A 115343-nucleotide genomic window follows, 5' to 3' on the forward strand; every position below is an offset into this window, starting at 1 on the left:
GGGACGATCTGTTGTCGGCGCTGTGCACCGCGGAGGTCGACGGGGTCCGGATGAGCGACGAGGACGTCAAGGCGTTCTGCAGTCTGCTGCTGGCGGCCGGCGGGGAGACCACCGACAAGGCCATCGCCGGTATCTTCGCCAATCTGCTGGCCCACCCCGAGCAGTTGGCGGCGGTCCGCGCCGACCGGAGCCTGATCGCCCGCGCCTTCGCCGAGACCCTGCGCTACACACCGCCGGTGCACATGATCATGCGCCAGTCGGCGACGGAGGTGGAGCTGAGCGGCGGCACCATACCGGCGGGCGCCACGGTGACCTGCCTGATAGGCGCCGCCAACCGTGACGAGGACCGCTACGGAAACCCTGACGCCTTCGACATCTTCCGCGAGGACCTGACCGCCACGAACGCCTTCTCGGCGGCGGCCGATCATCTCGCCTTCGCGCTCGGCCGGCACTTCTGCGTCGGTGCTCTGCTGGCCAAGGCCGAAGTGGAGGTCGGTGTGGGCCAGTTGCTGGACGCCATGCCGGATCTGCGGCCGGCCGACGGCTTCGAACCGGTCGAGCACGGTGTCTTCACCCGAGGGCCGCAGAGGCTGCCGGTCCGCTTCACGCCGGTGTCCGGCTGACCCGAACGCCGCCGACTCTCCGAGTGGCCGGGGCTTCGGCCCGCCCCGGCCACTCGCCCCGGCCAACCGCCCCGGCCGCTCGCCCCGGTGCCGCGCTACTGCGCCATCGGGCTGAACCGGACCGGCAGCGCGGCCAGTCCGCGCATCCAGACCGACGGACGCCAGGTGAGCTCCGTCGGCTCGACCGCCAGCATCAGGTCCGGCAGCTGTTCCAGCAGGGTCTCCACCGCCGTACGGGCCATCACGTCGGCCAGCAGCGGTGCGGGGTAGGGGCAGCGGTGTTCGCCGGCGCTGAAGGACAGATGGGCGGAGTTCTCGGCGCCGACGTACGACTCCGGCCAGATCTCCGGGTCGGTGTTGGCCGCCGCGAGCCCCAGGACCAGGCAGTCGCCCGACCGGATGTTCCGGCCGCCGAGCTGGGTGTCCCGTACGGCCCACCGGCCGATGAAGTTCTGCGTCGGGGTGTCCAGCCACAGCACCTCGTTGAGCGCCTCGCCGACGCTGAGCCGGCCGCCGGAGACGTTCACCGCGAAGCGTTCGTCGGTCAGCAGCAGCCGCAGCGTGTTGCAGATCCAGTTCGCGGTCGGCTGCTGGGCGGCGGCGATCACCGAGATCAGGTCCTGGACGATCTCCTCGTCCGTGAGGCCGGCCCCGTGCGTCACCATGCGGGAGGTGACATCGGGTCCGGGGGACGCCCGCTTGTCCTTGACCAGTTGGCGCAGCCGGTCGCCGACGCGTCCGTACGCCGCCACCGGATCGTCCCCCTCACCCGCGTCGAGCGAGATCCGCAGATCGTCCACCAACTGCTGGGTGTCGGCCCCCGACACCGGCATGCCGCACATCTGGACCACGGCCCGCATCGGCAGGGCGTGGACGTAGCCGCTCATCAGCTCCGTGCGGCCGCTTCCGGCGAACTCCGCGATGAGCTGGTCGGCGATGCGCCGGCAGTCGCGGGCCAGCTCGAACTGGTCGACGCCTTCCAGTGCTTCGGTGATGACCCCGGCCCGTCGCCGGTGCTCGTCGCCTTCCGTGAAGAGCACCGACGGCTGATAGCCCACGAACGGCAGCAGCGGCCAGTCCGGCGGAATGGTGTCCCACTGGTTCCAGCGGCGCGAGTCCCGTGCGAACAGTTCGTCGTGTGTGGCGACGTAGGACAGTTCGGCGTAACCGAGCACCAGCCAGGCCGGAACGTCACCGTCGAGCAGGATCGGCGCGACCGCGCCGTGCTCCCGCCGCAGCGAGCGGTAGAGGTCGGTCGGCGTCTGCTGGTAGGAGGTTCCGGAGAGGCGCACCGCACCGTGGCCGACCGGGCAGCCGGCGTCGGTAGTGAAGGAGGGGCTGGAGGAGGGGTTGGAGGTGCTCATGGTGTCGTCTCCCGGGCGATGGCCATCGTGCGCAGATGGTCGACGAGCGTGATCAGTACGTTCTTGCTGGACCGCCGGACCCGGGCGTCGCAGTCGACCATCGGGATGTGATCGGGCAGCGCCAGGGCTTTACGGATCTCGTCGAGGGAGTGGGCGAGGTCGTCGTCGAAGCGGTTGACCGCCACCACGAACGGTGTGCCGTGGTGTTCCAGCCGGTCGATCGCGTACCAGGAGTCGTCCATCCGGCGCGTGTCCACGAGGACCACCGCGCCGAGCGTGCCGGAGAACAGCCGGTCCCACAGGAACCAGAAGCGTTCCTGGCCCGGGGCGCCGAACAGGTAGAGCACGATGCGCTCGTTGAGGCTGATGCGTCCGAAGTCGAAGGCGACCGTGGTGGTCGTCTTGGCGTCCACGCCGTCCGTCTCGTCGACGCCGACGCCCGCCTGCGTCATGACCTCTTCGGTGTTCAGCGGCCGGATCTCGCTCACCGAGCGGACGAGCGTGGTCTTGCCTACGCCGAACCCTCCGACGACGACTATCTTGAGGCCGGTCTCCGCGGCGTCGGACAGCGGCGTGCGCTCGCCCGGCAGCTCAGAGCTTACGGAGTCCATGGAGCACCTCCTTCAGCAGTTCGGAGTCGGGGAGCGCGGTGGGCGAGGCGGCCGTACGGGGGTGGCGGGCGGTGATCCGGCCCATGGCGTGGAGGTCGTCGAGCAGGATGCGCACCACGGTGACGGGCAGCGAGAGTTCGGCGGCGATCTCGACGACGGCGGTCGGATGGCGGCACAGGTCGAGGATCCGCGCGTGCTCCGACTGCATCCCGGCGGTGGGCCGGCACTCGCTGACCACGAGGGTCACCAGATCGAAGGAGTCCGCGGAGCGGCTGCGGCCGCCGGTGACCGTGTAGAGCCGGTCGGGGGCTCCGGTGTCGACGGGACGGAGGGTCATGACCCGCTCCCTCGCCCCTCGCCGCGTGGTGCGGCGTGCAGGTGTTCGCCGATCTGCTCGACCATCCGCGTCATCTGGTGGCCCACCACGGTGGGGTCGGCGTCCTCGGCGGCGACGACGGCGAGATGCGCGCCCTCACCGGCCTCGACGATGAAGAGCAGACCGCCGTGGAACTCCGTCATCGAGTGCCGTACGCCGCCGGAGCCGTCACCGAACTCGATGGACGCGCCCTGCGCGAGCGCCTGCATGCCCGAGCAGATGGCCGCGAGCTGATCGGCCTGGTCGAGGGTGAGGTGCTCGGTCCAGCAGAGCTTGAGCCCGTCGCGGGACAGGGCCAGGGCGTGCCGGGTACCGGGGGTCTGCTCGAGCAGCCTCTGCAGGAGCCAGGTGAGGCTGTTGTCTGTGGTCTGCATGATGAGTGACGGGACCGTGGCGCCGGGGGACCGGCCGACGTCCCGTACCTCCAATCTCGGATGTTCGAGCGAGCGTGCGAGCGAGTTAAGGAGCGGTGGTCGGCGGTGCGGTCGGGTCGTCGGCCGGTCCCCCGGGCCTGCCCTGGGACCGCCGGCCGCGGTGGAAGGCGCCGAACGCCTGTCCCGCGCTGCGGGGCGGCGAGGTCCGTGGTGTGTCGCCCCGCGGTTCCGCCGGAGCGGCGGGCGCGGGCGAGCCCCGGTGGCGGCCGCGCTCCGCCTCCGCCATGGTGCGGCCGGGGGTGCGTACGGGCAGGCCGCCGGGGGTCGAACCGGCCGCCGGCGCGGTGGCCCCGCGCTCGGGCTCCGGCTCGCGCCGTGGCCGGACCACGAGGGGCTCGTCCGCCGTGGCGGGGAGCGGTGCCGCCGGGGGTTCGGCGGCAGGCACGGCGGGTGCGGCGGGCTCCTGCACGGAGGGCGTTACGGGGGCGGGCGTGGCGGGCACGGACGGCTCCGCTGCGGCCGCCGCAGGCGTCGCGGGCGTGGCAGGCGTCGCGGGCACTGCGGGCGTGGCAGGGGCGACGGGAGTGGCGGTAGTGGCGGGATTGGTGGTGGCACCCCGGTGACCCAGCGCCTGATGGTTGTCGCGAGGCTCCTGCGCGATCAGATGCCTCGGCAGCAGGACCACCACGCCGGTGCCGCCGCGCGAGGACGGCCGGTAGTTGACGCTGATCCGGTGCTTGAGCGCGAGCCGTCCCACGACCGCGAGGCCCAGGCGCGTGCCCTGGAGGGTCGCGAGGTCGGTCATCCGCCCGGCGACGGAGTCCGCCGCGCGTCGCATCGCCGCGTCGGCCATCTTCAGACCGCTGTCCTCGATGGTGACGACGATGCCGGTGCCGCGCTCCTCGACGTAGACGTGCACCTCGTCGATGGGCGGCGAGAAGTTCGCGGCGTTGTCCATCAGTTCGGCGAGCAGATGCATGACGCCCTCGGCGGCGAAGCCGGAGATGGAGACGCTGGACGAGCAGTGCAGCCGTACGCGCTGGTAGGCGGCGATGCGGCCGACCGCGCCCCGCAGGATGCTCTCCATGACGATGGGCCGGTTCCAGGCGCGGCTGGGCCGCCCGCCCATCAGCAGGGCCAGCCGGTCCGTCATCAGGCCGAGCTGCGACGTGCTGTGGTCCAGCTTCAGCAGATCACCGAACACCTCTTCGCCGTGACGTTCCTGCATGCCGCGCAGGTCGGCGAGCATGCTGACGGATTTCGCCTGGACCCGGCTGAGCGCCTTGGCCGACGCGGTCGTCGCCGCGAGCGCACGGCGCTCGCTGAGCGCGAGCTCGCGGAGCACCTCTTCGAACGGGGCGCGCAGGACCGGCTGTTCGGGCAGCTCCACCTCGGCCCGCACGGTGGCGCCGGACTCGCCCTCGCGGAGCCGGGCGGTGACGGTCGGCAGCGTTGCGCGGCCGAAGCGCTCCAGCTCGGAGGTCAGGGTGTGCAGTTCCTCGCGGAGGCGCGCGGTGAGCGCTTCGGACTCCTCGCGGAACCGCGCGCTCTCGGTCCGCAGCGCGGCGGTCTGCCGCTCCTGCTCCTCGACCGTGGTCGCGAGGACGTGCAGCAGTTTGCGCTGGCGCGGGCTGCGCGGCAAGGGAATCTGGCCGAGGGCGTCGGCGGCCTTCCAGCCGCCGCGTACCAGTCTGATCAGCGCGGGCAGCGCGACGTCGGCGGTGTGCGCCGTGTCCGTTTCGAGAGCGGACAGCGAGGCCTTGAGCCGGTCGGCCTCCGCCGTCTGCGCCGAGGCCGTGCGCAGCGTCCGCCGCGTGACCTGATGGGCGGCGGCGAGCGTGACGGCCAGGACCACCCAGGCGGTGACCACCACCGCCACCGCCCAGCCGCGCGCCGCCGAAGGCGCCAGAGCCACGGCCACGGCTCCGGCGACGGCGCTCACCGACACCACCGCGACAAGCGGTGCTATCGCCGCCTTCGGTGCGTTCGTCTGGCGCCGCTGACTGGCCGGTACGGGTTTTGCCATGGATGCGGTCCCTCAGTTCTACCGAGCAGAAGGTGTGCGGCCGCTCCGAGAAGGTGCAGATCACCTTGGTGAATCGGGGGAAAGCGGAAGCAACCGTTTCCCGGCAAGGAGCGACCTCATCGTAGACATCCTGATGCACCGGATGATCCGGTGAGCGGCATAGTCCGTAGGCAGAGTGATTTTGTCGAGAAGCGGCCGGTGGGCAAAGGCCGTTGTGGTACTCGCGAGGTGAAGCCGTGACCTGACCGGTGGAGTGAGCGGCGACGTGTACGGCTTCGCTTGTCGGCCGCCGACGATACGAGCGGTGAAGCGGAAATAACGCGTGTGGAGGAATCCTTTTCAGTCAATCCGAAAAGCTTCCTCACGCTTCCTCACGCCTCGTCGGGTCATTCGCACGCTCGCAAGCGGTCCGGTTTATCGCCGCCGAATTGGCCCGGGATCACGAGCCGTTCGGTGCCTACGGTGATGCCTGTTCCGCCGGGCGCCCGCCCGGCGCGAGAGCGGGCCCCCTTCGGTGGTGGCCCCTGTGCCGAGGAGTTCCGCATGCTGCGACGCCGTATCGGAGGACCCGCCGGTCCTCTGGCCAGTGCCCTGTCCCTGGGCACGCTGCCCTTCGGCACGACGGTCGACGAGGAGACGTCCTTCGCCATCCTGGACCGGTTCGTGGAGGCGGGCGGCACCCTCCTCGACACCGCCAACAACTACGCGTTCTGGGCGCCCGGCGGGACCGGGGACGAGAGCGAGGCCACCATCGGCCGGTGGCTGGCCGCCCGGGGCCCGGCCCTCCGCGACGAGGTGCTGATCTCCACCAAGACGGGCGCGCGCCCCACCGTCCCCGGTACGGGTCTGGAGACGGCCGAGGGACTGTCGGGGCCCGTCGTCCGCAAGGCGGCGGAGGACAGCCTGCGACGCCTCGGCACGGACCGGATCGATGTGTACTGGTCCCATATCGAGGACCGGACCGTCCCGTTGGAGGAGACCGTCGAGGCGTTCGACGCGCTGGTCAGGGAGGGGAAGACGGCGGTGCTCGGCTGCTCGAACCACGCCACCTGGCTGACCGAGCGGGCCCGGGCGACGGCCCGCGCGGGCGGGATGACCCCCTACACCTGCGTCCAGCAGCGCTACTCCTACCTCCAGCCGCGCTTCGACCTGGGCCTCCCGGAGACCGGCCACGTGCACGTCACGCGGGAGCTGCTCGACTATGTGCGGGGTGAGGCCGACATGACGCTGATGGTGTACTCGTCGCTGATCTCGGGCGCCTACACGCGGCCGGACAAGTCGCTGCCGGAGGCGTACGACCACCCGGGCAGCGTGCGGCGCCTCGCGGTGCTCGGTGAGGTGGCCGACGTACTGGGGGCGAGCGTCAACCAGGTGGTGCTGGCCTGGCTGATGGCCGGTGACCCGCCGGTGATCCCGATCGTGGGGGCGAGTTCGGTGGAGCAGTTGGACGAGATCCTGGGGGCGGTGGATCTTGAGCTGCCGGGGGAGCTGAAGGACCGCCTGGACACGGCCGCCCTCGCCCCGGCCGCCGGCTGACGGACGGCCGCGCTCAGCGGCCGTGCCCTCCGGCCCGTACGCGTTCGACGGCGTGGGCGAGGCGCTGGGCCGCGCCCGGTACCGCCTGGTCGGTGAGGTTCCCGTAGCCGACGACGAGGGTGGAAGCCGTCGGCGTACTCGCCGCGCCCGGGGCCGCGCGGTAGTCGTCCAGGCTCGCCAGGCGCACGTCCGCCCGCGCCGCCTCCTCCACCACCGCGCCCGCCGGGCAGTCCTTCAGGGGGAGCAGCAGGTGGAATCCGGCGGCGGCCCCGCCGACGGGCTGTCCCGGCAGCCGGGCTTCGAGTTCGCGGAGCAGGTGGTCGCGGCGGCGTTTGTAGCGCAGGCGCGAGGCCCGGAGGTGACGGTCGTACGAGCCGGAGGCGACGAAGCGGGTGAAGGCGTCCTGGTCGATGACCGGTGGCGGGCTGCCTCCGGTGTCCTTCGCCGTCAGGGCATCGGTCCACTGTTCGGGAGCGGCGATCCAGCCCAGGCGTACGGCCGGGGAGAGCGTCTTGCTGAGCGAACCGAGCAGGGCGACATGCTCCGGCGCGACCCCCTGCAACGCGCCCACGGGGTGGCGGTCGTAGCGGAACTCGGCGTCGTAGTCGTCCTCCATGACCAGGCCGTCCACCTCCCGGGCCCAGTCGGCGAGTTCGGCGCGGCGGGCGGGGGCGAGGACGACGCCGGTGGGGAACTGGTGGGCGGGGGCCACGATCACGGCCCGGACGGCGGTGGCCCGGCGCAGGAGGCTCACGCGCAGCCCGTGCTCGTCGACCGGTATCGCCACGGGGGTCAGCCCGGACGCGGCCACGGTGAGGCGGAGTTGCGTCCAGCCCGGGTCCTCGACCGCCACGTGGGTGTGCCCGGCGGCCCGCAGGCCCCGGCACAGCCGCATGACCGCGTCCAACGTGCCCGCGCAGACGATGAGTTGTCCGGGCTCCACCCGCGCGCCGCGCCCGCGCGCGAGATAGGAGGCGAGCTGCCGGCGCAGCCGTGGCAGCCCCGCCGCATCGGGATAGCCCAGCTCGTCCCAGGTCAGCTCGGTGGCCGCCGCGCGCACCATGTCGGCCCAGCGCTTACGCGGGAACGCCCGCAGGTCGGGGACGCCCGGCAGCAGATCGAACCGTGGTGTCCAGCGGTCCCCGCCCTCCCGCGCCGCACCGCGTACGGAGCCGCCGGTCGAGGTCCGCACCCGCGTGGCCGAGCCGCTGCGGGCCTCGAAGTAGCCCTCGGCGACGAGTTGGGCGTACGCCTCGGTCACCACCCACCGCGAGCACCGCAGATCCGCCGCGAGGACCCGGCTCGCCGGGAGGGTGCTGCCCGGGGCGAGACGCCCGCTGGTGACGGCGGTGCGCAGCGCCCGGGTCAGGCGGGTGTGGAGCGGCCCCTCACCGGGGGACTCCAGCTCCAGGAAGGTCCCCCACGCGGGCCCGGTCCGCTCACGGTCGGTCGTCATGTCGGTTCTCGAACGTCGCGTGGGGGCGGGTGTGCGGAGCTATGCGGCGGTTACGGAGTCGATGAAGGCGGCCCAGGCGGTGGCGGGGAGGATCAGGGCCGGGCCGGTGGGGTTCTTGCTGTCACGGACGGGGACGACTCCGGGGAATCCGTCGGCCACCTGCACGCAGTTGCCGCCCTCCTCGTTGCTGTAGCTGCTGCTGCGCCAAGCGGCGGCGGTCAGATCGGGACGGGATGCTCCCTGCACGGTAATCAACCTCCAGCACGGATCGGATCAGGTCGAGCGACATCAGTGGTGGCAGTGCCATCGCCCTGAGTTGATCGTAAGTCAGAGCGAACTGTTCGACCTCGTCCGGTTCCTCGGTCAACTGTCCGTGGTGTGCACCTTCCGTGTAGGCGATCCTGGTGCCGTCCGGCATCACCAACACGGTGAGGGAGCCGGCCAGCGCGCCGTGCGCGCCCTGGTCGAACGGCAGTACTTGAACGGTGATGTTGGGCTCCTCCGCCATCCTGAGCAGCTTCTCCAACTGGCCGCGCATCACGGCCGATCCGCCGACCGGACGCCGGAGCACGGCCTCGTCGAGGACGATCCACAGCTCCGGCCGGTCCGGGCCGGTCAGCCGCACCTGGCGATCGAGCCGGGCCGCGACGCGCTCCTCCAGGTGTTCGGCGTCGCGCAGCGAGTGGCCCATGCTCAGCAGGGCCCGCGCGTACTCCGGGGTCTGCAGCAGACCGGGCACGGCATGTGAGGAGTACTCGCGGATCGCCGACGCGCGGGCGGAATAGGCGATGAACGCCCGCGACCAGTCCGGATACGCCTCCCGGTACACGTACGGCCACAGGTCGATCAGCAGGTCGTCCGCGACCAGCTCCCTGTCGAGGGCACGGGTCAGCTCCAGGGTCGGTTTCGCGCCGGTCGCGCGCTCGATCTGGGCGATGCGGCTGCCGACCACATGCGTCAGCGTGCCCACTTCGGTCTGGGTGAGTCCGGCCGCCGTACGTAACTTGCGTACGCGCGATCCGAAGAGCGCAGCCATGGAGGACTGCGGGTCAATGGGTTTGGCCACGGCGCTACTTCCGTTCCTTACGGCCTGCAAGGTAAGGCGCTGTCACCTTCCGAGGCTAGGCCGCACTGCCGACTCTTGAGTACGGAACGTCACGGAACCCGCACGTGTGGGTGACGTGAGGAGAGTCGAGCGAACGGATGGTCGGCATGACCGGCAAGAGGACGATCGAAGCGGCGAAGGCCGGCCAGCAGGAGGCCGGTCAGCAGGAAGAGCCCCCGCCCCGCCCGCGCGGCTTCGGGCTGACCGCCAACGGATACGGCTCCCTGTCCCGGCAGTTCGAGCCCACGCCCCGAGGGGCCCGGCTCGCCCGCCGCACCGTGGCGCGGCAGTTGGGGGAGTGGGGGTTCGGGCCGATGAGCGACGCGTCGTGCTCGGTCGCTCTGGTGGTGGCGGAGCTGGCCGCCAACGCGGTGTGCCACGGGCGGCTGCGGGGGCGGAACTTCCATGTGCGGGTGGACTACGAAGGGCCCGCGAGCCGTTTCCGTATCGAGGTCTCCGACGCCCTGCTCGGCCGGACGCCCGGGGCCCCGGCCCTGCCGCCGGACGACCAGGAGTCGGGGCGTGGCCTGTTCCTGGTGGAGTGCCTGGCGTCACGGTGGGGATGGGAGCCCCGGAACCCGATCGGGAAGACGGTGTGGGCGGAGGTGGCGGCCGACCGGCCCCAGGGGCGCTTTCGGTCTGAGGCCAGTGCGCCGGGCGCACTTCAATAGACGTACGTGCTACGTGAGTTAGTCGTTCGGCTGTGGAATATTGGCGGGCACTGTTCTGAGTAGGGGGCTCGATGAAGAGCGCGCGTCCATGGTCGGCCCGGGTCTGGCTGGTGTGGCTCCTGGTGCCCGTGATCCTGGCGGTGGCCGGGTGCGGGGCGTCCGGACGCAGGGGTGGCGCCCCGGACTCGGACTCGGGCCCGGGTTCCGGCCGGCCGTCGAGTTCCTCGGACGCGAGGGACGGCGACGATGCGGACGACTCGGGGGGCGGCCCTGGTCTCGAAGTCGGTGTGGAGGTCAGCGTCGGCGGTGGGAGCGGGGGTGGGGGCGGCGGCGACGGGAGTTCCGGCTCGGGCGGTGACGACGGGGGCAGTGGGTCCGGCGGGGTGGAGCCGCCGCCCGAGAGTGACCCTGCGGCGGAGGCGTTCCGGCGCGTGCGGGTGGGAAGCTGCCTGCCCGTCCACCGCACCGGGCGCGGGAACGCCTGGAACGTCGACGTACCGCCCGGCGCGGTCTCCTGCGGCTCCCGGCGCGCCGGTCTCTTCAAGGTGACGCGGACCGGTGGTGGCGGCGTCAGCTGTGAGTCCGGGAGGGGGAGCACGTCCTGGCGTCACTACTCGCGCGCGACAGGGACCACGACGCTCTGCCTGGAACGGGTCTGGGTGGACCGGTACTGCATCCTCGCCAACGAGACCAGTGACGGCATGTCTCTGGGCACCACCACCGCCGTCGACTGCGGGGCCGAGCGCGTACCCCGACCGTACGACCATGTCCTGGCCGTCTCCGGCGTCTACCGAGCCCCGCCGAACGCCGGCTCCGCGCACTGCAGGAAAGGTTCGTCCGACCGGCGCACGTACTGGTCCCTGGTGGTCGCCAACCGCACGATCCTGGTCTGCTTCACCTACCCGAACTCCTGAGGGCGGCCACCGCCTCCCTGGGCTGCGGCGTCAGGAGGTGTGCATGATCTGGATCAGGTTGCCGCAGGTGTCGTCCAGGACGGCGGTGGCGACGCTGCCCAGGTCCAGCGGGTCCTGGGTGAAGCGGACGCCGAGCTTGCCGAGCCGCTCGAACTCCGCGTAGACGTCGTCCACGATGAAGGAGGCGGCCGGGATGCCGTCCTCGACCAGGGCCGTCGTGTACGGCTTCACGGCGGGGTGCTTGTCGGGTTCGAGGAGGAGCTCGGTGCCGTCGGGGTCCTCCGGGGAGACCACGGTCAGCCAGCGGTTCTCGCCGCCGAGCGGCACGTCGTGCTTCTTCTCGAAGCCCAGCACGTCCGTGTAGAAGCGCAGGGCCTTGTCCTGGTCGTGGACGAAGACGCTGGTCACGTGGATCCTCATGGGGTGCTCTCCGGTGCTTTCGGCCCGAGCCATCGGCTGACGATGTGCTCAAGGGGTTCGGTGTCGAGGTCGTGGAACTTGTAGCGGCCCTCGCGGCGTGTGACGACCAGGCCCGCCGACTCCAGGACGGCCAGATGCTGGCTGACCGCCTGCCGGGACAGCCCGAGGCCGTGCTTGGTCACCAGCCGTCCGCATATCTCGAACAGTGTCTGGCCGTTCCGGTCGGTCAGCTCGTCGAGGATGCGCCGCCGGGTGGGGTCGGCCAGGGCCTTGAAGACATCTTCCGCCATGACCCCCACGATAGGCAAGTAGTGACTTGCCTATCAAGGCGGGGTGGGACCGGCCGTGGTGAGGAAGTCCAGGACGAGCGGGCTCGCGACCGCCCGGAACTCCTCGAAGTAGGCGTGCCGCGCTCCGGGGATCAGGTGCAGCCGGGCGCCGGGGATGCGGTCCGCGAGCAAGGGCGCGTTGGTGGTGGGGTTGAGCAGGTCGTCGGTGCCGTGCACGACCAGGGTGGGTGCGCCGATCCCGGGCAGCAGCTCCCACGCGTCGTGCTGGTTGCCGGCCACCAGGTGGCGCCGTTGGGCGTACGCGGGCATCCCCGGGTCGCCGAGCGTCCGGTACGGGCCGGGGTTCGCCGCCTGCCAGGCCGGGGTGTACATCAGGTCCAGCAGGGCCTGCCGCGCCGCACCCGGCCGCGTCTGGATCAGCGACCTGCGCACCTCGGCGGTACGTTCGACGGCGTGCGGCCCGCCGGGCGACGTGCACCCGAGGACGAGGGCGCGCACCCGGTCCGGGTGGCGGGCCGCGAGCTGCTGGGCGACGCGGCCGCCCATGGACGTTCCGTAGACATCGGCGCGGTCGACGCCGAGGTCGTCGAGTACCGCGATCACGTCCCGGGCGAAGAGCTCGGTGCTGTACGGCTCGTCGGGCTTGCCGCTCCGCCCCGTACCCCGGTGGTCGAGCGTGATGGTGCTGCGGGCGGCATGGAAGTCGTCGCGTACGCCGTCCCACCAGTGGTGGTTGTTCGCCTGGCCGGCCAGCAGGACCAGCGGCGGCGCAGCCCCTTCGCCCCGGACCTGGTAGGCGATGTCGACCCCGTCGGGTGTCGTCGTGTGCGGCATGTGGATCGTCCCTCCCTTGCGCCCGTTCCTGTGCCCGGTCCTACGCCCAGTTCTCGAGTTCGGCGTCGATGCGGGGGTCCGTGCGGACCCACACCTCACCGTCCGCCGCTCCCGGCGGGGTGTCGACGCGCTCCAGGCCCAGGGTCCGGACCAACTCCAGCAGCTCGTCGCGGAGTTCGGTGTCCTCGTCGAGGGCGTAGCCGTCGAAGAGGACGTAGTGCACGTCCCAGCGGTCGTTGTAGCCGGTGTCGGCCCAGATCGCGCAGAAGCGGTCCACCGCCTTCCGGTCGTCCGGCGCGGTCGCGGACTGCTCCCCTTCCGGCGCCGCGGTCTCGGCGGACGCGGCGAAACCCCTCGCGATGTCCTCGGCACTCCACCACCCCGCCGCCTCCGCGACCGTGGCCGGGGTGAAGTCCGCCGGCGTGAGGAAGCCGTCCAGCAGCCTGCCGACCCCGGTGTCCTCGATGCCGAGGCCGGCTTCCCGCAGGCGGGTCACCAGGCCGTCCGCCATGGCGCAGGGGCCCGAGAAGTGGAAGACGCCGGTGGCCGCTGCCAGGGTGCCGCCGTCGGGGTGCGGGGCCGTGGGCGTGGTGTCCGTGCCGGGCACGTCGCGTACCAGGGCGAGGAGGTCCGGCGGTACGCCGTCGTACAGCGCGGCGTGCGAGCGGGCGTCATCGGGTGTGCCGAGCGCGCTGGTGCGGTCGAACGTCACCACCAGCGCGCGGCCGTCGGCGGCCAGCCAGGCGTTGACGGTGTCGCCGTCGCCGTTGGCGAAGCCGAGGTGCGTGACCCCGTCGGCGGTGGCCGGCTCGCGGCCGTCCACACGGGTCAGGATCTCCAGCCGGTGGCGCAGGACGCGCGGGTGGGTCCGCCGCAGCACGGACACGTCGAACTCCTCCCGGAGCGTCATCGTCCTCGTCTTCGTGGTCGCGTTCGTGTTCGTCATCGTCTCGTCGTCCTTCGGGGTGCGTCGGGCTTCCGCGGCGGTCGGGCCCCCAGCTTTCACGATGGCGTGTTCTGCCGGTCGGCCGCCCCGGTGGACTCGGGGGCGGCCGGGGCTTCGGTGATGACCGGGAAGCGGCGCGGGGCGAGGGTGATCAGGGCGAGCAGGGCCAGGGCCGCGGCTCCGGCGGCCCCGATGTAGACGTAATCGACCGCCGCGTCGACCGCCCGGCGCAGATAGTCCGTCGCCGCCGCGGAGAGCGAGCCCGGGTCGCCCAGGGCGCGGGACACCGCGTCCAGGTCGTCGGGGAGGCCGGTCACCGGGGCGTCCAGGAGGCGGGCGGCCAGGACGCCGTTGGCGACGGCCCCGAAGACCGCCGCGCCGATGCTCTGGCCGACCTGGCGGCAGAAGAGGACCGACGCCGTCGTCGTACCGCGCTCCGCCCAGCCGACCGTCGACTGGACGCCCACGATCAGCGGGAGCTGGAAGAGGCCGAGGGCCGCGCCGAGCAGGAGCATCAGGAGGGCCGGGTGCCAGGGCTCGCCGGGGTAGGGGAGGAGGGGGAAGGCCAGCAGGACCAGCAGGGCGGCGCTCATGCCGATGATCGCGGTGAGCCGGAAGCCGATGCGGTTGTAGACCCGGTCGGACAGGGCCGCCGAGACGGGCCAGCTCAGCGTCATCACGGAGAGCACGAACCCGGCGGCTATCGGGCCGAGCCCCAGCACCGACTGGGCGTACGTGGGCAGGAAGACGGTCGGCGCGACCATCAGCAGGCCCATCGCGCCGAGCGCCAGGTTGACCGAGGCGATGGTGCGCCGCCGCCACACCCAGCCCGGGATGATCGGCTCCGCCGCCCGCCGTTCGATCACGACGGTCAGCCCCGCCAGCACCGCGCTGATCCCGAACAGGCCGAGCGAGGGCGCCGAGAGCCAGGGCCAGGCGACGCCGCCCTGCACGAGCGCCGTGAGCAGCAGGGTGCCGGTCGCGAAGACGGCGAGCGCGCCCGCCCAGTCGACGCGGGGCCGGGTGGCGGGGCGGGGGCGGGAGGGTTCGTGGAGGTGGCGGACGACCAGCCAGAGGGCGACGGCCCCGACCGGGAGGTTGATCAGGAAGATCCACCGCCAGTCGGCGTACCCGGCGAGCAGCCCGCCGGCCACCGGTCCGGCGACCGCGGAGGTGGCCCACACCGTCGACAACTTGGCCTGGATACGCGGGCGTTCCTTCAGCGGGTAGAGGTCGGCCGCGATGGTCTGGACCGTGCCCTGGAGCGCCCCGCCGCCCAGGCCCTGGACGACGCGGAAGGCGATGAGCGCGGCCATGTTCCAGGCGGCCGCGCAGAGGACGGACCCGATCAGGAACAGGATGATCCCGGCGATCAGGACCGGCTTGCGGCCGAAGGTGTCGGAGAGCTTCCCGTACAGGGGGAGCGTGACGGTGACGGCCAGCAGATAGCCGGAGAAGAGCCAGGAGAAGACGGTGAACCCGCCGAGGTCGCCGACGATCTGGGGGACGGCGGTGGACACGATGGTGCCGTCGATGGCGGCCAGCGCCATGCAGAGCATGAGGGCCGCCACGACGGGGCGGCGGCCGCGGGGGGTGGTGAGGGCGGCGGGCGGTGCGACGCCCGTACCGTCCGGGGCGGGGTCCGTGCCCGCGCCGGTGCCGCCCGAGCCGGTATCGCCCGCGCCGGAGCCCGTATCGCCGGTATCGCCTGTGCCGGAGCCCGTATCGCCTGTGCCGCTCTTGCCGTCCGTCCCGTCCACCGGGTTTCCTTCCCTATGCACGTATCTCCCGGGGCACTGTCTCATCCGAGGGCGCCGGACGGGGAGGGACCACAGGAACCGAACGGTGTCCCTGACCTCACCTCCGCCTGGGGGGCGATTCCCCTAGGGGGCGCCCCCTCATCGTGGCCAGGGCCTGTTCCTCCCGGCGGAGGACGTGGCGGCAGGAGGCATTTCCTTAACCTGTTCCTACGTCGCCGCTACGGCGTACCGCAGGGGGGGCCGGTGGGGAAAACCCCACCCCAAGACTGCGCTGGGCACCATCGCGCCGGACACCGTCCTGAACCCAGAATCGGACCGTACCCAATGGCGTCCAGCCATCGACCGACATAGGAGAAATACCGTGACAACGGCTGTAACCATTCCCAGGCACGGGGGCACTGGAGGGCGTACGGCCGTCGCGGCGCGAGCGCGGCAGGTCGTGAAGGCGTACGGCACCGGGGAGACCCGGGTCGTCGCGCTCGACCATGTCGACGTGGACATCGCCCGCGGGCAGTTCACGGCGATCATGGGCCCGTCCGGCTCCGGCAAGTCGACGCTGATGCACTGCCTGGCCGGGCTCGACACGGTGACGTCGGGCGAGATCTTCCTCGACGAGACCGAGATCACCAAGCTGAAGGACAAGAAGCTCACCCAACTCCGGCGCGACCGGATCGGGTTCATCTTCCAGGCGTTCAACCTGCTCCCGACGCTCAACGCGATCGAGAACATCACGCTGCCGATGGACATCGCGGGCCGCAAGCCCGACGCCGCCTGGCTGCGGCAGGTCGTGGAGACCGTCGGGCTCGCCGAGCGTCTCAAGCACCGCCCGACCCAGCTCTCCGGCGGTCAGCAGCAGCGCGTCGCCGTCGCCCGGGCGCTCGCCGCCCAGCCGGAGATCATCTTCGGTGACGAGCCCACCGGGAACCTGGACTCCCGCGCCGGGGCCGAAGTCCTGTCCTTCCTCCGCAAGTCGGTCGACGAGCTGGGGCAGACCATCGTCATGGTCACCCACGACCCCGTCGCCGCCTCCTACGCGGACCGGGTGCTGTATCTCGCCGACGGTTCCATCGTCGACGAGATGTACAACCCGACCGCGGACCAGGTCCTCGACCGCATGAAGCACTTCGACGCACGTGGGCGGACGTCATGACTGTCTGGAAGACCTCGATGCGCAACTTCTTCGCGCACAAGGGCCGGATGGCCCTCTCCGCGGTGGCGGTGCTGCTGTCCGTCGCGTTCGTCTGCGGCACGCTCGTCTTCACCGACACGATGAACACCACCTTCGACAAGCTCTTCGCCGTGACCTCGCCCGACGTCACCGTCAGCCCGAAGAACGCCACCGAGAACGACGAGCAGCCCGACAACGGCAAGCCCGTCTCCCTGCCCGCCTCCGTCATCCAGCAGGTCGAGAAGGCCGACGGGGTGAAGAGCGCCGAGGGCGCCGTCTACTCCATGGCGGTCACGGTCGTCGACAGCGAGAACAAGAACATGGGCTCCGAGACCGGAGCCCCGACCATCGCGGGCAACTGGACCGAGAACGACCTGCGGTCCATGGAGATCACCTCCGGACACGCGCCCCGCGGCCCCACCGAAGTGATGGTCGACGCCGACACCGCGAAGAAGCACAAGCTGAAGATCGGTGACGAGCTGCGCACCATCGCCGCCACCGGCGACACCAGGGCGAAGATCAGCGGCATCGCCTCCTTCACCGTCACCAACCCGGGCGCGGCCGTCATCTACCTCGACACCGCCACCGCCCAGAAGCAGCTCCTCGGCGCCCCCGACGTCTTCAACCAGATCTCGGTCACCGCCAAGGACGGCGTCAGCGACACCCAGCTGAAGAAGAACGTGGCCGCGGCCCTCGACGACTCGGCCGCGTACAAGCTCCAGACCCAGCAGGAGGCCGTCGACGCCAACAAGGACTCCATGGGCGCCTTCCTGGACGTCATGAAGTACGCGATGCTCGGCTTCGCCGGAATCGCCCTCCTCGTCGGCATCTTCCTCATCGTCAACACCTTCTCGATGCTGGTCGCCCAGCGGACCCGCGAGATCGGTCTGATGCGGGCCATCGGCTCCAGCCGCAAGCAGGTCAACCGGTCCGTGCTGCTGGAGGCGGTCCTCCTCGGCATCGTCGGCTCCCTCCTCGGCGTCGCCGCCGGCGTCGGCCTCGCCGTCGGGCTGATGAAGCTGATGGGCGCCGCGGGCATGGAGCTGTCCACCAGGGACCTCACCGTCGCCTGGACGACCCCGGTGGTCGGCCTCGTGCTCGGTGTCGTCGTCACCGTCCTCGCCGCGTACATCCCGGCCCGCCGGGCCGGCAAGGTCTCCCCGATGGCTGCCCTGCGCGACGCCGGAACCCCCGCCGACGGCCGGTCCGGCTGGGTCAGGGCCGGGATCGGCCTGGTCCTCACGGCAGCCGGTGGCGCGGCCCTGTGGGCGACCACCCAGGCCGACAAGGCCACCGAGGGCTCGATGTTCCTCGCCCTCGGCGTGCTGCTGACCCTCATCGGCTTCATCGTGATCGGCCCGCTGCTGGCCGGTGTGGTGGTGCGCGGGCTGAGCGTCGTCGTCCTGCGGCTCTTCGGTCCGGTCGGCCGGCTGGCCGAGCGCAACGCCCTGCGCAACCCTCGGCGTACGGGAGCGACCGGCGCCGCCCTGATGATCGGGCTCGCCCTGGTGGCCTGCCTGTCCGTCGTCGGGTCCTCCATGGTGGCCTCGGCCACCGAGGAGCTCGACAAGTCGGTCGGCGCGGACTTCATCGTCCAGGACAGCGGAGCCGGGCGGCCCATCGTGCCCCAGGCCGCCGAGGCCCTGAGCGCCGTGCCGGGCCTGGAGCACATGACGAACTACACCTTCGTCAAGGCGAAGATCACCTCTCCGAACGGCAAGACGGAGGACGAGGGGATCACCGCCGCCGACCCGACGTACCAGCAGGACGTCCGCCGCACCGCGCTCTCGGGCGACCTCGCGAAGGCCTACGGCAAGAACGCCATGTCCGTCGGCGAGGACTACGCGGAGAAGCACGGCGTCAAGGTCGGCGACACCCTCACCGTCGCGTTCAAGGCCGGGGGGACGGCGAAGCTGAAGGTCGCCGCCATCACCTCGGACGACACCAACATCGACCGCGGCGCGATGTACACCAACCTCACGACCGCCGCCTCCTACGTCTCCGCCGACAAGATGCCGCAGAACGTGGCCATGTTCGGCAAGGCGGAGGAGGGCAAGGAGAAGGAGGCGTACGCGGCCCTCAAGAGCGCGATCGCCGAATACCCGGTCTACAAGGTGCAGAACCAGGCCGACTTCAAGGAAGACCTGAAGAACCAGATCGGCCAGCTGCTGAACATCGTCTACGGTCTGCTCGCCCTGGCGATCATCGTCGCGGTGCTCGGTGTGGTGAACACCCTCGCCCTGTCCGTGGTCGAGCGGACCCGGGAGATCGGCCTGATGCGCGCCATCGGGCTCTCCCGCCGCCAGCTGCGCCGCATGATCCGGCTGGAGTCCGTGGTCATCGCCCTCTTCGGAGCGCTGCTCGGACTCGGGCTCGGGATGGGCTGGGGAACGGCGGCCCAGAAGCTGCTGGCGCTGGAGGGCCTGGAGGTCCTGGAGATCCCGTGGCCGACGATCCTCACGGTCTTCGCCTGCTCGGCTCTCGTCGGACTGTTCGCCGCTCTCGTCCCGGCCTTCCGGGCGGGCCGGATGAACGTCCTGAACGCCATCGCGACGGACGGGTGAGCACAGTCCCGCCCGACGACGGTGACCCTTCGGGCGTCACCGTAGGATGACCGGCAGGCCCCGGGACGTTCCTCCAAACGTCCCGGGGCCGACCCGTTCCCCGGCCCCGAAGGGCCTTTCGCCGGTCCCGAAGGACTTTGCCCCTGGTCCCGACGGACCTTTCCCCGCCCCCCGTTCCCCGCTCCGGCCGGTCGGTCACGGCGGACCGTGTCAACTTGCTGCACACGGCGGCGGACCCCCGTGCAGCAAGCTGACACCGCGGCCTCTCTCGTGGCGCGTTCCACGCTGGCATCGTCATGCGTGCCGGGCCGAACCCCCGGCTCCGACGCCACCGTCGAAGGGGAACACGTGTCCAGGTCTTCGCTTGCGCAGAAGAAGCGCCGCCCGGCCAGAACCGCCGCCCTCGTGACCGGAATCGCCCTCGCCGCCCTCACCCTCTCCACCGGCGCCGCATCGGCCACCACCCCCGCCGGCCCCCCGCCCGCCGCCGATCACGTCGCGCGGCTGATCTGTACGGAGCTGGCGGGCGTCATCGGCCAACTGCCCCCGGAATCCGCACCCTTCCGGGTGTGCAAGCTGGTCAACGGCTGGGACTAGAGGTGCCGAGCCCAGCAGGACCGGGCAGGCCGGCGGAACCGGGAGGACCGGACGCCCCGGACGCCCCGGACGCCCCGGACGCCCTGGACGCTCGTTCCCCGGGGCCGTCGACCGCGATGCGGTTCCAGCTCCTGGGGCCGCTGGCCCTCGCGGACGGACCCGACACCGTCGTCCTCCAGCCCTCCAAGCCCGCGAACCTGCTCGCCGCGCTCCTCCTGCACGCCAACTCCACCGTCTCCGCCGAGTACTTGCAGCGCGCGGTGTGGGGCGAGGAACAGCCCGTCACCGCCCGGGCCGCCCTCCAGACCTGCGTCCTGCGGCTCCGCCGACTGTTCGCCAAGCACGGGGTCACCGGCACCTCCATCGAGGCGGTGCCCGGCGGCTACCGGATCACCGCCGCCCCGCCCACCCTGGATCTCCTCGGCTTCCGCGCACAGGCGCGCCGGGCCGCCGGCCTGGACCGGGACCCCGAGGCGGAGCTCTGCGCGCTCAGGGACGCCCTCTCGCTCTGGCAGGGCTCGCTGCTCGCCAACGTACGGTCCGACGTCCTGCACCGCGACGAGGTGCCCCGGCTCGCGGAGGAACGGCTGCGCGCGGTCGAGCGGGTCTGCGACCTGCTGCTGGGACTCGGGCGCTGCGGTGAGGCGCTCGTCGACCTGTGGACCGCTACGCGCGTATATCCGGGGCACGAACGCTTCCATGAGCAGCTCATCGAGGCCCTCTACCGCACCGGGCGCCAGTCCCAGGCGCTCGCCGAGTACCGCAGGGTCAAGGGCTTCTTGCTGGAGGAGCTGGGCGTGGACCCCTCGCCCTCCCTGCGCCGGCTCGAACTGTCCATCCTGCGCGGCGAGGACCTGGGCTCCGCCGGCCCCGCGGGCACACGCGTCATCCAGGGCGAGACCGTCCCCCTCCCGGCCGCCGCCCCGGTCGCTGCCCCGTCCGCCGCCCCGGTCACCGCTCCGGCCGTCGTCTCGTCGGCCGTCCCGTCGGCCGCCCCGGTCGCCGCCGCGGTCTTCGCCCCGGCCGCCGTACCGGGCACCGGGCCCGTCCCCGCCGTACCGCACTTCACCGGGCGCGCCGCCGAGACCGCCGCCATGGCCGCTCGCCTCACCGCACCCCCGGCCCCCGGCCCCGAGGACCACCGGCCCCTCACCGTCCTGGTCTCCGGCGCGCCCGGCATCGGCAAGTCGGCGCTCGCCCAGCACGTCGCCCGGCTCGTCCGGGACGCCTTCCCCGCCGGGCAGTTACTCGTCCGGATGACCCGTACGGACGGCGAGCCCCGCACGGTCGACGAGGTCGCCGCCGAAGTGACCGCCGCGCTCGGTGAGTTGGGCGCGGGGCGGGCCCTGCTGATCCTGGACGACGTCGTCGACGCCGACCAGGCGCGGCCTCTGCTCACACCGGCCTCCGACGACGGGCCGGAGCTCGCCGTCGTCGTCACCAGCCGGATGGGGCTCGGCGGGCTCATCGCCACCCACGGCGGCTGGGTGCAGCGCCTGACCGCCTTCACCGAGGCCGAGTCGTACGCCCTGCTGCTGGCCGCCCTGGGCGCCGAACGGGTGGAGGCCGAACCCCGCGCCGCGCACCGACTCGCCGCCGCGTGCGGCCACTTCCCCGCCGCGCTGCGCATCCTCACCGCCCGGCTGCTGACCCGGCCGGGGCTGCGGCTCGCCGACGCCGTCGACTGGCTGGGCGAGGACCCGCTCGCCCGGCTCACCCTGACCGACTCCCCGGACCACTCGGTCACCGGCCTCTTCGACCGGGCGCTCGGCCGCCTCGACCCCCGCCTCTCGGAGGCCTTCGCCCGCCTCGCCCAGGGCCCGCCCGAGCTGCTCGCCGACCGGGGCCCCGAGGACGAGGGACCCGTACCCGAAGCCGTACGGGAGCGACTGGCCGACGCCGGACTGCTGGAGGACGGCCCGCCGGGCCCGTACCGCATCCACGACCTGCTCCGCGCCCACGTACGAAGAACCGCCCGGATCCGCGACCGCCGCACAGAGAAGGTGTGATCCCCATGGCCGAGAGCGCCGCACCCACCGCGCCGCACGTACCCGCCTCGCCCGCGTCGCCCCCCGCGACGACCGCGTTCGACGCGATCGCCGGAACCCGGCCGCGTATCCGCCGCGACGTGCTGTTCACCGAGACCCCCGGCGGGGTGCTGTTCCACAACGCCGACGGCGGCTTCCACCTCACCGGCCGCACCGCCTACCGCTTCGCCTCCCTCGTCGTCCCGCACCTCACCGGACAGCACCAACTGGCCGAACTGTGCGCCGGATTCGGGCCCGCCCAGCGGGCGATGGCCGCCGAACTGGTCAGAACGCTGTACGCACGCGGCTTCGCCCGCGACATCCCCGAGGCCGATCCGGCGGCGGGGGACGCCCTCGACGAGGAGAGCGCCGAGCGGTTCGCCGCGCAGATCGCCTACGTCGACCACTACACCGACGACGCCCCCGCCCGCTTCGCCCGCTACCGCGCCACCCGCGTCGCCGTCCTCGGCGACGACGAGACGGCCCGCTGGTGCGCGCTGAGCCTGGTGCGCAACGGCTGCGCGAGCATCGGAGCGGTGGCGGCCCCCGACGACGTCACGGCCGAGGCCGCCGCCCACGGGGCCCGTATCGAGGCGCTCACCGCCGGGACGGACGCGGACTGGGCCGCCCTGGAGGGCTACGACGTCGTCGTGGTCACCGGCGCGGACGCCGGGGCGCGTACGCACCGGCTGCTGGCCGCCGGGGTGCCCGAGGGCGTGACCCTCATCCCCGCCTGGCTGTTCGGCCGCCGCCTGATCGTCGGCCCGCTCGCCACCGCCGGCTCCACCGGCTGCTGGTCCTGCGCCCTGCTGCGCCTGGGCGGCAACGTCGACCCCGGCACGGCGGCCGGGCTGTGGAGCGAGGCGGCCGGGGCCGTACCGGCCGGCGGGGACGCCCTGTCCGGGCCGGTCGCCGCGATGGTCGGCAACCTTGTCGGCTACGAGATCTTCCGCCTGACCACCGGCGCACTGCCCGCCGAGACCGCCGGCCAGGTCCTCGTCCAGGACCTGGAATCGCTGGACGTGATGGCCGAACCGGTCCAGCCCCACCCCCGGTGCGTCCGCTGCGCCGCGCTCCCCGCCGACGGCCCCGCCGCCCTGCCCGGCCCGCTCGCGCTGCCCGTCACCGCGACCGTGGAGACCGCCCGCGACGCGGAAGGCCTGGTCGAGGAGCTCAACCGGATCAGCACCGCACTGGTCCGCCCGTACACCGGGATCTTCCGCCGTTACGACGACGAGGAGCTGACCCAGACCCCGTTGAAGCTCAGCCGCGTCGAGGTCGCCCTCGGGGGCGGGGAGCGCCGCCGGATCGCCGCGTTCGACGTGCACCACCTGGCCGGGGCGCGGACCCGGGCGCTGTACGCGGCGGCCGAGGCGTACGTGGAGCATGTCGTTCCCCTGACCTCCCCGACGGCCGCCGAGGGTGGGGCGCTGCGGACGTTCGGGCCCGACGCCCTGACGACCGGCGGCGGCACCGGGGCCGTGCCCGCCGCCTGGGCGGTCGCGACCTCGCTGATCGGCAAGGACCCCGTACGCGTACCGGCCGGGGCCCTGCGCCCGTTCGGGCCGCACAACCGGGACCGGGCGCACCTGGCGACCACCGCCGGCTCCGGGGCGGGCGGCAGCGCGGCGGAGGCGGCGGGCCGGGGGCTGCTGTCCGCGCTCGCCCACGACGCCCTGCTCCGCGCCGTACGGGGCACCACCCGGGTCAGCCCGTTGGCGGTCGGCGGCGACGACCCGGAGCTGGTGTTCCTGATGAAGTCCGCCGGCAATCTGGACATCGCCGTGGACCTCCTGGACCTGGGCGAGGCGGACCGGACCTCGGCGCACGTGGTGCTGGCCCGCGAGGCGAACGGCCCTGCTGCCGGGGCCCGTTGGGCGGTCGGGGCCGGGCTGTCCCGGCGTACGGCGGCCGCGTCCGCCCTGCGGGACCTGCTCGGCCAGGTGCAGCTCGCCGCCGAGGACCCGGGGGCGGCGGTCGACCCCGGCGACCCGCTGATGGGCGACCTGGCCCCCGGGGCGATCGGGGTGGGCGGGGAGTCCGTCGCGGCGGACGCGGACGCGACCACGTTCGACGCGGTGCTGGAGGCCCTGCGCTCCGCCGGGCGCGACGCCCTGTACGTGCCGACGACCCCGGCGGACCTGCTCGCCGGCCCGATCGCCACGGCCCGGGTGCTGCTCACGGTGGACGGCGAGGGCGGCACCGATGCCCGCTGAGACCCTGCCGGTCGCGCCGGTGCTGGAGGAGTCCACCCGGCTGCTCGCGGAGCTCCTGGGGGAGGGGCTGTCCCGGCACGGCGGTCCGGCGGACGCCGCCCCGCCGGACGTCCGGCCCCTCGGCGTGCGCGACGCGTTCGCGGGCGACGGGCCGGCGGCCCGCGCCGATGCCGTCCCCGTGCGCTACTACGGGCGGCACGCCGTCGTCGGTCCGTTCCCCGCGCCGCCCGGAGCCGGTCAAGGCCCCTGCGCCCGCTGCCTGGAGCGCCGCTGGCAGGGCGTGCGGTCCGTCGCCCTGCGCGAGGCGCTGGAGCTCGGTTCCGGGACCCGGGCGGCGGGCCCGTCCCCCTACCTCACCCCGTTCGCGGCCGAAGCGCTCGCCGGGGTCATCGCCGCCCGGCGGGCCGGCGGCGGACCGGCCACCGGGGCCTTCCCCGCCGTCCACCTCGTCGACCTCCAGACCCTGGCCGTACGCCACTACCCGCTCGTCCCCGACCCGGAGTGCCCCGCCTGCGGGCGGCCCGAGCCCGACAGCGACACGGCGGCGGCCCTCACCCTGCGGCCCGCGCCCAAACTGCGGCCCGGCGGCTTCCGGGTGCGGGACATCGGGGACTACGAGCTGCCCGTCGCGCCGTACGCCAACCCCGTCTGCGGCTCGCTCGGCCCCTCCGTCGTCCAGGACGTCTCCTCCACGTCCACCTCCGCCACCATCGGCTGCTTCTCCATGCGCTCGGGACCGTATCTGCGCGAGACGTTCTGGGGCGGGCACGCCGACACCTTCGCCGAGAGCCTGCGCATCGGCGTCCTGGAGGGCCTGGAGCGGTACGCGGGCATGCGCTCCCGCGCCAAACGCGCCCAGGTGCACGCCAGCCTGGACGCCCTGCGCGCCGAGGGCCGGGCCGCCCTGGACCCGCGCGTCAGCGGCCTCTACTCCGAGGACTTCCACCGGGCCAACCCCCGCGTCCTGCCCTTCACCCCGGACCGGGAGATCCCCTGGGTGCGCGGCTGGTCGCTGCGCGACGGACACACCGTCCTGGTCCCCGAAGTGCTCACGTACTACCACGCGCCGGGCCTGGAGAACCGGTTCGTGCAGGAGAGCTCCAACGGCTGCGCGTCCGGCGGCGCGCTGGAGGAAGCCGTCTTCTTCGGGCTGATGGAGGTCGTCGAGCGGGACGCGTTCCTGCTCTCCTGGTACGGGCGGGCCGCGCTGCCCGAGATCGACCCGCGCACCAGCCGCCGCCCCGCCACCCGGCAGATGGTGGACCGGCTGGAGATGTACGGCTACGAGGCGCGGTTCTTCGACACCCGGATCACCTTCCCGATCCCCGTCGTCACCGGCGTCGCCGTCCGCCCCGACGGCGGGCCCGGCCGGATGTGCTTCGGCGCGGGCGCCGGACTCGACCCGGAGGCGGCGCTCGCCGGGGCGCTCTGCGAGATCGCCACCGACGCCGTCAACCTCCAGGGCCGCACGGAGCGGGACGAGGAGCGGCTGCGCGCGATGACGGACGACTTCGCGAAGGTCGAGGCGCTGCACGACCACCCGCTGGCGTACGGGATCCCGGAGATGGGCGTCCACGCGGACTTCCTGCTCGGCGCGCCGGGAGCGGTGCGCCGACCGGCGCGTTCCTTCGACGAGTTGTACGGGGAGGGGGATGGGTCCGGGTCCGGAGACGGGTCCGGGTCCGGCGCGCGGCCGGTTCTCCCGGTCTCCGACGATCTGCGCGAGGACCTGCGGCGGTGCGTGGACACCGTGGCCGCCGCCGGGTTCGACGTGGTCGTCGTCGACCAGACCATGCCGGAACAGCGCGCCCTGGGCCTGAGAACGGTGAGCGTGATCGTGCCGGGCCTGCTGCCGATCGACTTCGGCTGGACCCGCCAGCGCGCGTTGCACATGCCCCGGCTGCGCACCGCCCTGCGCGAGGCGGGCCTGCGGACGGCGGACCTCACCGACGCCGATCTCAACCCGGCCCCGCACCCGTTCCCATGACCGCGCCCGCCGCCCACCCCCTCTCTTCCGCTCCCTCCTCTGCTGTGACCAAGGAGCTCGCCATGGGATACGCCCATGAGTACGCCGCCGCGATCATGCACCGCGGCCGGGTCCCGATGGACCCCGTGGACTATGTGCCGAACTGGCAGGACGGCCCCCGCAAGGCCAAGTTCCACCCGGGCGCGGACGGCTTCCCGCTGCCGGACGCCCCCTACCCGGCCGGGGCGACGCTCGACCGGGGCCTGTTCCCCGAAGCGGCCGAGGCGGCCGAAGAGGCCGAAGGGGCCGCAGGGCAGGGTGCGTTCGACCTCGTCTCGCTCTCCGGCATGCTCCGCGACTCGTACGGGCTGACCGGCCGCCGCCTCGGCGTCCAGGCGAACACGGACCTGAACGCGCTGCCGTTCTACCCGCTGGCCAACTGGTCGCGCGGCTCCGCGTCCGGCGGTGGGCTGTACCCGGTCAGCATCCACTGGGTCTCCGGGCCGAGCGGCCCCGTACCGCCCGGCGTGCACTACTACTCCACCCGGCACCACGCCATGCAGCGGCTGCTCACCGGCGATGTCTCCGGCCGGGTGCGCGACGCCCTGGGGGAGGGCGCGCCGGGGCCGGAGACCGATCAGTACCTGGTGCTCGGCATCAAGTACTGGCAGAACTCCTTCAAGTACAACAGCTTCTCCTTCCACGCCGTCTCCATGGACCTCGGCGCCTGCGTCCAGACCTGGCGGATGTGGGCCGCCGCCCGGGGGCTGGCCGTCGAGCCGGCGCTCTGGTTCGACGAGGAGCGCCTCGCGGAGCTGCTCGGGGTCGACCCGCGGGAGGAGGGCATCTTCGCGGTCGTTCCGCTCAAGTGGGCTGATGGGGAGGTGAGTTCGGAGCGCAAGAGTGCGGAGGCCCCCGTCTCCGTCCGGCGCAAGGGTGCGGAGACAACCGTCTCTGTCCGGCGCAAGGACGTCGAGCGCTCCCGTACCGTCCTCGCCTTCGACGCGCTGCTCCGCATGCAGGCGGCCACCTCGGCCGACGCCACCGCCCGGCCCGCCCCCGGCGCGCTGGCCCCGGCCGCCGCGCACCCCGCCGACCCGGCGCTCACGGAGGTCGCGCTGCCGCCCGCCCGGCCGCTGGCCGCCGACGTCCGCAGCGCCCTGCGCGCCCGGCGCTCCAGCTTCGGCCGGTTCGACGCCCGGAAGCCGGTCACCGCCGACCAGTTGGCCGTCTGCCTGGCGGCCGCCGCTGCCGGGTCGCGGATCGGCGGGGACACCGGCGACGCCCGGTTGGCGAAGCTGTACGCCTTCGTCGGCCATGTGGAGGGCATCGAGCCCGGCTCGTACGCCTACGACCCCGAGGCGCGGAGCCTGCGGCGGGTGAAGGAGGGGCGGCCGGGCGAGTTCCTGCAGAAGAACTACTTCCTCGCCAACTACAACCTGGAGCAGGCCGGGGCGGTCCTGGTGCCGACCGTCCGCACCACCGCCGTCCTCGACGCGGTCGGGGACCGGGGATACCGGCTGGTCAACGCCACCATCGGGGCCGTCGCCCAGTCCGTCTACACCGCCGCCGCGGCCGTGGACCTCGGCTGCGGAGTGGCCCTCGGCTTCGACAACATCTCCTACATCGAGGAGCTGGGACTCGAAGGGACGGGCGAGGCGCCCCTGTTGATCATGATGATCGGCAACGAACGCCCCGCCCCCGCCGACTTCCGCTACGAGATCGCCTGAGCGGGGGGAGAGACGATGACCGACTCCGCGAACTCCGTGAACTCCGCGAACTCCCCTTCCGGTTCTGGCCGGCCCGCGTTCATGCTGCGCGTCGCCGGACTTCCGGTCGACGACGTCCGGGCCCTGCGCTGCCCCGACAGCCGCCGCTGGGCCGACGACGTCCTCGACACCACCGAGCAACTGGCGCTGCTGGCCGGGAAGGCCGCGGACCAGCTGCACGGCCTGATCGGCGGCAGCGAGGACGAACCGCTGCGCCGCGCCCTGCTGAAACTGCGCCGCGACGTCTTCAACAACCGGCTGCCGGACCCGGTGGCCGCCGAGGACGCCCTCGCCCGGGTCCGCGCGCTGGACCCGGCCGCCGCCCGGGCCCTCGCCGACTGGCTGACCGGCCGGCGCGCCCTGGACGACAAGCGGGGCGCGGGGGCCGGCCTGCTGGCGGACGAGACCGGCCGCAGCCGCACCGAGCTGGCCCGGATCGCCGGTCACGAGCGTCTGCGCAAGGGGCTGCTGCTCGCCTCGCCGACCCTGGACGCCCAGCTCGACGGCTACCGGCAGAAGGCGGCCCGGGCCGGGGCGAAGCCGGACCGCAAGCAGCGCAAGATCGAACGCTCGCTGCTCTCCTACGTCTACCGCACCGCCTGCAAGACGAGTCCCTTCTCCACCTTCACCGGCGTCGCCCCCGGCGTGTTCGGCGGCTCCGACGGACTGCGCGTGCGGGTCGGGGAGGAGTGGCGGACGCAGGTCCGGCTCAACGTCGTGGCGCTGGGCCGGCTCGCCGACGCGGTGATCGCCGACCCGGTCCGCCGCGCCGATCTGCCGCTCGCCCTCGCCTCCGGCTGGGGACGCGACGACGACCGGGTCCGCTACGTCCGCCGCTGGGTCACCGCGGGCGACGACGACACCGCCGTCACCTTCGACGCGGTGAAGGACCGGCTGTTCTTCCTGCGCCGCAGCGGCACCCTGGAACGGCTCCTCGGCCTCTTCGAGGAACGCGGCACCCTCCGCTACGGCGAGCTGGCGGCCTGGCTGGAGGAGGACCGGGGCGCGGCGCGCGAGGAGTGCGAGCAGTACCTCGGGGCGCTCCTGGACGTCGGCATGGTCCAGGTGCCGTGCCTGCGGACCGAGGTCCACGACACCGACCCGCTCCGCGCCTTCCAGGACGCGCTGCGCGGCCTGGACCGCCCCTGGGCCGACCGGCTCGCGGACCGGCTGGAGGAGCCCGCCGCCCGGGCCGCGCGCTTCGCCGATGCGGCCCCGGACGAGCGGCGGGCCCTGCTGGAATCCGTCCGGGCCGGGCTGCGGGCGGTCCAGGAGGAGGAGCTCGGGGCGGAGCGTGCGAAGGTCCCGCAGACGCTGCTGTACGAGGACGCGGCGGCTGGCTCCCCGCAGGTCGGCTCCCCGCAGCACGACTCACCGCAGGACGGCTCCGTCCGGGCGGCGGACCCGGGCGTGATGCTGGACCCCGACGCCTGGCGGGGACTGGCCGCCGGTCCGCTGGCGGCGGTGGAGCGGGTGCTGCCCGCCTTCGACCTCACCCTCCCGCAGCGGATCACCTTCCAGGGCTTCTTCCTCGCCCGGTACGGGCACGGCGGGCGGTGCGACGACCTGCTGAAGCTGGTCCACGACTTCCACGAGGACTTCTTCGACCAATACATGACGTTCACCGCCTCCCGCACCCCGTACGACGCCGACGGGACCTATGTCCCCGAGGTCAACTGGCTCGGCCTGGAGAAGCTGCGCGCCCTCGACACCGCCCGCCGCACCTTCACCGCCCGGATGACGGCACTGTGGGAGGCGGCGGAGGCGGCGGAACCGGGGGCGGCCGAAGTGCGGCTGGACGAGGGCTTCCTGGACGCGGTGGCCGGTGAACTGGACGGAATCGCACCGGACTTCGCGCCGATGAGCCACCACGTCCAGATCGCCGACCGGCCCGGTGACCCGCTCGTCGTCCTCAACCGGTCCTACGGCGGGGTGGCGTTCTCGTTCACCCGGTTCACCCAGCTCTTCGACGGCCTCGGCGAACGGCTCCTCGCGGACACCGACACCCTCGTGCCCGAGGGTGCCGTCCTCGCCGAGGTCACCGGCGGCCCGGTCACCAGCAACCTCAACCTGCACGGCCGGCTCACCCCGTACGAGATCGTCTGCCCCGGCGAACGCGGCACGCTGGCACCGGAGTTCAGGATCGCGCTGGACGACCTGTACCTCATGCACGTCCCCGAGGCCGACCGGCTCGTCCTGCGCTCGGTCCGCCTGGACCGCGAGGTGATCCCCGTCTACCTCGGCTACCTCGTCCCCCTCGCCCTGCCCGAGCTGCCGCGCACCCTGCTCCTCCTCTCCCCGACCTCGATGGCCCCGCTCAACGTGTGGGCGGGCGTCCCCGAGGCCGAGCCGCGCGGCGGGGTCACCGGGCGGCCCCGGGTGCGGCACGGCTCGCTCGTCCTGAGCCGCCGCAGCTGGAGCGCCCCGGCCGCCCTCCTGCCCCTGCACCGGCCCGGCGCCCCGGAGGACGGCTGGTTCCTGGACTGGCACGCGTTCCGGCGTACCCACGGACTGCCCGACCGGGTCTTCGCGACCGTGTCGGACACCGGGGCCCGGGGCGCGACCGGGGCCAAGCCGCAGTACCTCGACTTCGACAGCGCCCTGTCCCTGTCCGCCTTCGAGGCGCTCGTCAAGTCCCCCGACGCCCGAGTGGTGTTCCGGGAGATGCTGCCGGACGAGGACGCCCTGCCCACCGTGTCCGGCCACGGCCGCCATGTCGCCGAACTGGCCGTGGAGACGGCCGTACCCGTCCGCAGGAGGACCACCTCATGACGCCCCCCACCACCGCATCGGCCGCCACCGCCGCCACCACCATCGGAACCGGCGCGTGGCAGGCCACCCATGTCTTCTACGCCGCCAACCCCCGCCCCTTCCTCCTGAACTGCGTCCGCCCGCTGGTCGCGGAGCTGGAGGCGGACGGGCTGCTCGCCGGGTACTTCTTCATCAACTACTGGCTGGAGGGCCCGCACATACGGCTGCGCCTGAAGCCGTCCACACCCGCCGCCGAACCCGAGGTGGCCCGCCGCACCGAACAGGCCGTGGACGCGTTTCTGGCGGAGCGGCCCGCGCTGTACGAGGTCGACTCCGGGTTCCTCAACGACTTCTACAACACCCTCTTCGAGATCGAGTTCCCCGGCGGCGAGCGCGGCCACTACACCGACGACCGGGGCCGGATGAACCTGCGCCCCAACAACTCCCGCCACCGAGAGCCGTACGAGCCGGAGTTCGGGAAGTACGGCGGGCCCGCCGGGATCGAGCTGGCCGAGTGGCACTTCCGGCACTCCAGCGACCTGGTGATCGACGCACTGGCCACCAAGAACCTGCACCTGCGCACGGTCCTGCTCGGCACCGCCGCCCAGCTGATGATGGTGATGTCCTCGACCTTCCTGCCCGGGCGGGCCGAGCTGACCGAATACCTCGACAACTACTACGAGTTCTGGCACCGGGCCTTCCCCGGCACCGGCTTCATCGGCACCGACGAGTACGACCGCAACTACGCCCGCACGGCGGACGGGCTGCGGGACCGGTTCGCCCGGGTCCGGGCCGCCACCGCCCCGCCCGGCAGCGCCCGCTCGCTGCCCGGGTCGCTGGCCGGCTGGGCCGAGCACTGCGCCGAACTGCGCGACCGGGCGCGGAAGCTGGCCGAGGACGGGGACCTGGTCTTCCGGTCCTGGGACGGCGAGCGGGACGAGCAGGTCACCGACCCGGCCGTCGCGCTGCCGCTGCTGCTGTCCCCGTACATGCATATGACCAACAACCGGCTGCACGTCACCATCCGCGACGAGGCGTATCTCAGCCATGTTCTGGGCCGGGTTCTCAAGGAGTCCACCGAGGGGCCCGCCGAGGGGCCCGCCGAGGGGTCCGCCGAGGGGGCGGAGTGAGCGCGTCCGGGGTCTCCGGGGTGTCCGGGGCATCCGGGGCGCTCGCCTCCTACCGCCCCGAGCTGCGGCCCCGCGTCCTGCTCAGCGACCCGCTGCTGGACGGCGCCGCCACCGTCCACCTGATCAAGGACGCCGAGACCGGCAACTCCTTCAAGGTCGGGCCCAAGGAGCACTTCCTCATCACGCGTATGGACGGGGAGCGGAGCCTCGCGGAGATCGGCGAGGCGTACGCGGGGGAGTACGGGCGACGGCTGGGCGACGCCCACTGGCAGCGGCTCCTGGCCCTGCTCGGGACGAAGGGGCTGCTGGCAGGAGTCGCAGCACAGCAGACTCCTGCCGTAGCGCCGGAGAGCACACCGGCCCCCGCGCCCGTGCCGGAGAAGCGCACCTTCCTGCGCGGCACCCTCCCCCTGGTGGCCGACGCCGACGCCACCACGGCCCGACTGCACCGGGCCCTCGGCTTCCTGCTCGCGCCCTGGGCGATGGTGCCGCTGCTGGCGCTGATCCTCGCGATGGAGGCGGTGGTCGTCGCCCGGTCCGGCGAACTGCTCATCGCTGTACGGGAGTTGTTCACCAACCCCGTCCTGCTGACCGGCACGGCCGCCCTGCTCTGGCTGAGCACCGCCCTCCACGAGCTGGCGCACGGTGTGGTGGCCCGGCACTACGGAGGGCGGGTGGCCGAGATCGGGCTGCGATGGCGGCTGCCCGTCGTCATCATGTACTGCACGGTCGACAACTACCTCTACCTCGGCACCCGTTGGCACCGCATCGCCACGGCCGCCGCCGGTGCGGTGATGAACCTGGTCTTCCTGCTCCCGTTCGCTGCGCTGTGGCTGTTCGCCCCGCTCGACGACGCCACGCACGAGGCGTTCGCCGCCCTGCTGCTCCTCGGCAGCGTCCAGGCCTTCGCGATGCTCGTGCCGCTGCCGCCGCTCGACGGCTACCGCATCGCGGGCCAGCTCGCCGGGGCCACCGGCCTCGCCGCCTCGGCCGGCGCCTATCTGCGGCTCGCCCTGCGCCGCTCCCCGGATGCGGCCGGCTACCCGCGCCGGGCCCGTATCGCCTATCCCGCCTATGCGTCGGTGACGTTGCTTGTTCTCGCCATGGTCGTCGCGGCGGTCGTCGCGAGCGCCCATCATCTGCTGACGGCCTGAAGTTCCCGGCCGACGGTCTGAAGTTCCCAGCCGACGGTCTGAAGTTCCCGGTCCAGGCCCGGTGTTCAGCCGGTCCCGGTGTTCCATCCCAAGGAGAGACCCATGACGTCCACCGCCCCCCGCACCCCCCACGACCCTCCGGCGGGACCGTCCGCCGGGCCCGCCGTCGCCCTGGCCGACGTCCACAAGACGTACGGCTCCACCCGGGCCGTCGACGGGGTCTCGCTGACCGTCGGGCGCGGGGAGTTCTTCGGGCTGCTCGGGCCCAACGGGGCGGGCAAGACGACACTCGTCGAGATCATGGAGGGCCAGCGGCGGGCCGACTCCGGGACGGTGGCGGTCCTGGGGGAGAGCCCCTGGCCGCGCAACACCGCCCTGCTGCCCCGGCTCGGCGTGCAGACCCAGGCCTCCGCGTTCTTCGTCCGGCTGACCGCCCGCGAACACCTGGTCACCATGGCCGCCCTCTACCGGTGCGACGCGGCCGCCGCCGAACGCGCCCTCGCCTCCGTCGGCCTCACCGAGCAGGGGAACACCCGGGTCGACGACCTCTCCGGCGGCCAGCGGCAGCGGCTCGCCATCGCCTCCGCCCTGGTCCACGGGCCCGAACTGATCTTCCTGGACGAGCCGACCGCCGCCCTCGACCCGCAGGCCCGCCGCTCGCTGTGGCAGGTCCTCCGCGACCTCAAGGGCCAGGGCCGCACCATCGTCTACACCACGCACCACCTGGACGAGGCCGAGGCGCTCTGCGACCGGGTCGCCATCATGGTCGCGGGCCGGGTCGCCGCGCTGGACAGCCCCGGCCGGCTGATCGCCGCCTCCAGCCCGACCACCCGCCTGCTGGTCCCGGCCGACCGCCTCACGCCCGAACAGGCCCGCGCCATCCCGGACGTGGACCGGGTGACCGAGGAGGGCGGCTCGGTCGTGCTGGAGACCCTCGCCGCGGGCAAGGTCCTGGCCGCCGTCGACGCGATCGCGGGGCTCCAGGGCGTACAGACCAGGACGGCGAGCCTGGAGGACGTGTACCTGGACCTGACGGGCACGGGCACGGGAGCCGGAGCCGGTACGAGCACCGGAGCCGGTACGAGCACCGGAGCCCCGCAGCCGTAACGCAGGCAGACCCGCCCCCCCCTCCACTCCCCTCCACCCCACGTGCGTGACCCAGCGATACGGAGACACCCGATGAGCGCCTACACCGCGCTGAGCCAGGCCGGATACCGGGCCTACACCCGCGACCGCACCACCCTCTTCTTCACCTTCGCCTTCCCGCTGATCTTCCTGGTGGTCTTCGGGCTGATCTTCCACGGCCAGACGGTCGAGGAGAGCGGCAAGCCCTACATCAACTACATCGCCCCCGGCGTGCTGTCCTGGGGCGTCGGCAACGCCGCCGTCTTCGGGGTCGGGTTCGTCCTCATGCAGTGGCGGCGCGACGACATCCTCCGGCTGATCCGGATGACGCCCACGCCCGTCTCCGCCGTCCTCGCCTCCCGTTACGTCCTGGCCCTCGGCGTCGGAGCCGTCCAGGCGGTCCTCTTCGTCGCCGTGGCCCTGCTTCCCTCCTTCGGGCTCCAGCTGGACGGCCGCTGGCCGCTCGCCCTGCCCGTGCTGGTCCTCGGCATCACCGCGTTCCTCGCGCTCGGCGTCATCGTCGGCAGCTACGCGAAGACCCCCGAAGCGGTGGCCGCCGTCGCCAACTGCCTGATGATTCCCATGGCGTTCCTGTCCGGCTCGTTCTTCCCGCTGGACGCCATGCCCGGCTGGATGCAGAGCCTCTCCCGCGTCCTGCCCCTGCGCTACCTCAACGACGGGGTCTCCGGCGCGCTGACCGGCGGCGGCACCCTGACGGACATCGGCGTCGCCTGCGCCGTCCTCGCCGGATTCGCCCTCGTCCTCGGCGCGGTGGCGCTGAAGACCTTCCGCTGGAGCGACAAGTCATGACGACGACGGCCCCCGCCCCGACCCCTCTGGAGGCGGCCCGCACCCGCCTCCAGGCCGGACTGACCGCCCGCCACGCCCGTTCCGCTTCCTCCGGCGGTCTGCCCGCGCCCTACGCCGTGCCGCTCGGGGCCGCCGACGTCCTCGGCTTCGGCCACCCGGACCCGTACGCCGCCACCCGGCCCGCCGCCAACGTGCAGCTGACCTCCCGGGCCGTCCTCGTCGGCCCCTGGGGCGGCGGGCCCGACGCCACCGCCTGCGGCCAGTGCCTCGCGATGCGCTGGCAGCGGCTGCGCAGCAGGTCGGAGCGCGAGGCGCTGGAGCTGGGGCACGAGCCGCACGGGGCCGTGCACTGGCCGGTGCTCACCGACTACGCGGTGGACGCGGTCTGGGCCACGTACGAGGCCGTCGTCCGGGGCGGAACCACCAACCCCGACGCCACCCCCGCCGACCGGGCGCTGCCCCAGGTCACCCGCGTCGACCTGGTCACCCTCGCCACGGCCACCTTCCCGCTGCTGCCCGAACCGCTGTGCCCCGCCTGCGTGCACGAGGTCCCGGACACGGCGGAGGCCGCCCGCATGAAGCTGGGCCCCGCCCCCAAACCGGACCCCGACGGCTACCGCATCCGCTCCCTGGACTCCTACTCGCTGCCGACCGCCGCCCTCGCCAACCCGGTCTGCGGCACGCTCGGCTCCGACATCTGGATCAACCCCGCCTCCACCACCACCGCCCCGGTCGCCGGAAGCCACTTCGTACGGGGCTACGCCGGCCTCAACGACGTCACCTGGAGCGGCCAGGCCAACCGGTACGCCACCAGCCGCACCCTCGCCCACCTGGAAGGCCTGGAGCGGTACGCGGGCACCCACCGCCGACGCGGCACGACCCCGGTCCTCGACAGCTACCGCAACCTCTCCGGCCAGGCGCTGAACCCCGCCGACTGCGGCTTCTACACCCCGCAGACGTACGCCTCCGACCCCCTGGTCAGCCCCTTCGACCCGGACCGGGCGATCCCCTGGGTCTGGGGCCACTCGCTGCGCGACGACGCCCCGATCCTGGTCCCGGCCCGGCTCGCCCACTACAGCGCGGGCGTCGAGGCCGACAACTTCGTCTTCGAGTGCTCCAACGGCTGCGCCACCGGCGGCAGTCCGGAAGAAGCGATCCTCTTCGGGCTGCTCGAACTCGTCGAGCGGGACGCCTTCCTCCTCGCCTGGTACGGCCGAGCCCGTCTCACCGCGATCGACCTCACCACCGCGACCACCCCCGCCGTCCGCTCGATGCTCGACCGGGCCGCCCTGCACGGCTACGACGTGCACGCCTTCGATACGCGGATGGATCTGGCGGTCCCCGTCGTCACCGCCCTCGCGGTGCGCCGGGACGGCGGCCACGGCACGCTGTCCTTCAGCGCGGCGGCCGGCTTCGACCCGGCGGACACGGTCGAGGCGGCCCTGTCCGAAGTCCTCACCTACATCCCGCACCTGCCCTACCAGGTCATCGAGCGGCGGGCCGAACTGGAGGCGATGGAACAGGACTTCGGCAAGGTCCTGCACCTCAAGGACCACGCCCAGCTCTACGGGCTGCCGTCCATGGCCCGGCATGCCGCCGAGTACCTGGAACCGGCCGCCGTCCTCCCGCTGGAGGAGACGTTCGCCGACTGGCAGCCGCTGCGCCCCCGCACCGGCGACCTGCTGGACGATCTGCGGCTGCTGCGCGACCGGCTGACGGGGGCCGGGTACGACGTCATCGCCGTCGACCAGACGACGCCGGAGCAGCACCGGATGGGCCTGCACACCGTCTCCACCATCGTCCCCGGGCTGCTGCCGCTGGACTTCGGCTGGAGCAGACAGCGGGCGCTGACCACACCCCGGCTGCGGACCGCGCTGCGAGCGGCGGGGCGGCGGGCCGACGACCTCCCGGAGGCGGAGATCAAGGCCGCCCCGCACCCGTTCCCGTGACCGGGCCGCCCGCGCCCCACGTGCGACAGCCCCCTCCGACCGACGGAGGGGGCCGACGTACGAGCAGGCCTGGAGAACCGGTGTCAGGCGCTGCAGGAGGTGGTGCTGGTGGTGCTGGAGCAGGTCGACGTCGAGGAACACGACGTGGAACCGGCGAGGACGACCTCCGACGCGTCGGAGTAGTCCGAGATCTCGAAGGTCTCCGACTCCAGCTCCAGGATCTCGTCGGCGAGGGTGGCGAGTTCGGTCTTGGGGGCCATGGTGATCTCCCTGGTCTCGTGGGGGTCCGGCCGGCTGCTCCGATCCGGTGCCCGGGTGCTGGACCCATTGGAGGGGTGACCGCTGTCAGATCGGCCGCGATATCGCTGTCACATCGCTGGCACCCGGTGGCAGGGCGACGGCCCGGCACCTGACAGCCGTACGGAGCAGGCTCGTTGAGCAGAGATGAGGTGCGCGGTGGTCACAGCGGCGAGAACGACGAGGAACGCGGACGACGAGGACGGCGGAGCGTCGGGGGCCCGAGGAGACGCGCGGGCCCGGGGCGGTGAGGCGGCGGCAGGGGAGGGGCCCCTGCCGCGCCCCCTGCTCCGTTCCGCCGTCGAGCTCTACCTCGACCTGCACGCCCACCCCGAACTCTCCGGCCACGAGCACCGCACCGCCGGCCGCCTCGCCGCCCGGCTCACGGAGCTGGGCTGTACGGTCACCCGCTCCGTGGGCGGCGGCCACGGACTCGTCGGGGTGCTGCGCAACGGCGCGGGCCCCACCGTGCTGCTGCGCACCGAGCTGGACGCGCTGCCCGTCACCGAGGCGACCGGCCTGCCGTACGCCAGCACCACCCCCGGGGTCATGCACGCCTGCGGCCACGACCTGCACATCGCGGCGGTCACCGGGGCGGTGGCGCTCCTCGCCGCCTCCCGGGACACGTGGCGGGGCACGGTCCTCGTCGCCGGCCAGCCGGAGGAGGAGACGCTGAGCGGGGCCAGGGCCATGCTGGCGGAGGGCCGGCTCTACGAGCGGTTCGGCGTCCCCGACGCGGTCCTGGCCCAGCACGCCGCCCCGCTCCCCGCCGGGACCCTCGCCCACGCGCCGGCCGGCGGGCCGCCCCTGATGGCCGGGAGCGTCGCCGTCGAGGCGGTCCTGCACGGCCGGGGCGGCCACGCGGCCACCCCGCACCTCAACGTCGACCCGGTCCTGATGGCCGCCGCCACCGTGCTGCGCCTCCGTACCGTGGTGGCCGAGGCGACCGCGCCCGCCGAGCAGGCCGTGCTCACCGTGGGCTCGGTGCGGGCGGGCGAGCGCGGCAACATCACCCCGGACCACGCCGAACTCTCCCTCACGATCCGGGCGTTCACCGAAGAGGCGCTCGACCGGCTGGCGGCCGCCACCGAACGCGTCGTCCGGGCCGAGGCCGAAGCATCCGGCGCCCCGCGCCCACCCGGCATCACCGTCACCGCCCGCTCGCCCGCCCTGCGCCCCGACCCGGCGCTGACGGCCCGGGTGCGCCGGGCCCACGAGGCGCTGCTCGGGCCCGGCCGGGTGCTGGACTTCGGCGGCTCGGCGGCCACCGAGGACTTCCCGCACTTCGCGGCGGGCGGCTCGGGAGGGCCGGACCTCGCGTCGGGAGGGCCGGCCGGTCGGGGCGGCTCGGACCTGGTCCCGGCCGCGTACTGGATGCTCGGGACCACCGGGGCCGGACCGTGGCGGGCCGCCCGCGCCGGAGGCGTACCCGTACCGCCCAACCACGCCCCCGGCTTCGCCCCCGACGTCCGGGCCGCCCTGCCCGTCGGCATCACGGCCCTGGCGGCGGCGGCCCGGCAGGTGCTGGACCCGGGGCCCGCCGGGCACCGGGAGGCGGCGTCATGACGGCCGGCCCGCCGGGCGTCGCCGATGTCGTCGTCGTACGCCGCGACCGGGCGGCCCCGACCGGGTGGACCACCGTCGTACGGCTGCTGGGACTGCTCCCCGGGCACTGGGCCTGCCACTCGGAGGTGGGCCGGGACCGGGTGGTCCTGCGGGTCGAGCTGGCTGGGGCGACGGACGCGTCGGCGGTGCGGCGGGCGGTGTCCTGCGTCCTGGCGGACACGGCCCTGCGCGGCTGGGCGGAGGAGCCGCAAGACCCGTAGGGCCTTCCGGGGCCTCCGGCGTTCAGATCCAGCCGCGTTCGCGGGCGAGCAGCGCCGCCTGCGCCCGGCTGGCCGCGCCCAGCGTCTGCATCAGGTCGGCGACGTGCCGCCGGTAGGTCCGCACCGACACCCCCAGCTCCCGCGCGCCCGCCTCGTCCTTGCCCACCGTGCACATCGACACGAGCACCCGCCGCTCGATGCCGGAGGGCCGGGGAGCGCCGGCGTCCTCGTCGCTCCCCGGGCCGCCGCCCGCCCGCGACAGTTCGTCGGCCTGGTCCCAGATCCGTTCGAACAGGGAGATGATGTTGGAGACCAGTCCGCTGCGGTGGGCGAGGAGCGCACCGCGCGAGGTGTCGCGCGGGTCCAGCGGGACGAGCGCCGCCCGGCGGTCGTAGACGAGGAGCCGCTCCGTGGTGTCGGCCGTCACCCGGATCGCCGCCCCGTGCTCGGCCAGCTCGTGCAGATAGGCGGCGGTCGGCGGGTCCTGGAGCGCGACGCTGGAGACGACGTTGCGGATCCGCACCCCGCGCCGCAGACAGCGCAGGTCCAGCGGGCGGGAGCGGGCGATGTTCTCCGCCGACAGCCGGGTGTACGGCTCCACGGACAGGATCTCGTCCCGGGCGAAGAACGCGAGGTCGTCGATCCGGTTACGGATCTGGGTCAGCCCCTCCAGCTGCTCGATGCCCTGCGGAGGGGGCGTACGGGCCCCCTGCTCCGCGCGTAGACCATCAATGACGTGCCGCGACCGGGTGACGCGCTGCAGCTCCTGGTGGAGTGCGGCCAGCCGCACATCGACCAGCCGGGCGAGCGCCACCTCGGGATCCGCCGGGAAGATCCGCAGCTCCGCGTCCTCCGCGTGCAGCAGCCCCAGCTCCTGGAGCCGGTCGATCCGCGCGCGGGCCTCCCGGGGCCGGGAGTGCAGCAGGAGGTGCAGGTCGTCGGCGCGGGTGCCGGGGTTGCGCAGGAAGTGCCGGTAGATCTCTTCCTCGGCCTCCGGGACCCCGAAGACAGACATCTCGTTCTCGCCCACGTAAGCCCCCGATGCGTGATCCCGTGGGGCCGTGCACCGAGGGGGATCGCCCCGCGCCGCCCGACCCGGCCGCTGCTCGCTCCGCCCGTGCTCGGTACTGACTGCCTGTGTGACGCTCTCGGATACACCTTCGGATACACCTGTTGTGCAAGGGTCGGGCAAAGACTAGACGCTGGGATCACTCCTGTGAGGATCCCCGGCACAACTGTGTGCGATACGGAGATGAACGGTGCGCGACCGTCGACGAGCGGCGGGCACGGCACGACGGGCGGTGAAACGGCACGGAGCCCGCCGGGTGGCCGGTTGCGGGCGCGGCTGTCACCCCCGGGTCGTAACCTGGAACCCCCGGCGCGTTCCACGTGTCGGGCCCTTCGCGTTGCCCCTGATCTGATCCCGGACGGAAACTTCATGAGTCTGCACGGTCTGCTGGATGTCGTCGTTACGGACCCGGCGCTCGCCGAGGCGGTGAAGGCCGCCGGGGACGGGCACCGGGCGCATGTCGACCTGGTGGGCCCGCCCGGTGCGCGGCCGTTCGCCGTGGCCGCGCTGGCCCGGCAGACCGGCCGGACCGTGCTCGCCGTCACCGCGACGGGCCGGGAGGCCGAGGACCTGGCCGCCGCGCTGCGCACCCTGCTGCCGCCGGACACGGTCGCGGAGTTCCCGTCCTGGGAGACCCTGCCGCACGAGCGGCTCTCGCCCCGCTCGGACACCGTGGGCCGCCGCCTCGCCGTGCTGCGGCGGCTGGCGCACCCCCGCGAGGACGACCCGGAGACCGGCCCGGTCTCCGTCGTCGTCGCCCCCATCCGCTCCGTGCTCCAGCCGCAGGTCAAGGGGCTCGGCGAGCTGGAGCCGGTCAGCTTGAGCAGCGGGCAGAACGCGGATCTGGGCGAGGTGGTGGACGCGCTGGCGGCCGCCGCGTACTCCCGGGTCGAACTGGTCGAGAAGCGCGGCGAGTTCGCCGTACGCGGCGGGATCCTGGACGTCTTCCCGCCGACCGAGGAGCACCCCCTCCGGGTGGAGTTCTGGGGCGACGACGTCGAGGAGATCCGCTACTTCAAGATCGCCGACCAGCGGTCCCTGGAGGTCGCGGCGCACGGGCTGTGGGCCCCGCCCTGCCGTGAGCTGCTGCTGACCGACCAGGTACGGGAGCGGGCGGCGGCGCTCGCCGAGCAGCACCCGGAGCTGGGTGAGCTGCTGGGCAAGATCGCCGAGGGCATCGCGGTCGAGGGTATGGAGTCGCTGGCCCCGGTGCTGGTCGACGACATGGAGCTGCTGCTCGACGTCCTGCCGAAGGACGCGATGGCGCTGGTCTGCGACCCGGAGCGGGTCCGCACCCGGGCCGCCGACCTGGTCGCCACGAGCCAGGAGTTCCTCCAGGCGTCGTGGGCGGCGAGCGCGGGCGGCGGCGAGGCCCCGATCGACGTGGGCGCGGCCTCGCTGTGGGGCATCGCGGACGTCCGGGACCGGGCCCGTGAGCTGGACATGATGTGGTGGTCGATCTCCCCGTTCGCGGCCGACGCCGCCGACCACGACGACGACACCCTCCAGCTGTCCATGCATGCCCCCGAGGCGTACCGGGGCGACACCGCCCGCGCGCTGGCCGACACCAAGGGCTGGCTGGCCGACGGCTGGCGCACGGTGTACGTGACGGAGGGCCAGGGGCTCGCCGCCCGTACGGTCGAGGTGCTGGGCGGCGAGGGCATCGCGGCCCGCCTCGACGCGGACCTGACCGGGATCACCCCGTCCCTGGTCCACGTCTCCTGCGGGGCCATCGAGCAGGGCTTCATCGACCCGGCGCTGAAGCTGGCGGTGCTCACCGAGACCGACCTGACCGGCCAGCGCACCGCCACGAAGGACCTGGGCCGGATGCCGGCCCGCCGCCGGAAGACGATCGACCCGCTGACGCTGGAGGTCGGCGACTACATCGTCCACGAGCAGCACGGTGTCGGCCGGTACGTGGAGATGGTGCAGCGCACGGTCCAGGGCGCGACCCGCGAGTATCTGCTCGTCGAGTACGCCCCCGCCAAGCGCGGCCAGCCGGGCGACCGCCTCTACATCCCGACCGACCAGCTGGAGCAGGTCACCAAGTACGTCGGCGGCGAGGCCCCGACGCTGCACCGGCTCGGCGGCGCGGACTGGACGAAGACGAAGCAGCGGGCGAAGAAGGCGGTCAAGGAGATCGCCGCCGACCTGATCAAGCTCTACTCCGCCCGGATGGCGGCCCCCGGCCACGCCTTCGGCGCGGACACCCCCTGGCAGCGCGAGCTGGAGGACGCGTTCCCGTACGCGGAGACGCCCGACCAGCTGTCCACGATCGCCGAGGTCAAGGAGGACATGGAGAAGACGGTCCCGATGGACCGGCTGGTCTGCGGCGACGTCGGCTACGGCAAGACGGAGATCGCGGTCCGGGCGGCGTTCAAGGCGGTCCAGGACGGCAAGCAGGTGGCGGTCCTGGTCCCGACCACTCTCCTCGTCCAGCAGCACTACGGCACGTTCACCGAGCGCTACTCCCAATTCCCGGTCAACGTCCGCGCCCTGAGCCGCTTCCAGTCGGAATCAGAATCCAAGGCAACCCTCGAAGGTCTGAAGGACGGCTCGGTCGACCTGGTCATCGGCACCCACCGCCTCTTCTCCTCCGAGACGAAGTTCAAGGACCTCGGCCTGGTCGTCGTGGACGAGGAGCAGCGGTTCGGCGTCGAGCACAAGGAGCAGCTGAAGAAGCTCCGCGCCAACGTCGACGTGCTCACGATGTCCGCCACCCCCATCCCCCGTACGCTCGAAATGGCGGTCACCGGCATCCGCGAGATGTCCACGATCACCACCCCGCCGGAGGAGCGCCACCCGGTGCTGACCTTCGTCGGCCCGTACGAGGAGAAGCAGATCGGCGCGGCGATCCGCCGTGAACTGCTGCGCGAGGGCCAGGTCTTCTACATCCACAACCGGGTCGAGTCCATCGACCGGGCCGCCGCCCGCCTGCGCGAGATCGTCCCGGAGGCGCGGATCGCCACAGCACACGGCCAGATGTCCGAACAGGCCCTGGAACAGGTGGTGGTGGACTTCTGGGAGAAGAAGTTCGACGTCCTGGTCTCCACGACGATCGTCGAGTCCGGCATCGACATCTCCAACGCCAACACCCTGATCGTGGAGCGCGGCGACAACTTCGGCCTCTCCCAACTGCACCAGCTGCGCGGCCGCGTGGGCCGAGGCAGAGACCGGGGCTACGCCTACTTCCTCTACCCCCCCGAGAAGCCCCTGACGGAGACGGCCCACGAGCGCCTGGCCACGATCGCCCAGCACACGGAGATGGGCGCGGGCATGTACGTGGCGATGAAGGACCTGGAGATCCGAGGCGCGGGCAACCTCCTGGGCGGCGAGCAGTCCGGCCACATCGCGGGCGTCGGCTTCGACCTGTACGTCCGCATGGTCGGCGAGGCCGTCGCCGACTACCGGGCCCAGATGGAGGGCGGCGAGCAGGAGGAGCCCCCGCTGGAGGTCAAGATCGAGCTCCCGGTCGACGCGCACGTCCCGCACGACTACGCCCCCGGCGAGCGGCTGCGCCTCCAGGCGTACCGCGCGATCGCCTCGGCCTCCTCGGAGGACGACATCCGCGCGGTCCGCGAGGAACTGACCGACCGCTACGGCCCGCTGCCCGAACCGGTGGAGAACCTCCTCCTGGTCGCCGGCCTGCGCATGCTGGCCCGCGCCTGCGGAGTCGGCGAGATCGTCCTCCAGGGCTCCAACATCCGCTTCGCCCCGGTGGAACTCCGCGAGTCCCAGGAACTGCGCCTGAAGCGCCTGCACCCCAAGACGGTCATCAAGCCGGCCGCCCACCAGATCCTGGTCCCGCGCCCGACGGCGGGCAGGATCGGCGGCAAGCCGGTCATCGGCCGCGAACTGCTGGCGTGGACGGGGGAGTTCCTGACGACGATCCTGGGGTCGTAGCCGGACGGAACCGCGTGTCCGATCGGGCCCCGCCGGGCGAGCAAGCCCGGCGGGGCCCGAGGCGTTTCGCCGGGCGGGGCTACGGCACCGGGGGCCGCTTGAACGCGGCCCACACCGTCTTGCCCACGACGTGGTGGTCGACGCCGAAGTCCGCGGCGAGTTCACCGACGAGGAACAGCCCGCGCCCCGAGCAACTGCTCTCGTCCGCGTGCTGAATCTCCGGCTGCCCGTCGCCGCTGTCCCGGACCTCCAGCCGCACGAGGTCGTCCGTCAGGTCGAGCCGTACGGCGAATTCCCGTCCCGGTGGGACGCCGTGGAGCAGGGCGTTGGTCGCCAGCTCCGAGGTGCAGAGCTCTATGCCGTCGATCAGGTCCGTGAGCTGCCACTCCCTGAGGACATGGACGACGAAATCGCGTGAGGCACGTTCGACGGAGTCGCCTACCGTGTGCACCGGCAAGGTCCGCCGTCGGCGAAGGAGGAGGCCATGGGCGAGGGCGAAGTGATCAGCGCGTCCACTCACTACCTGACGACGACGGAGGGCGGAGGCGACGTCTGGAGCGCCGAGGCGGCGTCGGCGGGTCGACGGGGCACGCAGAAGATCGTGAGTGCCGGTGAAGTCGCCGCCCCGGAGCACGTGGGGGACCTGCTCGGGGTGGGGCGGGGCGGGGCGGTCGTCGCACGGCGGCGGATCATGTATCTCGACGGCGAACCGTGCGAGTTGACCGACACTTACTACCCTGTGGAGATCGCGCGGGGCACAGGACTGGCGACCACGGCGAAGATTCGGGGAGGAGCGGTCCGACTGCTCGCCGAACTGGGCCACGTCGGTGTCAGGGCGCAAGAGGATGTGGCTGCACGCATGCCATCCGAGAGCGAGCGGGCATCCCTGTCGCTCAAGGCCGACGAGCCGGTCCTCGAACTGACCCGGCTCACCCTGGACGCGGATGACCGGCCTGTCCAGGTCGATGTGATGGTCATGCCTCCCCGGGGCCAGAAGCTGCGATACGAGATCAGGATCGGATGACGGTGCACGGACCGGAGGCAGAAGAGGCGGACGGTCGTCCGCTGCACGAGCGGATCGCGGCCGATCTGCGGGACGACATCATGTCCGGGGACCTGGCTCCGGGTGACAGCCTGCCCTCGACCGCACAGTTGAAGGAGCGGTTCGGCGCTGCGAACGCCACGGTTCAGAAGGCCTTGCAGCTCCTCAAGGGCGAGAACCTCGTGGTCGGCCGGCCGGGCGCGTCGGTGACCGTACGCGAACACCGGCAGCGCACGATACGGCCGGCCGCGTACATGGCACCGTCCCCGTCCGGGGAGCCCTACCGCTGGCTGACCGAGGCGGCGAACTCCGGCACGCGCGCCCGCAGCACCCTCCTGGACGTCACGGCGGCCGAACCTCCGGCGGATGTCGCGGACGCGTTGGCGCTCCAGCCGGGCGGCACGGCGATCCTCCGCCACCAACTGCTGTCGATCGACGACGAGCCCGCAGAACTCGTCGCCTCGTACTACCCGCTGGATATCGCCGATGGCACCGCCATCACCGAACCCCGCCGCATCCCCGGAGGCACGCCCACCCTCCTGGCCTCGCTCGGCCACCCGCCCCGGCTCAGCGTCGACCGCGTCTCGGCCCGCGTCGCGACGCAGGAGCAGTACCGACTGCTCCGGCTCCCCGGGGAACTTCCGGTCCTGCGGACCCTGCGGGTGGTGTTCAGCGACGACGACCGGCCCATCGAGGCCACGGTGATGGTCAAGGCGGGGCATCTGTACGAGGTCCAGTACGAGTTCACGCCCGAGAACGGCTGAGATCACTCAGGCGGGGACAACACCCCCGCGATCTCCTCGTGCAGCCCCAGTGGCAGCCGGATCCCCCACCGGTCCGCCGCCTCGGCCGCCAGCTCCCGGCTCCACCGCCAGCTGTTCGCCGCCGCCGTGCGGACGGCCTCCGGGGTCAGGGGCGCGGTCGTCGTGGCGTACCGCTCGACGTCCCCGGCCGGCAGGTCCGCCTCCAGGGCGCGGCTCGGGGTGAGCCAGTGGGCGGTCGAGTCGCGCAGCAGGCGGCACAGCTTCAGCTGGAGCGGGGCGAGCACAGTGTGCAGCAGGTGGTGGGCGCGGGCGCTCTCGCCCCGGGTCTGGACGTGGGCCAGCATCAGGGTCCAATTGGCCAGTTCGTCCGTGAGCTGCTGGGCGGTGGCCACCGGCTCCGGCGGGTTGAAGGCGGCCAGTTCGCGGGCGGCGGCGGTCAGGCGGCCGGTGCGGTCCAGGAGGACGGCCGCCTCGGGGCGGGGGAAGTGGACCTGGCCGCGCCAGGTGGCGATCTCCGCGATGCCGGGGCCGGTCGGCTCGACGTGGAACTCGCCGCGCATCAGGTCCTCGAAGACCACGGCGAGGATGCCGTACATGTTGGTGTGCGCCAGCTTCAGCGGGGCCAGCCGCTCCACGAACTCCCGCCCGTCGAAGGCATCGACGTCCTCTTCCCGTACGTACAGGCAGGCGTCCAGGTCCGAGTGGGCGTCGGCCTCACCGAGCGTCCACGATCCGTAGAGGAGGACGCCGTCGATCCGGGGGTCGGCCTCGGCCGTCGTGCGCAGCAGCTCGATGCGGCGGTCCAGGGCGAGGGCGTCGGCGGTCAGGGGCGTACGGGCAGGGCGTGCGTGCGGCATGGTCGGGTCTCCCGAGTGGGGTGCGTGGGCATACGAACGGGGCCCGGCGGCCTGCGCCGGGCAGCTCTTCCGGTCCCGCTGCGGGACCTCGTTCGTCGCTCAGGAAACGCCCATGAGGGCAGCCTAGGGGACGGCCGCCTCAGCCGTCGCGCCGCTTTTCCGGCGCGAAGATCAGGCCGGTCAGGGCCCGGAACGCCTCCTCCGGGTCCCGGCCCTCCATCGCGTCCGCCAGGTTGCCGCTGAGCAGCAGCGTCGCGAAGCCGTGTGCCAGCGACCACGCGGCCACCCCGGCGAGCCGGTCGTCCTCGCCCCGGCCGCCCGGCGGGAGGTCCGCGACGCCCGCGCGCAGCGCCTCGGTCGCCCGGGCGCGGGCGGCCAGCAGGTCCGGGTCGTCGGCTCGGTGCAGGTCCGGCTGGAACATCACCTGGAAATGCGCGGGATGCGTCGCCGCGAACCGTACGTACGCCACGCCCCGCTCCCGGAGGTCCGGCGCTCCGGTCAGCGCGTCGGCGAACAGGGCGTACCCCTCGGCGGCCACGGCGGTCAGCAGGCCCGTGCGGTCCTTGAAGTGGTGCGCCGGCGCGGCGTGCGAGACGCCCGCCCGGCGGGCCAGGTCGCGCAGGCTCAGGGCAGCGGGGCCGTTCGCGGCGATGACGTCGAGGGCGGCGTCCAGGATGGCGCGCCGCAGGTCGCCGTGGTGGTAGGTGCGCTCGCGCTCGCTGCTCATGGGTAGCACCCTACGCGCCATCTAGTCATTGACAAGTTTGGGTGGTGCGCGCATGCTGGAGATCCGATCTAGTCACTGGCTAGATATGCGATTCCCGATCGGGAAGTCCGGGAAGTCCGGGAAGGCGGAGATCATGACCGGAGAAGCGGCCCGTGTACGGCAGATGTGGCACCTCCTGGAGCCCCTGCACGCCGTTCTGTACTACGCCCCCGAGGCCTTCGGCGAGGCCGCCGCGCTGGGGTGCGACGTCGAGGAGCGCTGGCCGAGCTACTTCGCCTGGCGTGCGGCTCCGCTGGGGGCGGCCGACGCGCGGACGGTGGTGCGGACGTTCCACAGCTTCGCTCCGGCGATGGTGGACGGATACGTTCCGGACATCTGGGCGACCGCTGCCCCGGACGCCGTGCTCGCGGCCCGGCTGCGGGCGGTCGACCGGGTCTACCGGGTGCTGTTCGGCGACCGGGTGGAGGGGCCGGAGTTCGCGGAGGCCGCCGCACTGGCCCGCCGCGCGGCGGAGGCGGCGGGCGGTCAGGCGTCCCCCGGCATGGGCCCCGCCAACTTCGCCCTGCCCTGGCCCGACGCCCCGCACCTGGCGCTCTGGCAGGCGGCGACCGTCCTGCGCGAACACCGGGGCGACGGGCACATCGCCGCCCTGACCGAGGCGGGCCTCGACCCGGGCGAGGCGCTGGTCTCCTTCGCGGCGGTCGGCGCGGCGGCCCCCGAGGTGTTCGCGAGCCGGGGGTGGAGCCCGGAGGAGTGGGGCGCGGCCCGGCAGCGGCTCCAGGAGCGCGGGCTGATCGCGGCGGACGGCACGGCCACGGACGCGGGGCGTGAGCTGCGCGCGAAGGTGGAGCTGCGTACCGACGAGGAGGCCGCCGCACCGTGGCGGGCGCTGGGGGAGCCGGGGCGCGAGCGGCTGGCGGATCTGCTGGGGGAGCCCTGGCTGGAGGTCATCGGCTCGGGGATGCTGCCGTCCGAGAACACCCTCGGCATTGGGAAGGTGTGAAAGGAACGCGGGACCGGGCCGGGAATACCTGTGTGCTGAAGCTCAGTCATGGAAGCGTCCTCAGCGGGGAAGACGCCCATAGGATTCTCGGCGTCCGGTTCTCTCCCCGTCAGGACGGCTTCACGTGATAGCTCCTCGTACCCACCGAGTGGCCCTGCCCGCCATCGGCGCCCTCGTCGCGATCGCTTTGGCGGGCGGCTGCAGCCCCGACGACCTCGCGGACGGGAGCGGTGGCACGAGCGGCGGCGCCAACGGCGGCGCGCAGTCCGCCGACGGCTTCGGCGTGAGCCCGCTGGACAACCCGGACGGTACGAAGCCGGGCCTGGCGCCCCTCACCACCGAGGCGGACCGGGCCGCCGCCCGGAAGCTCATCGAGAAGGTGGCCACCAAGGGGCGCGGCCCGAAGACCGGCTACGAGCGGAAGAAGTTCGGCTACGCCTGGAAGGACGGGATCGACGGCATCCCGCTCGCCCGCAACGGCTGCGACACCCGCAACGACCTGCTCGCCCGGGACGGCAAGGACATCGAGCACAAGACGGGCTCCGACTGCATCGTCATGGCGATGACTCTCCAGGACCCCTACACCGGCGAGAGCATCGACTGGCGCAAGCAACAGGCGACCAAGGTCCAGATCGACCATGTGATGCCGCTGTCCTACGACTGGCAGATGGGCGCGGCCCGCTGGAACGAGGAGAAGCGGCAGCAGATCGCCAACGACCCGCTCAACCTCATCCCGGTGGACGGCCCGGCCAACAACGCCAAGCGGGACTCCGGCCCCGCCTCCTGGCTGCCGCCGTACAAGCCGATCCGCTGTTCCTACGCGGTGCGGTTCGCCCAGGTCTCGCTGAAGTACGAACTCCCGGTCACGGCGGCCGACAAGCAGGCCATGCTCACCCAGTGCGGCGGCTGAGCGGCCGCCGCCGCACCGGGGATTCGGACCTTTAGACCTTGCCGCCGCAGATCACGTCGTACGGGCGGCCGATCGCCATCATCAGCTGCATGGGCTCGGTGGTCGCCGCCGGGCACTCCTTCTTGTCCTTGACGAGTCCGAGGACCTTGAAGTCGGCCGCCCCGGCCGAGGCGCAGGTGATCTCCTTGGCGGTCGCCGAGATGCAGTCGCCCTCGACGAGCTGGCCGCCGCCGGCGCCCGCGTCGCCCGGGTGGTCGTCGGACAGATTGCGGCCGCAGACCGTGTGGGTGGGGATGCCGCCGCCCTTCTTGCCGTCGCCGGAGCCGTAGACCCGGGAGACCTTGATGATCAGGTCCGTTCCGGCCGGGCACTGGATCGATTCGGGCATGAAGCTCGCGGGCTGGAGCTCCAGCGCCTTGAAGGTCGCTCCCGACTCGTCGCAGTCGTAGGCCCGGTAGCCGTCCGGCTTGTTCTCCGGGTCCGGTCCTCCGCAGTCGCCGACCTCCCACGAGCCGCCCTTGCCGTCCGAGGCGGACGAGGGGGAGGACGAGGACGAGGAGGACTTCGACTTCGAGGAGTCGTCACCGAAGATCTTGGACGCCCCGTAGCCCAGGCCGAGGATCACCGCGAGCACCACGATGCTCTGCAGGCACCCGGCGGCTCTCCGGGGGCGGGTCGGTGTCGTGCCTGGCTGGGTCATGGTTCTGCTCCTCGACGGGTGGTGCACGGGGACGAAGTCACGGGTGGGGACGCGGCATGCACACCTCACGGTTCCGGCCGGTTCACTCCGGTCCGTGCGAGGCCTCGCCAAGGGGTCTGACCAGGAAGCGGGCCGGATCCGCGACCTCCTGCCGGACCCCGTCGGCGTCGAGGAACGCGTACCGGTCCAGATAGCGGCAGTTGGTCTCCCGGTAGCCGATCCGCAGATAGAGCGCGGCCGCCCGGTGGTTGTCGTCGTCCACGCCCAGGCCGATCAGGTCGTGCCCCGCCTCGCGGACCCGCTGCTCCGCCGCCCGGATCAGCGCCGTGCCGATGCCCCGGGAGCGCAGGTCCGGTGGCCAGATCCCGAGCCCGTTCAGCTCGGGGCAGCCGGGGAAGCGGGCCCGGACCTCCGGGGCGGCGCAGCCCTGCCACAGGATCTGCGCCGTCCCGACGGGTACGTCGTCGATCCAGGCGGTCAGAAAGGTGGTGAGCCCCTGCTCCTGCTGGTCGAACCGGGCGGCGTGCCGCAGGGTCCGGCCGGGCGAGGGCATGTGCCGCTCCAGTACGTCGAGGTCCGCCGCCCGGCAGGGACGGATCAGGACGGGGCCGGAGGAGGAAGAGGAGGAAGAGGGGGAGCGCGGCGGGGGTGTTGTCATGCGGCGAGACGGTAGCCGAGCGGTGGTGGTGCGGGGCATCATTTTCTGACCGGAGCGCGTGCTCGTACGGAGTCGATATTCGCTGGTCGGGGCGGGTGCGGGCGGCATAAGGTCGCGCGTATGCAGCTGCACATCACCACCCTCGCCGAGCGCCCGGAGCTGGCCGCCGCCCTGGACCGGATGCCGGACACCTGGCCGGAGTTCGTGCTGGAGGACATCGTCGGCTGGGCGAACTTCGCCCGGATCGCGGTCGAGTTCCCCCAGTACGTACTGGTCGCCACCGACCCCGAGGGCGTCGTGGTCGCCCGCGCCTACAGCGTGCCCTTCGTGCTGGACGCCCCCGGGCGCGGGGAACTGCCCGTCGGCGGCTGGGACCGGATGCTGCTCTGGGCGTTCGCGGACCTGCGGCGCGGGCGCACGCCCGACACGGTCGGCGCGATCGAGATCACGGTGGCCACCGGCCATCAGGGCAAGGGGATATCGGGCCGGATGCTCGCCGCGATGCGCGACAACGCGGCACGGCACGGCCTCCGCGAGGTCGTCGCCCCGGTGCGGCCGAGCGGCAAGCACCTGCGGCCCGGCCTGCCGATGGAGGAGTACGCCCGGCTGACCCGACCCGAGGACGGGCTGCCCGAGGACCCGTGGCTGCGGGTCCACGTCCGGGCGGGCGGCACGGTGGACTCGGTCGCCACCGTGTCGATGACCGTGAGCGGCTCGCTCGAGCAGTGGCGGGAGTGGACCGGGCTGCCGTTCGACACGGACGGCCCGGTGGAGGTGCCGGGGGCCCTGGTCCCGGTGCACTGCGCGCTCGCGCACGGGTACGCGGTCTACGTCGAGCCCAACGTGTGGGTGCGGCACCGGCTGTGACGGCGATCCCGAGGGGGAGGGAGGCCTCCGGCGTGACGGTGACCTCCGGCGTGACGGCGGTCCCCGCATCCGCGCCTGTCCCCGCGCTGCTCGTCATCGACATGCAGCAGGCCCTCGTCGCGATCGCCCACCGGGCATCCGGCACCGTCGCGGCCATCGCCTCTCTCCAGGCGCGGGCCAGGGCGGCCGGTGCCCCGGTGGTGTTCGCGCAGCAGCAGGACGAGGAGCTGGAGCCCGGGACCGACGGCTGGCGGATCGTGTCCGAACTGGCCCCCGCCCCCGGTGAGCCGGTCGTGCCCAAGGCCGCCCCGGACAGCTTCCTGGACACGGAGTTGGACGCGGTCCTGCGGGCCCGGGGAGTCACCGAGGTCGTCGTCACCGGGTTCGCCACCGAGATCTGCGTCGAGTCCACCGCCCGGCAGGCGCTGAGCCGGGGGTACGACGTGGTGCTCGTCGCGGACGGACACACCACGTCCGTCCGGCCGGACGGCTCCGGCCCGTACGCCGCACCGGAGGCGTCCATCGCGCACCACAACGAGATCTACCGCAACCTTCGCTTCCCGGGCCGCCGGGTGCGCGTACTGCGGGCGGCCGAGACGGACTTCGGCGGCGGTGCCCCCGCCCGGTCACGCCCCTGGTGACCTGAAGCACAACGGTTGGCACAACGGGCTGGACGCAACGGTTGGGCACGACGTTGGGCACAACCGGGGACTGCCGGTCGGCGGAGGTGTATACGCTCACCCCACACGTCCGCCATCCGCGTCCCAGGAGCAGCACATGCACGGCTACGGCCCAACGCCGCAGCAGCCGACGACACCCCGGCCCTCCCAGGCGACGCTCACCGCGGTGCGCGTGATCCTCGTGACGGTGACCGTGCTGAGCTGCAGCCTGTTGGCCTGGGCGGCGATGCTGCGGCTCGCGATCGTCACCCGCAGGCCGCGCGACTGGATCCTGCTGGTGGTCGTGGCGCTCCTCAACGGCGGGCTGTTCGTCTTCATCATGGCCACCCCGGACGACCCCGACGACATGTCGGACGCGGCGGCGGCGGTCCTCTTCCTCTGGCTCATCGGCGTACTGGCCGGAGTCATCACCTATTACCTGTACGCGGAGATCCGCCACTACAACTCCCTCGGCACCCCTCGCGGCGCCCCCTCCCCGTACGCCGCCACCGTGCCCACGCACCCCGCGCCGCTCCCGTACCAGCAGCAGCACTCCGCCCAGCACCCCGTCCAGCAGCAGGCCCCGCAGCCCAACCCGTACACCCAGCAGGCCCCGCCGCCCACGCCCACGCCCGCGCCCCAGCGCCTCGACCAGGTCCGCGCCGAGCTGGACGAGCTGAGCGACTACCTCCGCAAGGAGCACAAGGAGCACAAGGAGCACAAGGAGCACAAGGACGGCGAGGGCCGGTGAGCGGGCGGATCATCGCCGACCGGTACGAGCTGGCGTCCATACTCGGCCAGGGCGGCATGGGCCAGGTGTGGACGGCGTACGACCGTCGCCTGGACCGCCGCGTCGCCGTGAAGCTGCTGCGCCCCGACCGGGTCGCCGGGCCCGCCGGCGGCGACGCGGCCGACGAACTGCGCCGCCGGTTCGTCCGCGAATGCCGGGTCACCGCGCAGGTCGACCACCCCGGACTGGTCACCGTCCACGACGCGGGCAACGACAGCGACGACCTCTACCTCGTCATGCAGTACGTCGAGGGCGCCGACCTCGCCGACCACCTCACCGGGCAGAACCCGTACCCCTGGCCCTGGGCCGTCGCGGTCGCCGCCCAGCTCTGCGCGGTCCTCAGCGCGGTGCACGCGGTGCCGATCGTCCACCGCGACCTCAAGCCCCGTAACGTCATGGTCCGCCCCGACGGCACCGTCACCGTCCTCGACCTCGGGGTCGCCTCCGTCCTCGACACGGACACCACCCGCCTCACCCACACCGGTTCCCCCATCGGCTCCCCGGCCTACATGGCCCCCGAGCAGGCCATGGGCGGCGCGGTCGGCCCGCGCACCGACCTGTACGCCCTCGGGGTCGTCCTGCACGAACTCCTCAGCGGCGACGTTCCGTTCGCCGGGTCCACCGCGCTCGGCGTCCTGCACCGCCACCTCTACGAGCCCCCGCTCCCGGTCCGGCAGGCCCGCCCCGAGGTCCCCGTCGCACTGGAGGCGCTCGTGCTGCGGCTGCTCGCCAAGGACCCGGGCGACCGGCCGGCCTCCGCGCAGGAGGTGTACGAGGAGCTGGCCCCGCTGCTGCCCAAGCACGGATCGCCCGCCGGGCCGCTCGACCCGACCCGGCCCTTCCTGCGCCCGCACGCCCCCTGGCCGGACCGGGCCGCGACCCCGGCCTCCGTGCCCGCGCCCGCCACCTTCGCCGCCCCGCCGCCCACGCTCGCCGCCGCGCCGTCCTTCACCCCGACCCCGGCCGTCTTCGCGTCCCCCGCACGGGCCACCCCCGTACCCCCGAGCACCCCGCCCCACGCCACCCCGCCGCCGCCCGCCCGGCCGGATGTCGCGCGGGCCGTGGACGAGGTGAAGAAGCTGCTCGGCGAGGGCCGGATCACCCAGGCCGTGGACGTCCTCGGCGCCACCCTCCCGGCCGCCGCCGCCGAACACGGCGAGCACTCACCGGTCGTCCGCATCCTTCGCAAGCAGTACGCGGCGACGCTGATGGACGACGGGCAGTACCGCCGTGCCCTGCCCGAACTGCGCCGCCTCGCCGGGGACCGCGCCGCCGAGGCGGGCCCGGCCGATGCCCAGGCCCTCCAGTTCCGCTACGACGCCGCCCAGTGCCTCGAACAGCTCGGCGAGGCCGGGGCCGCGCTGGGCGAGTACCGCGCGGTCCTCCCGTACTACGAGAACGCCTACGGGGCGGTCACCTCCGACCCCGGCCGCGCCCTCGACATCCGGCACCGCATCGGACAGCTGCTCCTGGCGGTCGGCGACCACACCGCGGGCCGGGCCCAGCTCCAGGCCCTGCTGTACGACGCCGAGCGCAGCTACGGGCCGCACCACCCGCTGCCGATGGACCTGCGCCGCCTGCTCAGCCACCAGCGGGACGTCCGCGGCGGCTGACAGCGCCCCGTACCGGACCATCCCGGACCATCCCGGGCCAGATCCCGGACACATACCGGGCCACATCCCCAACTCCTCCCGAATCGTTGGTCGAATCAGTGGCACCCGCCACATCCACTGCCTAACATCGATCACCGCAAGGCTTTGTGCGCCGATGCACAAACTCTCCCCGGGAGGCTCCTTTGCACCGCCGTCGTCGCACCGCGCTCGCCGTCCTCGCCGCAACACTCGTCGCCGCGCCGCTCCTCACGGCCTGCGGCAACCAGGCCCACCCCGGCGCCGCGGCCGTCGTGGGCGGTGAACGGATCGAGGTCTCGGCGGTCCAGGCCAGCGCCGCGGACGTCCGCAGCGCCCAGGAGAGCTCCCCGCAGGCCGCCCAGCTGGTGAACAAGTCGGGCCAGCTCAACCGCGCCAAGCTGCACGGGCTGATCTTCGGCCGGATCCTCGACCGCGCCGCAGCGGACGCCGGGGTCACGGTCACCCGCAAGGAGATCCAGGAGATGCGGCAGGCCAGCCGCGCCCAGCAGGGCGGCGAGGAACAGTTCGAGGCGATGATGCTCCAGCAGCGCTGGGTCGCCCCGGACCAGATCGACGCCGACATGCGCCAGGAGGTCCAGCTCCCGAAGCTCGCCCGGGCGCTCGGCGCGGACCTCGGCACCCCCGCCGGACAGCAGGCGGTCGGCGAGGCCCTCACGAAGGCGTCGAAGGCCCTCGACATCGACGTCAACCCGCGCTTCGGCACCTGGGACGACCAGAAGATGCAGCTCGGCAACTACAGCGCGCCCTGGATCACCCAGCGCACCGAGTTCCCGCCGAAGGACTCCCCGACGGACGCGTGACCCGACGGGCCGGAGGTAGGTTCGCAGGGTGAACGCTGAAGCCCCCGACGCCTCCCCCGCCCCCGAGAGCTCCGCCGGTCCCGGCCGCATCGTCCTGCTCACCGCCAGCCACCGGGTCGCGCCCGGCCTGCTGTCCTGGCCGGCCTGGCAGACGCTGCACGCCGCCGACCGCGTCCTGTGCGCGGACCCGGACCACCCGCAACTGCCCTACCTCCGCGAGGCGGGCGTACGCGTCGAGCACGCCACGCCCTCGGCCGACGAACTGGTCGCGGACTGCGCGGGCGGCCGTACCGTCGTCGTCCTGGTCGGCGGCGAGGGGAACGGGCCCCTCACCGACGGCCTGGCCCGCCTCGGCGGCTCGGGCCGGGTGCACATGCCGGACCTGGAGCTCCTCCCCGGCTCCTACGACCTGCCCGGCGCCCGCCTCCTCGACCTGGTCCAGGTCATGGACCGGATCCGCCGCGCGTGCCCCTGGACCTCGCAGAAGACGCACCGGGGCCTCGCCAAGTACGCCATCGAGGAGGCGTACGAACTGGTCGAGGCGATCGAGGACGGCGACCGGACCGAACTGCGCGAGGAACTGGGCGACGTACTCCTCCAGGTCGTCTTCCACGCCCGCATCGCGGAGGAGGACCCCGAGGAGCCCTTCGCCATCGACGACGTCGCGGGCGGCCTCGTCGAGAAGCTGATCCACCGCCACCCGCACGTCTTCGGCGACGAGAGCGCCGAGACCCCGGAGGACGTCCACGCGCACTGGCTGCGCACGAAGGCGATCGAGAAGCAGCGCACCTCGGTCACCGAGGGCGTCCCCCTCGGCCAGCCCGGCCTGGCCCTCGCCGCGAAGCTCGGCAGCCGGGTCCGCACAGCCGAACTCGATGTTCCTCTGCCCACCGGCGACACCATCGGCTACGACCTCCTCGCCCTCGCCGTCGCCGCCGAGGCGAACGGCACCGACCCGGAGGCCGCCCTGCGCGCGGCGGCCCGGGCGTACAGGGAAGCGATCGTGGCGGCGGAGGGCGGGGGACCGGGCGCCCGATGAGGGGCACGGGTGCTCCACGCACTGCGTACGGTCGCCCGCCCGGGGCGTCGAACGGTCCCTCGCCCGGATCATGCACGCGTCGGCGTCACAAAGCTATGGGCCGACGGGCCAGGGCTTGCTCAACCACTTCAGCAGCCGAGAGATCCTGCTCCGGCGGCCAGAAGATCAACTCACTGACGTGGCCGGTCGGACATGACAGGGCACTGTCGAGCATGGCCAACCAGCCGTCCACCTCTTCTTCGGAGGTGTAGTCCGTATCCATGATCCGCTGCACGAGGGCAACGGCCTCGGTCCGGCTCATCTCCACCGCACTCACCCCCAGTCGGGGTCACCTTAACGAGGCGAGTGATCGGCCGGACATGCCCTGGTCGATGTCTCCGGTGTGAACTCGACCGGAAGGGTGCGCAGGCCACGCATGATCAGGCCGCCACGCCACCGTAGATCGGCCGGGTCCACCGCGAGCTGTAGGTCCGGCAGGCGGCGGAACAACGTCTCCAGCGCAGTACGCCCCTCCAGCCGTGCGAGGGGTGCACCGAGGCAGTAGTGGATGCCGTGTCCGTATCCCAGGTGTTGGTTGTCCCGGCGGGCGAGGTCGAGGGTGTCGGGGCTCTTGAACCTCTCGGGATCACGGTCCGCCGCTGCGAGCACCACGAGGACCGGGTCACCCTTGCGAATCGCCTGCCCCCCGATTTCGAGCCCCTCGGTGGCGTACCGCCAGGTTGCCAGCTCCACGGGGCCGTCGAAACGCAGCAGTTCTTCGACGGCGCTATCGATGAGGGAGCCGTTGCCTTGCTCCACCGCACCCTGGAAAACGGATCGCTGTACCGGGTTCCGGAAGAATGCGTGGGCACTGTTGCCGATCAGGTTAATGGTCGTTTCGAAACCCGCGAACAGGATCACGAACGCCATGGCGGCGGCCTCGTTCTCGGTGAGGTGCTCGCCGTGGTCACTTGCCCGGATCAGGTCCGAAATCAGGTCGTCGCCGGGGTTCGCGCGCTTCTTGTGAATCAGTTCGGCGAGGTATGCGCGAATCTTCTTCACGGAGCGTGCGACGCCGCCGCGTGGTCCGCCGCCGTGCCGGATCATCATCCCGGCCCAGTCACGGAAATCATCCTGGTCCTCGTGAGGTACACCGAGCAGGTCGCAGATCGCGTAGATGGGGAGCGGGAAGGCGAACTCATGGATGAGGTCGGCTTCCCCGTTCTCCGCGAAGGCGTCGATGAGGCTGTTCGTCAGTTCTTGGACCCGGGGCGCGAAGAGAGCGGTCCGGCGCGGGGTGAACGCCTTGGATACGAGTCGGCGCAGCCTGGTGTGGTCCGGCGGGTCGATGTTGAGCAGGTGTGTCATGAGGCCCGCACTACGCTCCCCAGGGATACCGGTCTTGGTGCGGCCCTGGGCGTCATCAGCGTGATACTCGGGACTCTTGGAGAGCCGTGCGTCGGCGAGTGCCTGCCGCGCGTCGGCGTAGCGGGTCACGAGCCACGCTTCCACTCCGGACGGCAGTTCCGTTCGGTGCACGGGCGCGTGCTCCCGCAGCCAGGCGTACGCGGGATACGGATCAGTCGCGAACTCCCAGGAGAAGAGTTCCGGAGTCGGGGTGGTGTCGTTCACCTGGCGACGGTATCGGGCGCTTGTGCGGCGAGGGCCCACTGGCATGGCGTTGAGATCTCGACGATGACCGGAACCCAACTTCTCGAGTCACCAACTGGGGTAACCTGCCCGGAAACGGCACCGGCCCCAGAGCGCTGTAGAGAGCGCAACGAGGCCGGAACCTTCCCGGCGGTGTGCAACCACCCCGGGGACGGAACAGTCTCGGAGGACTGAACATGCCCATTGTGGCACGCCCGCTCCTGCATGCATCCGACGCGATCACCGTGGCGAAATACGCCCGCGTCTCCACCCTGGACCAGCTCGACGGCTTCGGCCTCGAAGATCAGGACGAGATCTCCAACAGCTGGCTCGACCGCCACCCCGAAGCCACCGTGTACGACGAGTATGTGGACGAGGCGGTCTCCGGCGCGTTGGAAAGGCGACCCGAGATGGACCGCCTGATCCTCGACGCGCACCAGCAGCACTTCAACCGCATCCTCGTCCCCAACGTCGACCGCATCGGCCGCACGGCCCGCGCCGCCTACCAGTGGGCCTGGAACATGGCGGACCTCGGCATCTACTTCATCTCGGTCACCGAGGGCATCGACACCAGCAACGACGTCGGCTGGTCCCAGTTCATGCGGTACGTCACTTTCTCCGAGATGGAGTGGCGGCGTATCAAGGATCGCACCCTTGCCGGCCGTGAGCTGAAGATCAGCTATGGCGGCTGGCCAGGCGGCCCCGCACCTTATGGATACAGGATTGCCCAGGACACCACCTGGGTCGGCGAACGCCGGAAGCAGTTCAGTGTTCTCGTCACCGACGACCACGAGTCCATGGTGCTCTCCGTGGCCGTCGAACTCACCGTCGACCAGAACATGAACTACACCGAGGCGTGCGACGAGCTCAACAGGCGCAAGCTGTTCACTCGCAGCGGCGTGCCCTGGACCGTCGGGAATCTGCGTAACCGCCTCTGGACCGAGACCATCCATGACGGTTACGTGACCTACCGGAAGACGAGCAGGGGCAACGGCAAGAACACGACCCTGCGCTGCGAGGACGGCACGCCGATTCATGGCGCCCCGGTGAAGATCGGCGTTCCGCCCATCTTCAGCGAGGAGCGCGCCCGGCTTCTCATGGAGACACTCAAGAATATCGGCTTCCAGAACGGCCGCAGCAAGGATCAGGTCTACCCCCTCAGCGGACGCATCGACGGGCATTGCGGTGAGGTCTACACCGGCGCCGGCCGGAGCGGCGAGGCGCGCGCCTACCGCTGCAAGGGCATGACCGACAAGGAAGGGTCCTGCGGCGAGCCGCACTTCAACGCCGATGGGATCGAGGGTGTCGTCTGGGCAGAACTGACCCGGCTCATGAAGGACGAAGGCCGCCTTCGGATGATGGCAGCCGAGTGGGTCGGCAGCCTGCCCGGTGACAAGGCGAAGTATCAACAGCGGATCACCGAGTTCGCCACGAGAATCGCGACTCAGGAAGACCTCATCAACCGGAAGGTGCCCGAGTACATCAGGGCCGGCGTGGACCCCGTCGTCCTCAAGGCGTCAGTCAAGGAGATGCAGCAGGAACTGGAGGAGTTCCGGGAGCAGAAGAAGTTCGCGGAGCAGTGGCTGGAGGCGTACGCCGAGCATGAGCGCCAGGCACACAACCTCGTCGACATCGCGAACAACGCCCACGAGCGCCTGGACATCATGACGCTGGAGGAGCGCAGGGAGGTCTTTGACATGTTCAACATCAGGGTCGCCCCCGGCGCGATGGAGAACACGTCCAAACCCGGCGTCAAGTGTGCAGTGACCCAGTGGCACGTGGAGACCGGAACTCTCGTTCCGCCGGACCCGACGGACGAGGAGTGGGAGGCGGTTCTTGCCGTCCTGCGGACCTTCTTCCACGGGAAGGCGAAGCAGCACTTCACGACGAAGTACGACATCCGTGCGCAGTTCTGCGGCATGCTCCACCGACTTCGGCGCGGCCTTGCCTGGAACGACATGCCCCTCAGCTGGGGGCGGATCGACCCCATGCGGACGCGTCAGCTCACGTGGTGGCAGAAGGGCGCCTGGCCCGAAGTCATGCGGGTCCTCGGCGCGGACAAGAGAGGGGTGGAGGCGTTCCGCCGGCCGACCCTTCCTCCGCTCACGGTCACCGGCCGGCTCCGTGTGGGGCTGCTCGCGAAGGTGCGGAGCGAGACACCCAAGGGCAAGGGGGAGAACAGGGCTCTTGATCGCAACGCGGTCAAGACCGACAAGACCGACAGGCCCGACTGTGCCTTGCATTCCTCTGCTGGTCAGATCAGGTTCGAGGCGACGATCAACCTCATCGGCGACGGCGCGCCCGCCCTGCTGTGCCACCCCGAATAGCTCGCCACCTGGCGTTACGCCACGGAGCCGCTGCCGCTGGCCAGGCTGGAGGGGCAGACCGCGTTGGCCACGCTGTTGAGACGCCTCCCTGACCTGCGACTTGCGGGAGAAGCTGCCGATTTGCGCTGGCGTGGCGGGCTCATCATGCGCGGACTGCGCACACTTCCCGTCGAGTTCACGCCGGGCCGCCGTTCCGAAAAAAGTGACACGCTGTCAACTCTGTGACTTTCACGTGATCTGCGCTGCATCGACTTGTGACACACGTTCGAGTCCCGCTAGGTTCACGGTTCGACGCGTCGGTCGCTCGTTGCTCACGCGTCACTTGTGCGCCGGTGCAGGCACGGATTTCTGCTGCGCGGCGTTCAGGTCACTCGCTTGTCAGTCGCACGGAAGGCATACCCATGGGCTCCGCGAACGGCAGACACCGCCGCCCTCGCCAGGCACCCGCCATCGTCGTCGCCGCAGGTGTGACGGGATCGGCCATCGCCATCCCGCTGCTCGGTGCGAGCGGCGTGCACGCGGCCGAGGCCACCACCTGGGACCGGGTCGCGGAGTGTGAGAGCGGCGGCATGTGGAGCGCCGACCTCGGCAACGGCTACTACGGCGGGCTCCAGTTCTCGCAGGAGACCTGGTCGGCGTACGGCGGCACGGCGTTCGCGCCCCGCGCCGACCTCGCCAGCCGGTCGCAGCAGATCTCCGTCGCCGAGAAGGTCCTGGGCGACCAGGGGCCGAAGGCGTGGCCCAGCTGTGCGGTCATCTCCGGTCTCGCGGTGGACGGCAGCCTGCCCGGCGTCGACCCGGGCACCTCGCCGTCACCCGACCCGTCCGCCGATCCGTCGGCGGACCCCTCGGCCGACCCGACCGGTGAAGCGGATGAATCCGGTAAGGGTGAGAAGGCCGAGAAGAACGACAAGGGTGACGAGAGCGGCAAGCCCGACAAGGGCGATAAGAACGACAAGGCTGACAAGGCCGACAAGGGAGGCAGTGGCGGTACGGGGAAGGGGAGCGACGCTCCCGACTCCTCGGTGACGCCCTCCGCCCCGCCGGCCTCCGACGCCCCCGACGCCACGAACCCCTCCGGCACCCCCGACGCCTCGAAGGGCGAGGACGGCAAGGGAGGCAAGCACCGGGGCGCCCCCGCACCCGAGGAGGCCGACGCGGGCCAGGGCGGCGGCCCCCGTGAGTCCGGCCGGCACGCCTCGCGCGGCGACGGCGATGCGCGCGACGGTGGCTCGGCGACCGTCGGCGCGTACACGGTGCAGCCCGGCGACAACCTCTGGGCCATCGCTGACGCGCAGGAACTTCCCGGTGGCTGGACCGGCCTGTACGAGACGAACAAGGACCTCCTGGGCTCCGACCCGGATCTGATCCTGCCCGGCCAGAGCCTGGATCTGGGGCTGGGTCAGGGCGCGGACGGGTCCGCGTCGGAGAGCGCCGGGAAGTCCGCCGGGGCGCCCGCCGCCAACTGATTCAAATCGGGCGAAAACGCTCCGAAAAATCAGGCAGTTCAGAGGCCTATGTCCACTTTTGCGGAAGTGAGACATGGGTCTCTTTGCTTCAACTGGCGGGTCTCGTCCGGCTGGTCCGCGCGCATCGCTCCCGACCTGCGGAAATAGTCCATCGGTCGCGGTGAGTTCGGGGCGATTGCCCTCTATGTCCATCTTTGAATGTCGGGGTTGCCTGTGTTTACGGTCGTAGCCGCTCGCACCGCGGGCCCCGTCGACCGTCACGCCGAATCCTGCCGTCGGTCGAAGGGAACAGACGCGTAAGCGCCGTAGGCAGGAGCGGGGGACCCAGGTAGGCCGCCGGGTCCGGACGCCTCGTCGAACCGACGGGACGTACGGGAACGGCTTGGGGTGAAGTCGCGTGCAGCACCGTGCGACCGGGCAACTCATCAGCCCGAACCCGACAGCTCACCTCGTAGGCGTCGGTGAGGAGATTCGTTCCATGCTGCTGAACAGCAAGGGCAAGCACCGCCGCCCGTCCAAGGCCACCCGTCTCGCCACCCTCGCGGGTGTCACCGGTGCCGCCGTCGCCGTCCCGCTGATGGGTGCGACCAGCGCGTCCGCCGCCTCCGTCGAGACCTGGGACGCCGTCGCCCAGTGCGAGTCCGGCGGCAACTGGTCCATCAACACCGGCAACGGCTACTACGGCGGGCTGCAGTTCTCGCAGTCCAGCTGGGCCGCCGCCGGCGGTACGCAGTACGCCTCGCGCGCCGACCTGGCCTCCAAGGACCAGCAGATCGCCACCGCCGAGAAGCTCCTCGACCTCCAGGGTCCGGGCGCCTGGGCCTGCGCCGGCGCCGGTGGCCTCACCAACGACGGTGTGGACCCGGGCGTGAACACCGGCTCCGGCCAGTCCGAGAGCAAGCCCGAGCAGGCGCAGCCCGAGCGTCAGGCCGAGCAGCCCACCACGCGCTCCGAGCAGCGCCCCGCTCCGCAGGCCGAGAAGAAGGCCGAGAGCAAGAAGACCGTCACCACCCCGACCGGCGAGAAGGTCCAGAAGGGTGACGGCGAGTACAAGGTCAAGACCGGCGACACCCTGAGCAAGATCGCCGAGAAGGAGGGTGTCAAGGGCGGCTGGAGCAAGCTCTTCCAGCTCAACGACGACATCGTCAAGGACGCGGACCTGATCTTCCCGGGTCAGCAGCTCCACCTGAAGTAAGACGCCGTCTCTCCTCCCCGGAGGGAGGGTGTCCGGCGGCACCCTCCCTCGCACGGCTTCCCGGCCCGGCGCGCTCTTCCCCCCAGCGCGCCGGGCCGGGTTCTTCGTGGGCGGGGCCCGGGCGAGCCGGGACCCCGGTGAGCGCGGTTTGCGTTCACCTCTTGTCGGCAGTTTTTGTTACCGACCAGTAGATTTCTAGAGTTTTGTCCCGGGATGCAGGCCCTTGGGTCCTTTTTCGTCCCAGGAGGCGGGCGCTCGGCTGGCCGACGCGGCCGGGCCGGATAGGCTCGTGCCGCAAGGCCACAGTGACCCTGCACAACCAGTGTCAGATCCCAGAAGGAGATGCCTCGTGCCGTCCATCGACGTCGTCGTAGCCAGGGAAATCCTCGACTCCCGGGGCAACCCCACGGTCGAGGTCGAGGTTGGCCTCGACGACGGCAGCACGGGCCGTGCTGCTGTTCCGTCCGGCGCCTCCACCGGTGCGTTCGAGGCTGTTGAGCTTCGCGACGGTGACCCCAACCGTTACCAGGGCAAGGGCGTCGAGAAGGCCGTCCTCGCCGTCATCGAGCAGATCGGCCCGGAGCTCGTCGGGTACGACGCCACCGAGCAGCGCCTCATCGACCAGGCGATGTTCGACCTGGACGCCACCGAGAACAAGGCCTCGCTCGGCGCGAACGCCATCCTCGGCGTCTCGCTGGCCGTCGCGCACGCCGCCTCCGAGGCGTCCGACCTGCCGCTCTTCCGCTACCTCGGCGGCCCGAACGCGCACCTGCTGCCCGTTCCGATGATGAACATCCTGAACGGCGGCTCGCACGCCGACTCCAACGTGGACATCCAGGAGTTCATGATCGCCCCGATCGGCGCGGAGTCCTTCTCCGAGGCCCTGCGCTGGGGCGCGGAGATCTACCACACGCTGAAGAAGGTCCTCAAGACCAAGGGCCTGTCCACCGGACTCGGCGACGAGGGCGGCTTCGCCCCGAACCTGGACTCCAACCGCGCCGCCCTGGACCTCATCGTCGAGGCCATCAAGGAGGCCGGCTACGTCCCGGGCCGTGACGTGGCGCTCGCGCTCGACGTCGCCGCGTCCGAGTTCTACAAGGACGGCGTCTACGAGTTCGAGGGCAAGTCCCGCTCGGCCGCCGAGATGACCGAGTACTACGAGGAGCTCGTCTCCGCGTACCCGCTGGTCTCCATCGAGGACCCGCTGTACGAGGACGACTGGGCCGGCTGGAAGGTCATCACCGACCGCATCGGGGCCAAGGTCCAGATCGTCGGCGACGACCTCTTCGTCACCAACCCCGAGCGCCTCGCCCGCGGCATCGAGGAGGGCTCCGCCAACGCCCTGCTCGTGAAGGTCAACCAGATCGGTTCGCTGACCGAGACCCTGGACGCCGTCGAGCTGGCCCAGCGCAACGGCTTCAAGTGCATGATGTCGCACCGCTCCGGCGAGACCGAGGACGTCACCATCGCCGACCTCGCCGTCGCCGTGAACTGCGGCCAGATCAAGACCGGCGCCCCGGCCCGCTCGGACCGCGTCGCCAAGTACAACCAGCTGCTGCGCATCGAGGAGATCCTCGACGACGCCGCGGTGTACGCGGGCCGCTCCGCCTTCCCGCGCTTCAAGGGCTGACCCGTAGTCGCGAGTCGGTAGCCTCCGCCCGTCCCCGCACCCGGTCCCGTACCGTGTGCGGGGACGGACGTGCGTCAGAGCTTGTCGTCAAACTGCCGCCTGCCGGGCGGCGTCTGGGAGGCGGGAGACATGGCCGGGAAGGACCGCGACCGGTTCTCCACCGCGACCAGGCTGCGACTGCTCGGCGAGCAGACCGCGGCCCGCGTGTACCGATCCCAGAACCGCCGCCAGGCCCGCCGCTCCCGGCTCACCGGCCGGGCCGCGTTCCTGGCGCTGGTGGTCTGCTCCCTGGTGGTGGCGCTCGCCTACCCGATGCGGCAGTACGTCTCCCAGCGCGACGAGATCGCCGAGCAGGAGCGGCTCTCGCAGCAGGCGGAGCGGCGCACCGAGGAGCTGCGGGACGAGAAGGCGCGGCTCCAGGACGACGCGTACATCATGCGTCTGGCCCGCCAGCACCTCCATTACGTCCTCCCCGGGGAGACCGCCTACACCGTGGCCGACCCCGATGCGGCGCAGGACCGCCGCGGCGAGCCGGGCGCGAGCGGCCGGCCGTGGCACTCGAACCTCTGGGACGGCGTGGACAGCGCCGACCGTGACGACGACCGCGACTGACCGACCGAACCCGTACGTTCCCGCGTACGTTGCTGTGTACGTCCACCTCTACGAGCTTCCGAGCAGAACCAAGGCAGGCATGGAAACGCCCCCTCCGCAGACCGAGTCCACCAAGCCCACCGACGCGGACATCGCCGCGTTCGAGCAGCAGCTCGGCCGTCCGCCGCGCGGCCTGCGCGCCATCGCGCACCGCTGCCCGTGCGGCAACCCGGACGTGGTGGAGACCCAGCCCCGTCTGGAGGACGGCACGCCGTTCCCGACGACGTACTACCTGACCTGCCCCCGGGCGGCCTCGGCGATCGGCACGCTGGAGGCCAACGGGGTCATGAAGGAGATGACGGCCCGTCTGGAGACCGACCCGGAGCTGGCCGACGCCTACCGGGCCGCGCACGAGGACTACCTCACCCGCCGCGACGCCATCGAGGTCCTGGAGGGCTTCCCGAGCGCGGGCGGCATGCCGGACCGGGTGAAGTGCCTGCACGTCCTGGTCGGCCACTCGCTGGCCGCCGGGCCCGGGGTGAACCCGCTGGGCGACGAGGCCATCGCGATGCTGCCGGAGTGGTGGGCCAATGGCCCCTGCGTCACGCCGTGCGCCGTGGACGCGGAAGGGCAGGACGCGTGACCCGGGTCGCCGCCGTCGACTGCGGCACGAACTCCATCCGGCTCCTCGTCGCCGATGTGGACCCGGCGACCGGTTCCTTCACCGAGCTGGACCGGCGGATGACGATCGTCCGCCTCGGCCAGGGCGTGGACCGGACCGGCCGGCTGGCCCCCGAGGCGCTGGAGCGGACGTTCGCGGCCTGCCGGGAGTACGCGGCGGCGATCGAGGAGCTGGGCGCCGAGCGGATCCGTTTCGTCGCCACCTCCGCCTCCCGCGACGCCGAGAACAGCGCGGAGTTCGTGGCCGGGGTCCGGGACATCCTCGGCGTCGAGCCCGAGGTGATCACCGGTGACCAGGAGGCGCAGCTCTCCTTCGACGGGGCCACCCAGGAGCTGGCGGGCAGCGACCACCTGGCGAAGCCGTATCTGGTCGTCGACATCGGCGGCGGCTCCACCGAGTTCGTCCTCGGCTCGGACCGGGTCGAGGCGGCCCGGTCCGTGGACATCGGCTGCGTGCGGATGACCGAGCGTCACCTCGTCGTGGACGGGGTCGTCATGGACCCGCCCAGCCACGAGCGGGCCGCCGCGATCCGCGCGGACGTCGACGCCGCCCTCGACCTCGCCGAGAAGACCGTGCCGCTCACCGGGGCCGGCACGCTGGTCGGCCTCGCGGGCACCGTCACCACGGTCGCCGGGATCGCGCTGGAGCTGCCGGAGTACGACTCCGCGGCCATCCACCACTCCCGGATCTCCCGGGGCAGGGTCCGCGCGATCACCGAGCACCTGCTCGGCTCCACCCACGAGGAGCGCGCCGCGATCCCCGTGATGCACCCCGGCCGGGTCGACGTGATCGGCGCCGGGGCGCTCGTCCTGCTCGCCGTGATGGAGCGGACGGGAGCCCACGAGGTCGTCGTCAGCGAGCACGACATCCTGGACGGCATCGCCTGGAGCGCCGCGTAGCCCGCTCAATCGCACCGTCACCTGCACCGTTGAGCCCCCGTCCGGCCCCTCCGGGCCGCTCGGGGGACCCCTTCGGGGACACGCCGCGAGAAACTTCGTGAACTTCTTCACAAGGATTGGGGCCCTGTTGGCCGTGGTTGGGGCCGATCGGGCCCGAACCGGTTGCCCAGGGTGCCGTACGGAGGTGCTGCGCGGGTGTTCCGGGCGCGTTGCGTCCGCATGAAGAGGAGGGGTGGTTCGCCCCGTCCGAAGGGCCAAGGGCCAGCTCACAAGCGGTGCGCAACGTTTCCCGCGATGGCGTGGTTCCCTTTCGTGCCCATGACCTGGGTCACGTGGGCGGCGAAGTGTAGCAGAGGGTGGGTCAATCCTTGTGAAGGGGCTCACGAGCACCCCCCTGGGGCGGGGTGGATACTCGATGGCATGAGCACCACGGAGCGTCCCAGGATCCTCGTTGTAGGCGGTGGGTACGTAGGCCTGTACGCAGCTCGTCGCATTCTGAAGAAGATGCGATACGGAGAGGCGACCGTCACGGTCGTCGACCCGCGGTCGTACATGACGTACCAGCCCTTCCTCCCCGAAGCTGCTGCCGGCAGCATCTCGCCTCGGCATGTCGTCGTCCCGCTGCGACGCGTGCTGCCCAAGGCAGAGGTTCTCACCGGTCGTGTCACCACCATCGATCAGGACCGCAAGGTCGCCACGGTCGCGCCGCTCGTCGGCGAGGCCTACGAGCTGCCCTTCGACTACCTGGTCATCGCGATGGGCGCGGTCTCCCGCACCTTCCCGATCCCCGGCCTCGCCGAGCAGGGCATCGGCATGAAGGGCATCGAGGAGTCCATCGGACTGCGCAACCACGTCCTGGAGCAGCTGGACAAGGCTGACTCCACGACCGACGAGGACGTCCGCCGCAAGGCGCTGACGTTCGTCTTCGTGGGCGGCGGCTTCGCCGGCGCGGAGACCATCGGCGAGGTCGAGGACATGGCCCGCGACGCGGCGAAGTACTACACCAACGTGAAGCGCGAGGACATGCGCTTCATCCTCGTCGACGCCGCCGACAAGATCCTTCCCGAGGTCGGCCCGAAGCTGGGCGCCTACGGCAAGGAGCACCTGGAGAGCCGCGGCGTGGAGATCTACCTCTCCACCTCGATGGACTCCTGCGTCGACGGTCACGTCGTGCTGAAGAACGGCCTGGAGGTCGACTCCAGCACCATCGTGTGGACCGCCGGTGTGAAGCCGAACCCGGCGCTGGCCCGGTTCGGCCTGCCGCTCGGCCCCCGCGGCCACGTGGACACCTCCGAGAAGCTCCAGGTGCAGGGCACCGACTACATCTGGGCCGCGGGCGACAACGCCCAGGTGCCGGACATGGTCGGCCGCCGCGCCGGCAACCCGAACGCCTGGTGCCCGCCCAACGCCCAGCACGCGCTGCGTCAGGCGAAGGTCCTCGGCGACAACGTGATCTCCGGCATGCGGGGCTTCCCGCAGAAGGAGTACAGCCACGCCAACAAGGGTGCGGTCGCCGGTCTCGGCCTGCACAAGGGCGTCGCGATGATCGTCATGGGCAAGGTGAAGATCAAGCTCAAGGGCCGTCTCGCCTGGTACATGCACCGCGGCTACCACGGCATGGCGATGCCGACCTGGAACCGCAAGATCCGGATCTTCGCCGACTGGACGCTGGCGATGTTCCTCAAGCGCGAGGTCGTCTCGCTCGGCGCCATGGAGACGCCGCGCGAGGAGTTCTACGAGGCCGCCAAGCCGGCCCCGGCTCCGGCCGCCGCCAAGCCGGAGGGCGAGAAGGCCAAGGCCTCCTGACCCCCCGGTGACCCGCTCCGCGAGGAGCACACCGTACGACGCCCGAAGGGGCCGTCCGCCATCCGTGGTGCGGACGGCCCCTTCGGCGTATCCGGAGATCCGTCCCCGGCCGGGACCGCGACCGCCGTGACGGCCCGCTCCCGCCCATGTGGATGGCGCATACACGTGTTTTGCCGTTTCGTTGCCCGGTAGCGGGATGACGGAGTGTGCGAGGAGAGTTGACGCAGGTGTACCTCGCCGCGGCACCGGGGTGTGGCGGCGGGGCTACGAGCATGTCTGTACGCAATGTGCTTGTTGTGCTTGTTGTGCTTGTCGGGGAAACACCACGGAGGTGTGCGCCATGGCAGACGCCGCGTCGCGGCTGACCGCTCTTGCCCAGGAGATGCTCTCGGAACCGCTGCCGGTCCGGATCCGGGCCTGGGACGGCAGCGAATCGGGGCCGCCCGGCGCCCCGGTCCTCGTGATCCGCCACCGCCGCGCCCTGCGTCGGCTGCTGTGGAAGCCGGGCGAACTGGGCCTGGCCCGCGCCTGGGTGGCCGGGGAGATCGACGTCGACGGTGATCTGTACGAGGTGCTCGACCGGATCGCCGGACTGCTCTGGGACCGCGGCGCCGACGCCAAGGACACCGTCCACCCGGTCCGCGACCCCAAGGTCCGCGCCTTCGCCCGCGGCCTCCTCGACCTCGCGGGCCCCTGGCCGCCGCCCGCCCCGCCCGCCGAGGAGGTGCGCCGGCGCACCGGGCCGCTGCACACCAGACGCCGTGACAAGGAGGCCATCAGCCACCACTACGACGTCGGCAACGACTTCTACGCCCTGGTGCTCGGCCCCTCCATGGTCTACTCCTGCGCCTACTGGCAGGACGGCGGGACCCTGGAGGACGCCCAGCGCGACAAGCTCGACCTGGTCTGCCGCAAGCTCGCCCTGAAGGAGGGCGACCGGCTCCTGGACGTCGGCTGCGGCTGGGGCTCGATGGCCATCCACGCCGCCCGCGCGTACGGGGCCCGGGTCACCGGCATCACCCTCTCCCAGGAACAGGCCGCCCACGCCCGCAAGCGCATCGCCGAGGAGGGCCTGACCGACCGGATCGAGATCCGCGTCCAGGACTACCGTGACGTCAGCGACGGCCCGTACGACGCGATCTCCTCGATCGGCATGGCCGAGCACGTCGGCTCGGTCCGCTACCGGGAGTACGCCGAGGACCTCTACGCCCTCCTCAAGCCCGGCGGCCGCCTCCTGAACCACCAGATCGCCCGCCGCCCCGAGAAGGACGAGGAGGCCTACCGCATCGACGCGTTCATCGACGCCTACGTCTTCCCTGACGGCGAACTGGCCCCGGTCGGCCGCACCCTGAGCACCCTGGAGGAGGCCGGCTTCGAGGCCCGGGACGTCGAGGCCCTGCGCGAGCACTACGCGCTGACCCTGCGCCAGTGGGTGGCCAACCTGGAGCGGCACTGGGAGCGGGCGGTACGCGCCACGTCCCCGGGCCGGGCCCGGGTCTGGCGGCTGTACATGGCGGCGTCCGCGCTCTCCTTCGAGCACAACAAGATCGGCGTCAACCAGATCCTCGCGGTGCGCCCGCTGGACGGCGGCGGCTCCCGGCTGCCGCTGCGCACCCGCAGGTGGACGGAGTCCGCTGAAGACACGGACACGGACACGGACGCCTGACCCGTATCCGTACCCGTAGGGCATGGGCGAGGGGCCGGTGTACCGCTTTCCCGCGGTGCACCGGCCCCTCGTCGTCCCCTGCGTCCCGGCCCCGGGACCCGCGGTCGCTACTCCGTCTTGATCGCCGTCAGCATGTTGAGCTTCGCGGCGCTGCGGGCGGGCCACAGCGAGGCGAGGACGCCCACCAGGCCGGCCAGGAGCAGGAAGACGCCGAGCCGGTCCCACGGGATGACCAGGGCGTAGCCGGGGATGTCGGCGGACAGGGTCCGGCCGATCGCCCAGCCGAGGAAGACGCCCAGGCCGATCCCGATCACCGCGCCGAAGACCGAGATGACGACGGCCTCCAGACGGATCATCCGCTTGACGCGGCCCCGGTCGAGACCGATCGCGCGGAGCATGCCGATCTCCTGCTGCCGCTCGAACACCGACATCGCGAGGGTGTTGACGACCCCGAGGACCGCGATCAGCAGGGCCATGGCGAGCAGCCCGTACATGATGTTCAGGGCGGTGTTGATGAAGCCGCCGAACATGTCACGGATGTCCTGCCGGTCCATGACGTTCATCGCCGGGTTGTCGCCGAGCGCGTTCACGATGGACTGCTCGTTGGCCTTGCTCGCGCCGCCGTCCGTCTTGATCCAGATCTCGCGGATGTCGGGGCGCGAGGAGGCGCTGTGCTCGTCCGCCAGCTCCTTCGGGATGAGGAAGGGGGAGAGGAACTCGTTCTCCTCGTAGACGGCCCCGACCGTCAGCTTGCCCTTCTTCTCGTCGTCGAACTTCACCGGCAGTGTGTCGCCGGTCTTCCAGCCGTTGGACTTCGCGGTCTTGGAGCCGACCGCGACCTGGCCGTCCTTCAGCGAGCCGAGCGAACCGGAGACGGTCGTCAGCGAGAAGACCTTCTCCATGTCGCCCGGGGTGACGCCGGAGGCCGAGTGGTAGTCACCGTCGACCTCGAACCAGGCCGACTGCTGCGGGGAGAGCGCGGAGACGCCGTCGGCCTTCGTCAGGGCGTCGAGCGCGGACTGGTCGAGCGCGTCGCCGCTGGCCATCGTGACCATGTAGTCGGCCTTGATGTTGTCCGTGGTCATCTTGTCGATGGCCTGGCCGAGGGTGACGCCGAGCACCGAGATGCCGGTGACCAGGGTCAGCCCGATGGCCAGAGCGGAGGCGGTGGCTCCGGTACGCCGCGGGTTGCGGACCGCGTTCTGCGAGGCCAGCTTCCCGGAGACGCCGAACAGCTTCTTCAGCAGCGGCCGGACCAGGGCGATGACCGGGCGGGAGAGCAGCGGGATCAGGATGATGATGCCGATCAGCGCGAAGAACGCGCCGCCCGCGACCAGCTGCCGGCCGGAGGTGCCGCCGGCCGCCGCGCCGCCGACGATCCCCGCGGCGCCGAGCAGGGCGATCACGCCGCCGATGGAGTTCCGGACGACCAGGGACTTGGTGGAGGCGGCGGCGTGCACGCTGCTCATCGCGGCCACCGGGGCGATCTTCGCGGCCCGGCGGGCGGGCAGCCAGGCGGCCAGCACGGTGATCAGGACACCGACCGCGAACGCGGAGATGACGGCGGTCGGCGAGACGATCAGCGGCCCGGCGGGAATCTTGCCGCCCAGGAGCCCCATCGCGGAGCGCAGGCCGGTGGCGAGGCCCAGGCCGAGGGCGAAGCCGATGATGGAGGCGATCGTGCCGACGACGGCGGCCTCCAGCAGCACCGAGCGCTTGATCTGGCGGCGGGAGGCGCCGATGGCCCGCATCAGGGCCAGCTCACGGGTCCGCTGGGCGATCAGCATGGTGAAGGTGTTGGCGATGAGGAAGATGCCGACGAACAGTGCGATGCCCGCGAAGGCCAGCAGCATGGCGTTGAGGCTGGACAGCCCGGACTCGATGTCCTTCGCCTGCTGTTCCGCCAGCGCCTTGCCGGTCTGCGCGGTCGCGTCCTCGGGCAGCAGCGGGGTGATCGCGTCCAGCAGCTTCTGGTCGGAGACACCGCCCGCGGCGGCGACGGTGGCGTCCTTGAAGACGCCGGGCTTCAGGTAGAGCTTCTGGGCGGTCGGGGTGTCGAACAGCACGAGGCTGCCGCCCGCGTTGACCGCGCCGTCCTCGGTGGTGAAGATCCCCGAGAGGGTGTACTCCTTCACCGGGCCGTTGGTCGCGACCCGCACCGGGTCGCCGACGCGGTACTTGCCCTTGCTCGCGGTGTCCTTGTCGAGGGCGACCGAGCCGTTCTTCGCCGGGCCCGAGCCGTCGGTGAAGACGTAACTCGCGTCCTTGCCGTCCTTGCCGGGGGCGAAGTTCGCACCGGTGTTGGACCAGCCGTTGCCGATCAGCTTGCCGTCCGGGTCGGCGACCCCGGCGAAGCCGGAGACCCGCCCGGTGGCGGAGGCCACGCCGTCCAGGCCCCGGATCTTCTCCAGGGTGGCCTCGTCGATGCCGGGGGTCTTCTCGTCGCGGTCGCCGGCGTACGTCTCCACGGAGACGGCGACGTTGTCGTAGCTCTTGGCGGACTGGTTGCGGAAGGCGTTGCCGAGGGTGTCGGTGAAGACCAGGGTGCCGGAGACGAACGCTACGCCGAGCATGACGGCGAGCACGGTCATCAGCAGCCTGGCCTTGTGCGAGAGCACATTGCGCAGGGCGGTACGGAACATGTCTGTGAGTCCTGGGATGGGTTCCGGAAGGGGGTCGGGGACGCGGCGGCCTCGGGCCGTACGCGTCAGCTCGTGCGGCCCTTCGCGTCGAACGCCTTCATCCGGTCGAGGACCCCGTCGGCGGTCGGGTGCATCATCTGGTCGACGACCGCACCGTCCGCGAGGAAGATGACCCGGTCCGCGTAGGAGGCGGCCACCGGGTCGTGCGTGACCATCACCACGGTCTGGCCCAGCTCGCGCACCGAGTTGCGCAGGAAGCCGAGGACCTCGGCGCCGGAGCGGGAGTCCAGGTTTCCGGTCGGCTCGTCACCGAAGATGATCTCGGGCTGCGAGGCCAGGGCGCGGGCCACGGCGACGCGCTGCTGCTGTCCGCCGGAGAGCTCGGTCGGGCGGTGCTTCAGCCGCTCCGAGAGCCCCACCATGTCGATGACCTTCTGGAGCCACGCGGCGTCCGGCTTACGGCCCGCGATGTCCATCGGCAGGGTGATGTTCTCCAGCGCGGTGAGCGTCGGCAGCAGGTTGAACGCCTGGAAGATGAAGCCGATCTTGTCCCGGCGCAACTGCGTGAGCTGCTTGTCCTTCAGCGTGGACAGCTCGGTGTCGCCGATGCGCACCGAACCGCTGCTGAAGCTGTCGAGGCCGGCGACGCAGTGCATCAGCGTCGACTTGCCGGATCCCGAGGGGCCCATGATCGCCGTGAACTCGCCCTGCGGGAAGTCCACGGTCACCCGGTCCAGGGCGATGACCTGCGTCTCGCCCTCGCCGTAGACCTTCGACAGCTCCGTGGCGCGGGCAGCCACCGCGGTGGCGCGGTGAACGGTGGGGGTGGTGGTCACAGGGACGCTCCTGGTTCGGATGATGCGGATGTCATGGGCCGTGCTGAGACGGGCGCTGACGCCATGCCTCGGGGACTTGGACCCACCGGCAATCGAGGGGCCGGTGGGTCTTACTCCATCCTTACGTCCCGATCGCGCCGGGTCGTCACTCCCGATGCCCGTTCCCGGGGCCCTCTTGAGTCGCATCGCAGGCGTGGATCCGTCCTCCTCGGGTATGACATCGACCCTGACCGGAGTCGTGGACACCGCTCCACGGTCACCCGGCGTGAGGGCGCACGGGCGTGGGCGGGGAGCGGCCGCGGCGGCCTTAGCGGCGGTGGGCGGGCCCCTCCCGGAGCGGCGTCGGACCCGAGGGTGGCGGACGCCCTGGCGAGGGCTGGCGCGGACCTGGCGCGTTGGGCCGTACGAGTGCGGCGACTTTCCGTCATTCCCGTGCGGTGCGCCGACCGCCCATGATCGGCCGCGGGCGTGTGGTCAGCCCGGCCGGATGTGCTGACGGCCCCTCAAGCGGTCAATAAAATAAGACAACATCGCGCCACTGTTCCGCTGATCGAGGGACGTCCCCGGATAGGGTCGGTAGCCAGACGCGGAGCCGCGCGGCACGCCCGGATGGTGGAACGTAGACACGGCGAGCTTAAACCTCGCTGCCCCTCGGGGGCGTGCCGGTTCGAGTCCGGCTCCGGGCACCACGCGCCGCACCGTGCGTGACCCGGACGGCCCAGACCGTGACCGGCGGCCGGTTCCCGGGATCCCGGCCCCCGGACCCTCGTACGACGGCCCTCCCGGGCCTTCCGCGGGACCCCGCCGCGGGCTGCCGCAAAGATCCTCCCCGGGCACTAGGGTGATTCTTTTGCCTACCCATTACTCTTACTGTCAAGGCCACGCAGTGTGGCCATGGAGGAGTGAGATGAGGAGCAGCAACCCGGTCTTCTCGCGACGGGGGTTCAGCCGCGACAACGGCCACGCGGGCTTCAACGCGCCGCCGCAGGCCGGGGCCCCCGCGACGGGCAACCCGTACGCACAGGGCACCGCCGCCAACCCGTACGCCACCAACCCCTACGCGCAGACGGACACCCAGGGCGCCCCGCAGGCCCCCGCCCGTCCCGACGTGATGACCATCGACGACGTGGTGACGCGTACGGCGATGACGCTCGGCACCGTGATCGTGGCCGCGGCCGCCGCCTGGTGGATCATGCCGGTCGACCAGGCGAACCTCGGCAGCGCCTACGGCGTCGCCATCGGCGCCGCGATCATCGGCTTCGTGCTGTCGCTGGTCAACTCGTTCAAGCGCCGGCCCTCGCCGCCGCTGATCCTGACGTACGCGGCGTTCGAGGGTGTGTTCCTCGGCATCGTCAGCAACATCGTCAGCATGTACGTCGCCCCCGGGGCGGCGATGCAGGCGGTGCTCGGCACCATGGCGGTCTTCGTCGGTGTGCTGATCGCCTACCGCACCGGACTGATCCGGGTCACGCGCCGCTTCTACGGCTTCGTGATGGCGGCCGCCATCGGCTTCATGCTGCTGATGATGGTCAACCTCCTGTTCGCCGTGTTCGGCGGCGGCGACGGCCTCGGCTTCCGCAGCGGCCCGCTCGGCGTCATCTTCGGCATCGTGGCCATCGTCATCGGTGCGGCCATCCTCGCCCTGAACTTCAAGCAGATCGAGGACGGCATCGCGTACGGCGCTCCGCGCGAGGAGTCCTGGCTGGCGGCCTTCGGCCTCACCGTGACCCTGGTGTGGATCTACATCGAGATGCTGCGCCTGGTCGCGATCCTCAGCGGCGACGACTGACCGGCCGCACGCGTAGTACCCGTAGTACCCGCAGCGCGGGAACGCACCGGAACGGCCCGCAGGCATCGCGCCTGCGGGCCGTTCCGCGTTCCGCCCTCCGGTGCGACCGTGCGGGAGAGGCGCGTAGGGTCGGCCGGGTGCTCGATACGACGCCCCTGATCCTGGCCGTGGACCGTTTCGCCGACCGGCTGCGCGCGGCCCCGCAGAGCCGCCTCCAGCGCGGTGCCGCCGCCGAGGCGCTGGCCGCGGCCCGTGAACTCGCCGCCCGGGCCCAGCGCCTGGAGCGGCCGGACGCCGAGCCGCGTGAGCTGCCGGACGCCGGGATGTTCGCCGTGGGCGACCAGCTCGCCGTCGCCGGGCGGGACCTGGCCGTGGCACTGGAAACGGCCCCGTCCCAGGAGCTGGACGAGGCCGTGCGGTATGTCGGGGAAGCGGCGGCGCGGGCTTTCGCGTGAGCGGCCCGCGCCCGGCGGTCAGAACGAGGCGATGACGCGGTCGGCGAGGATGTACACGTTGTCCTCGCCGCAGGAGAAGGTCAGCGCATAGGCGCCCGAGACGCCCGAGCCGCCCAGCAGCACCGGCTGCCGGCCTGCCCGCAGGGCGTCCGCGAGCCGCTCGGCGGTCTCGCGGTGGCCGGGGGTCATGCAGAGCGTGGTGCCGTCGGCGAAGACGTACACGTCGAGCGTGCCCAGCGGGCCGGGCCGCACATCGGTCAGCTCGGTCGCGGTGCCGGCCAGCTCCTCGAGCCGGTTCACGGTGCGCTCGTGGTCGGTGACCACGGGTGCCTGTACGGGGACGAAGTCCGGGTGCGAGGGGTGGCGGCGGCGGGCGGCGGCCAGCTCGGGGGAGTCCTCGGGGAACTCCGCGATCTCCGAGATCTCCGCGATCTCCGGAAAGTCGGTCAGCTCGCCGATCTCGTGCTCCGCGAGGGTCCGCTCGGTGAGCTCCGCGAGCTCCTCCATCGCCTCGGCCGCCTCGGCGTCCATCGACTCCAGACCGGCGAAGTCGGCCTGCCGGGGCAGGTAGTACGGGGCGTCGTCACCGAGGCCGGACAGACCGCCCAGCAGGGACGGGGCATCGGCGGCGTCGCGGGCTTCCTGGGCGGCCCAGAAGGCGCGCGCCTCGGCCAGCTCGCGCTCCCGCTCCTCGGCGAGCGCCTCGGCGACGGCCGTGCGTATCTCCTCGGCGGGGGTGGCCGTACTGCGGCTCTGTGGTGGCACCGATGCGCCGAGAGCGTGGCCCGCGGCCAGCTCCGTGCGCAGCGCCGCGACCTGCTTGCGCAGCCCGTGAGCGGCGTGCAGTGCGGCGGCGCCGACGGCCGTGGCAGCGGCGGTGGTCAGCAACAGGGCAAATGACATGGCGCTCACTGACATACTCCCGGTTTCAATCGATACCCCCGACTTCCTACATCAGCTTGGCCTGTACCGGTACGTGCTGTCAGTGCATTACGTCACGAAATGGACAGGTCTTTCGGTCCGATGTTTAGCCTCAAACCGGCTTGACCTGCGAAAACGACTCTCCCCCGGGACGCAGATCACATCCTGGGGGAGATTCGGTCACGGTCGGAGCTCGACGAGGTTAGCTGAGCCGCTCGTGCTGGTGGTCGCGCTGAGCTTCGCCTCCGCTGCGGGCAGGTGCCGCCTTCGTTCCTCAGGCGACCCCTACCCTCCGCTGCGGCTCAGCTCAGCCGCTCGATCACCATCGCCATGCCCTGGCCGCCGCCCACGCACATCGTCTCCAGGCCCCACTGCTTGTCGTGGAACTGGAGGCTGTTGATCAGCGTGCCGGTGATGCGGGCGCCGGTCATGCCGAAGGGGTGGCCGACCGCGATCGCGCCGCCGTTGACGTTGACCTTGTCCAGCGGCAGGCCGAGGTCCCGGTAGGAGGGGATGACCTGGGCGGCGAACGCCTCGTTGAGCTCGGCGAGGTCGATGTCGTCGATGGTCAGGCCGGCCCGCTTCAGCGCCTGCTTGCTGGCCTCGACCGGGCCGTAACCCATGATCTCGGGGGAGAGGCCGGAGACACCGGTGGAGACGATCCGGGCCAGCGGGGTCAGGCCCAGCTCGCGCGCCTTGGTGTCGGACATGATCACCAGGGCCGCGGCGCCGTCGTTGAGCGGGCAGCAGTTGCCCGCGGTGACCAGGCCGTCGGGGCGGAACACCGGCTTCAGGCCCTGCACGCCCTCCAGGGTGACGCCCGCGCGCGGGCCGTCGTCCTTGGAGACGACGGTGCCGTCGGGGGTGGTGACCGGGGTGATCTCCCGCTCCCAGAAGCCGTTCTTCAGGGCTTCCTCGGCGAGGTTCTGCGACCGTACGCCGAACTCGTCCATGTCCTGGCGGGTGACGCCCTTGGACCGGGCCAGGTTCTCCGCCGTCTGCCCCATCGAGATGTACGCGTCCGGGACGATGCCGTCCTCACGCGGGTCGTGCCAGCTCGCGCCGGACTCCTCGGCGCGGGCCGCGGTGCGCGCCTCGGCCTCGGCGAACAGCGGGTTGTGCGTGTCCGGCAGGCTGTCGGAGTTGCCCTTGGTGAAGCGGGACACCATCTCGACGCCGGCCGAGATGAAGACGTCGCCCTCGCCCGCCTTGATCGCGTGCAGCGCCATCCGGCTGGTCTGCAGCGAGGAGGAGCAGTAGCGGGTGACCGTACAGCCGGGAAGGTGGTCCATCCCCATCTGCACGGCGATGATGCGGCCCAGGTTGTTGCCCTGCTCGCCGCCGGGCAGACCGCAGCCCAGCATCAGGTCGTCGATGTCCTTCGGGTCCAGCTCGGGGACCTTGGCCAGCGCGGTCTGGATGATCGTGGCGGTCAGGTCGTCCGCGCGCAGGTCCTTCAGGGACCCCTTGAAGGCGCGGCCGATCGGCGAACGGGCGGCAGAGACGATCACGGCTTCGGGCATCACGCGGCTCCAAGGGGCTGGAAGGCTGTGTGGACGGGCGGAACTCCTCTGGAAGTTACCCGGACGTATCGCCACGGTCACCCGGCAGGCCGTGTGATGCGGGACTCTTTTCTAAGCGCTTGCTCAGGCTTGTGGGTTGCTGTCCGGGCCCGCGAGCCCCTACGCGTGACCGTGCGCGGCGTCCGGGTGCGTGTGCGGGGTGGGTTCCGTGGAGGCGGGCAGACGCCGCCGCCTGCGGTGCTTGAGGAGCGCCCAGGGGGCGCGGGCCCCCGTGACCTCCGTACCGGCCTCCCGGGCCGCCTGGGACGCCGCCTTGGCCACCGGGAGGATGTCCTCGCGGCGTGCGCCGTCCAGCCGGTCGGTCTCCGGCCACAGGCCCAGCACCGCGCACAGGGTGGGCAGCACCGCCATGGCCGCCGTGGCGTAGCCCTCGGCGGAGGGGTGGTAGTTGTCCGGGCCGAACAGCTCACGCGGGTTCGCCGCGAACTCCGGGCCCAGCAGATCGCCCAGCGACACCGTGCGCCCGCCCTGCTCCACCGCCCCGATCGTCTGCGCGGCCGCCAGCTGCCGGCTCACCCGCCGGGCCAGCCAGCGCAGCGGCTGGTAGACCGGCTCGATCGTGCCCAGGTCCGGGCAGGTCCCGACGACCACCTCCGCCCCCGCCGTCCGCAGCCTGCGCACCGCCGTCGTCAGACAGCGCACCGACTGGGTCGCGGGCATCCGGTGCGTGACGTCGTTCGCCCCGATCATGATCACGCAGACGTCCGGGACCCGCGCCGGATCCGCGAGCAGCAGCGACACCTGCCGCTCCAGATCGTCCGACCTGGCCCCCGGCAGGGCCACGTTCCGCAGATCCACCGGCCGCTCGGCCACCGCCGCGAGCCCCGAGGCGAGCAGCGCCCCCGGGGTGTGCCCGGCCCGCCGCACCCCCTGCCCCGCGGCCGTCGAATCCCCGAGCATCCCGAGCCGCATCGGGTCGTTCGGCCCGGCGAACGCCACCCCGTACCGTCCGTCCGCGCTCGGCGGAACCGGCGCCGTCCCGCCGCCGACCTGCCTCTTCGCGAGCTGGACCTCCGCCAGGAACACGCCCACGGCCGCCGCACCGATCAACCCGATGCTGCCACCGCCGTAGGCCGCGCCCGCCGCGATCCGCCGTGCCACCCTTGCTCTCGACACAGTCCGGTCCACCTCCTCCTCGCCGTACAGCCGTACACCTACCTACCTGCCCCGCGAGGGGCTCCGCGTACTCCTTTCCGTACGCGGAGTCCGTCCTGTACGCATACTCTGGGCCGGACCATCTCGGAGATCCCGGAGTACACGGTGCAATTCCACGATTCGATGATCAGTCTTGTCGGCAACACCCCGCTGGTGAGGCTGCGCAACGTCACGGCAGGTATCCAGGCGACGGTCCTGGCCAAGGTCGAGTACTTCAACCCCGGCGGGTCGGTGAAGGACCGCATCGCGCTGCGCATGATCGAGGCCGCCGAGCAGAGCGGAGAGCTGAAGCCCGGCGGCACGATCGTCGAGCCGACCAGTGGCAACACCGGTGTCGGCCTCGCCATCGTCGCCCAGCAGAAGGGCTACAAGTGCATCTTCGTCTGCCCGGACAAGGTGTCCACGGACAAGATCAACGTGCTGCGCGCGTACGGCGCCGAGGTCGTCGTCTGCCCCACCGCCGTCGACCCCGAGCACCCGGACTCGTACTACAACGTCTCCGACCGGCTGGTCACCGAGACGCCGGGCGCCTGGAAGCCGGACCAGTACTCCAACCCGAACAACCCGCGCTCGCACTACGAGACCACCGGTCCCGAACTGTGGGAGCAGACGGAGGGGAAGATCACCCACTTCGTCACGGGCGTCGGCACCGGCGGCACGATCAGCGGCACCGGGCGCTTCCTCAAGGAGATCAGCGACGGCGCGGTCCAGGTCATCGGCGCGGACCCGGAGGGCTCGGTCTACTCCGGCGGCTCCGGCCGTCCGTATCTGGTCGAGGGCGTCGGCGAGGACTTCTGGCCGAGCGCCTACGACCGCAACGTCACCGACGAGATCGTCGCGGTGTCCGACAAGGACTCCTTCCAGATGACGCGCCGGCTCGCCAAGGAGGAGGGGCTGCTCGTCGGCGGCTCCTGCGGCATGGCGGTCGTCGGCGCCCTGGAGGTCGCCAAGCGGCTCGGCCCCGAGGACGTCGTCGTGGTGCTGCTCCCCGACAGCGGGCGCGGCTACCTCAGCAAGATCTTCAACGACGAGTGGATGGCCGACTACGGCTTCCTGGAGAACACCGGCACCTCCGCCAACGTCGGCGCGGTCCTGGACTTCAAGGAGGGCCCGATGCCCTCCCTCGTCCACATGCACCCGGAGGAGACGGTCGGCGAGGCCATCGACGTGCTCCGCGAGTACGGCGTCTCCCAGATGCCGATCGTGAAGCCGGGCGCCGGCCACCCGGACGTGATGGCCGCCGAGGTCATCGGCTCCGTCGTGGAGCGGCAGCTGCTGGACGCGCTGTTCACCCAGCGCGCCTCGCTGACCGACCCGCTGGAGAAGCACATGTCGGCGCCGCTGCCGCAGGTCGGCTCCGGCGAACCGGTCGAGGACCTGATGGCCGTGCTCAGCGGCACGAACGGGGCCGACGCGGCGATCGTGCTCGTCGAGGGCAAGCCCAAGGGCGTCGTGAGCAGGCAGGACCTGCTGGCGTTCCTCGCCAAGGACGCGGGTACGGCGAAGGCCTGACGGTCCGGGAGGACGCCTCGGGGCGGGGCTTCGCGAAAACGGTACGAGCGCGTCATGTCCGCGCAGCACCCGCTTAACACGGCTCCGGCACATTGGTGGGTGTCGGCAGGGAAACCCGCCGGCACCCAGAACGGCGACACCGGACTACGGAGCGGCTCCCGGACCTCCACCGTCGCCCGGACGCGGGTATCCGGCCCTGACCCGGACCGCGTCCCTCGCGGGGACCGTCGTCGTCCCGCCCCCCGGGCGACCGGGGGTGCGGCGGTCCCCGCGACATACTTCCGCACACACCGGCGCGGCCGGACTCCCCCGTGGGTCCGGCCGCGCTGTCGTGTTCCGGGGCCCCTGCCGTGCCCCGGGAGTCCTCGGCGGCGGGCTCAGTCCTTCCAGTCGGACGGCGCGCGCCGGTCACGCTCGTCCCGGCGGCGGAACAGACCGCCATCCCGCGCCGCCTGGAACGCGTTGACGCCGACGATGCCGAGCCAGGCCACGATCAGCCCCTCGATCCCGGCGTTCGCGACGCCGATCGCGGACAACGGGATCGCCATGATCATCGAGACGATTCCCAGGCCGTGCCGCTCCGCGAAGCTCCCCGGCTCCGCCGGACGCGCCGCACCCCGGGCGACGGTCGTCTGCTGCTCGGCGAGCTGACGGCGGACCCGGCGGTCGAGCGTGGTGTCGAGGCGCTGCTCGACCTTCTCCAGGAACGAGTCGATGAGCGCGGTCTCGTACTCCGCGCCGAGCTCGCCACGGGCCTGGAGGGTGGCGGCGAGCTCCTTCTTGAGCTCGGGGTCACGGGCTTCCATGCCCACCACGGTACGGAGCCGGGGAACCGCCGACAGTAGGGCTAGCCCCCGCATTCCGTGGGGCTAGCCCCACTGTCGGTGAGAGCCGGCGCCGGAGCTGTCCGGCCCGGCCGCGCCGCTCAGTGCCCAGGACCCGGTCGAGGATCACCGGACTCCGCCGGCCGGTCCGGCGTGGCGGCCCTGACCCGCCGGTCGCGGAACCGCTCGAGAACCTTCGCCGCGGGAACCGGGGAGCCGGGCGTGCGGAGACTCGATTCGCGATCGCCGCCGAACCTCGAACAGACCGAGATGTGTGCGTCGTAGGCCGTCGACATCGCGTCGAGGAGCAGCCCGTACGACTTGTCGACGGCCGGGGCGGGCGACGCGAGCAACGGCTTGACCCGGCTGATCAACTTGAGCAGTACCCGGTGGTCACGCAATTGCAGACCGCTGAACTTGGCGTTGATGTGCGGCGGCATCATCGCGGGACGTACGGCGTCCGTGTAGTGGGTGCGGGTGAAATCGCCGGCGTACCGCATCGCCGTACCGGACCCGGTCATCAGCGCTGTGGCGTCCTCGAGCAGCCGGCAGGCGCCCTCGACGTCCTCCGCGTCGTCCCTGAGGGATTCCTCGAGACAGCCGACCGACACGATCAGCGCCTGGATGAGCGCGAAGAACACCTGGTGACCGAGGCGCCAGCGGACCAGGGGGTCGACCTGCACGTCGTCGACCCCGGCGCCCGGGTCCGTCCCCGGCGTGCGGGCGCGCGCCGCGTACGCGAACGGTGTGCCGGCCACCCCGGTACGCCACAACGCGTGGAAAGGAACCAGGAACGCCTCACGCAGTTGCGCCCGTTCACCGCTGCAGAGGCCCGATCCGGCCGAAAGGGCGTCGTGGAGATGGCTGCGGAGGGCTTCGAGCACGGTGCGGGCGAACGTCTCCACCGGATTGCCGGTGACCCTGATCGCGCCGAAGAAGAGGTCGTGTTCCTCGTACAGGTCCTCCGCCAGCGAACGCCGCTCCGCGTCGGTGTACTCGGTGGGGACGGCCGGTGCGGACAGGCAGGCCAGGGCCGCGTCGACGGCGGCCAACGCCTTCCGGTCGGAGACCTGCCCGGTGATGTCGACGACGGTCCGTACAGCGTCCGCGGTCCGCTGGTTCATCATGCCGGCGATGGTGCTTCTCGAGGCGGGCAGCTGCTCCGCCTTCAGCAGGTGGAGGGGGGAAACATCCGCATGAGGGACTGGTATCTCGACCTCAGTCACTGCACTTACTCCTCGAGTTGAACGGAATGTCCGTGATCCGGAACGACAGGAAGGAAAGGCCGGTCATCCCGCAATGGATCCACCGGGAGTGAGGGAGACCGGCAGGCTGCTGTATCCGCGGAGGAACGTCGAGTAGAGCGGCTTGGGATCACCCATGAGCTCGATCCGGTCCACGCTGCCGCAGAGGGTCTTCAGCACGGCGGTGATCTCGGCCCGCCCGAGGTACGAGCCGAAGCAGAAGTGCGGGCCTGACCCGAAGCTCAGGTGCTTGTTGGGGGTCCTCGCCAGGTCGAAACTCTGCGGATCCCGGAAGGTGGCCTCGTCACGGTTGGCGGAGGTGTTCCAGAGGATGACGTGGTCGCCTTCGCGGATCGTCCGGCCGCCGACCGTGACATCGGCCGTCGCGGTACGGCCCATGTGCATCGACGGAGTCGTCCAGCGCAGGATCTCCTCGACCGCGGCGGCTATCGGGACGCGGCCCTCCTTCAACGCCTGCCACTGGTCGGGGTGCTGGGAGAAGGCGAGCAGGGTGCCGACCATGGCCAGGCGGCTGGTGTGGTCTCCCGCGAGGATGAACCCGTAGCAGTTGACGACCACCTCGTCGTCGGTCATCGGCTCACCGTTGATCTCGCAGGTGGCCATGGCGCTGATCAGGTCGTCCTGCGGATCCTCGCGCCGGGCCTCGATGATCTCCTGGCAGTAGACGAGGAGTTCGTTGCGGGAGAGCCAGAAGTCCTCCTCGCTCTGCCCTTCCTCGTCCGTGCTGAGCGCGTCCCGGCTCAGATCGAGCAGGTACTTGTGGTCTTCCGGCGGAAAGCCGAGGAGATCGCAGATCGTCCCCATGGGGACCACGTCCGCGACCTCCTTGGCGAAGTCGAAGGTCCCGGTGCCGGCGGCGCCGCCGAGGAGCTGGTCGACCCTCTGCTGCAGCTTGTCCGTCACCATCTTGCGGGTCCGGGGACTGAACGCCTTCAGCAGGATCGTCCGCATGGCGTTGTGGCGCGGCGCATCCGTGAGCGCCAGGTTGATGCCGGCCGCCGGGTCCCCGCCGGGCTTGTGCAGCGAGGACAGCATGTTCCCGGACCGCGAACTGAAGTGCTCGGGGTCCTGGAGAACGGTCAGGACGTCGGCATGCCGGGACACCACCCAGAACGGCGGCCCGCTGTCCGTGGCCGGGTGCAGATAAACGGGCTCCTCGGCCCGGACGTGCCGCCAGAAATCTTCCATGTCGGGGCGCAGGAAGGTGCTCGGGTCCGTCAGGTTCACGCTGTAGAGGTCGTCGGTGAATGTGCCTGTATTCGGCATGGAAATCTCCTGGACTTCGTAACTGGTGACTACTGTGTAGGTATTTCCTTGTCGGAAAGGTCGGCGATCAGCATCGCCAGGCGGTCCAGTCCGGTTTCGATCTCGTCCGGCGAAACCACGCTCACCGAAAGACGCAGTTGATTTTCGCCGCCGCTGCCGTCGTAGAAATGGCTCATGGGCGTCCACAGCACGCCGTACTTGTCGGCCCCGTATTCCAGTGCGGCTTCGTCGGCGGTGAACGGAACGGTGACCACCACGAAGAATCCACCGCCGGGCGTGTTCCAGGAGACCCGGTGGTTCCCGCCCTGCGGGAACCGTCGGTCCATCCCCGCCAGCAGCAGCCGAAGATTTCGGCTGTAGAGCTGGATTTCCCGGGTGTTCGCCTCGACCAGACTGCAGCCGTGCTCCAGCAGACTTCCTCCCGCTACGGCCTGGGCCACGGGCGGGGTGTTGACGGTGACCATGCTTTTGATCTTCGACAGCTCGTCCGCGAAGAGCGTGGACTCCCCGTCCGCGCCGGCCACGTGCTGATTCGCGACGACGAAGCCGATCCTGGCCCCGGGAAAGCAGGTCTTGGAGAGCGAGCCGAGATAGATCACCTGTCGTGAAGTGTCGAGGGCCTTGAGTGTGGGCAGCCGCGTACCGCCCTCGGACTGGAACAGACCGTACGGATTGTCCTCGAGGAGCAGCAGGTCGTACTCGGCCGCGATGCCGAGCAGTTTCTGCCTGGTCTCCAGGTCGAGGCTGGCGCCGGAGGGATTGGCGAAGTCCGGGACGAGATAGAAGGCGCGCGGCCGCTTGCCCGCGGCCCGCACCGCCTCTATCTGCTCGACCAGGTGGTCGAGGTCGATTCCGTGCTCGTTCTCCCGTACCGGCCAGACGGGCATGTCCACCAGCCTCGCCGCGCCGGTCAGTCCGACGTAGCCCGGCGAGACCGAAAGCACGACGTCCCGCTCGTCCACGCGCAGAGCGCGGAGTACCAGGAACATCGCCTCCTGGCAGCCGACCGTCACGACGATCGACTCCGGGTCGACGTCGATGCCCTCGTCACAGGAGAGATGCCGGGCGAGCAGGTCGGAAATGATGCCCTTGGTCCGGCCGTACTGGAAAAGCGTGCGGCGTACGAGTGCTTCGTCCGCGCCCTTCTCGGTCGCGAGGTAGTCGCAGAAGATCCGGAGATACCGGGGAAGATCCTCGACGTCGTAGAAATCTTCACTGGGCCGGCCGGGGGCGAGCGAAATGCTCTCGGGGAACCGGTTGGCCACCTCGTTCAGGAAGTTCATGGAGGCGAGCGCCGGATCCCGGAGCGCAGTGTGCAGTCGATCCGTGCTCAGGTCGGCGGCCAGGAGTTCCACTCCGCTGTCGTTCATGCAACCTCGCATTCCTAGGGGGACCGGCGATCCCGCGACTACTTCGACGTGCCCTGGGCCGCTGCCGTGGCGGGAGGCTCTTCGGCCTCAGCGGTCGCGGAGGCTTCCTCCATCGCCTTCTGGATGGAGCGGTTGCTCAGGGCGGGCAGGCTGGCCAGGGCCACCAGCACCATCAGGAGGCCGCCCAGGATGAACGGTGCCTGCAGACTGATCGCACCCGCGAGGAAGCCGCCGAGGACACCGCCGAAGGGGGCTCCCAGGAGGGAGATCAACCGGCTGGCGGAGAGCACACGGCCACGGATCGCCGCAGGGGCGAGACGCTGGCGCAGCGACCCGACGACGACGATCTGGACACTCATGGAGAGGCCGACGATGGCCATCATCGCGCCGGCGACCCAGGGGTCCTCGCTCAGACCGAGCCCGACGATCGCCAGCCCCTCGACGGTCATGCCGACGCACCGCATGGTGCCGACCTGGATCCTCTTGGAGATCGAGGAAGCCAGGAAGCTGCCGATGAAGGCGCCGACCGCGGTGGAGCTCAGCAGGAGCCCGTAGCCGATCTCACCGAGGCCGAGCTGATCCTTGGCCAGCAGGACGAGCAGTGCCATCTTCGCGGTGAAGACGAGGTTGCCGACGGCGGCGGTGGCGGCCAGCGTGCGCAGGACGCGGTGCTTCAGCAGCCAGCGCAGGCCTTCCGCGATCTCGGCGCGAAGGTTTCGGCGGGCCGGCTCGGCGGTCGGCGCGTTCCCGAAGTCGCCCTTGAGCGAAGCCACGAAAATGGCGCTGATCAAGTAGGACAGCGCGTTGGCCACGAAGGGCACGGAACGGGACATCGAGAAGAGGAAACCGCCGAGCGGGGGACCCGCGAGCTGTTCACCGTTGATCTGGGCCGCGGAGACCCGGCTGTTGGCCCGAATGAGCGCCTGGTCCCCGGACGTGACCACCGGCATGACGGACTGTGCGGAGATGTCGAAGAAGACGTCTCCACATCCCATGGTGAATCCCGCCACGATCAGCAGCAGGATGCTCGCGTTGTCGGTCATGACGGCGACCGCGAGCAGGGAGATGACGGCGAACCGGATGATGTCCGAATTCAGCATCACCTTCCTCCGGTCCCACCGGTCCACCAGCGCTCCGGCCGGCAGCCCGAGCAGGAGCCAGGGCAGCATGCCGATGGCGCCGACCGCACCGATGAGCAGCGGGTCAGTGGTCAGTTGGATCGCCAGCAGAGGAAGCGCGGCCAACTGAATGCCATCGCCCAGGGAGGAGCCGATCATGGCCCCCCACACCTTGTTGAAGTTGCTGCCCAGGGGAGGCTGGGGCTCCTTGTTCTTCTTGATGAAATTCACGATTCTCCTGAGAGTGAATGGGGGTGGCTACGGCGTGACAGGGAGTGAGGTCTGCATTCCGGGGTCGGCCAGCTTCGTGGCCAGTACCCGTCCTATTTCGGATAGTGGGCGGGGCTGGGTCATGGCCCCGTGCGTGCAGTCGATCGCGTGCACTTCGACTCGACCGGTGGCATGCGGGGACCAGACGTCGGGCGTGAGTTCACCGTCCGCCTTTTCGGCCGCCGCGGCGAAGAAGAGTATGTCGCCCATGAATTTGCCGGCGGTGATGTGATCGCTCAGATTGGCGATATCCACGAAGACTCTGAGCAGGGACGAGAATTCTTCCGCGCCGAGCCCGGCGAGAGGGCTTTCAGGGGATGCCGGGTCGTGTCCGACGGACTCGGCGACGGCACTGAGGACCTCCGGGCTGTCGTACGACAGTCGCTCGCTCTCCCAGCCGTCGGTGGGCAGATAGCTGTCCATCATGGCCAGCAGGGCGACTTCCTCGCCTTCCTCCTGGAGGCGGACCGCGAGGGCGTGAGCCACGATGCCGCCGAAGGACCAGCCCAGGAGGGAGTACGGGCCGGACGGCTGAACCGTCCGGATCTCGTTCAGATAGTCCTCGACCATCTCCTCCAGCCCGGGCGCCGGGGCGTCGGGCTCGCTGAAGGCCCGGGCCTGCAGACCGTAGAGGGGCTGTCGACGGTCCACATGGCGCAGGAGGCCGGAGTACGCCCAGCTGAGCCCGATCGCCGGATGGACACAGAACAGCGGGTTGAGGTCACCTTCGGCCCGCAGAGGGAGCAGGACCCCCAAGGAGTCCGCGGACGAGCTCCCGGGAGCCCGGTCCAGCCGCTGGACGAGGGTGGCGATGGTGGGGGCTTCGAAGAGGGCCCGTACCGGGAGTTCGATGCCGAGGGTGGTGCGGATGCGGCTGACGAGTCGGGTGGCGAGGAGGGAGTGTCCGCCGAGTTCGAAGAAGTTGTCGTCGATGCCGACCTGGGGCATGCCGAGCGTCTCGGCGAAGAGCAGGCAGAGGGTTTCCTCCTGGGGGGTGCGGGCGGTGCGTCCGGTTCCGGTGGTGGGCAGTTCGGGGGCGGGCAGGGCGCGGTAGTCGACCTTGTTGTTGGTGGTCAGGGGCAGTTGGCCGAGGACCACGTAGGTGGAGGGGACCATGTATTCCGGCAGCAGGCCGGTGGTGTGGGTGTGCAGGGCCTCGGTGTCCGGGGCGTCGGTGCCGGTCTCGGCGACGACGTAGGCCACGAGCCGCTTGTCTCCGGGCTGGTCCTCCCGGGCCGTCACTGCCACCTGCGCCAGCCCCGGGAAGCGCCCCAGTACGGCTTCGATCTCACGGAGTTCGATGCGGTAGCCGCGGATCTTGACCTGGTCGTCGGCGCGGCCCACGAAGCTCAGGAGTCCTTCGCCGGTCCAGCGGGCGAGGTCGCCGGTGCGGTACATGCGGCTGCCGGCCGGTCCGAAGGGATCGGCGACGAAGCGTTCGGCGGTCAGGTCCGGGCGTCCGAAGTACCCCCGGGCCAGGCCTGATCCGGCCAGGTACAGCTCCCCGGCCACACCTGCCGGGACCAGTGACAGGTTCTCGTCGAGGATGTGGGCGCGCATGCCGTCCAGCGGACGGCCGACGGGTATCGGCGCGGGTATCGCATCGCCCGTACGCCAGGGAGACTGACTGGCGAAGAGCGTGGTCTCGGTCGGGCCGTAGGCACCCCGCACCACCGTGTCGGGGCAGTGCTGGAGCACCCGCTGCACCGCGGTCGGGGAGATCACGTCACCGCCGGTGATCACTTCCCGTACGCCGGTGAAGCAGGTGGGGGCTTCCTCGGCCATGACCCGGAACAGGCCCGCGGTGATGTCCAGTCCGGTGATCTTCTCGTCGGTGATCAGGCGGGCCAGTTCGGCGACGCTCAGATCGCCTTCGGGGGTGATGACGGTGCGTCCGCCGTGCAGGAGCGGTATCCAGAAGGCGTAGGTCGAGGGATCGAAGGCGTACGAGGCGAGGAGCAGCACCCGCTCGTGTGCGCCGGGCACACCGAACATGCTGTCGTCGGCCAGGTCGAGGATGTCGCGGTGGGTGATGGCGACGCCCTTGGGGCGGCCCGTCGAGCCCGAGGTGTACATCACGTACGCCAACTGCTCCGGCTGGCACTCCACCCCCGGATCACTGGTGGGCAGGCCGGCAAGCGTCTCGTCCCCGTCCACGATCACGGTCACCGGGGCGGTGGGCAGGCCGCGTTGACGCATCCCCGCATCGGCGAGCAGCACGGGTGCGGACGTCTCGTCCACGATCCACTGCATCCGCTCCAGAGGGCTTGCGCTGTGCAGCGGCAGGTAGAACGCCCCCGCCTTGAGCACCGCGAGCAGGGCCGCGACCAGGTCCACCGAGCGTTCCATCAGCACCGCGACCGGCGCTTCCGGACCCACACCGAGACCCACCAGCCGGTTCGCCAGCCGGTTCGCCCGCTCGTCCAGCTCCCGGTAGGACAACTCCCGTCCCGCACACCGCACCGCCACCGCATCCGGCGACCGCACCACCTGCGCGGCGAAAGCCGCCTGCACCGAACCGGCGCCGAGCCCCTCACCGGGCTCCGCCCCCGCCCACTCCTCCAACAACCGCACACGCTCGGCCGGGGCCAGGAGGTCCGCTTCACCGATCCGGCGGTCCGGAGCGGTGCTGACCTGTGCCAGCACCCGTACCAGCTGGGAGACCAGCCGTTCGGCCGTGTCCTTCCGGAAGACGTCGGTGCTGTACTCCAGCATCCCGAGGAGCCCGGCCGGACCGTTGTCGGCCTCATGGTGCTCGCTGAGGATGAAGCCGAGATCGAACTTGGCCGTGCGGGTACTGACGATCTCTTCGGTCTCCGTCAGTACGCCGGGCAGTGAGAGCTCGTGTCCCCCGGCGCTCTGCAGGACCACCATGACCTGGAAGAGCGGATGCCAGGCCGGTGAGCGCGTCGGATTGACGGCCTCGACCACACGCTCGAACGGCACGTCCTGATGCACGTAGGCGGTCAGGGCGGTCTTGCGGACCCGTTCCAGAAGGTCCAGAAAGGTGGGGTTCCCGGAGGTGTCGTTCCTCAACACGAGCGTGTTGAGGAACAGACCGACCAGATCGTCGAGGGCCTCGTCGGTGCGTCCCGCGCTCGGAGTGCCGATCGGGATGTCCGATCCCGCACCCCATCGGCTCAGCAGGGTGGCGACGGCGGCCTGGAGCACCATGAACACCGTGGTGTTCGTGTTCCGGGCCAGGTCGACGACCGCGCGGTGCACCTCGGGGTCGATGCGGACCGGGACCATGTCGCCGCGGTAGCTGGCCACCTGCGGCCGGGGGTGGTCGAAGGGCAGGTCGAGCTGGTCCGGGATGCCGTCCAACGCCTTGGTCCAGAAGGCCAGTTGCTTGTTCACCAGTGCGTCGGGGTCGTCCTCCGCGCCGAGGAGCTCACGCTGCCACAGCGTGTAGTCCGCGTACTGCACCGGCAGCGCCGGCCACGAGGGCGCGAGCCCCTGGAGCCGGGCCCGGAACGCGACCTCCAGGTCACGCACCAGCGGCCCCACCGAGGCGCCGTCGCTGGCGATGTGGTGCATGAGCAGCAACAGCACCCGGTCCGTCGGGCCGACGGTGAACAACGTGGCTCTGACCGGAGGTTCGGCGGACAGGTCGAAGACGGACTGCCCTGCCGCGCGCAGCAGAACGGGCAACTCGTCCGCGCCGCAGTCGGCACGGTGCAGCGGCAGATCGACGGCATCCGCGCCCAGCACGACCTGGACCGGGTCTCCGTCGATCTCCTGGAACACCGTCCGCAGGCTCTCGTGCCGCGCCACCACATCGTTCAGCGCCCGTTCGAGGACCTCCGCGTCCAGGTCACCGGTGATCCGGAACGCCACCGGAACGTTGTAGGTGGCACTCGCCCCTTCCAGCTCGTTCAGGAACCACAGCCGGTTCTGCGCCGGCGACAGCGGCACCGACTCCGGGCGCTCCATCACCGTCAACGCGGGCCTGGCCGAATCCGCCTTCGCGACCAGAGCCGTCAGGGCGGCGACCGTCGGGGCCTCGAACAGGGTCCGCACCGGCAGCTCGACCCCCAGGACCGACCGGATGCGGCTGATCAGCCGGGCCGCCAGCAGGGAATGCCCGCCCAGCTCGAAGAAGCTGTCGTCGATGCCCACCGTCGGCGCGCCCAGGACCTCCGCGAACAGCCCGCACAGGATCTCCTCCTGGGGAGTGCGCGCACCACGACCGCCCGCCTCCGCCTCGTACACGGGCGCGGGCAGCGCACGCCGGTCCAGCTTGCCGTTGGCGGTCAACGGCAGCCGGTCCAGCACCACGAACGCCGAAGGAACCATGAACTCCGGCAACGACGCGCCGACATGAACGCGCAGGGTGTCCGCGCCCACCGCGCCGCTACCGGGCTCGGCCACCACATAGCCCACCAGGCTCTTGTCGCCCGGCAGGTCCTCCCGCACCACCACCGCGACCTGCGACACCGCCGGATGACGGCCCAGTACGGCCTCGATCTCGCCCAGTTCGATGCGGAAGCCGCGGATCTTGACCTGGTCGTCGACCCGGGCCACGAACTCCAACTGGCCGTCACGCCACCGCACCAGGTCGCCGGTGCGGTACATGCGGCCGCCGGCCGGTCCGAAGGGATCGGCGACGAACCGCTCCGCCGTCAGCCCCGGACGACGCAGGTATCCGCGGGCCAGGCCGTCACCGGCGATGTACAGCTCGCCCGGCACCCCTCGGGGTGTCAGCCGCAGCCGCTCGTCCAGGACGTACACCCGGGTGCCCCGCACCGGTGCTCCGATGGGGGTGGCCGCGGACGGGCCGGTGCCGGACAGCGGCTCGCTGGCCGTCGCCGAGATCGTCGACTCGGTGGGCCCGTAGAGGTTCAGCATCCGCCGTCCGGCCGCCCAGCGCGTGGTCAGCGCAGGGGGGCACGCCTCGCCGCCGACGCTCAGCAAACGCAGGTCGGGGAAGCTCCGGGCCGGCAGGGTGGCGAGCACGCTGGGAGGCATGTCGGCACAGGAGATCCGGCGCTGCTCCAGATAGTCGCCGAGGGCGTCCCCGACCAGGGGGCCGGGCGCGGGGACGACGAGGGTCGCGCCGAAGCAGAACGCCCGGAGGAAGTCCTCCACCGCCATGTCGAAGCTGATCGAGGCCAGCTGCAGGACCCGGTCGCCCGGCCGGACCCGGTACTTCTCCGCCAGCGTGGCGGCCAGCGCGCGGATACCGCGGTGGGTGACGGCCACGCCCTTGGGGGTGCCGGTGGAGCCCGACGTGTAGACGGTGTACGCGAGGTGGTCGGGCCGGAGGCGAGCGGTCCGCACGGCATCCGTGGGATCGGTGCCGTCGAGTCCGGCCAGGACCGCCGGGTCGTCGAGGACCAGGGTCTCCGGGCCGCCCTGCGGGAGGCGCCCGGCAACCTCCCGGCTCGTGAGCACACGGACCGGGGCGGCGTCCCGCAGCATGAAGGCGATACGGTCCACCGGGTATCCCGGATCGACGGGGAGGAAAGCGGCACCGGCCTTCAGGACGCCCAGCAGCGCCGCCACCATCTCCACCGACCGGGGCACGGCCAGCGCCACCAGTTGCTCGGAGCCGACGCCCTGCCCGATCAGCCAGTGGGCCACCTGGTTGGCCCGCGTGTTCAGCTCGGCGTAGGTGAGGACGACGCCCTCGTGCTCCAGCGCGGGCGCGTCGGGGCGGAGCGCCGCCTGCTCCTGGAACAGGTCGGTGAAGAACCGGTGTTCAGGAGCCGGATCCCCCGCCCCCTCGGCGAGCAGTTCGCTCCGCTCGGCCGGGGAGAGCAGTTCGGCGGCGTCGATCGGCAGGTCGGGGTGCTCGGCGACGGCCGCCAGCAGCCGCCGGAGACCCTCGGTGAACCGCTCAGCGGTGGTCGTGTCGGACAGATCGGTGCGGAACTCCAGGAAGCCGTCGAGTCCCGCGGGCGCTCCGGCGCCGTCGGTGACCTCGTAGAAGTTGAACGTCAGATCGAAGCTGGTCACGTCCCTGGTGAGGTCCTCGGTGACGGCCGAGAGACCGGGCAGGTCGAATGCGGGAGCCGCGTTGCTGTGCAACGCCAGCATCACCTGGAAGAGGGGGTGGCGGGCGAGTGAGCGTTGGGGGTTGATGGCTTCTACGAGTCGTTCGAAGGGGATGTCCTGGTGGGAGTAGGCGGCGAGGTCGGTTTCGCGGGTGCGGGCGAGGAGTTCGCGGAAGGTGGGGTTTCCGGAGGTGTCGTTGCGTAGGACGAGGGTGTTGACGAAGAAGCCGACGAGGTCGTCGAGTGCTTCGTCGGTGCGTCCGGCGACGGGGGTTCCCAGGGGGATGTCGGTGCCGGCGCCGAGTCGGTCGAGGAGGGTGGCGAGTGCGGCTTGGAGCACCATGAACAGGGTGGTGTCGGTGTTCTGGGCGAGGGTGAGCAGTGCGTGGTGGAGTTCGGCGTCGATGGTGATGGGGACGGTGTCGCCGTGGTGGTCGGCGGCTTTGGGCCGGGGGCGGTCGAAGGGGAGCTCGAGCTGGTCGGGGATGCCGTCCAGGGTCTCTTTCCAGTAGGCGAGTTGCCTGCTGGCCAGGGAGTGGAGGTCCTCCTCCGCGCCGAGGAGCTCGCGCAGCCAGAGGGTGTAGTCGGCGTACTGCACCGGCAACGGCGACCACACCGGCGCCGTACCCGCACACCGTGCGGCGTAGGCGACGCTGATGTCCCGGGCCAGCGGAGCCAACGACCAGCCGTCGCTGCCGATGTGATGCTGCACCAGAAGCAGTACGTGATGGCCCGGACCGGTGGTGAACAGACGGGCCCGGAGCGGCAGATCGACAGTGACGTCGAAGACCGTGCCACCGGCGGCACGCAGCGCCGCCTCCAGGTCCCCGGCCTCGACCTCCTCCACCGGTAGCTCGATGCGGACCTGGCCGGGCTCCAGAATGCGCTGCCGGGGCTGCCCGTCGACCTCCGGGAAGACCGTCCGCAGGCTCTCGTGCCGGCCGATCACATCAGCGATCGCCGCGCCCAGCGCTGCTCGGTCGAGGTCCCCCGTAAGCCGTACCGCGAGGGGCAGGACGTATGTGGCACGTGTCCTCTCCAGCGTGTTGAGGAACCAGAGGCCGTTCTGCGCGGGGGACAGCGGGATCCGCTCCGGGCGCTCCATCGCGGTCAACGCGGTCCTGGCCGCGTTCGCCTCCGCCACCCGGTCGGTGAGGACGGCGACGGTGGGAGCCTCGAAGAGGGCCCGCACCGGGAGTTCGACGCCGAGGGCGGTGCGGATACGGCTGACGAGGCGGGTGGCGAGGAGGGAGTGCCCGCCCAGCTCGAAGAAGTGGTCGTCGATGCCGACCTCGGGCACACCCAGGATCTCGGCGAAGAGCCGGCAGAGGGTTTCCTCCCGGGAGGTGCGGGGGGCGCGTCCGGTTCCGGTGGCGGGCAGTTCGGGGGCGGGCAGGGCCCGTCGGTCCAGCTTGCCGTTGGTGGTCAGCGGGAGCCGGTCGAGGACCACGAACGCGGAGGGGACCATGTACTCCGGCAGCACGCCGGTCAGGTGCCCGCGCAGGCTCTCGACGTCCACCTCGCCGCCGCTGTCCGGCTCGGCGACGACGTACGCCACGAGCCGTTTGTCCCCGGGCTGGTCCTCCCGGGCGATGACCGTGACCTGCGCCAGTCCCGGGACGCGGCCCAGCGCCGTCTCTACCTCGCCGAGTTCGATGCGGAACCCGCGGATCTTGATCTGGTCGTCGGCGCGGCCCACGAAGTCCAGGAGTCCTTCGCCAGTCCAGCGGGCGAGGTCGCCGGTGCGGTACATGCGGCTGCCGGCCGGTCCGAAGGGATCGGCGACGAACCGTTCGGCGGTCAGGTCCGGGCGTCCGAAGTACCCCCGGGCCAGGCCTGATCCGGCCAGATACAGCTCGCCCGCCACACCCTCCGGAACCTGCGACAGGTTCTCGTCGAGGATGTGGGCGCGCATGCCGTCCAGCGGACGGCCGACGGGTATCGGCGCGGGTATCGCATCGCCCGCGCGCCAAGGGGCCTGGCCGGCGAAGAGGGTGGTCTCGGTCGGGCCGTACGTCGATCGGACCACGGTGTCGGGGCAGTGCTGGAGCACGCGTCGGACGGCGGTCGGGGAGATCACGTCACCGCCGGTGATCACTTCCCGTACCCCGGTGAAGCAGGTGGGGGCCTCCTCGGCCATCACCCGGAACAGCCCCGCCGTGACCTGGAGACCGGTGATCTCCTCGTCGGCGATCAGACGGGCCAGCGTCGCCACACTCAGATCACCCTCCGGCGTGACGACCGTCCGCCCACCGTGCAGCAACGGCACCCACAGTTCATAGGTCGAGGGATCGAACGCGTACGGAGCCACCATCAGCACCCGCTCGTGTGCGCCGGGCACACCGAACATGCTGTCCACGGTCAGATCGAGGACATCGCGGTGGGTGACCGCGACGCCCTTGGGGCGGCCCGTGGAACCCGAGGTGTACATCACGTACGCCAACTGCTCGGGTAGGCAGTCCACCTTCGGATCGTCGACCGGCAGGCCGGCAAGCTCAGCGTCCTCGTCGACGATTACGGTCACGGGGGCGGTGGGCAGGCCGCGTTGACGCATCCCCGTGTCGGCGAGCAGGACGGGTGCGGACGTCTCGTCCACGATCCACTGCATCCGCTCCAGAGGGCTGGCGCTGTGCAGCGGCAGATAGAACGCCCCCGCCTTGAGCACCGCCAGCAGGGCCGCGACCAGGTCCACCGAGCGTTCCATCAGCACCGCGACCGGCGCTTCCGGACCCACACCGAGGTCGACCAGCCGGTGCGCGAGCCGGTTCGCCCGCTCGTCCAGCTCCCGGTAGGACAACTCCCGCCCGGCACACCGCACCGCCACCGCATGCGGCGACCGCTGCACCTGCGCGGCGAAAGCCGCCTGCACCGACGGACCACCGATCAACGCCGCGCCCGACCCGAACGACCGACCTTCAGCGCCAACAACAGCATGTGCAGCACGCATTACCCATCACTCTCTTTCCGGGAGCGGCCGCAGCTCATCCGCTCAACCTCTGACTGTTCAGGTCCTGGAGCCGCTCGCCCAACTCCTGCGCGAACTCGGTCCAGGTCTCCGCGTACTGGCGGGCCAGGTGCGTCACCAGGCCGCCGGAGTGCGGCGGTACCGCGTCGGCCAGATCGGCCCACATGCTCTGCCCTATGGCGTTGTGCTGCAGCAGGCGCAGCAGGTGGCGTCCCGATTCCCGCTGGCGCAGGGCGGGGTCACGGCACAGCTTCTCCAGCACCGCCGCAGGGTCCGCCTGCGGCGGCTGTGACAGCTGCACCGCTGAACTGTCCACCGAGGCGGGCGGCGAGGTTGACCGCTCCCGCGCCGTTGTGGTGGTGCCGATGACATCCCGAGGATCCGGCTTCCCACCCGTGCCGCCGGGGTCCTGGCCTGCCGCCAGGCGTTTGCGGACGTCGCTCACCGTCATGGGCGAGACCCCCGCGATCCGCGCCACCTCGCGCAGCGAGGCCTGCGGATGCTCCGCCAGGACCTCGGCCGCCCGCTGCCGGCCCTCCAGGCTGTTCAGCGGTCGGACCCGGCCGTCCCTGCCGACCCGCATGTTCTCCTGGGGTCCGGCGCCCGAACGCCGCCGGATCGCCGCCACGGTCTTGGCGCCGAGCCCCGAGGCCCGGGCGATGGATCGGTCGGACAGGTGCGGATGCGTTGCCACGATCCGTTCCGCGGCCGCGCACCGATCGGCCTGGGAGAGGGGAAGCCCGTGCGTGACGTTGGCCTCGACGGCGCGCAGGAAGGCGTCGTCGGCGCTCCCGTCGAAGAAGCGTACGGAGATGGCCTGTTGACCCCGCAGTCGTGCGGCCGCGAGGCGGTGCCTGCCGTCGATGACCCGCATGGTGCGGCGGTCCACCAGGATGGGCGGAAGCTGCTCCTCGGTCTCGGCCATGCCGACGATGTGTTCCTCGTCCTCGCCCGCGGAGCGGGGTGACTCGCCGGCTGTCAGGGCGTCGATGGGAACCTCGGCACACCGCGGCTCGCGCGGTTCCGCTCCGGACCCGGTCGGTCGGATCAGGCTCTCGGGTCGGGGGTCTGCTGTCGGTGCGTCCGTCGTTCTCACTGCGGCGGCCTCCGGAGGTCGGCACCGGTGCACTCGGTGACAGCCCATCCGACCAGCGGCGGGGCCTGTCCCAGCGTGCGTTGCATGAGCCGGTCGACCTGCTCCTCGGCGTGGGCCAGGTCGTGTGCTTTGACGAAGACGACGATGCTCAGGTATTCGTCGTCCCGTGCCACCGTCAGGTGCTCCAAGCAGTCCTGCGGCAGGGCGGCCGCCCAGATCATGCTTTCGACCGAAGCGGCGGTGGAGACAAGTCCCCCGGCCGGCGGGGGCGGGGCGATGCGGACGACTACGGGGACCATGGCGGTGCCTCCTGCTCGGCCGCTCCGGCGGGCATGGAGCCGACGGTGACGTGGGTCGGTCCGGCTCCGCGGGGCACCTGCCTCTCGGTCTCACCGGCGCTGACGAAAGGTGCCGGAAGACCGAGGGCGACGGCAGCGGCGGCACGAGGCATGGCGGTGCTCCTGAAGGGAGAGGCGTGGGTCGATCGCCGGGCAGTCGGCTCTTTCGGCGGCCGTTTCCCGGTGGCGATGGAGAAAGCTTCCCTCTCCACGCACCCCGCTCGTAAGGACTTGGGGCTGGCAGGAAACATCTGGGCCGCATGGTGCCAATCGCCGGGACCTGCGAACATCGTCGGCCAGCGCGTTCATGAGGTTGGCACGCACCGGCCAGGACCCAAGCGGCCAATCCTCCGACCGACCCCCGGCCTGACCCCCGGCCCGCCCCCCCCGCAACGGTGGCACGGTCACGGCGCCGGACCGGTCCCCTCGCACCGCGCACCGTGCGGACCTGTCCATCTGCGGCGGTGCCGCAGATGGACGCTCCTTCCGGCCCGGCAGGCTTTCCGGCCGGCGAGTGCCTCGGGTGCGCACCGGTCGTTGGACGCGGCTGACAGCGGGTTGGAATTCTCCGACAGGGCGTGCAAACCTCGCTCCAGAAGGCCGCCGGGTCACTCGAACAGGGTGACCGTGCCGCAGAGTGATGAGCCCGACGCAGGTTCTTCCTGTGGGCCATCGAGTCCGGATCGTGCAAGATCCTGAGATCTTTCCTCTTTGCTCTGCTGATTCTTCATGCCTTCAGCACGTCACGGATGAGCAACTTCCTGTGCGGTTGCACGGAACAGAAGGAGCGAGGTCATGACCAATCCTTTCGAGAATCCCGAGGCGGAATACCTCGTACTGATCAACGAAGAGAAGCAGTACTCGCTCTGGCCGAAGTTCGCCGAGGCGCCGGCCGGCTGGACAGTCGTTCATGACAGCGATCGCGCCTCATGCATCGAGTACATCAACGCGAACTGGACGGATATGCGGCCGAACAGCCTCGTCCAGCAGATGCACACCACGGCGTGAACCCGCGTCACCTCGGAACCCCAGCTCCTGTCCGCACAGCCGACCGGGATAGTGAGGAAAATGACTAATTCGAACACGTCCGTATTCGACGGACTCTTCGTCGATCATGTCGAGTTCTATGTGCACGACACAGCGGTGGCCGCAGCGCAGTTCGAGAACAACTACGGATTCAACAGCTACGGATTCAACAGCCACGGATCCTCCGGGTCGGCGGAATCCGCCACGCCCATCCGTTCGGTGGCGCTCGGCAAGAATCAGATCCGGCTGGTGCTCACGTCGGCGCAGGGCGCCGACCACCCCGCGGCGGCCTATGTCGCGCAGCATGGTGACGGGGTGGCCAACATCGCGCTCACCACGCCCGACGTCAGGGAACTGTTCGCCGAGGCGGTGCGCCGGGGTGCCGCGGCGGTGGCGGAACCGACCGAGCGGGACGGGCTGACAACCGCCTCGATCCGCGGGTTCGGGGATGTGATCCACACCTTCGTGGAGCGTCCGGCCGGCAGCGACGTACGGGCACTTCCCGGCTTCTCGCCGATTCCCCCGACCGACGCGCGGTTCGACAGCGGGCTCGGCGAGATCGATCACTTCGCCGTCTGCCTGGAAGCCGGCCAGCTCGGGCCCACCGTGGAGTTCTACGAAAAGGTCCTGGACTTCCAGATGATCTTCGAAGAGCGCATTCTGGTGGGCAGTCAGGCAATGGACTCCAAGGTGGTCCAGAGCCGCTCCGGTGCTGTCACGCTCACCTTGATCGAACCCGATACCTCGCTGGAGCCCGGGCAGATAGACGGGTTTCTGAAGAATCACGGCGGGGCCGGCGTCCAGCACATCGCCTTCACCGCGGACAGCATTGTGGAGTCGGTGGGTCTGCTCAAGTCGCAGGGCGTGTCCTTCCTCAGCACTCCGGACGCCTATTACCGGCTGCTCTCCGTCGACCTGGCCAAGTACTCCGTCTCCGAGATGAAGGAAAGGGACATCCTGGTCGACGAGGACCACGACGGCCAGCTGTTCCAGATCTTCACTTCCTCGGTCCACCCGAAGCGCACGTTCTTCATGGAAGTCATTGAGCGCATGGGCGCCCGAACCTTCGGGAGCGGGAACATCAAGGCGCTCTACGAAGCAGTCGAACGGCAGCGGGCCGAAGCGGGGGAGTGAAGGAAATGGCACAGCGGTCCGGGGCACAGGCCGACGGAACGGAAACGCGACCCGTGTGCGTGGACGACCTGCGACAGTCGGCCGCCGCACGGTTGGCGCCGGCGGTATGGGATTTCATCGCCGGAGGCAGCGGTACGGAATCCACCCTGGACGCCAACCGGGCCGCACTGGACAGCGTGTCAGTGGTGCCCCGGGTGTTGGCAGGCATCAAGAAGACCGACACCGGTGCGCGGCTGCTGGGCACTTCGGCCGCACTGCCTCTCGCGGTCGCGCCGATGGCGTACCAGTGTCTGCTGCACCCGGAAGGTGAACGCGCCGCCGCGGAGGGCGCTCTGGCGGCGCGGGTGCCCTTCGTGGTGAGCACGATCAGCAGCCGCTCGCTGGAGGAGATCGCCGAGGTCGGCGCGGACCTGTGGTTCCAGCTGTACTGGCTGCACGACCGCGGACGGATGGTCGAGCTGATGCGCCGCGCCGAGCAGGTCGGGTGCCAGGCGCTGATGGTGACCGTGGACGTCCCGGTCATGGGCCGCCGACTGCGCGACCTGCGCAACGAGTTCACGCTCCCCTCCGGGATCCGCAGTGCCAACCTGGAGCCCGACAGCCTCTCCGCGGCACACGCGCACCGGCCCAGCGAGTCGGCCGTGGCCGCGCACACGAGCATCGCCTTCGACCCCACGTTCAGCTGGTCCGACGTGGAATGGATCCGCGAACAGACCCGGCTCCCCTTGGTGATCAAAGGAATTCTCGATCCCCGGGACGCGGAACGGGCCGTCCGGCTCGGGGCCGACGCCGTGGTGGTTTCCAACCACGGTGGACGCCAGTTGGACGGTGCTCCCGCCAGCATCACCGCACTGCCGTGGGTGGTCGGCTCGGTGGGCGGGCAGTGCCAGGTCCTGATGGACAGCGGCGTCCGCAGCGGCACCGACATCCTGCGGGCACTGGCGCTCGGCGCCGACGGGGTCCTGATCGGGCGTCCGGTGCTGTGGGGACTGAGCACAGCCGGGGCGCGGGGAGTCGCTCAGGTGCTTTCCATCCTTCGGACGGAACTCGAGGACGCCCTTCTCCTGGCTGGCTGCGCCGATCCGGCAGCCGCACGAACCTTGCGCACGCTCGTCGCCGGAACGCGGGGCTGACAGCGCGTTGATGGATGTGCGTTCCCCTGAAAGAACTATGGAAGGAGATATGCCATGCAGGACAAGAACGACCACGAGTTCGATGTCGTTGTCGTCGGTGGTGGGCCGGGCGGTTCCACCGCGTCCACTCTGGTGGCCATGCAGGGGCACCGCGTTCTGCTCCTGGAGAAGGAGGAGTTCCCCCGGTATCAGATCGGAGAGTCCCTGCTGCCTTCGACGGTGCATGGCATCTGCAGACTCCTCGGTGTCTCGGACGCGTTGGAGAAGGCCGCGTTCATGCCCAAACGCGGCGGCACCTTCCGATGGGGGAGCAGCCCCGAGCCGTGGACGTTCTCCTTCTCCGTCTCCGAGACCTTCTCCGGCCCGACCTCGCTGGCCTACCAGGTCGAGCGGATGAAGTTCGACCAGATTCTCCTCGACAACGCACGGGACAAGGGCGTCGAGGTCCGTGAGAAGAGCTCCGTGGTGGACGTCATCGAGGAGGACGGCCGCGTCTGCGGCGTGCTCTACGCCGACGCCGACGGAGTGCGGCACGAGGTGCGCAGCCGCTTCGTCGTGGACGCCTCGGGCAACAAGAGCCGCATCCAGAGCCGGATCGGCGGCAGCCGGCACTACTCGGACTTCTTCAAGAACATCGCGCTCTTCGGGTATTTCGAGGGCGGAAAGCGGCTTCCCGCACCCAACTCCGGCAACATCCTCTGCGCCGCCTTCGACGCCGGCTGGTTCTGGTACATCCCGCTCACCGACCAGCTGACCAGCGTGGGCGTCGTACTGCGGCGCGAGTCCCTGGACCGGGTGCAGGGGGACCGGGAAAAGGCCCTGATGGGCCTGATCGAGGAATGCCCGCTCATCGCGGAATACCTGACCGACGCACGCCGGGTGGAGAGCGGACCCTACGGCGAGGTCCGGGTCCGCAAGGACTACTCGTACTGCCAGGAGAAGTTCTGGCGCCCCGGCATGGCCCTGGTGGGCGACGCGGCGTGCTTCATCGATCCGGTCTTCTCCTCCGGCGTGCACCTCGCCACCTACAGCGGCCTGCTGGCCGCCCGCTCCATCAACTCGGTGCTGAGCGGGGAGTTCGACGAGACGAAGTGCTTCGAGGAGTACGAGGCACGGTACCGGCACGAGTACTCGCTCTTCCATGACTTCCTGGTGGCGTTCTACGACATGCACCGGGACGAGGACTCCTATTTCTGGTCCGCGAAGAAGGTCACGAACAGCTCGGCACCCGGACTCGAGTCCTTTGTCGAACTGGTCGGAGGCGGAGCTTCGCACGAAGGCGCACTGGTCAACGCCGCTTCCTACGCGAAGCCGCGCGAGTCCACGTTCCGGGAGTTCTCCGAGCTGGCCGACCAGCCGGCCGGCGAGAGCGGAACGGACCGCGATCTGTTCGATTCGACGCTCGTCCAGTCCGTCCTGGACGAGGGGGCCAAGATCCAGCTCCATGCCGCGCTGGGAGAGGTCGTCGACGAGGAAGGCCCGATACGCGACGGCGGCCTCGTGCCGTCCGCCGACGGAATGCACTGGGCGGAGTTCCGCTACTGACCTTTCCGCTGCCGGCCTTTCCACGTCGTCGGCGGTCGCAGGGACGACGACGGCCGCACGAGGCCGTGGTGGCCGGGGGACGTCCAGAGCCTGATGGGGGTAACGGTGATACGAACGATGGCCGTGGTCGGCACGGGTCTGATCGGCACATCGATCGGCTTGGCGGTGAGCCGGCACGGGGTGAAGGTGCAACTGCTCGACAAGGAGGAAGTGGCCGCCCGCACGGCTGCCGCGCTGGGCGCGGGAGTGGTGGGCGCCTCGGACGAACCGGTCGACCTGGCGGTGATCGCCGTACCGCCGAGCGCGGTCGGCGATGTGCTCGCGAAGCTGCAGGCGCGAGGGCTGGCCCGGACCTACACCGACGTCGCCAGCGTGAAGGCGCAACTGGCGGGGGAGGTCCAGCAGTCCGCGGCGACGCCCTCCAGTTACGTGGGTGGGCATCCCCTCGCCGCCCGTGAGCAGTGCGGTCCGCTGGCTGCCCGGGCGGATCTGTTCGAGGACCGGTCCTGGGTCCTGACGCCCTCGGAGACGACCTCCCAGGACGCGATGAACCGGGTGCTCGAAATGATCGCGATGTGCGGGGCCGTCCCGGTGATCATGGACGGCCGCGCCCACGACGAAGCGGTGGCGTTGACCTCGCACGCCCCGCATGTGGTGGCCAGCCTCATGGCCGCGCGCATCCAGCACGGCTCGCGGGAATCGTTTCGGCTCGCGGGGCAGGGGCTGCACGACGTGACGCGGATGGCCGTCAGGGACACCGGGCTCTGGAGCGACATCCTGCGGGCCAACGCACCGGCGGTCGCGGGCGTGCTCCGCGGGCTCAGGGACGACCTGACGACCCTGCTGACCACGCTCGACGACGTATCCGACGTATCCGACGTATCCGACGTATCCGATGCACCGCGGGACGACGGGAGCCGGAGCCTGGCGCCGATGGTCGACGTGCTGAACAGGGGAGCCGCCGGCCTGGCGGCGATCCGGGGATGGCAGGCCGCGGACCGGCAGGCGCACGTGGAGGTCCAGGTAGCGGAGGGCCCTGGACAGCTGATCCGCCTGCTGGACGCACTCAAGGCACTTCACGTGGAGGCGGAGGACGTGGTGCCGCGCTACTCCACGGAGGAAGGAAGCCTGGCCATCACGTTCGCCGTGCCGGCGGTGCACGCCGGCCAGATCGTCCTGGAGCTGGGGCGGGCCGGCTGGAGCGCCGAATCCGTCGCCCCGGTTCCCGGCGTGCCCTGTTCGGCCCGTATCTGAACGGCCCGTATCTGAACGACCCGCATCTGAACGACCCGTACGACCCGCCTATTTCTGGGTTCATCTCGTCGGCCACACGGCCTGACGTTCACAGCATCGAGACTGCGGATGGAGACAGGTGAATGTACGCACAAGAAGACGCCCTTACTGAACCTCTTCGCGTGGCCATCATCGGCACGGGAAAAATCGGCTGCGACCTGCTGCTCAAGGTTTTGGCCTCGCCCCATCTCCGGTGTGAACTGTTCGCCGGCCGGCGTGCCAGCTCGCCGGGTATCGAGCTCGCCGTTTCCCGCGGAATCCCGACGACCGCCGGTGGAATCGACGCTGTCGCCGAGGCCGCGGACCGGATCGACCTGGTCTTCGACGCGACGTCGGCCCAGGACGCGGTCCACAACTGGAAGATTCTCGAAGGTCTGGGAATTCCGGTCGTCGACCTCACACCGGCGCATCTCGGTAGGTTCTGCGTTCCGGCCCTCAACCTCGAGGACTGCCTGACCGAGCAGAACGTGAGCATGGTGACCTGCGGCGGACAGGCCGCGGTGCCCATCGCGCGCTGCTTCAGCGAGGCCTCCGAAGGCCCCCTGGAATACCTGGAGATCGCCACGGCCAGCTCGTCGGCGAGTGTCGGTCCCGCGACGCGGGCGAACATCGACGAGTACGCCTTCACCACCCAGCAGGCCACGCATGAATTCTCCCGGGTGGAAACCGCCAAGACGATTCTCATCATCAACCCCGCGGAACCGGGGATCGTCATGCGGAACACCATCGCGGTGCCGGCCTCCGAAGACATCGACATGGAAGCGCTGCGCGTCTCGGTCGATCACATGGAGAAGCGGATCAATTCCTATGTGCCCGGCTATCGCGTGGTCGTTCCGCCGGTAGCCGTCGGCGATCGCATCATGGTGACCATCGAAGTGGAAGGGCTCGGTGACTGGTTGCCGCGTTACGCCGGGAACTTGGACGTCATCACCTGTGCGGCAGTGGCTGTCGCCGAAGGACGAGCGGAGGCACGTCGATGAGTACACACGCCGATCGGCAACTCAAGATCTGTGACACGACCCTGCGGGACGGAAATCACGCCGTATCGCATCAGCTGGGTCATGCGGACATCGTCTCCTATGCGAAGGCCGCCGAACTGGCGGGGGCCGACCTCCTCGAGGTCGGGCACGGCAACGGACTCGGCGCCTCGTCCATCCAGATCGGCCGTGCCGCGCTGACGGACGCGCAGATGCTCACCGCCGCGCGCGACCAACTGCGGCAGACGCGGCTCGGTGTCCTGTCCATCCCGGGGATCGCGACGGTCGAGGGCGATCTCAAGCCCGCGCTCGACTGCGGGGTCGACGAGGTCAGGGTCGGCGCCCACTGCACGGAGGCGGACGTGACCCGCCAGCAGATCACCATGCTCCGTGAGCTGGGCGTCACCGTCAAAGGCCTGCTGCTGATGAGCCACATGGCGTCGACCAGGACGCTCCTGGAGCAGGCGCGGCTCATGCAGGGGTACGGAGCACACGCGGTCATCCTGATGGACTCGGCGGGCGCCTACACCCCGACCGCCGTCGACGAGAAGGTCGGCGCGCTGGTCGAGGGGCTCGACATCGAGGTCGGCTTCCACGGCCACAACAACCTCGGCCTGTCGGTGATGAACAGCATGGCCGCCGTCAAGGCCGGCGCGACCATCGTGGATGTCACGGCGCGCGGCTTCGGCGCCGGGGCCGGCAACGCGCCGCTCGAACTGATCGCCGCGAACCTGCACCTGGAACAGATCGAGACCAAGCTCCAGCTGTTCGCCGCACTCGATGCGGGCGATCTCGCGGAATCCACCTTCGTCAAGCGCATTCCGACCAACGACAGCGTCACCATCACGAGCGGAATCGCCGGTGTCTTCTCCGGATTCTCCGCCCCCACCCGCCGTGCCGCGGAGCGCTTCCAGGTGGACCCCCGGCACATCGTGATGGAGCTGGGCCGCAGGGGCGTCGTCGCCGGCCAGGAAGACACCATCATCGAAGTGGCGATGGAGCTCGCCGAAAAGAATTCCCTGCTCGACGTGGCGTGACGACCGGTTCGAAACAAGGAGGAGTAAAGGTGAACTTGCATTCTGCACAAGAGGTCGGAGCGGATATCGCGGCGGTGGCCGCACTGCTCCAGATAGGCGCCGAGATCGGCGTGGACCAGGTGCTGGATTCGGGCCGCACATTCGGTGTCCCGGAGCTGGCCGAGGTGACAGGTCTTCCGCAGGAAGGCCTCCAGGAATACGTGCACGCACTGTCGGCCGCCGGGCTGCTCGTCGCCGAGGGCGGAGAGGGCGGAGAGGGCGGAGAGGGCCTGTACCGCGCCTCCGACGACTACCCGGACTGGCGGCATCAGGCCGGCTACCTGTCCTGGGCGCTGACCGCCAACAGCCCGTTCCTGCAGAACGCGCGAGCCTTCCTCTCCGACGGCGAGTCCGCCGCCGACACCTATCACCGTGACGGGCGCCGCGTGGCGGTCAGCTCGCGCTGGATCGGGGACCGGGCCTTCTACCCCGCCGTCGTCGAACGGGTCGTGGCCGCCGATGCGAAGCACGTCGTCGACCTCGGTGCGGGCGCGGCCGGCCTGCTCATCGGCCTTCTCGCGCAGGACGACCGGCGTTCCGGTGTCGCGCTCGACCTGAGCGCGGGCGCCTGTGCCGCGGCCCGAGAGGCCGCGGGCCGAGCCGGCGTGGACGATCGGCTGCGGGTCGTCGAGCGGTCGGTCGAGTCCCTGATCGCCGATCCCGGCCCGCTCGAAGGGGCGGACGTCATCCAGGCATGTTTCGTCATGCACGACGTCCTGCAGGACGAAGCCGTCTTCGACGACGTGCTGCGCACCTGCCGCAAGGCTCTCGCGCCCGGCGGCCTCCTGGCCGTGGTCGACGCGGTCTCGTACGGCCAGGAGGACCGCGAGCGCAAGTTCAGTGCTCTCTTCACCTACCTGCACGCGAATTTCATGGGAGTCGCTCTGCCCACGGAGGACCAGTGGGTCGAGAAGTTCCGCAGCGCCGGCTTCTCGCATGTCGATTGCGTGTCGGGACTCATGCCGGGCGGCCGGCTGTTCCTGGCGACCAAATAACTTCTCGAGGTCTGAATGGAGGCGAGCCGAGTTGGGAAAGTTGCGGCAGTCATCTGCGCAGCACCCAACTCGGCCACGAGATATGCTTCATGCTCCGCACGCCGTTCATGAACACATAGCCGGCGAACTTTGGAACGCGAAGAACGCATGCAAGGCGATACCGCCGATCTCCGACCGGTATCCGGAGTTCACCGCGCAGGACGCCTACGCTGTCCAGCGTTGTCTTCGTGCCCTTGAAGACAAGAACGGTGCGGTGCATGCCGGATACAAGATCGGCGCCACCAGCGTCGCCATCCAGCAGATGTTCGGCGTCGATCAACCGGATTTCGGTTTTCTGACCGAGGACATGCTCCTCCCCGACGGCGCCCGCCTCGATACCGGACGGTTCATCTCGCCCAAGGTGGAGGGCGAGATCGCCTTCCGGATCGGCGCCGACCTCTCCGACCCCCGTACGACGGCCGCCGACGTACTGGCCGTCACCACCGAGGTCTACCCGGCGCTTGAGGTACTCGACAGCCGGATCGAGAACTGGGACATCGCGTGGGTGGACACCGTCGCGGACAACGCTTCGTCGGCCATGGCCGTCGTGGGCGCAGCCGTTCCCTTCGACGGGCGCGACCTTGCCGCCGAGACGATGGTGTTCGAGTCGGGTGACTCCGTTCAGACGGCGAAGGGTTCGGCCGTGCTGGGGCATCCGGCGGAGTCCGTGGCGTGTCTGGTGCGCATGTTGGCCTCCTTCGGCGCGGGCATCGGCGCCGGCGACCTGGTCCTGACCGGATCGCTGGCCGCAGCGGTTGATCTCGAGGCGGGCGCCACCGTCAGGGCGTCGTTCGGGTCCTTGGGATCCGTGTCCCTTTCCGCTTTGAGCGGCCGGGTTCTTCAGTAGCTCTCTTTCGGAAGTAGGTGATGGGTAATGCGTGCTGCGAGTGCTGTTGTTGTTGGTGCTGAGGGTCGGTCGTTCGGGTCGGGCGCGGCGTTGATCGGTGGTTCGGTGCAGGCGGCTTTCGCCGCGCAGGTGGTGCGGTCGCCGGATGCGGTGGCGGTGCGGTGTGCGGGGCGGGAGGTGTCGTACCGGGAGCTGGATGAGCGGGCGAACCGGGTGGCGCATCGGCTGGTGGGTCTGGGGGTGGGTCCGGAGGCGCCGGTGGCGGTGCTGATGGAACGCTCGGTGGATCTGGTGGTGGCGCTGCTGGGGGTGTTGAAGGCGGGGGCGTTCTATCTGCCGCTGCACAGTGCCAGCCCCTTGGAGCGGATGCAGTGGATCGTGGACGAGACGTCCGCACCCGTCCTGCTCGCCGACACGGGGATGCGTCAACGCGGCCTGCCCACCGCCCCCGTGACCGTGATCGTCGACGAGGACGAGACGCTTGCCGTCCTGCCCACCAACGATCCGGGGGTGGACTGCCGACCCGAGCAACTGGCGTACGTGATGTACACCTCGGGCTCCACGGGCCGCCCCAAGGGCGTCGCGGTCACCCACCGCGACGTCCTCGACCTGGCCGACGACAGCATGTTCGGTGTGCCGGGCGCGCACGAGCGGGTGCTGATGGTGGCTCCGTACGCGTTCGATCCCTCGACCTATGAACTGTGGGTGCCGTTGCTGCACGGTGGGCGGACGGTCGTCACGCCGGAGGGTGATCTGAGTGTGGCGACGCTGGCCCGGCTGATCGCCGACGAGGAGATCACCGGTCTCCAGGTCACGGCGGGTCTGTTCCGGGTGATGGCCGAGGAGGCCCCCACCTGCTTCGCGGGAGTGCGTGAGGTGATCACCGGCGGTGACGTGATCTCCCCGACCGCCGTCCGACGCGTCCTGGAACACTGCCCCGACACGGTGGTGCGGGGCGCCTACGGCCCCACCGAGACCACGCTCTTCGCCAGTCAGGCCCCTTGGCGCGCGGGCGATGCGATACCCGCGCCGATACCCGTCGGCCGTCCGCTGGACGGCATGCGGGCCCACATCCTCGACGAGAACCTGTCGCAGGTTCTGGAGGGTGTGGCGGGCGAGCTGTATCTGGCGGGATCGGGCCTGGCCCGGGGGTACTTCGGACGCCCGGACCTGACCGCCGAACGCTTCGTCGCCGATCCCTTCGGTCCGGCCGGCAGCCGTATGTATCGCACCGGTGACCTGGCCCGCTGGACCGGTGACGGGCTGCTGGACTTCGTGGGCCGCGCCGACGACCAGGTCAAGATCCGCGGCTACCGCATCGAACTCGGCGAGGTCGAAGCGGTTCTGGACCGCTTCCCGGGGCTGGCGCAGGTGGCAGTGACGGCCCGGGAGGACCAGCCCGGGGACAAGCGGCTCGTGGCCTACGTCGTCGCCGAGACCGGCACCGACGCCCCGGACACCGAGGCCCTGCACACCCACACCACCGGCCTGCTGCCGGAATACATGGTCCCCTCCACCTACGTGGTCCTCGGCCAACTGCCCCTGACCACCAACGGCAAGGTCGACTACCGCGCCCTGCCCGCCCCCGACCAGCCGACGACCGGAACCGGGCGCGGTCCGCGCACCCCGCGCGAGGAGATCCTGTGCGGCCTCTTCGCCGAGATCCTGGGCGTGCCCGAGGTCGGTATCGACGACAACTTCTTCGAGCTCGGCGGACACTCCCTCCTCGCCACCCGCCTCGTCAGCCGCATCCGGGCGATCCTGGGCGTGAAGCTCTCGATCCGCAGCCTGCTCAACACGCCCACCGTGGCCGCTCTGTCGAACCTGGGCCAGGCGGACAGCGAGCAGCAGGACAGCGCACTGGAGCACGTGCTGAACCTGCGGCCGGCCGGCAGCCGTGCGCCGCTGTTCTGCGTGCACCCCGGAGGCGGCATGGCCTGGTGCTATGCCGGACTGCTGCGCTACGCCCCGAAGGAGCACCCGGTGTACGGGCTCCAGGCGCGCGGGCTGGCCGTGGACGAGCCGCTCCCCGCGGATATGGACGAGCTGATCGAGGACTACCTCGGCCGGATCCGGGCGGTCCAGCCGTCCGGACCGTACGCCCTCCTGGGCTGGTCCTTCGGCGGCAAGGTCGCCCACACCCTGGCGGCCCGTCTCCAGCAGGAGGGCGAGGAGGTGTCCCTGCTGGCTGTGCTCGATGCCGGCACCGGAGGGCACGCCGGCGCGGACCGTATGCGCAGTCAGCGCGATCTGCTGGAACTGGCCTTCGACGGAATCGGGGCCTTCCACGCCGAAGCGGGCGACGAGCCGATCGAGATGCGGCGCATTCTCGAGATCCTCAAGTCCCACGGCGGAACCCTGGCCAGCCTCGGGGAACGGACTGTCGCCGCTCTCATCGACATCACGGCGAACAATCTCGCGATCAGCCGGGCGGCGCCGTCCGAGTACTTCGACGGCGACATGCTTTTCATCGAGGCGGCCGGGCCGGACGGTGCGTCCACCGGACTCGCGGAGGTCTGGGAGCCGTACGTCAGCGGCCGCATCGCCAAGCACGTCACTCCTTTCGAGCATATGCAGGTGATGAGCGCGGATGCGCTTGCGGACATCGCTCCTGTTCTGGCTCGAGCACTGAGAAGCAGTTCTGACACAAGGAAACAGGCGAGGAGCCGATGATGTCCGTCCAACCGACGCCCAACAGGTCGAGGCTGCACCGAGGGCGGGTGCTGCGCGTCGCATGGGTGACCCCGAACATGGCCAGGGTCGTGCTCGGCGGTGAGGGCCTGCGGGAATTCACCGCCGGGCAGTACACCGATCACTACATCAAACTGATCTTCCCTCTGGAGGGCGTGCGGTACCCCGAACCGTTCGACATCTCGGCCATTCGCCGGGACTTCCCGCGAGACCAGTGGCCCAAGACCCGGACGTACACGGTCCGTGGGTGGGACCCGGATGCCGTCGAGTTGTCCGTGGACTTCGTCTGCCACGGTGAGAGCGGTCTGGCCGGCCCCTGGGCCGCGAGCGTGAAGCCCGGGGAAGAGATCTACTTCATCGGTCCCGGTGGAGGTTATTCGCCCGGCGCGGAGGCCGACTGGCATCTGCTCATCGGGGACGAGAGCGCCTTGCCCGCGATCGGGGCCTCCCTGGAGGCCATGCCGGCGGGCGCGGTCGCCAAGGCGTTCATCGAGGTCTCCGGTCCGGAAGAGGAGCAGGAGATCCGGACGCCGGCCGATGCCGAGATCATCTGGCTGCACCGCGGGGAGCGCCAGATCGGCGTCGCGCTTCACGAGGCCGTCGCCGCGTGGGAATTCCCGGCGGGAACGGTGCACGCCTTTGTCCACGGTGAGGCGCACTTCGTGAAGGCGCTGCGGCATCACCTGCGGACGGAACGCGGCCTGGCGCGCGATCAGCTGTCCATTTCCGGCTATTGGCGTCGCGGTGCGGACGAGGACGGCTGGCAGTCCACGAAATCCGAGTGGAACCGAGACGTGGACGACCCGGTGCCGACGTAGTTCTCGGCCCCTTCCCCCCCAGCACATTCATCTTGCCGAGCCGACCAACAGTCGGAGCCGACCAACAGTCGCGCGACCTCAACACCGAGAGAGAGTAATAGGCAATGCATGCTGTCGATTTTGCTGAAAGTCGGTCGTTCGGGTCGGGCGCGACGTTGATCGGTGGTTCGGTGCAGGCGGCTTTCGCCGCGCAGGTGGTGCGGTCGCCGGATGCGGTGGCGGTGCGGTGTGCGGGGCGGGAGGTGTCGTACCGGGAGCTGGATGAGCGGGCGAACCGGGTGGCGCATCGGCTGGTGGGTCTGGGGGTGGGTCCGGAGGCGCCGGTGGCGGTGCTGATGGAACGCTCGGTGGATCTGGTGGTGGCGCTGCTGGGGGTGTTGAAGGCGGGGGCGTTCTATCTGCCGCTGCACAGTGCCAGCCCTCTGGAGCGGATGCAGTGGATCGTGGACGAGACGTCCGCACCCGTCCTGCTCGCCGACACGGGGATGCGTCAACGCGGCCTGCCCACCGCCCCCGTGACGGTGATCGTGGACGAGGACGCTGAGCTTGCCGGCCTGCCCGCCAACGATCCGGGGGTGGACTGCCGACCCGAGCAACTGGCGTACGTGATGTACACCTCGGGCTCCACGGGCCGCCCCAAGGGCGTCGCGGTCACCCACCGCGACGTCCTCGACCTGACCGTGGACAGCATGTTCGAGCCGGGCGTGCACGAGCGGGTGCTGATGGTCATTCCGTACGCCTTCGACCCCTCGATCTACGGCCTGTGGGTGCCGCTCCTGCACGGCGGGCGGACGGTCATCACGCCGGAGGGCGATCCGAGCGTGGCGATGCTGGACCGTCTGATCGCCGAGGAGGAGATCACCGCCCTGGACGTCTCCGCAGGGCTGTTCCAAGTGATAGCGGAGGAGAACCCGGGTTGCTTCGCGGGAGTACGCGAGGTGATCACCGGTGGTGACGTGGTCTCCCCGACCGCGGTGCGGCGGGTGCTGGAACGCTGCCCGGGCATCGTCGTGCGCAGCGCGTACGGTCCCACCGAGACCACGTTGTACGCGACGCAGCAGCCGTGGGCGATCGGCGGCGAGCTGCCGGCCCCGCTGCCGATCGGACGTCCGCTGGACGGTAAGCGCGCCTACATCCTCGACGACGAGCTGTCGCTGGTCCCGGAGGGTGTGGCCGGGGAGCTGTACCTGGCGGGTACGGGTGTGGCCCGGGGGTACTTCGGGCGTCCGGACCTGACGGCGGAGCGGTTTGTCGCCGATCCCTTCGGACCGGCCGGCAGCCGCATGTACCGCACCGGTGACCTCGCCCGCTGGACCGGTGAAGGACTCCTGGACTTCGTGGGTCGCGCCGACGACCAGGTCAAGATCCGCGGGTTCCGCATCGAACTCGGCGAGGTAGAGACGGCGCTGGGCCGCGTCCCGGGGCTGTCGCAGGTCACGGTCATCGTCCGGGAGGACCAGCCCGGGGACAAGCGGCTCGTGGCTTACGTCGTCGCCGAGCCGGGCGGCGACGATGAGGTGGACGTCGAGAGTCTGCGCGGGCATGTGACCGGTGTGCTGCCGGAGTACATGGTGCCTTCCGCGTTCGTGGTCCTCGACCGGCTCCCGCTGACCACCAACGGCAAGCTGGACCGGCGGGCCCTGCCCGCCCCCGAACTGCCCGCCCCCGGCCGGTCGGCGACCGGTGCCGGGCAGGGTCCGCGGACCCCGCGCGAGGAGGCCCTGTGCGGTCTGTTCGCCGAGGCCCTGGGCGTGCCCGAGGTCGGTATCGACGACCACTTCTTCGAGCTCGGCGGGCACTCCCTCATCGCCACCCGCCTCGTCAGCCGTATCCGCACCGCCCTCGGCGTCGAACTCCCGGTGCGGGTTCTGTTCGAGGCCCCCACGGTCCGCGCCCTGGCCGACCGGGTCGCCGAGGCGGGAGCGGCCAGGCCCGCGCTGACCGCGATGGAGCGCCCGGAGCGGATCCCGCTGTCACCGGCACAGAACCGGCTGTGGTTCCTCGACAAGCTCGAGGAGGAGAGCGCCACCTACAACCTTCCCCTCGTGGTACGTCTGGCGGGGCACCTGGACCGGGCCGCGCTGAAGGCCGCGCTCGAGGACGTGGTGGCACGGCACGAGAGCATGCGCACGGTCTTTCCCGAGGACGCTCAGGGCGTCCCGTTCCAGCAGATCCTGCCGGCGATCCGGGCGATCCATGACGTCGAGGTGGTGCGGACCGAAGAGTCCGCCCTGCCCGCGCAGATCTCCGCCCTCGCCCGGGAGCGTTTCGACCTGGCGGTGCACCCGCCGCTGCGGCTCCGGCTGTTCGCCCTGTCGGAGACCGAGCACGTCCTGTTCCTGCTGATGCATCACATCACGTCCGACGGCTGGTCGCTGGCCCCGCTGACCCGGGACATCGGCCTCGCCTATGCGGCACGGAGCGCCGGGGCGGCGCCCTCGTGGCCGGCGCTGCCGGTGCAGTACGCGGACTACACGCTGTGGCAGCGTGAGCTCCTCGGCGCGGAGGACGACCCCGACGCACTGGTGAACAAGCAACTGGCTTTCTGGACGAAGGCGTTGGAGGGGATCCCGGACCAGCTCGACCTGCCCTTCGACCACCCTCGTCCGAAGGTGGCCGGCTACCGCGGCGACTCGGTCCTCTTCGAGCTCGACGCAGAGCTGCACCAGCGCCTCACCGCTCTGGGCCGTACCTACCGGGCCAGCCTGTTCATGGTGATGCAGGCCGCCTTCGCCGCGGTGCTCACCCGGCTGGGCGCCGGCCACGACATTCCGGTGGGCACCCCCATCGCCAACCGGACCGATGAGGCGATGGGCGACCTGGTCGGCTTCTTCGTGAACACGCTGGTGATCCGGACCGACACCACCGGCGATCCCTCCTTCCAGCAGTTGCTGGACCGGGTACGGGACGTGTCCCTGGAGGCCTTCGCCCACCAGGACGTCCCCTTCGAATACCTGGTGAACGCCCTCAACCCGGTGCGCTCCGCCGCTCAACACCCTCTCTTCCAGGTGCTGCTGGCCATGCAGAACAACACGTCCGTGCGGCTGGACCTTCCGGGGCTGACCGCGGACGTGAGCCTGGGGGACACCGAGGTCGCCAAGTTCGATCTCACCCTCGAGCTCTTCGAGCAGCACACGGGGGACGGCACCCCCGACGGGATCGGCGGGCGGCTGGCCTATGCCCTCGACCTGTTCACCCCGGAGACCGCGCGACGGATCACGGACTGCTTCGAGCGGCTGCTCGCCGCGGTCGCGGTGGACCCGGATCTGCCGCTGAGCCGGATCCCCCTCCTCTCCGCGGAGGAACACCGACAGCTCGTCGTCGAGTGGAACGACACGACGGCGCCGTATGCCGACGACACCACCGTGCACCAGCTGTTCCAGGAGCAGGCGGCCAGGACCCCGGACGCGACAGCGGTGTTCTGCGGCGAAGAGGCGCTGAGCTACCGCGAACTCGACGCGCGGGCGAACCAGCTCGCCCATCACCTGATCGACCGGGGAGTCCGTGCCGAGCAGTTGATCCCCGTCTGCGTCGAGCGGGGAATCGACGCGGTCGTCGCGGTCCTGGGCGTGCTGAAGGCAGGCGCCGCCTATGTGCCGCTCAACCATGACTATCCGGTGCATCAGCTGGAGTTCATGGTGGCCGATGTGGAGGCGTCGCTGGTCATCACCCACGCACACCTCCAGGACCGGCTGGGAGGCACCGCCGAGCGGGTGCTGATGGACCAGGACCGGCCCACGATCGCCACCCGGCCCCGCACCGACCCGTCCGTGCGGGTCCGCCCCGACAGCCTGTTCCACGTCATCTACACCTCCGGCTCCACCGGTACGCCGAAGGGCGTCATGATCGAGCACCGCTCGGTCTGCCGGCTGGTCGACAGCGACGTGTTCGCCGGCATCGGTCCCGGCCACGTGGTCGCCCATCCGTCGAACTTCGCCTGGGACGCCTTCACCTTCGAATGCTGGCCCGCGCTGACGTCCGGAGCCGCCATGGTCGTCATGGACAAGGAGGTCCTCCTCGACGCCGTGGAACTCAAGGCGGAGCTGCGCCGCTGCGGGGTGACGATGATGTGGCTGACGGCTCCCCTGCTCCGCCAGCACCTGCTGGACTGCCCCGACCTCCTCGCCGGGATGCAGTACGTGTTCTACGGCGGCGAGGCCGTCGAACGGTCGGTGGTGGACCAGCTGGTGGACGGTCCCTGGGCCCCCGAGCACCTGATCCACGGGTACGGTCCCACCGAGGCGACGGTGTTCACATCGTGCTACCGGGTGGACCGGAGCACCCCCCGAACCGGACAGATCCCCGTCGGCCGGCCGCTGACGAACACCGAGGTGTTCGTCATGGACGAGGACGGCGCCCTGCTGCCCCCCGGCGTG

General features: G+C 71.1%; 89 protein-coding genes, 1 tRNA gene, 1 pseudogene and 1 riboswitch (2 of these 92 cut by a window edge). Of the genes and pseudogenes, 56 read left to right on the forward strand and 35 right to left on the reverse strand.

Translation table 11 applies throughout. The features are described 5' to 3' along the window. Window positions 1–623, forward strand: partial view of a cytochrome P450 gene (locus tag ACIQPT_RS12635; protein ID WP_401155571.1) — the 3' portion only. The gene continues 529 nt to the left of window position 1, outside the view; the window shows 623 of its 1152 coding nt (coding positions 530–1152); its start codon lies beyond the left edge, outside the window; its stop codon occupies window positions 621–623. A gap of 95 nt (window positions 624–718) precedes the next feature. On the opposite strand, the gene ACIQPT_RS12640 is transcribed toward ACIQPT_RS12635, so the two are convergent. From ACIQPT_RS12640 to ACIQPT_RS12660, 5 genes are all read right to left on the reverse strand, one after another. Continuing rightward, window positions 719–1987 carry a cytochrome P450 gene (locus tag ACIQPT_RS12640; protein ID WP_401155325.1) on the reverse strand — a complete coding sequence of 423 codons (1269 nt, stop codon included), beginning with the start codon at window positions 1985–1987 and terminating at the stop codon, window positions 719–721. Continuing rightward, window positions 1984–2598 carry a GTP-binding protein gene (locus ACIQPT_RS12645; RefSeq protein ID WP_401155327.1) on the reverse strand — a complete coding sequence of 205 codons (615 nt, stop codon included), beginning with the start codon at window positions 2596–2598 and terminating at the stop codon, window positions 1984–1986. Before ACIQPT_RS12645 ends, ACIQPT_RS12640 begins: the two co-directional genes overlap by 4 nt. Next, window positions 2579–2935 carry a DUF742 domain-containing protein gene (locus ACIQPT_RS12650; RefSeq protein WP_401155329.1) on the reverse strand — a complete coding sequence of 119 codons (357 nt, stop codon included), beginning with the start codon at window positions 2933–2935 and terminating at the stop codon, window positions 2579–2581. Before ACIQPT_RS12650 ends, ACIQPT_RS12645 begins: the two co-directional genes overlap by 20 nt. Beyond that, a complete protein-coding gene (locus ACIQPT_RS12655) occupies window positions 2932–3348 on the reverse strand; it encodes a roadblock/LC7 domain-containing protein (RefSeq protein WP_401155331.1) in 417 nt (138 codons plus the stop codon). Before ACIQPT_RS12655 ends, ACIQPT_RS12650 begins: the two co-directional genes overlap by 4 nt. Before the next feature lie 85 nt (window positions 3349–3433). Continuing rightward, window positions 3434–5374 (reverse strand): ATP-binding protein, encoded by a 1941-nt coding sequence (locus ACIQPT_RS12660; RefSeq protein WP_401155333.1) that lies wholly within the window; start codon window positions 5372–5374, stop codon window positions 3434–3436. A gap of 543 nt (window positions 5375–5917) precedes the next feature. On the opposite strand from ACIQPT_RS12660, the gene ACIQPT_RS12665 reads away from it, so the two are divergent. After that, window positions 5918–6910, forward strand: a complete 993-nt coding sequence (locus tag ACIQPT_RS12665) for an aldo/keto reductase (protein ID WP_401155335.1) — start codon at window positions 5918–5920, stop codon at window positions 6908–6910. A gap of 13 nt (window positions 6911–6923) precedes the next feature. Here the strand turns inward: ACIQPT_RS12665 and ACIQPT_RS12670 are convergent, their stop codons facing one another. Genes ACIQPT_RS12670 through ACIQPT_RS12680 form a run of 3 tightly spaced genes read right to left on the reverse strand, consistent with a single transcriptional unit; the run spans window position 6924 to window position 9402 of the window. Then, a complete protein-coding gene (locus ACIQPT_RS12670) occupies window positions 6924–8366 on the reverse strand; it encodes a PLP-dependent aminotransferase family protein (protein ID WP_401155337.1) in 1443 nt (480 codons plus the stop codon). A gap of 39 nt (window positions 8367–8405) precedes the next feature. Next, window positions 8406–8531 carry a DUF397 domain-containing protein gene (locus ACIQPT_RS12675; protein ID WP_401155339.1) on the reverse strand — a complete coding sequence of 42 codons (126 nt, stop codon included), beginning with the start codon at window positions 8529–8531 and terminating at the stop codon, window positions 8406–8408. Next, complete coding sequence (locus ACIQPT_RS12680) at window positions 8488–9402, reverse strand: Scr1 family TA system antitoxin-like transcriptional regulator (protein WP_401155341.1); 915 nt, start codon at window positions 9400–9402, stop codon at window positions 8488–8490. The genes ACIQPT_RS12675 and ACIQPT_RS12680 overlap by 44 nt, the downstream gene beginning before the upstream one ends. A 167-nt stretch (window positions 9403–9569) precedes the next feature. Here ACIQPT_RS12680 and ACIQPT_RS12685 point away from each other — a divergent pair, with 167 nt between their 5' ends. Continuing rightward, window positions 9570–10142, forward strand: coding sequence for an ATP-binding protein (locus tag ACIQPT_RS12685; protein WP_401155343.1), 573 nt, complete (start codon window positions 9570–9572; stop codon window positions 10140–10142). A gap of 431 nt (window positions 10143–10573) precedes the next feature. Then, window positions 10574–11056, forward strand: a complete 483-nt coding sequence (locus ACIQPT_RS12690; protein ID WP_401155345.1) for a hypothetical protein — start codon at window positions 10574–10576, stop codon at window positions 11054–11056. A 30-nt stretch (window positions 11057–11086) separates the two neighbouring features. Here ACIQPT_RS12690 and ACIQPT_RS12695 read toward each other — a convergent pair whose 3' ends face one another. The 5 genes from ACIQPT_RS12695 to ACIQPT_RS12715 are packed head-to-tail and all read right to left on the reverse strand — an operon-like array spanning window position 11087 to window position 15105. Then, window positions 11087–11476: a VOC family protein gene (locus ACIQPT_RS12695; protein WP_401155346.1), complete on the reverse strand. Its 390-nt coding sequence runs from the start codon at window positions 11474–11476 to the stop codon at window positions 11087–11089. Next, a complete protein-coding gene (locus ACIQPT_RS12700; protein ID WP_401155347.1) occupies window positions 11473–11766 on the reverse strand; it encodes an ArsR/SmtB family transcription factor in 294 nt (97 codons plus the stop codon). The genes ACIQPT_RS12695 and ACIQPT_RS12700 overlap by 4 nt, the downstream gene beginning before the upstream one ends. Window positions 11767–11799: 33 nt before the next feature. After that, on the reverse strand, window positions 11800–12600 hold the full coding sequence (locus tag ACIQPT_RS12705; RefSeq protein ID WP_401155348.1) for an alpha/beta fold hydrolase: 801 nt from the start codon (window positions 12598–12600) through the stop codon (window positions 11800–11802). Between the two features lie 40 nt (window positions 12601–12640). Beyond that, window positions 12641–13546 carry a hypothetical protein gene (locus ACIQPT_RS12710; RefSeq protein ID WP_401155350.1) on the reverse strand — a complete coding sequence of 302 codons (906 nt, stop codon included), beginning with the start codon at window positions 13544–13546 and terminating at the stop codon, window positions 12641–12643. A gap of 56 nt (window positions 13547–13602) precedes the next feature. Continuing rightward, a complete protein-coding gene (locus ACIQPT_RS12715) occupies window positions 13603–15105 on the reverse strand; it encodes an MFS transporter (RefSeq protein WP_401155572.1) in 1503 nt (500 codons plus the stop codon). Window positions 15106–15667: 562 nt separating this feature from the next. Between ACIQPT_RS12715 and ACIQPT_RS12720 the strand changes: the two genes are divergently transcribed. The 13 genes from ACIQPT_RS12720 (at window position 15668) to ACIQPT_RS12780 (ending at window position 36532) form a co-directional block, all read left to right on the forward strand. Beyond that, on the forward strand, window positions 15668–16456 hold the full coding sequence (locus ACIQPT_RS12720; RefSeq protein WP_401155352.1) for an ABC transporter ATP-binding protein: 789 nt from the start codon (window positions 15668–15670) through the stop codon (window positions 16454–16456). Further along, window positions 16453–19038 (forward strand): ABC transporter permease, encoded by a 2586-nt coding sequence (locus ACIQPT_RS12725; RefSeq protein ID WP_401155354.1) that lies wholly within the window; start codon window positions 16453–16455, stop codon window positions 19036–19038. The genes ACIQPT_RS12720 and ACIQPT_RS12725 overlap by 4 nt, the downstream gene beginning before the upstream one ends. Before the next feature lie 348 nt (window positions 19039–19386). Next, window positions 19387–19635 (forward strand): hypothetical protein, encoded by a 249-nt coding sequence (locus tag ACIQPT_RS12730; protein ID WP_401155355.1) that lies wholly within the window; start codon window positions 19387–19389, stop codon window positions 19633–19635. A 116-nt stretch (window positions 19636–19751) separates the two neighbouring features. Then, complete coding sequence (locus ACIQPT_RS12735) at window positions 19752–21644, forward strand: BTAD domain-containing putative transcriptional regulator (RefSeq protein WP_401155574.1); 1893 nt, start codon at window positions 19752–19754, stop codon at window positions 21642–21644. A 5-nt stretch (window positions 21645–21649) separates the two neighbouring features. Next, window positions 21650–23878 (forward strand): TOMM precursor leader peptide-binding protein, encoded by a 2229-nt coding sequence (locus ACIQPT_RS12740; protein ID WP_401155357.1) that lies wholly within the window; start codon window positions 21650–21652, stop codon window positions 23876–23878. Beyond that, window positions 23868–25865, forward strand: a complete 1998-nt coding sequence (locus tag ACIQPT_RS12745; RefSeq protein WP_401155359.1) for a TOMM precursor leader peptide-binding protein — start codon at window positions 23868–23870, stop codon at window positions 25863–25865. The genes ACIQPT_RS12740 and ACIQPT_RS12745 overlap by 11 nt, the downstream gene beginning before the upstream one ends. Window positions 25866–25927: 62 nt before the next feature. Beyond that, the gene (locus tag ACIQPT_RS12750) at window positions 25928–27574 is read left to right on the forward strand and encodes a nitroreductase family protein (protein ID WP_401155361.1); all 1647 of its coding nucleotides are present in this window, start codon (window positions 25928–25930) and stop codon (window positions 27572–27574) included. A gap of 15 nt (window positions 27575–27589) precedes the next feature. Next, on the forward strand, window positions 27590–30385 hold the full coding sequence (locus tag ACIQPT_RS12755) for a lantibiotic dehydratase (protein WP_401155363.1): 2796 nt from the start codon (window positions 27590–27592) through the stop codon (window positions 30383–30385). Then, on the forward strand, window positions 30382–31494 hold the full coding sequence (locus ACIQPT_RS12760) for a lantibiotic dehydratase C-terminal domain-containing protein (RefSeq protein WP_401155365.1): 1113 nt from the start codon (window positions 30382–30384) through the stop codon (window positions 31492–31494). Before ACIQPT_RS12755 ends, ACIQPT_RS12760 begins: the two co-directional genes overlap by 4 nt. Before the next feature lie 20 nt (window positions 31495–31514). Then, complete coding sequence (locus tag ACIQPT_RS12765) at window positions 31515–32648, forward strand: metalloprotease (protein WP_401155576.1); 1134 nt, start codon at window positions 31515–31517, stop codon at window positions 32646–32648. Window positions 32649–32750: 102 nt separating this feature from the next. Beyond that, complete coding sequence (locus tag ACIQPT_RS12770; protein WP_401155367.1) at window positions 32751–33755, forward strand: ABC transporter ATP-binding protein; 1005 nt, start codon at window positions 32751–32753, stop codon at window positions 33753–33755. A gap of 72 nt (window positions 33756–33827) precedes the next feature. Continuing rightward, window positions 33828–34583, forward strand: coding sequence for an ABC transporter permease (locus ACIQPT_RS12775; protein ID WP_401155369.1), 756 nt, complete (start codon window positions 33828–33830; stop codon window positions 34581–34583). Further along, window positions 34580–36532, forward strand: coding sequence for a TOMM precursor leader peptide-binding protein (locus tag ACIQPT_RS12780; RefSeq protein ID WP_401155371.1), 1953 nt, complete (start codon window positions 34580–34582; stop codon window positions 36530–36532). The genes ACIQPT_RS12775 and ACIQPT_RS12780 overlap by 4 nt, the downstream gene beginning before the upstream one ends. An 83-nt stretch (window positions 36533–36615) precedes the next feature. On the opposite strand, the gene ACIQPT_RS12785 is transcribed toward ACIQPT_RS12780, so the two are convergent. Continuing rightward, window positions 36616–36792, reverse strand: a complete 177-nt coding sequence (locus tag ACIQPT_RS12785) for a thiazolylpeptide-type bacteriocin (protein WP_003968635.1) — start codon at window positions 36790–36792, stop codon at window positions 36616–36618. A gap of 184 nt (window positions 36793–36976) precedes the next feature. Between ACIQPT_RS12785 and ACIQPT_RS12790 the strand changes: the two genes are divergently transcribed. Both ACIQPT_RS12790 and ACIQPT_RS12795 read left to right on the forward strand, forming a co-directional pair. Continuing rightward, window positions 36977–38395 (forward strand): amidohydrolase, encoded by a 1419-nt coding sequence (locus ACIQPT_RS12790; protein WP_401155373.1) that lies wholly within the window; start codon window positions 36977–36979, stop codon window positions 38393–38395. Further along, window positions 38392–38655 carry a hypothetical protein gene (locus ACIQPT_RS12795; protein WP_401155374.1) on the forward strand — a complete coding sequence of 88 codons (264 nt, stop codon included), beginning with the start codon at window positions 38392–38394 and terminating at the stop codon, window positions 38653–38655. The genes ACIQPT_RS12790 and ACIQPT_RS12795 overlap by 4 nt, the downstream gene beginning before the upstream one ends. A 22-nt stretch (window positions 38656–38677) precedes the next feature. Here the strand turns inward: ACIQPT_RS12795 and ACIQPT_RS12800 are convergent, their stop codons facing one another. Continuing rightward, on the reverse strand, window positions 38678–39685 hold the full coding sequence (locus ACIQPT_RS12800; protein WP_401155376.1) for a helix-turn-helix transcriptional regulator: 1008 nt from the start codon (window positions 39683–39685) through the stop codon (window positions 38678–38680). 408 nt (window positions 39686–40093) lie between these two features. Between ACIQPT_RS12800 and mfd the strand changes: the two genes are divergently transcribed. Further along, window positions 40094–43627, forward strand: a complete 3534-nt coding sequence (gene mfd, locus ACIQPT_RS12805) for a transcription-repair coupling factor (RefSeq protein WP_401155377.1) — start codon at window positions 40094–40096, stop codon at window positions 43625–43627. A 79-nt stretch (window positions 43628–43706) separates the two neighbouring features. Here mfd and ACIQPT_RS12810 read toward each other — a convergent pair whose 3' ends face one another. Beyond that, window positions 43707–44078: an ATP-binding protein gene (locus tag ACIQPT_RS12810; RefSeq protein ID WP_401155379.1), complete on the reverse strand. Its 372-nt coding sequence runs from the start codon at window positions 44076–44078 to the stop codon at window positions 43707–43709. Between the two features lie 33 nt (window positions 44079–44111). Between ACIQPT_RS12810 and ACIQPT_RS12815 the strand changes: the two genes are divergently transcribed. Beyond that, window positions 44112–44651 (forward strand): GntR family transcriptional regulator, encoded by a 540-nt coding sequence (locus tag ACIQPT_RS12815; RefSeq protein WP_401155380.1) that lies wholly within the window; start codon window positions 44112–44114, stop codon window positions 44649–44651. After that, window positions 44648–45433 (forward strand): GntR family transcriptional regulator, encoded by a 786-nt coding sequence (locus ACIQPT_RS12820; protein WP_401155382.1) that lies wholly within the window; start codon window positions 44648–44650, stop codon window positions 45431–45433. The genes ACIQPT_RS12815 and ACIQPT_RS12820 overlap by 4 nt, the downstream gene beginning before the upstream one ends. A gap of 2 nt (window positions 45434–45435) precedes the next feature. Here the strand turns inward: ACIQPT_RS12820 and ACIQPT_RS12825 are convergent, their stop codons facing one another. Both ACIQPT_RS12825 and ACIQPT_RS12830 read right to left on the reverse strand, forming a co-directional pair. Continuing rightward, complete coding sequence (locus tag ACIQPT_RS12825; protein WP_401155384.1) at window positions 45436–46290, reverse strand: nucleotidyltransferase domain-containing protein; 855 nt, start codon at window positions 46288–46290, stop codon at window positions 45436–45438. Window positions 46291–46429: 139 nt separating this feature from the next. Beyond that, complete coding sequence (locus tag ACIQPT_RS12830; protein WP_401155386.1) at window positions 46430–47017, reverse strand: TetR/AcrR family transcriptional regulator; 588 nt, start codon at window positions 47015–47017, stop codon at window positions 46430–46432. Window positions 47018–47150: 133 nt separating this feature from the next. Here ACIQPT_RS12830 and ACIQPT_RS12835 point away from each other — a divergent pair, with 133 nt between their 5' ends. Further along, window positions 47151–48020, forward strand: a complete 870-nt coding sequence (locus ACIQPT_RS12835; protein WP_401155388.1) for a hypothetical protein — start codon at window positions 47151–47153, stop codon at window positions 48018–48020. 124 nt (window positions 48021–48144) lie between these two features. Continuing rightward, on the forward strand, window positions 48145–48930 hold the full coding sequence (locus tag ACIQPT_RS12840; protein WP_401155390.1) for an HNH endonuclease family protein: 786 nt from the start codon (window positions 48145–48147) through the stop codon (window positions 48928–48930). Window positions 48931–48961: 31 nt separating this feature from the next. Here ACIQPT_RS12840 and ACIQPT_RS12845 read toward each other — a convergent pair whose 3' ends face one another. Then, window positions 48962–49630, reverse strand: coding sequence for a hypothetical protein (locus tag ACIQPT_RS12845; RefSeq protein ID WP_401155392.1), 669 nt, complete (start codon window positions 49628–49630; stop codon window positions 48962–48964). 82 nt (window positions 49631–49712) lie between these two features. Beyond that, window positions 49713–50288: a GNAT family N-acetyltransferase gene (locus ACIQPT_RS12850; protein ID WP_401155393.1), complete on the reverse strand. Its 576-nt coding sequence runs from the start codon at window positions 50286–50288 to the stop codon at window positions 49713–49715. A gap of 120 nt (window positions 50289–50408) precedes the next feature. Here ACIQPT_RS12850 and ACIQPT_RS12855 point away from each other — a divergent pair, with 120 nt between their 5' ends. From ACIQPT_RS12855 to ACIQPT_RS12880, 6 genes are all read left to right on the forward strand, one after another. Continuing rightward, complete coding sequence (locus tag ACIQPT_RS12855; protein WP_401155395.1) at window positions 50409–51155, forward strand: N-acetyltransferase; 747 nt, start codon at window positions 50409–50411, stop codon at window positions 51153–51155. A 38-nt stretch (window positions 51156–51193) separates the two neighbouring features. Continuing rightward, window positions 51194–51796, forward strand: a complete 603-nt coding sequence (locus ACIQPT_RS12860; protein ID WP_401155577.1) for a cysteine hydrolase family protein — start codon at window positions 51194–51196, stop codon at window positions 51794–51796. Window positions 51797–51932: 136 nt separating this feature from the next. Then, entirely contained in the window at window positions 51933–52565 is a 633-nt protein-coding gene (locus tag ACIQPT_RS12865) for a hypothetical protein (protein WP_401155396.1), read from the forward strand. Continuing rightward, window positions 52562–54217 (forward strand): protein kinase, encoded by a 1656-nt coding sequence (locus ACIQPT_RS12870; RefSeq protein WP_401155398.1) that lies wholly within the window; start codon window positions 52562–52564, stop codon window positions 54215–54217. Before ACIQPT_RS12865 ends, ACIQPT_RS12870 begins: the two co-directional genes overlap by 4 nt. A gap of 182 nt (window positions 54218–54399) precedes the next feature. Then, window positions 54400–55056: a SurA N-terminal domain-containing protein gene (locus tag ACIQPT_RS12875; protein WP_401155400.1), complete on the forward strand. Its 657-nt coding sequence runs from the start codon at window positions 54400–54402 to the stop codon at window positions 55054–55056. A gap of 28 nt (window positions 55057–55084) precedes the next feature. Further along, a complete protein-coding gene (locus tag ACIQPT_RS12880; RefSeq protein WP_401155402.1) occupies window positions 55085–56095 on the forward strand; it encodes a nucleoside triphosphate pyrophosphohydrolase in 1011 nt (336 codons plus the stop codon). A gap of 85 nt (window positions 56096–56180) precedes the next feature. Here the strand turns inward: ACIQPT_RS12880 and ACIQPT_RS12885 are convergent, their stop codons facing one another. Then, a complete protein-coding gene (locus ACIQPT_RS12885; RefSeq protein ID WP_401155578.1) occupies window positions 56181–56402 on the reverse strand; it encodes an e9imm peptide in 222 nt (73 codons plus the stop codon). A 26-nt stretch (window positions 56403–56428) separates the two neighbouring features. Further along, entirely contained in the window at window positions 56429–57706 is a 1278-nt protein-coding gene (locus tag ACIQPT_RS12890) for a cytochrome P450 (protein WP_401155403.1), read from the reverse strand. 215 nt (window positions 57707–57921) lie between these two features. On the opposite strand from ACIQPT_RS12890, the gene ACIQPT_RS12895 reads away from it, so the two are divergent. From ACIQPT_RS12895 to ACIQPT_RS12940, 10 genes and pseudogenes are all read left to right on the forward strand, one after another. Next, the gene (locus ACIQPT_RS12895) at window positions 57922–60051 is read left to right on the forward strand and encodes a recombinase family protein (RefSeq protein ID WP_401155405.1); all 2130 of its coding nucleotides are present in this window, start codon (window positions 57922–57924) and stop codon (window positions 60049–60051) included. 33 nt (window positions 60052–60084) lie between these two features. Continuing rightward, a pseudogene (locus ACIQPT_RS12900) lies at window positions 60085–60276 on the forward strand (cytochrome P450); the annotation flags it as partial. A 176-nt stretch (window positions 60277–60452) separates the two neighbouring features. After that, window positions 60453–61520, forward strand: coding sequence for a transglycosylase family protein (locus ACIQPT_RS12905; RefSeq protein ID WP_401155407.1), 1068 nt, complete (start codon window positions 60453–60455; stop codon window positions 61518–61520). Window positions 61521–61811: 291 nt separating this feature from the next. Further along, window positions 61812–61993, forward strand: a riboswitch (cyclic di-AMP (ydaO/yuaA leader). 5 nt (window positions 61994–61998) lie between these two features. Next, on the forward strand, window positions 61999–62715 hold the full coding sequence (locus ACIQPT_RS12910; protein WP_401155408.1) for a transglycosylase family protein: 717 nt from the start codon (window positions 61999–62001) through the stop codon (window positions 62713–62715). Window positions 62716–63064: 349 nt separating this feature from the next. Next, the gene (eno, locus tag ACIQPT_RS12915; protein ID WP_401155410.1) at window positions 63065–64345 is read left to right on the forward strand and encodes a phosphopyruvate hydratase; all 1281 of its coding nucleotides are present in this window, start codon (window positions 63065–63067) and stop codon (window positions 64343–64345) included. A 129-nt stretch (window positions 64346–64474) separates the two neighbouring features. Continuing rightward, window positions 64475–64957 (forward strand): septum formation initiator family protein, encoded by a 483-nt coding sequence (locus ACIQPT_RS12920; RefSeq protein WP_401155411.1) that lies wholly within the window; start codon window positions 64475–64477, stop codon window positions 64955–64957. 79 nt (window positions 64958–65036) lie between these two features. Continuing rightward, window positions 65037–65579: a DUF501 domain-containing protein gene (locus ACIQPT_RS12925; RefSeq protein WP_401155413.1), complete on the forward strand. Its 543-nt coding sequence runs from the start codon at window positions 65037–65039 to the stop codon at window positions 65577–65579. Next, entirely contained in the window at window positions 65576–66517 is a 942-nt protein-coding gene (locus ACIQPT_RS12930; RefSeq protein WP_401155415.1) for an exopolyphosphatase, read from the forward strand. The genes ACIQPT_RS12925 and ACIQPT_RS12930 overlap by 4 nt, the downstream gene beginning before the upstream one ends. Window positions 66518–66937: 420 nt before the next feature. Further along, on the forward strand, window positions 66938–68323 hold the full coding sequence (locus ACIQPT_RS12935) for an NAD(P)/FAD-dependent oxidoreductase (RefSeq protein WP_030730565.1): 1386 nt from the start codon (window positions 66938–66940) through the stop codon (window positions 68321–68323). A 340-nt stretch (window positions 68324–68663) separates the two neighbouring features. Beyond that, complete coding sequence (locus tag ACIQPT_RS12940) at window positions 68664–69989, forward strand: class I SAM-dependent methyltransferase (protein WP_401155416.1); 1326 nt, start codon at window positions 68664–68666, stop codon at window positions 69987–69989. Window positions 69990–70096: 107 nt separating this feature from the next. On the opposite strand, the gene ACIQPT_RS12945 is transcribed toward ACIQPT_RS12940, so the two are convergent. Both ACIQPT_RS12945 and ACIQPT_RS12950 read right to left on the reverse strand, forming a co-directional pair. Then, window positions 70097–72631, reverse strand: a complete 2535-nt coding sequence (locus ACIQPT_RS12945; protein WP_401155418.1) for an ABC transporter permease — start codon at window positions 72629–72631, stop codon at window positions 70097–70099. A 65-nt stretch (window positions 72632–72696) separates the two neighbouring features. Next, a complete protein-coding gene (locus tag ACIQPT_RS12950) occupies window positions 72697–73467 on the reverse strand; it encodes an ABC transporter ATP-binding protein (protein ID WP_398360491.1) in 771 nt (256 codons plus the stop codon). Window positions 73468–74070: 603 nt separating this feature from the next. Here ACIQPT_RS12950 and ACIQPT_RS12955 point away from each other — a divergent pair. The 3 genes from ACIQPT_RS12955 (at window position 74071) to ACIQPT_RS12965 (ending at window position 75711) form a co-directional block, all read left to right on the forward strand. Beyond that, a tRNA-Leu gene (locus tag ACIQPT_RS12955) sits at window positions 74071–74156 on the forward strand. 218 nt (window positions 74157–74374) lie between these two features. Continuing rightward, on the forward strand, window positions 74375–75256 hold the full coding sequence (locus ACIQPT_RS12960; RefSeq protein WP_401155420.1) for a Bax inhibitor-1/YccA family protein: 882 nt from the start codon (window positions 74375–74377) through the stop codon (window positions 75254–75256). Window positions 75257–75393: 137 nt separating this feature from the next. Further along, window positions 75394–75711 (forward strand): hypothetical protein, encoded by a 318-nt coding sequence (locus ACIQPT_RS12965; protein ID WP_401155421.1) that lies wholly within the window; start codon window positions 75394–75396, stop codon window positions 75709–75711. Window positions 75712–75729: 18 nt separating this feature from the next. Here the strand turns inward: ACIQPT_RS12965 and ACIQPT_RS12970 are convergent, their stop codons facing one another. The 3 genes from ACIQPT_RS12970 to ACIQPT_RS12980 all read right to left on the reverse strand — a co-directional run bounded on the left by ACIQPT_RS12970 (window position 75730) and on the right by ACIQPT_RS12980 (window position 79316). Further along, window positions 75730–76614: a hypothetical protein gene (locus ACIQPT_RS12970; protein WP_401155423.1), complete on the reverse strand. Its 885-nt coding sequence runs from the start codon at window positions 76612–76614 to the stop codon at window positions 75730–75732. Between the two features lie 320 nt (window positions 76615–76934). Beyond that, a complete protein-coding gene (locus tag ACIQPT_RS12975; RefSeq protein WP_401155425.1) occupies window positions 76935–78155 on the reverse strand; it encodes an acetyl-CoA C-acetyltransferase in 1221 nt (406 codons plus the stop codon). Window positions 78156–78314: 159 nt separating this feature from the next. Continuing rightward, window positions 78315–79316 (reverse strand): SGNH/GDSL hydrolase family protein, encoded by a 1002-nt coding sequence (locus ACIQPT_RS12980; RefSeq protein ID WP_401155580.1) that lies wholly within the window; start codon window positions 79314–79316, stop codon window positions 78315–78317. A 159-nt stretch (window positions 79317–79475) separates the two neighbouring features. On the opposite strand from ACIQPT_RS12980, the gene ACIQPT_RS12985 reads away from it, so the two are divergent. Further along, the gene (locus ACIQPT_RS12985; RefSeq protein WP_401155426.1) at window positions 79476–80882 is read left to right on the forward strand and encodes a cystathionine beta-synthase; all 1407 of its coding nucleotides are present in this window, start codon (window positions 79476–79478) and stop codon (window positions 80880–80882) included. 377 nt (window positions 80883–81259) lie between these two features. Here ACIQPT_RS12985 and ACIQPT_RS12990 read toward each other — a convergent pair whose 3' ends face one another. The 8 genes from ACIQPT_RS12990 to ACIQPT_RS13025 form a co-directional block, all read right to left on the reverse strand. Then, window positions 81260–81688: a hypothetical protein gene (locus ACIQPT_RS12990; RefSeq protein WP_401155427.1), complete on the reverse strand. Its 429-nt coding sequence runs from the start codon at window positions 81686–81688 to the stop codon at window positions 81260–81262. 119 nt (window positions 81689–81807) lie between these two features. Continuing rightward, window positions 81808–82833, reverse strand: coding sequence for a hypothetical protein (locus ACIQPT_RS12995; RefSeq protein WP_401155429.1), 1026 nt, complete (start codon window positions 82831–82833; stop codon window positions 81808–81810). Window positions 82834–82995: 162 nt separating this feature from the next. Continuing rightward, window positions 82996–84237 carry a cytochrome P450 gene (locus tag ACIQPT_RS13000; protein ID WP_401155431.1) on the reverse strand — a complete coding sequence of 414 codons (1242 nt, stop codon included), beginning with the start codon at window positions 84235–84237 and terminating at the stop codon, window positions 82996–82998. Window positions 84238–84266: 29 nt separating this feature from the next. Further along, window positions 84267–85607, reverse strand: a complete 1341-nt coding sequence (locus ACIQPT_RS13005) for a PLP-dependent aminotransferase family protein (RefSeq protein WP_401155432.1) — start codon at window positions 85605–85607, stop codon at window positions 84267–84269. Between the two features lie 38 nt (window positions 85608–85645). Further along, window positions 85646–86956, reverse strand: coding sequence for an MFS transporter (locus ACIQPT_RS13010; protein WP_401155434.1), 1311 nt, complete (start codon window positions 86954–86956; stop codon window positions 85646–85648). A 27-nt stretch (window positions 86957–86983) separates the two neighbouring features. Further along, window positions 86984–95863 (reverse strand): amino acid adenylation domain-containing protein, encoded by an 8880-nt coding sequence (locus ACIQPT_RS13015; protein ID WP_401155435.1) that lies wholly within the window; start codon window positions 95861–95863, stop codon window positions 86984–86986. 112 nt (window positions 95864–95975) lie between these two features. Then, on the reverse strand, window positions 95976–97088 hold the full coding sequence (locus ACIQPT_RS13020; protein ID WP_401155437.1) for a ParB N-terminal domain-containing protein: 1113 nt from the start codon (window positions 97086–97088) through the stop codon (window positions 95976–95978). After that, window positions 97052–97354 carry a hypothetical protein gene (locus ACIQPT_RS13025; protein ID WP_401155438.1) on the reverse strand — a complete coding sequence of 101 codons (303 nt, stop codon included), beginning with the start codon at window positions 97352–97354 and terminating at the stop codon, window positions 97052–97054. Before ACIQPT_RS13025 ends, ACIQPT_RS13020 begins: the two co-directional genes overlap by 37 nt. A gap of 834 nt (window positions 97355–98188) precedes the next feature. On the opposite strand from ACIQPT_RS13025, the gene ACIQPT_RS13030 reads away from it, so the two are divergent. The 12 genes from ACIQPT_RS13030 to ACIQPT_RS13085 all read left to right on the forward strand — a co-directional run. Continuing rightward, window positions 98189–98401, forward strand: a complete 213-nt coding sequence (locus ACIQPT_RS13030) for an MbtH family protein (RefSeq protein ID WP_401155440.1) — start codon at window positions 98189–98191, stop codon at window positions 98399–98401. Window positions 98402–98536: 135 nt separating this feature from the next. Then, the gene (gene hppD / locus ACIQPT_RS13035; RefSeq protein ID WP_401155441.1) at window positions 98537–99553 is read left to right on the forward strand and encodes a 4-hydroxyphenylpyruvate dioxygenase; all 1017 of its coding nucleotides are present in this window, start codon (window positions 98537–98539) and stop codon (window positions 99551–99553) included. A 5-nt stretch (window positions 99554–99558) separates the two neighbouring features. After that, window positions 99559–100686: an alpha-hydroxy acid oxidase gene (locus ACIQPT_RS13040; RefSeq protein ID WP_401155443.1), complete on the forward strand. Its 1128-nt coding sequence runs from the start codon at window positions 99559–99561 to the stop codon at window positions 100684–100686. A 54-nt stretch (window positions 100687–100740) separates the two neighbouring features. Then, a complete protein-coding gene (locus ACIQPT_RS13045; protein WP_401155445.1) occupies window positions 100741–102231 on the forward strand; it encodes a tryptophan 7-halogenase in 1491 nt (496 codons plus the stop codon). Between the two features lie 105 nt (window positions 102232–102336). Beyond that, the gene (locus ACIQPT_RS13050) at window positions 102337–103485 is read left to right on the forward strand and encodes a prephenate dehydrogenase (protein ID WP_401155447.1); all 1149 of its coding nucleotides are present in this window, start codon (window positions 102337–102339) and stop codon (window positions 103483–103485) included. Window positions 103486–103646: 161 nt separating this feature from the next. After that, complete coding sequence (locus ACIQPT_RS13055) at window positions 103647–104504, forward strand: acetaldehyde dehydrogenase (acetylating) (RefSeq protein ID WP_401155449.1); 858 nt, start codon at window positions 103647–103649, stop codon at window positions 104502–104504. Further along, window positions 104501–105538 carry a 4-hydroxy-2-oxovalerate aldolase gene (gene dmpG, locus ACIQPT_RS13060; RefSeq protein WP_401155450.1) on the forward strand — a complete coding sequence of 346 codons (1038 nt, stop codon included), beginning with the start codon at window positions 104501–104503 and terminating at the stop codon, window positions 105536–105538. The genes ACIQPT_RS13055 and dmpG overlap by 4 nt, the downstream gene beginning before the upstream one ends. 29 nt (window positions 105539–105567) lie before the next feature. Next, window positions 105568–106572, forward strand: a complete 1005-nt coding sequence (locus ACIQPT_RS13065; protein WP_401155451.1) for an SAM-dependent methyltransferase — start codon at window positions 105568–105570, stop codon at window positions 106570–106572. 82 nt (window positions 106573–106654) lie between these two features. After that, complete coding sequence (locus tag ACIQPT_RS13070) at window positions 106655–107458, forward strand: 2-keto-4-pentenoate hydratase (protein ID WP_401155453.1); 804 nt, start codon at window positions 106655–106657, stop codon at window positions 107456–107458. Between the two features lie 105 nt (window positions 107459–107563). Next, a complete protein-coding gene (locus ACIQPT_RS13075) occupies window positions 107564–110131 on the forward strand; it encodes an amino acid adenylation domain-containing protein (protein ID WP_401155454.1) in 2568 nt (855 codons plus the stop codon). After that, window positions 110131–110967, forward strand: a complete 837-nt coding sequence (locus ACIQPT_RS13080) for a siderophore-interacting protein (RefSeq protein WP_401155455.1) — start codon at window positions 110131–110133, stop codon at window positions 110965–110967. The genes ACIQPT_RS13075 and ACIQPT_RS13080 overlap by 1 nt, the downstream gene beginning before the upstream one ends. Before the next feature lie 170 nt (window positions 110968–111137). Next, a protein-coding gene (locus ACIQPT_RS13085; RefSeq protein ID WP_401155456.1) for an amino acid adenylation domain-containing protein crosses the window boundary here: on the forward strand, window positions 111138–115343 show its 5' portion. 7905 nt of this gene lie beyond the right edge of the window; only the first 4206 of its 12111 coding nucleotides appear in the window; it begins with the start codon at window positions 111138–111140; its stop codon lies beyond the right edge, outside the window.

Source organism: Streptomyces sp. NPDC091289 (assembly GCF_044757365.1).
Lineage (GTDB): Bacteria > Actinomycetota > Actinomycetes > Streptomycetales > Streptomycetaceae > Streptomyces.

Excerpts from the sequence above, each read along its gene's own strand:
- dmpG (WP_401155450.1), top strand. The coding sequence starts at position 104,501 with ATGAGTACACACGCCGATCGGCAACTCAAGATCTGTGACACGACCCTG.
- ACIQPT_RS12740 (WP_401155357.1), top strand. The coding sequence starts at position 21,650 with ATGGCCGAGAGCGCCGCACCCACCGCGCCGCACGTACCCGCCTCGCCC.
- ACIQPT_RS12750 (WP_401155361.1), top strand. The coding sequence starts at position 25,928 with ATGGGATACGCCCATGAGTACGCCGCCGCGATCATGCACCGCGGCCGG.
- ACIQPT_RS12715 (WP_401155572.1), bottom strand. The coding sequence starts at position 15,105 with ATGCTCTGCATGGCGCTGGCCGCCATCGACGGCACCATCGTGTCCACC.
- ACIQPT_RS12975 (WP_401155425.1), bottom strand. The coding sequence starts at position 78,155 with ATGCCCGAAGCCGTGATCGTCTCTGCCGCCCGTTCGCCGATCGGCCGC.
- ACIQPT_RS12655 (WP_401155331.1), bottom strand. The coding sequence starts at position 3,348 with ATGCAGACCACAGACAACAGCCTCACCTGGCTCCTGCAGAGGCTGCTC.
- ACIQPT_RS12700 (WP_401155347.1), bottom strand. The coding sequence starts at position 11,766 with ATGGCGGAAGATGTCTTCAAGGCCCTGGCCGACCCCACCCGGCGGCGC.
- ACIQPT_RS12835 (WP_401155388.1), top strand. The coding sequence starts at position 47,151 with ATGACCGGAGAAGCGGCCCGTGTACGGCAGATGTGGCACCTCCTGGAG.
- ACIQPT_RS13000 (WP_401155431.1), bottom strand. The coding sequence starts at position 84,237 with ATGCCGAATACAGGCACATTCACCGACGACCTCTACAGCGTGAACCTG.
- ACIQPT_RS12850 (WP_401155393.1), bottom strand. The coding sequence starts at position 50,288 with ATGACAACACCCCCGCCGCGCTCCCCCTCTTCCTCCTCTTCCTCCTCC.
- ACIQPT_RS13025 (WP_401155438.1), bottom strand. The coding sequence starts at position 97,354 with ATGGTCCCCGTAGTCGTCCGCATCGCCCCGCCCCCGCCGGCCGGGGGA.
- ACIQPT_RS12760 (WP_401155365.1), top strand. The coding sequence starts at position 30,382 with ATGACGCCCCCCACCACCGCATCGGCCGCCACCGCCGCCACCACCATC.
- ACIQPT_RS12815 (WP_401155380.1), top strand. The coding sequence starts at position 44,112 with ATGGGCGAGGGCGAAGTGATCAGCGCGTCCACTCACTACCTGACGACG.
- ACIQPT_RS12755 (WP_401155363.1), top strand. The coding sequence starts at position 27,590 with ATGACCGACTCCGCGAACTCCGTGAACTCCGCGAACTCCCCTTCCGGT.
- ACIQPT_RS12990 (WP_401155427.1), bottom strand. The coding sequence starts at position 81,688 with ATGGAAGCCCGTGACCCCGAGCTCAAGAAGGAGCTCGCCGCCACCCTC.
- ACIQPT_RS12680 (WP_401155341.1), bottom strand. The coding sequence starts at position 9,402 with ATGGCTGCGCTCTTCGGATCGCGCGTACGCAAGTTACGTACGGCGGCC.
- ACIQPT_RS12780 (WP_401155371.1), top strand. The coding sequence starts at position 34,580 with ATGACGACGACGGCCCCCGCCCCGACCCCTCTGGAGGCGGCCCGCACC.
- ACIQPT_RS12925 (WP_401155413.1), top strand. The coding sequence starts at position 65,037 with ATGGAAACGCCCCCTCCGCAGACCGAGTCCACCAAGCCCACCGACGCG.
- ACIQPT_RS12855 (WP_401155395.1), top strand. The coding sequence starts at position 50,409 with ATGCAGCTGCACATCACCACCCTCGCCGAGCGCCCGGAGCTGGCCGCC.
- ACIQPT_RS12795 (WP_401155374.1), top strand. The coding sequence starts at position 38,392 with ATGACGGCCGGCCCGCCGGGCGTCGCCGATGTCGTCGTCGTACGCCGC.
- ACIQPT_RS12935 (WP_030730565.1), top strand. The coding sequence starts at position 66,938 with ATGAGCACCACGGAGCGTCCCAGGATCCTCGTTGTAGGCGGTGGGTAC.
- ACIQPT_RS12820 (WP_401155382.1), top strand. The coding sequence starts at position 44,648 with ATGACGGTGCACGGACCGGAGGCAGAAGAGGCGGACGGTCGTCCGCTG.
- ACIQPT_RS12910 (WP_401155408.1), top strand. The coding sequence starts at position 61,999 with ATGCTGCTGAACAGCAAGGGCAAGCACCGCCGCCCGTCCAAGGCCACC.
- ACIQPT_RS12685 (WP_401155343.1), top strand. The coding sequence starts at position 9,570 with ATGGTCGGCATGACCGGCAAGAGGACGATCGAAGCGGCGAAGGCCGGC.
- ACIQPT_RS12960 (WP_401155420.1), top strand. The coding sequence starts at position 74,375 with ATGAGGAGCAGCAACCCGGTCTTCTCGCGACGGGGGTTCAGCCGCGAC.
- ACIQPT_RS13030 (WP_401155440.1), top strand. The coding sequence starts at position 98,189 with ATGACCAATCCTTTCGAGAATCCCGAGGCGGAATACCTCGTACTGATC.
- ACIQPT_RS12825 (WP_401155384.1), bottom strand. The coding sequence starts at position 46,290 with ATGCCGCACGCACGCCCTGCCCGTACGCCCCTGACCGCCGACGCCCTC.
- ACIQPT_RS12970 (WP_401155423.1), bottom strand. The coding sequence starts at position 76,614 with ATGTCATTTGCCCTGTTGCTGACCACCGCCGCTGCCACGGCCGTCGGC.
- mfd (WP_401155377.1), top strand. The coding sequence starts at position 40,094 with ATGAGTCTGCACGGTCTGCTGGATGTCGTCGTTACGGACCCGGCGCTC.
- ACIQPT_RS13070 (WP_401155453.1), top strand. The coding sequence starts at position 106,655 with ATGCTTCATGCTCCGCACGCCGTTCATGAACACATAGCCGGCGAACTT.
- ACIQPT_RS12830 (WP_401155386.1), bottom strand. The coding sequence starts at position 47,017 with ATGAGCAGCGAGCGCGAGCGCACCTACCACCACGGCGACCTGCGGCGC.
- ACIQPT_RS12905 (WP_401155407.1), top strand. The coding sequence starts at position 60,453 with ATGGGCTCCGCGAACGGCAGACACCGCCGCCCTCGCCAGGCACCCGCC.
- ACIQPT_RS12640 (WP_401155325.1), bottom strand. The coding sequence starts at position 1,987 with ATGAGCACCTCCAACCCCTCCTCCAGCCCCTCCTTCACTACCGACGCC.
- ACIQPT_RS12845 (WP_401155392.1), bottom strand. The coding sequence starts at position 49,630 with ATGACCCAGCCAGGCACGACACCGACCCGCCCCCGGAGAGCCGCCGGG.
- ACIQPT_RS12725 (WP_401155354.1), top strand. The coding sequence starts at position 16,453 with ATGACTGTCTGGAAGACCTCGATGCGCAACTTCTTCGCGCACAAGGGC.
- ACIQPT_RS12770 (WP_401155367.1), top strand. The coding sequence starts at position 32,751 with ATGACGTCCACCGCCCCCCGCACCCCCCACGACCCTCCGGCGGGACCG.
- ACIQPT_RS12670 (WP_401155337.1), bottom strand. The coding sequence starts at position 8,366 with ATGACGACCGACCGTGAGCGGACCGGGCCCGCGTGGGGGACCTTCCTG.
- ACIQPT_RS12945 (WP_401155418.1), bottom strand. The coding sequence starts at position 72,631 with ATGTTCCGTACCGCCCTGCGCAATGTGCTCTCGCACAAGGCCAGGCTG.
- ACIQPT_RS12790 (WP_401155373.1), top strand. The coding sequence starts at position 36,977 with ATGAGGTGCGCGGTGGTCACAGCGGCGAGAACGACGAGGAACGCGGAC.
- ACIQPT_RS12650 (WP_401155329.1), bottom strand. The coding sequence starts at position 2,935 with ATGACCCTCCGTCCCGTCGACACCGGAGCCCCCGACCGGCTCTACACG.
- ACIQPT_RS12705 (WP_401155348.1), bottom strand. The coding sequence starts at position 12,600 with ATGCCGCACACGACGACACCCGACGGGGTCGACATCGCCTACCAGGTC.
- ACIQPT_RS12735 (WP_401155574.1), top strand. The coding sequence starts at position 19,752 with ATGCGGTTCCAGCTCCTGGGGCCGCTGGCCCTCGCGGACGGACCCGAC.
- ACIQPT_RS12895 (WP_401155405.1), top strand. The coding sequence starts at position 57,922 with ATGCCCATTGTGGCACGCCCGCTCCTGCATGCATCCGACGCGATCACC.
- ACIQPT_RS12710 (WP_401155350.1), bottom strand. The coding sequence starts at position 13,546 with ATGACGAACACGAACGCGACCACGAAGACGAGGACGATGACGCTCCGG.
- ACIQPT_RS13040 (WP_401155443.1), top strand. The coding sequence starts at position 99,559 with ATGGCACAGCGGTCCGGGGCACAGGCCGACGGAACGGAAACGCGACCC.
- ACIQPT_RS12695 (WP_401155346.1), bottom strand. The coding sequence starts at position 11,476 with ATGAGGATCCACGTGACCAGCGTCTTCGTCCACGACCAGGACAAGGCC.
- ACIQPT_RS12920 (WP_401155411.1), top strand. The coding sequence starts at position 64,475 with ATGGCCGGGAAGGACCGCGACCGGTTCTCCACCGCGACCAGGCTGCGA.
- ACIQPT_RS12645 (WP_401155327.1), bottom strand. The coding sequence starts at position 2,598 with ATGGACTCCGTAAGCTCTGAGCTGCCGGGCGAGCGCACGCCGCTGTCC.
- ACIQPT_RS13005 (WP_401155432.1), bottom strand. The coding sequence starts at position 85,607 with ATGAACGACAGCGGAGTGGAACTCCTGGCCGCCGACCTGAGCACGGAT.
- ACIQPT_RS12775 (WP_401155369.1), top strand. The coding sequence starts at position 33,828 with ATGAGCGCCTACACCGCGCTGAGCCAGGCCGGATACCGGGCCTACACC.
- ACIQPT_RS12865 (WP_401155396.1), top strand. The coding sequence starts at position 51,933 with ATGCACGGCTACGGCCCAACGCCGCAGCAGCCGACGACACCCCGGCCC.
- ACIQPT_RS12665 (WP_401155335.1), top strand. The coding sequence starts at position 5,918 with ATGCTGCGACGCCGTATCGGAGGACCCGCCGGTCCTCTGGCCAGTGCC.
- ACIQPT_RS12995 (WP_401155429.1), bottom strand. The coding sequence starts at position 82,833 with ATGATGAACCAGCGGACCGCGGACGCTGTACGGACCGTCGTCGACATC.
- ACIQPT_RS12785 (WP_003968635.1), bottom strand. The coding sequence starts at position 36,792 with ATGGCCCCCAAGACCGAACTCGCCACCCTCGCCGACGAGATCCTGGAG.
- ACIQPT_RS12940 (WP_401155416.1), top strand. The coding sequence starts at position 68,664 with ATGGCAGACGCCGCGTCGCGGCTGACCGCTCTTGCCCAGGAGATGCTC.
- ACIQPT_RS13045 (WP_401155445.1), top strand. The coding sequence starts at position 100,741 with ATGCAGGACAAGAACGACCACGAGTTCGATGTCGTTGTCGTCGGTGGT.
- ACIQPT_RS13080 (WP_401155455.1), top strand. The coding sequence starts at position 110,131 with ATGTCCGTCCAACCGACGCCCAACAGGTCGAGGCTGCACCGAGGGCGG.
- ACIQPT_RS12660 (WP_401155333.1), bottom strand. The coding sequence starts at position 5,374 with ATGGCAAAACCCGTACCGGCCAGTCAGCGGCGCCAGACGAACGCACCG.
- ACIQPT_RS12745 (WP_401155359.1), top strand. The coding sequence starts at position 23,868 with ATGCCCGCTGAGACCCTGCCGGTCGCGCCGGTGCTGGAGGAGTCCACC.